Origin of the sequence: Pseudoalteromonas sp. SG43-8 (assembly GCF_014164245.1) — a bacterium.
Lineage (GTDB): Bacteria > Pseudomonadota > Gammaproteobacteria > Enterobacterales > Alteromonadaceae > Pseudoalteromonas > Pseudoalteromonas distincta.
Genome location: NZ_JACJEX010000001.1, coordinates 822,884 through 938,226, shown reverse-complemented (window position 1 = coordinate 938,226; position 115,343 = coordinate 822,884). Strand labels below are relative to the sequence as shown.

At 39.3% G+C, this 115,343-nt stretch carries 100 protein-coding genes, 1 tRNA gene and 2 pseudogenes (2 of these 103 running past the window's edge); 61 read left to right on the top strand and 42 right to left on the bottom strand.

Features of this window, described 5'->3' with window-relative positions; translation table 11 throughout:
* On the bottom strand, nucleotides 1-1,793 hold the 5' portion of the coding sequence (locus tag H5122_RS04250; protein WP_182681369.1) for a M13 family metallopeptidase. Its footprint begins 286 nt before the window's first position; the window shows 1,793 of its 2,079 coding nt (coding positions 1-1,793); its start codon is at nucleotides 1,791-1,793; its stop codon lies beyond the left edge, outside the window.
* 240 nt (nucleotides 1,794-2,033) lie between these two features.
* Nucleotides 2,034-3,812 (bottom strand): ABC transporter ATP-binding protein/permease, encoded by a 1,779-nt coding sequence (locus H5122_RS04245; RefSeq protein WP_182681368.1) that lies wholly within the window; start codon nucleotides 3,810-3,812, stop codon nucleotides 2,034-2,036.
* Between the two features lie 101 nt (nucleotides 3,813-3,913).
* On the opposite strand from H5122_RS04245, the gene H5122_RS04240 reads away from it, so the two are divergent.
* From H5122_RS04240 to H5122_RS04220, 5 genes are all read left to right on the top strand, one after another.
* A complete protein-coding gene (locus H5122_RS04240) occupies nucleotides 3,914-4,375 on the top strand; it encodes a hypothetical protein (protein ID WP_182674193.1) in 462 nt (153 codons plus the stop codon).
* A gap of 108 nt (nucleotides 4,376-4,483) precedes the next feature.
* Nucleotides 4,484-6,322: a protein translocase subunit SecD gene (gene secD / locus H5122_RS04235; RefSeq protein WP_182681367.1), complete on the top strand. Its 1,839-nt coding sequence runs from the start codon at nucleotides 4,484-4,486 to the stop codon at nucleotides 6,320-6,322.
* Complete coding sequence (gene secF / locus H5122_RS04230; RefSeq protein WP_182681366.1) at nucleotides 6,315-7,250, top strand: protein translocase subunit SecF; 936 nt, start codon at nucleotides 6,315-6,317, stop codon at nucleotides 7,248-7,250. The genes secD and secF overlap by 8 nt, the downstream gene beginning before the upstream one ends.
* Nucleotides 7,251-7,431: 181 nt before the next feature.
* Nucleotides 7,432-7,908 (top strand): GreA/GreB family elongation factor, encoded by a 477-nt coding sequence (locus H5122_RS04225; RefSeq protein WP_007582643.1) that lies wholly within the window; start codon nucleotides 7,432-7,434, stop codon nucleotides 7,906-7,908.
* Nucleotides 7,909-8,315: 407 nt separating this feature from the next.
* Entirely contained in the window at nucleotides 8,316-9,134 is an 819-nt protein-coding gene (locus tag H5122_RS04220; RefSeq protein ID WP_182681365.1) for a DUF2971 domain-containing protein, read from the top strand.
* Nucleotides 9,135-9,277: 143 nt separating this feature from the next.
* Here the strand turns inward: H5122_RS04220 and H5122_RS04215 are convergent, their stop codons facing one another.
* Nucleotides 9,278-9,616 (bottom strand): zinc ribbon domain-containing protein YjdM, encoded by a 339-nt coding sequence (locus tag H5122_RS04215; RefSeq protein ID WP_182681364.1) that lies wholly within the window; start codon nucleotides 9,614-9,616, stop codon nucleotides 9,278-9,280.
* Nucleotides 9,617-9,909: 293 nt separating this feature from the next.
* Between H5122_RS04215 and H5122_RS04210 the strand changes: the two genes are divergently transcribed.
* The 3 genes from H5122_RS04210 to H5122_RS04200 are packed head-to-tail and all read left to right on the top strand — an operon-like array spanning nucleotide 9,910 to nucleotide 12,942.
* The gene (locus H5122_RS04210) at nucleotides 9,910-11,304 is read left to right on the top strand and encodes a RimK family protein (protein WP_182681363.1); all 1,395 of its coding nucleotides are present in this window, start codon (nucleotides 9,910-9,912) and stop codon (nucleotides 11,302-11,304) included.
* Between the two features lie 4 nt (nucleotides 11,305-11,308).
* Nucleotides 11,309-12,421: a GNAT family N-acetyltransferase/peptidase C39 family protein gene (locus H5122_RS04205; RefSeq protein ID WP_182681362.1), complete on the top strand. Its 1,113-nt coding sequence runs from the start codon at nucleotides 11,309-11,311 to the stop codon at nucleotides 12,419-12,421.
* An 8-nt stretch (nucleotides 12,422-12,429) separates the two neighbouring features.
* Nucleotides 12,430-12,942: an MgtC/SapB family protein gene (locus tag H5122_RS04200; RefSeq protein ID WP_002960746.1), complete on the top strand. Its 513-nt coding sequence runs from the start codon at nucleotides 12,430-12,432 to the stop codon at nucleotides 12,940-12,942.
* Between the two features lie 16 nt (nucleotides 12,943-12,958).
* Here the strand turns inward: H5122_RS04200 and H5122_RS04195 are convergent, their stop codons facing one another.
* Together H5122_RS04195 and H5122_RS04190 are read right to left on the bottom strand one after the other, a co-directional pair.
* Nucleotides 12,959-14,185 carry an EAL domain-containing protein gene (locus tag H5122_RS04195; RefSeq protein ID WP_182681361.1) on the bottom strand — a complete coding sequence of 409 codons (1,227 nt, stop codon included), beginning with the start codon at nucleotides 14,183-14,185 and terminating at the stop codon, nucleotides 12,959-12,961.
* Between the two features lie 88 nt (nucleotides 14,186-14,273).
* On the bottom strand, nucleotides 14,274-15,284 hold the full coding sequence (locus H5122_RS04190; RefSeq protein WP_138488986.1) for a GlxA family transcriptional regulator: 1,011 nt from the start codon (nucleotides 15,282-15,284) through the stop codon (nucleotides 14,274-14,276).
* 126 nt (nucleotides 15,285-15,410) lie between these two features.
* Between H5122_RS04190 and H5122_RS04185 the strand changes: the two genes are divergently transcribed.
* Nucleotides 15,411-17,318, top strand: a complete 1,908-nt coding sequence (locus H5122_RS04185; RefSeq protein WP_182681360.1) for a beta-ketoacyl synthase — start codon at nucleotides 15,411-15,413, stop codon at nucleotides 17,316-17,318.
* 77 nt (nucleotides 17,319-17,395) lie between these two features.
* Here H5122_RS04185 and H5122_RS04180 read toward each other — a convergent pair whose 3' ends face one another.
* Entirely contained in the window at nucleotides 17,396-18,580 is a 1,185-nt protein-coding gene (locus H5122_RS04180; protein ID WP_182681359.1) for a DUF1624 domain-containing protein, read from the bottom strand.
* Between the two features lie 149 nt (nucleotides 18,581-18,729).
* Nucleotides 18,730-19,146, bottom strand: coding sequence for an MgtC/SapB family protein (locus H5122_RS04175; RefSeq protein ID WP_002960738.1), 417 nt, complete (start codon nucleotides 19,144-19,146; stop codon nucleotides 18,730-18,732).
* A gap of 513 nt (nucleotides 19,147-19,659) precedes the next feature.
* Between H5122_RS04175 and H5122_RS04170 the strand changes: the two genes are divergently transcribed.
* Nucleotides 19,660-20,034, top strand: coding sequence for a hypothetical protein (locus H5122_RS04170; RefSeq protein ID WP_008134020.1), 375 nt, complete (start codon nucleotides 19,660-19,662; stop codon nucleotides 20,032-20,034).
* Here the strand turns inward: H5122_RS04170 and fghA are convergent.
* Nucleotides 19,988-20,830 (bottom strand): S-formylglutathione hydrolase, encoded by an 843-nt coding sequence (gene fghA / locus H5122_RS04165; RefSeq protein WP_182681358.1) that lies wholly within the window; start codon nucleotides 20,828-20,830, stop codon nucleotides 19,988-19,990. The genes H5122_RS04170 and fghA overlap by 47 nt on opposite strands.
* A gap of 66 nt (nucleotides 20,831-20,896) precedes the next feature.
* A complete protein-coding gene (locus H5122_RS04160; protein ID WP_149602775.1) occupies nucleotides 20,897-22,018 on the bottom strand; it encodes an S-(hydroxymethyl)glutathione dehydrogenase/class III alcohol dehydrogenase in 1,122 nt (373 codons plus the stop codon).
* 134 nt (nucleotides 22,019-22,152) lie between these two features.
* Here H5122_RS04160 and H5122_RS04155 point away from each other — a divergent pair, with 134 nt between their 5' ends.
* The 7 genes from H5122_RS04155 (at nucleotide 22,153) to hflX (ending at nucleotide 30,181) form a co-directional block, all read left to right on the top strand.
* Nucleotides 22,153-23,025, top strand: a complete 873-nt coding sequence (locus H5122_RS04155; protein WP_182681357.1) for a LysR family transcriptional regulator — start codon at nucleotides 22,153-22,155, stop codon at nucleotides 23,023-23,025.
* Between the two features lie 147 nt (nucleotides 23,026-23,172).
* Nucleotides 23,173-24,390: a lipoprotein-releasing ABC transporter permease subunit gene (locus H5122_RS04150; RefSeq protein WP_039490161.1), complete on the top strand. Its 1,218-nt coding sequence runs from the start codon at nucleotides 23,173-23,175 to the stop codon at nucleotides 24,388-24,390.
* Nucleotides 24,383-25,081: a lipoprotein-releasing ABC transporter ATP-binding protein LolD gene (gene lolD / locus H5122_RS04145; protein WP_182681356.1), complete on the top strand. Its 699-nt coding sequence runs from the start codon at nucleotides 24,383-24,385 to the stop codon at nucleotides 25,079-25,081. The genes H5122_RS04150 and lolD overlap by 8 nt, the downstream gene beginning before the upstream one ends.
* On the top strand, nucleotides 25,071-26,315 hold the full coding sequence (locus H5122_RS04140) for a lipoprotein-releasing ABC transporter permease subunit (RefSeq protein ID WP_182674177.1): 1,245 nt from the start codon (nucleotides 25,071-25,073) through the stop codon (nucleotides 26,313-26,315). The genes lolD and H5122_RS04140 overlap by 11 nt, the downstream gene beginning before the upstream one ends.
* A 117-nt stretch (nucleotides 26,316-26,432) precedes the next feature.
* Nucleotides 26,433-26,906 (top strand): DUF1456 family protein, encoded by a 474-nt coding sequence (locus H5122_RS04135; protein WP_182681355.1) that lies wholly within the window; start codon nucleotides 26,433-26,435, stop codon nucleotides 26,904-26,906.
* Nucleotides 26,907-27,278: 372 nt separating this feature from the next.
* The gene (gene gdhA, locus H5122_RS04130) at nucleotides 27,279-28,631 is read left to right on the top strand and encodes an NADP-specific glutamate dehydrogenase (protein ID WP_182681354.1); all 1,353 of its coding nucleotides are present in this window, start codon (nucleotides 27,279-27,281) and stop codon (nucleotides 28,629-28,631) included.
* A gap of 200 nt (nucleotides 28,632-28,831) precedes the next feature.
* On the top strand, nucleotides 28,832-30,181 hold the full coding sequence (gene hflX / locus H5122_RS04125) for a GTPase HflX (RefSeq protein WP_182681353.1): 1,350 nt from the start codon (nucleotides 28,832-28,834) through the stop codon (nucleotides 30,179-30,181).
* Nucleotides 30,182-30,323: 142 nt separating this feature from the next.
* On the opposite strand, the gene H5122_RS04120 is transcribed toward hflX, so the two are convergent.
* Both H5122_RS04120 and H5122_RS04115 read right to left on the bottom strand, forming a co-directional pair.
* Nucleotides 30,324-32,057, bottom strand: a complete 1,734-nt coding sequence (locus H5122_RS04120) for an AMP-binding protein (protein WP_182681352.1) — start codon at nucleotides 32,055-32,057, stop codon at nucleotides 30,324-30,326.
* 185 nt (nucleotides 32,058-32,242) lie between these two features.
* Entirely contained in the window at nucleotides 32,243-32,689 is a 447-nt protein-coding gene (locus H5122_RS04115) for a DUF3010 family protein (protein ID WP_182681351.1), read from the bottom strand.
* 360 nt (nucleotides 32,690-33,049) lie between these two features.
* Here H5122_RS04115 and thrS point away from each other — a divergent pair, with 360 nt between their 5' ends.
* The 10 genes from thrS (at nucleotide 33,050) to H5122_RS04065 (ending at nucleotide 43,663) form a co-directional block, all read left to right on the top strand.
* Nucleotides 33,050-34,960, top strand: a complete 1,911-nt coding sequence (thrS, locus tag H5122_RS04110; RefSeq protein WP_024606251.1) for a threonine--tRNA ligase — start codon at nucleotides 33,050-33,052, stop codon at nucleotides 34,958-34,960.
* 59 nt (nucleotides 34,961-35,019) lie between these two features.
* Entirely contained in the window at nucleotides 35,020-35,580 is a 561-nt protein-coding gene (infC, locus tag H5122_RS04105; protein WP_002960714.1) for a translation initiation factor IF-3, read from the top strand.
* 211 nt (nucleotides 35,581-35,791) lie between these two features.
* A complete protein-coding gene (gene rpmI / locus H5122_RS04100; protein WP_002960713.1) occupies nucleotides 35,792-35,992 on the top strand; it encodes a 50S ribosomal protein L35 in 201 nt (66 codons plus the stop codon).
* Between the two features lie 15 nt (nucleotides 35,993-36,007).
* Complete coding sequence (gene rplT, locus H5122_RS04095; protein WP_002960711.1) at nucleotides 36,008-36,367, top strand: 50S ribosomal protein L20; 360 nt, start codon at nucleotides 36,008-36,010, stop codon at nucleotides 36,365-36,367.
* A 441-nt stretch (nucleotides 36,368-36,808) separates the two neighbouring features.
* Entirely contained in the window at nucleotides 36,809-38,626 is a 1,818-nt protein-coding gene (locus tag H5122_RS04090) for a M14 family metallopeptidase (protein WP_182681350.1), read from the top strand.
* A gap of 1 nt (nucleotide 38,627) precedes the next feature.
* Nucleotides 38,628-39,269, top strand: a complete 642-nt coding sequence (locus tag H5122_RS04085; RefSeq protein ID WP_182681349.1) for an MBL fold metallo-hydrolase — start codon at nucleotides 38,628-38,630, stop codon at nucleotides 39,267-39,269.
* A gap of 106 nt (nucleotides 39,270-39,375) precedes the next feature.
* Entirely contained in the window at nucleotides 39,376-39,834 is a 459-nt protein-coding gene (locus H5122_RS04080; RefSeq protein ID WP_002960703.1) for an Lrp/AsnC family transcriptional regulator, read from the top strand.
* Between the two features lie 129 nt (nucleotides 39,835-39,963).
* Nucleotides 39,964-41,520: a SulP family inorganic anion transporter gene (locus tag H5122_RS04075; RefSeq protein WP_182681348.1), complete on the top strand. Its 1,557-nt coding sequence runs from the start codon at nucleotides 39,964-39,966 to the stop codon at nucleotides 41,518-41,520.
* 249 nt (nucleotides 41,521-41,769) lie between these two features.
* Nucleotides 41,770-42,846 carry a sensor histidine kinase gene (locus H5122_RS04070; protein WP_024596641.1) on the top strand — a complete coding sequence of 359 codons (1,077 nt, stop codon included), beginning with the start codon at nucleotides 41,770-41,772 and terminating at the stop codon, nucleotides 42,844-42,846.
* Nucleotides 42,839-43,663 carry a LytTR family DNA-binding domain-containing protein gene (locus tag H5122_RS04065; RefSeq protein WP_024596642.1) on the top strand — a complete coding sequence of 275 codons (825 nt, stop codon included), beginning with the start codon at nucleotides 42,839-42,841 and terminating at the stop codon, nucleotides 43,661-43,663. The genes H5122_RS04070 and H5122_RS04065 overlap by 8 nt, the downstream gene beginning before the upstream one ends.
* A gap of 276 nt (nucleotides 43,664-43,939) precedes the next feature.
* Here H5122_RS04065 and pyk read toward each other — a convergent pair whose 3' ends face one another.
* A complete protein-coding gene (gene pyk, locus H5122_RS04060; protein ID WP_002962904.1) occupies nucleotides 43,940-45,376 on the bottom strand; it encodes a pyruvate kinase in 1,437 nt (478 codons plus the stop codon).
* A 377-nt stretch (nucleotides 45,377-45,753) separates the two neighbouring features.
* Between pyk and gndA the strand changes: the two genes are divergently transcribed.
* Nucleotides 45,754-47,127, top strand: coding sequence for an NADP-dependent phosphogluconate dehydrogenase (gndA, locus tag H5122_RS04055; RefSeq protein WP_182681347.1), 1,374 nt, complete (start codon nucleotides 45,754-45,756; stop codon nucleotides 47,125-47,127).
* Nucleotides 47,128-47,195: 68 nt separating this feature from the next.
* Here gndA and ansA read toward each other — a convergent pair whose 3' ends face one another.
* Nucleotides 47,196-48,206 carry an asparaginase gene (gene ansA / locus H5122_RS04050; RefSeq protein ID WP_002962901.1) on the bottom strand — a complete coding sequence of 337 codons (1,011 nt, stop codon included), beginning with the start codon at nucleotides 48,204-48,206 and terminating at the stop codon, nucleotides 47,196-47,198.
* Between the two features lie 82 nt (nucleotides 48,207-48,288).
* A complete protein-coding gene (gene sppA / locus H5122_RS04045; protein WP_182681346.1) occupies nucleotides 48,289-50,154 on the bottom strand; it encodes a signal peptide peptidase SppA in 1,866 nt (621 codons plus the stop codon).
* 219 nt (nucleotides 50,155-50,373) lie between these two features.
* Here sppA and H5122_RS04040 point away from each other — a divergent pair, with 219 nt between their 5' ends.
* From H5122_RS04040 to H5122_RS04010, 7 genes are all read left to right on the top strand, one after another.
* Nucleotides 50,374-52,335, top strand: coding sequence for an FAD-dependent oxidoreductase (locus tag H5122_RS04040; protein WP_182681345.1), 1,962 nt, complete (start codon nucleotides 50,374-50,376; stop codon nucleotides 52,333-52,335).
* Between the two features lie 93 nt (nucleotides 52,336-52,428).
* A complete protein-coding gene (locus H5122_RS04035) occupies nucleotides 52,429-53,112 on the top strand; it encodes a DoxX family protein (RefSeq protein WP_182675586.1) in 684 nt (227 codons plus the stop codon).
* Between the two features lie 130 nt (nucleotides 53,113-53,242).
* Nucleotides 53,243-53,791, top strand: coding sequence for an NAD(P)H nitroreductase (locus H5122_RS04030; RefSeq protein WP_182681344.1), 549 nt, complete (start codon nucleotides 53,243-53,245; stop codon nucleotides 53,789-53,791).
* Between the two features lie 202 nt (nucleotides 53,792-53,993).
* The gene (locus H5122_RS04025; protein WP_002962892.1) at nucleotides 53,994-54,371 is read left to right on the top strand and encodes a hypothetical protein; all 378 of its coding nucleotides are present in this window, start codon (nucleotides 53,994-53,996) and stop codon (nucleotides 54,369-54,371) included.
* A 144-nt stretch (nucleotides 54,372-54,515) separates the two neighbouring features.
* Nucleotides 54,516-54,606: transfer RNA gene (locus tag H5122_RS04020), tRNA-Ser, on the top strand.
* A 54-nt stretch (nucleotides 54,607-54,660) separates the two neighbouring features.
* On the top strand, nucleotides 54,661-55,047 hold the full coding sequence (locus tag H5122_RS04015; protein WP_182681343.1) for a hypothetical protein: 387 nt from the start codon (nucleotides 54,661-54,663) through the stop codon (nucleotides 55,045-55,047).
* Nucleotides 55,048-55,116: 69 nt separating this feature from the next.
* Entirely contained in the window at nucleotides 55,117-55,737 is a 621-nt protein-coding gene (locus H5122_RS04010) for an FKBP-type peptidyl-prolyl cis-trans isomerase (RefSeq protein WP_002962890.1), read from the top strand.
* Nucleotides 55,738-56,098: 361 nt separating this feature from the next.
* Here the strand turns inward: H5122_RS04010 and H5122_RS04005 are convergent, their stop codons facing one another.
* Entirely contained in the window at nucleotides 56,099-58,468 is a 2,370-nt protein-coding gene (locus H5122_RS04005; RefSeq protein WP_182681342.1) for a TonB-dependent receptor, read from the bottom strand.
* A gap of 215 nt (nucleotides 58,469-58,683) precedes the next feature.
* On the bottom strand, nucleotides 58,684-59,073 hold the full coding sequence (locus H5122_RS04000; RefSeq protein ID WP_024597255.1) for a YkgJ family cysteine cluster protein: 390 nt from the start codon (nucleotides 59,071-59,073) through the stop codon (nucleotides 58,684-58,686).
* Nucleotides 59,074-59,353: 280 nt separating this feature from the next.
* Between H5122_RS04000 and H5122_RS03995 the strand changes: the two genes are divergently transcribed.
* Complete coding sequence (locus H5122_RS03995) at nucleotides 59,354-59,533, top strand: hypothetical protein (RefSeq protein ID WP_002961145.1); 180 nt, start codon at nucleotides 59,354-59,356, stop codon at nucleotides 59,531-59,533.
* Between the two features lie 199 nt (nucleotides 59,534-59,732).
* On the top strand, nucleotides 59,733-60,161 hold the full coding sequence (locus H5122_RS03990) for a tetratricopeptide repeat protein (RefSeq protein ID WP_182681341.1): 429 nt from the start codon (nucleotides 59,733-59,735) through the stop codon (nucleotides 60,159-60,161).
* 145 nt (nucleotides 60,162-60,306) lie between these two features.
* Here the strand turns inward: H5122_RS03990 and H5122_RS03985 are convergent, their stop codons facing one another.
* The 3 genes from H5122_RS03985 to H5122_RS03975 all read right to left on the bottom strand — a co-directional run bounded on the left by H5122_RS03985 (nucleotide 60,307) and on the right by H5122_RS03975 (nucleotide 62,287).
* Nucleotides 60,307-61,302, bottom strand: a complete 996-nt coding sequence (locus tag H5122_RS03985) for an alpha/beta fold hydrolase (protein WP_182681340.1) — start codon at nucleotides 61,300-61,302, stop codon at nucleotides 60,307-60,309.
* A gap of 164 nt (nucleotides 61,303-61,466) precedes the next feature.
* Nucleotides 61,467-61,814 (bottom strand): hypothetical protein, encoded by a 348-nt coding sequence (locus H5122_RS03980; protein ID WP_182681339.1) that lies wholly within the window; start codon nucleotides 61,812-61,814, stop codon nucleotides 61,467-61,469.
* 53 nt (nucleotides 61,815-61,867) lie between these two features.
* The gene (locus H5122_RS03975; protein ID WP_182681338.1) at nucleotides 61,868-62,287 is read right to left on the bottom strand and encodes a hypothetical protein; all 420 of its coding nucleotides are present in this window, start codon (nucleotides 62,285-62,287) and stop codon (nucleotides 61,868-61,870) included.
* 283 nt (nucleotides 62,288-62,570) lie between these two features.
* Here H5122_RS03975 and H5122_RS03970 point away from each other — a divergent pair, with 283 nt between their 5' ends.
* Together H5122_RS03970 and H5122_RS03965 are read left to right on the top strand one after the other, a co-directional pair.
* A complete protein-coding gene (locus tag H5122_RS03970; RefSeq protein ID WP_024597259.1) occupies nucleotides 62,571-63,044 on the top strand; it encodes a hypothetical protein in 474 nt (157 codons plus the stop codon).
* A 27-nt stretch (nucleotides 63,045-63,071) separates the two neighbouring features.
* A pseudogene (locus H5122_RS03965) lies at nucleotides 63,072-63,658 on the top strand (DUF1287 domain-containing protein).
* A 35-nt stretch (nucleotides 63,659-63,693) separates the two neighbouring features.
* On the opposite strand, the gene yfaE reads toward H5122_RS03965, so the two are convergent.
* The 5 genes from yfaE to ubiG all read right to left on the bottom strand — a co-directional run bounded on the left by yfaE (nucleotide 63,694) and on the right by ubiG (nucleotide 69,243).
* Nucleotides 63,694-63,966 carry a class I ribonucleotide reductase maintenance protein YfaE gene (gene yfaE / locus H5122_RS03960; protein ID WP_182681337.1) on the bottom strand — a complete coding sequence of 91 codons (273 nt, stop codon included), beginning with the start codon at nucleotides 63,964-63,966 and terminating at the stop codon, nucleotides 63,694-63,696.
* Nucleotides 63,966-65,096 carry a class Ia ribonucleoside-diphosphate reductase subunit beta gene (nrdB, locus tag H5122_RS03955; RefSeq protein ID WP_002961159.1) on the bottom strand — a complete coding sequence of 377 codons (1,131 nt, stop codon included), beginning with the start codon at nucleotides 65,094-65,096 and terminating at the stop codon, nucleotides 63,966-63,968. Before nrdB ends, yfaE begins: the two co-directional genes overlap by 1 nt.
* A gap of 65 nt (nucleotides 65,097-65,161) precedes the next feature.
* On the bottom strand, nucleotides 65,162-67,444 hold the full coding sequence (gene nrdA, locus H5122_RS03950) for a class 1a ribonucleoside-diphosphate reductase subunit alpha (RefSeq protein ID WP_182681336.1): 2,283 nt from the start codon (nucleotides 67,442-67,444) through the stop codon (nucleotides 65,162-65,164).
* 408 nt (nucleotides 67,445-67,852) lie between these two features.
* Nucleotides 67,853-68,533 carry an HAD family hydrolase gene (locus tag H5122_RS03945; RefSeq protein ID WP_182681335.1) on the bottom strand — a complete coding sequence of 227 codons (681 nt, stop codon included), beginning with the start codon at nucleotides 68,531-68,533 and terminating at the stop codon, nucleotides 67,853-67,855.
* Nucleotides 68,533-69,243 carry a bifunctional 2-polyprenyl-6-hydroxyphenol methylase/3-demethylubiquinol 3-O-methyltransferase UbiG gene (gene ubiG, locus H5122_RS03940; protein ID WP_182681334.1) on the bottom strand — a complete coding sequence of 237 codons (711 nt, stop codon included), beginning with the start codon at nucleotides 69,241-69,243 and terminating at the stop codon, nucleotides 68,533-68,535. The genes H5122_RS03945 and ubiG overlap by 1 nt, the downstream gene beginning before the upstream one ends.
* 176 nt (nucleotides 69,244-69,419) lie before the next feature.
* Here ubiG and gyrA point away from each other — a divergent pair, with 176 nt between their 5' ends.
* The 10 genes from gyrA to H5122_RS03890 all read left to right on the top strand — a co-directional run bounded on the left by gyrA (nucleotide 69,420) and on the right by H5122_RS03890 (nucleotide 80,231).
* A complete protein-coding gene (gyrA, locus tag H5122_RS03935) occupies nucleotides 69,420-72,119 on the top strand; it encodes a DNA topoisomerase (ATP-hydrolyzing) subunit A (RefSeq protein ID WP_182681333.1) in 2,700 nt (899 codons plus the stop codon).
* 158 nt (nucleotides 72,120-72,277) lie between these two features.
* A complete protein-coding gene (gene serC, locus H5122_RS03930) occupies nucleotides 72,278-73,360 on the top strand; it encodes a 3-phosphoserine/phosphohydroxythreonine transaminase (RefSeq protein ID WP_182681332.1) in 1,083 nt (360 codons plus the stop codon).
* On the top strand, nucleotides 73,360-74,637 hold the full coding sequence (gene aroA, locus H5122_RS03925) for a 3-phosphoshikimate 1-carboxyvinyltransferase (protein ID WP_182681331.1): 1,278 nt from the start codon (nucleotides 73,360-73,362) through the stop codon (nucleotides 74,635-74,637). Before serC ends, aroA begins: the two co-directional genes overlap by 1 nt.
* Nucleotides 74,638-74,743: 106 nt before the next feature.
* A complete protein-coding gene (cmk, locus tag H5122_RS03920) occupies nucleotides 74,744-75,454 on the top strand; it encodes a (d)CMP kinase (protein ID WP_154903185.1) in 711 nt (236 codons plus the stop codon).
* 95 nt (nucleotides 75,455-75,549) lie between these two features.
* Complete coding sequence (gene rpsA / locus H5122_RS03915) at nucleotides 75,550-77,217, top strand: 30S ribosomal protein S1 (RefSeq protein ID WP_002961176.1); 1,668 nt, start codon at nucleotides 75,550-75,552, stop codon at nucleotides 77,215-77,217.
* Nucleotides 77,218-77,285: 68 nt separating this feature from the next.
* Nucleotides 77,286-77,576 (top strand): integration host factor subunit beta, encoded by a 291-nt coding sequence (ihfB, locus tag H5122_RS03910; RefSeq protein WP_182681330.1) that lies wholly within the window; start codon nucleotides 77,286-77,288, stop codon nucleotides 77,574-77,576.
* Between the two features lie 17 nt (nucleotides 77,577-77,593).
* Nucleotides 77,594-77,875 carry a lipopolysaccharide assembly protein LapA domain-containing protein gene (locus H5122_RS03905; protein WP_039489780.1) on the top strand — a complete coding sequence of 94 codons (282 nt, stop codon included), beginning with the start codon at nucleotides 77,594-77,596 and terminating at the stop codon, nucleotides 77,873-77,875.
* A 2-nt stretch (nucleotides 77,876-77,877) separates the two neighbouring features.
* Nucleotides 77,878-79,014 (top strand): lipopolysaccharide assembly protein LapB, encoded by a 1,137-nt coding sequence (gene lapB, locus H5122_RS03900; RefSeq protein ID WP_002961182.1) that lies wholly within the window; start codon nucleotides 77,878-77,880, stop codon nucleotides 79,012-79,014.
* Nucleotides 79,015-79,058: 44 nt separating this feature from the next.
* Nucleotides 79,059-79,763 carry an orotidine-5'-phosphate decarboxylase gene (pyrF, locus tag H5122_RS03895; RefSeq protein WP_002961184.1) on the top strand — a complete coding sequence of 235 codons (705 nt, stop codon included), beginning with the start codon at nucleotides 79,059-79,061 and terminating at the stop codon, nucleotides 79,761-79,763.
* A 93-nt stretch (nucleotides 79,764-79,856) separates the two neighbouring features.
* Nucleotides 79,857-80,231, top strand: coding sequence for a hypothetical protein (locus H5122_RS03890; RefSeq protein WP_024595713.1), 375 nt, complete (start codon nucleotides 79,857-79,859; stop codon nucleotides 80,229-80,231).
* 39 nt (nucleotides 80,232-80,270) lie between these two features.
* On the opposite strand, the gene H5122_RS03885 is transcribed toward H5122_RS03890, so the two are convergent.
* On the bottom strand, nucleotides 80,271-81,104 hold the full coding sequence (locus H5122_RS03885) for a S1 RNA-binding domain-containing protein (RefSeq protein ID WP_002961188.1): 834 nt from the start codon (nucleotides 81,102-81,104) through the stop codon (nucleotides 80,271-80,273).
* 2 nt (nucleotides 81,105-81,106) lie between these two features.
* Nucleotides 81,107-82,435, bottom strand: coding sequence for a DEAD/DEAH box helicase (locus H5122_RS03880; RefSeq protein ID WP_182681329.1), 1,329 nt, complete (start codon nucleotides 82,433-82,435; stop codon nucleotides 81,107-81,109).
* 208 nt (nucleotides 82,436-82,643) lie between these two features.
* Between H5122_RS03880 and H5122_RS03875 the strand changes: the two genes are divergently transcribed.
* The 3 genes from H5122_RS03875 to H5122_RS03865 all read left to right on the top strand — a co-directional run bounded on the left by H5122_RS03875 (nucleotide 82,644) and on the right by H5122_RS03865 (nucleotide 86,409).
* The gene (locus H5122_RS03875) at nucleotides 82,644-83,651 is read left to right on the top strand and encodes a rhodanese-related sulfurtransferase (RefSeq protein ID WP_002961191.1); all 1,008 of its coding nucleotides are present in this window, start codon (nucleotides 82,644-82,646) and stop codon (nucleotides 83,649-83,651) included.
* A 148-nt stretch (nucleotides 83,652-83,799) separates the two neighbouring features.
* Nucleotides 83,800-85,695, top strand: a complete 1,896-nt coding sequence (locus H5122_RS03870) for a DUF294 nucleotidyltransferase-like domain-containing protein (protein ID WP_039489770.1) — start codon at nucleotides 83,800-83,802, stop codon at nucleotides 85,693-85,695.
* A 3-nt stretch (nucleotides 85,696-85,698) separates the two neighbouring features.
* Nucleotides 85,699-86,409, top strand: coding sequence for a 3'-5' exonuclease (locus H5122_RS03865; RefSeq protein WP_033039579.1), 711 nt, complete (start codon nucleotides 85,699-85,701; stop codon nucleotides 86,407-86,409).
* A gap of 80 nt (nucleotides 86,410-86,489) precedes the next feature.
* Here H5122_RS03865 and H5122_RS03860 read toward each other — a convergent pair whose 3' ends face one another.
* Nucleotides 86,490-88,070 (bottom strand): BCCT family transporter, encoded by a 1,581-nt coding sequence (locus H5122_RS03860; protein ID WP_182681328.1) that lies wholly within the window; start codon nucleotides 88,068-88,070, stop codon nucleotides 86,490-86,492.
* A 627-nt stretch (nucleotides 88,071-88,697) separates the two neighbouring features.
* On the opposite strand from H5122_RS03860, the gene egtB reads away from it, so the two are divergent.
* Nucleotides 88,698-89,969: an ergothioneine biosynthesis protein EgtB gene (egtB, locus tag H5122_RS03855; RefSeq protein WP_182681327.1), complete on the top strand. Its 1,272-nt coding sequence runs from the start codon at nucleotides 88,698-88,700 to the stop codon at nucleotides 89,967-89,969.
* Nucleotides 89,966-90,940 carry an L-histidine N(alpha)-methyltransferase gene (egtD, locus tag H5122_RS03850; protein ID WP_182681326.1) on the top strand — a complete coding sequence of 325 codons (975 nt, stop codon included), beginning with the start codon at nucleotides 89,966-89,968 and terminating at the stop codon, nucleotides 90,938-90,940. Before egtB ends, egtD begins: the two co-directional genes overlap by 4 nt.
* 279 nt (nucleotides 90,941-91,219) lie before the next feature.
* Here egtD and H5122_RS03845 read toward each other — a convergent pair whose 3' ends face one another.
* From H5122_RS03845 to pxpB, 6 genes and pseudogenes are all read right to left on the bottom strand, one after another.
* The gene (locus H5122_RS03845) at nucleotides 91,220-92,095 is read right to left on the bottom strand and encodes a PhzF family phenazine biosynthesis protein (protein ID WP_182681325.1); all 876 of its coding nucleotides are present in this window, start codon (nucleotides 92,093-92,095) and stop codon (nucleotides 91,220-91,222) included.
* A complete protein-coding gene (gene asnB, locus H5122_RS03840; RefSeq protein ID WP_182681324.1) occupies nucleotides 92,079-93,752 on the bottom strand; it encodes an asparagine synthase B in 1,674 nt (557 codons plus the stop codon). Before asnB ends, H5122_RS03845 begins: the two co-directional genes overlap by 17 nt.
* Nucleotides 93,753-93,905: 153 nt before the next feature.
* The gene (gene pcp / locus H5122_RS03835) at nucleotides 93,906-94,574 is read right to left on the bottom strand and encodes a pyroglutamyl-peptidase I (RefSeq protein ID WP_182681323.1); all 669 of its coding nucleotides are present in this window, start codon (nucleotides 94,572-94,574) and stop codon (nucleotides 93,906-93,908) included.
* A pseudogene (locus H5122_RS20280) lies at nucleotides 94,567-94,851 on the bottom strand (5-oxoproline transporter, DUF979 family subunit); the annotation flags it as partial. The gene pcp and the pseudogene H5122_RS20280, both read right to left, overlap by 8 nt.
* A 44-nt stretch (nucleotides 94,852-94,895) precedes the next feature.
* Nucleotides 94,896-95,822 (bottom strand): biotin-dependent carboxyltransferase family protein, encoded by a 927-nt coding sequence (locus H5122_RS03825; protein ID WP_182681322.1) that lies wholly within the window; start codon nucleotides 95,820-95,822, stop codon nucleotides 94,896-94,898.
* A complete protein-coding gene (gene pxpB / locus H5122_RS03820) occupies nucleotides 95,815-96,480 on the bottom strand; it encodes a 5-oxoprolinase subunit PxpB (protein WP_182672615.1) in 666 nt (221 codons plus the stop codon). The genes H5122_RS03825 and pxpB overlap by 8 nt, the downstream gene beginning before the upstream one ends.
* A gap of 248 nt (nucleotides 96,481-96,728) precedes the next feature.
* Here pxpB and msrA point away from each other — a divergent pair, with 248 nt between their 5' ends.
* Complete coding sequence (gene msrA, locus H5122_RS03815) at nucleotides 96,729-98,018, top strand: peptide-methionine (S)-S-oxide reductase MsrA (RefSeq protein WP_182681321.1); 1,290 nt, start codon at nucleotides 96,729-96,731, stop codon at nucleotides 98,016-98,018.
* A 133-nt stretch (nucleotides 98,019-98,151) separates the two neighbouring features.
* Nucleotides 98,152-98,928: an amino acid ABC transporter substrate-binding protein gene (locus H5122_RS03810; protein ID WP_182681320.1), complete on the top strand. Its 777-nt coding sequence runs from the start codon at nucleotides 98,152-98,154 to the stop codon at nucleotides 98,926-98,928.
* A 743-nt stretch (nucleotides 98,929-99,671) separates the two neighbouring features.
* Here the strand turns inward: H5122_RS03810 and H5122_RS03805 are convergent.
* The 9 genes from H5122_RS03805 to H5122_RS03765 form a co-directional block, all read right to left on the bottom strand.
* Nucleotides 99,672-100,553, bottom strand: coding sequence for a LysR family transcriptional regulator (locus H5122_RS03805; RefSeq protein ID WP_002961883.1), 882 nt, complete (start codon nucleotides 100,551-100,553; stop codon nucleotides 99,672-99,674).
* A 333-nt stretch (nucleotides 100,554-100,886) separates the two neighbouring features.
* Complete coding sequence (locus H5122_RS03800) at nucleotides 100,887-101,543, bottom strand: CoA transferase subunit B (RefSeq protein ID WP_039489749.1); 657 nt, start codon at nucleotides 101,541-101,543, stop codon at nucleotides 100,887-100,889.
* 14 nt (nucleotides 101,544-101,557) lie between these two features.
* Nucleotides 101,558-102,256, bottom strand: coding sequence for a CoA transferase subunit A (locus H5122_RS03795; protein ID WP_008135270.1), 699 nt, complete (start codon nucleotides 102,254-102,256; stop codon nucleotides 101,558-101,560).
* A 261-nt stretch (nucleotides 102,257-102,517) separates the two neighbouring features.
* Nucleotides 102,518-103,414, bottom strand: coding sequence for a hydroxymethylglutaryl-CoA lyase (locus H5122_RS03790; RefSeq protein ID WP_165723427.1), 897 nt, complete (start codon nucleotides 103,412-103,414; stop codon nucleotides 102,518-102,520).
* The gene (locus H5122_RS03785; RefSeq protein WP_182681319.1) at nucleotides 103,414-105,417 is read right to left on the bottom strand and encodes an acetyl/propionyl/methylcrotonyl-CoA carboxylase subunit alpha; all 2,004 of its coding nucleotides are present in this window, start codon (nucleotides 105,415-105,417) and stop codon (nucleotides 103,414-103,416) included. The genes H5122_RS03790 and H5122_RS03785 overlap by 1 nt, the downstream gene beginning before the upstream one ends.
* A gap of 8 nt (nucleotides 105,418-105,425) precedes the next feature.
* Complete coding sequence (locus H5122_RS03780; protein ID WP_182681318.1) at nucleotides 105,426-106,196, bottom strand: enoyl-CoA hydratase/isomerase family protein; 771 nt, start codon at nucleotides 106,194-106,196, stop codon at nucleotides 105,426-105,428.
* A 12-nt stretch (nucleotides 106,197-106,208) separates the two neighbouring features.
* Nucleotides 106,209-107,816 carry a carboxyl transferase domain-containing protein gene (locus tag H5122_RS03775; protein ID WP_182681317.1) on the bottom strand — a complete coding sequence of 536 codons (1,608 nt, stop codon included), beginning with the start codon at nucleotides 107,814-107,816 and terminating at the stop codon, nucleotides 106,209-106,211.
* Nucleotides 107,817-107,826: 10 nt separating this feature from the next.
* Nucleotides 107,827-109,002 carry an isovaleryl-CoA dehydrogenase gene (locus H5122_RS03770; protein WP_182681316.1) on the bottom strand — a complete coding sequence of 392 codons (1,176 nt, stop codon included), beginning with the start codon at nucleotides 109,000-109,002 and terminating at the stop codon, nucleotides 107,827-107,829.
* A 56-nt stretch (nucleotides 109,003-109,058) separates the two neighbouring features.
* Nucleotides 109,059-109,493 (bottom strand): MerR family DNA-binding transcriptional regulator, encoded by a 435-nt coding sequence (locus H5122_RS03765; protein WP_008135264.1) that lies wholly within the window; start codon nucleotides 109,491-109,493, stop codon nucleotides 109,059-109,061.
* 330 nt (nucleotides 109,494-109,823) lie between these two features.
* Between H5122_RS03765 and H5122_RS03760 the strand changes: the two genes are divergently transcribed.
* From H5122_RS03760 to H5122_RS03740, 5 genes are all read left to right on the top strand, one after another.
* The gene (locus H5122_RS03760; protein WP_182681315.1) at nucleotides 109,824-111,005 is read left to right on the top strand and encodes an acetyl-CoA C-acyltransferase; all 1,182 of its coding nucleotides are present in this window, start codon (nucleotides 109,824-109,826) and stop codon (nucleotides 111,003-111,005) included.
* Between the two features lie 125 nt (nucleotides 111,006-111,130).
* A complete protein-coding gene (locus H5122_RS03755; RefSeq protein WP_024604003.1) occupies nucleotides 111,131-112,621 on the top strand; it encodes a CoA-acylating methylmalonate-semialdehyde dehydrogenase in 1,491 nt (496 codons plus the stop codon).
* 160 nt (nucleotides 112,622-112,781) lie between these two features.
* A complete protein-coding gene (locus H5122_RS03750; protein ID WP_010552837.1) occupies nucleotides 112,782-113,939 on the top strand; it encodes an acyl-CoA dehydrogenase family protein in 1,158 nt (385 codons plus the stop codon).
* A 10-nt stretch (nucleotides 113,940-113,949) separates the two neighbouring features.
* Nucleotides 113,950-114,741, top strand: coding sequence for an enoyl-CoA hydratase (locus H5122_RS03745; protein ID WP_182681314.1), 792 nt, complete (start codon nucleotides 113,950-113,952; stop codon nucleotides 114,739-114,741).
* Nucleotides 114,741-115,343 carry the 5' portion of an enoyl-CoA hydratase/isomerase family protein gene (locus H5122_RS03740; protein ID WP_182681313.1) on the top strand. 549 nt of this gene lie beyond the right edge of the window, so the window shows 603 of its 1,152 coding nt (coding positions 1-603); it begins with the start codon at nucleotides 114,741-114,743; the stop codon falls past the right edge of the window. The genes H5122_RS03745 and H5122_RS03740 overlap by 1 nt, the downstream gene beginning before the upstream one ends.

Here is a 115,343-nt window from a genome sequence, read left to right as displayed (position 1 = left end):
CCACCTACATCACCAATGTTTTCGCCAAGGCTATTTCGACCATTAACAAAGTTACCTTCTATTGGCTCGTATTTACTGTACTGCGCAGCCAGTTGATCGGCTTTTTTGTCAAATGCAGCGCGGTCAGCATCAGTCCACCAGTTACGTTGCACACCGTTTTCGTCTGATTTTGAACCTTGATCGTCAAATCCATGACCCATTTCGTGACCAATTACAGCGCCAATACCGCCATAGTTTACAGCCGGATCGGCATTTGGATCGAAAAACGGCGGTTGTAATATCGCAGCCGGAAATACAATTTCATTAAACGAGCTATTGTAGTAAGCGTTTACGCGTTGTGGCGTCATGCCCCAGCGGTTACGGTCTGTTTTTTGTAGCTCTTTTTCAACACTTTCTGCATGAAAAAATTCACGCATGTTTTTCACATTACCGATTAAATCGTTTTTAGTAATGCTTAAACCTTCATAAGACTGCCATACATCGGGGTAACCAATTTTTGGTACAAATGCAGCCAGTTTAGCGCGCGCATTTACTTTAGTTTCATCGCCCATCCATTCTAGGTTATCAATACGTTCACCAAGGGCTGTACGAAGGTTTTCAACCAGCTCTGACATTTGTTGTTTTGATGACTCAGGAAAGTAACGTTCTACGTATATTTTACCAATAGCAAAACCAAGCGAACTTGTACCCGACATTTCACTGATTGCACGCTTCCAACGAGGGCGAGGCTCTTGTTGTCCGTTTAGTTCTTTACCAAAAAAAGCAAAGTTAGTATTAAATACGTCTTCTGATAGTAAACCTGCGTTACCGCTAATAGCGTGATACGTTAGGTAGTCTTTCCATACTGCAATATCTTCTTGATTGATTAGCTCAATCATCGCTTTTATTGGCTCAGGCTGAGATACATTTAACTGAGGTACTTTATAACCTGTTTGCGCAAAATATAAATCCCAGTTAAAACCAGGATAAGCAGTGCTTAAATCGGCGCGTTCAATTTGGTTTAGCGTTAAATCGCGATTACGGCGCTTTTCACGAGGCCAATGACCTTGTGCAATTTTGGTTTCAAGATCAACAATTGCTTGAGCACGCTCTGCGCTATTTTCTACTCCTGCAAACTCAAGCATGTCAGCAATGTGGGCAACATAAGCTGTACGGGTTTTAACAAAGCGCTCAGCGTCTTCAAGGTAGTAAGAACGATCGGGTAGACCTAAGCCACCAGCACCTAGTGACATTTCATATTTATTAGGGTCTAGGCGATTAAACCACATGCCGCCGCCAAAAGGGGCTTTATTACCGGTTAACCAAGACTTACCAAACATCTCAGCTAAATCGTCAGTTGACGCTATATCACTAATTTCACTTAATAATGGCTTGATAGGCGCGACACCGAGTTTATTAAGTGTTTCGGTATCCATATAGGCATTGTAAAAATCAGCAACGAGTTTTTCTTCTGCGTTTAAATCTTTACGTGCTGCTATTTCTTCAATAATAGCTTTAACATCGTCTTCGCTGCGCTCAGCTAATCCAGAAAATGCACCATAGCGGGTTTTATCTGCAGGCATTTCGTAGTTGTCATACCACGTGCCGCTGGCATACATAAAAAAGTCATCGCCTGGTTTAACGGCTTCGTTACGGGCTGTTAGATCAACACCAAAACTACCTAACTCTGCTTTTTGTGTCACTGCTGTAGTGGCTACTTTAGGTTGTTGTTCGTCTGTTTTTGTTGTTTGCGGTTCTGAACAACCGGTAATAAATGTGGCAGCTAATGCTGCGGCAATTAAGCTCTTTTTCATTACTTACTCCTGAGTATCACTGATTGAATTTAAGCTGCAGTGAATTATTTTTATTGTTACGAATATTTAACTTATCGATTGTTATTGATATTAATCAGACAAACAAATCTTTTGAGGTGAATCACCACAGTGCTCGATAAAACTAATATAGGAGTAAAGAGAAAGGCTAATAGGTTCTATAAACGCTTTATTTAGCTCGAATACTTGAAGGTATCCGAGCTAAGAGGGGTTACACACTATTTATTTTTTATGCTGAAGCTCCCACATACGGGCGTATTCTCCGGCGAGTGTAAGTAACTCATCGTGCTTACCTTGCTCAATAATTTGTCCGGCTTTGAGCACAATAATGGTGTCTGCATCGGTAATAGTAGAAAGGCGATGAGCAATAACAATACTCGTATGATTACTGGCAACTTCACGCATTGCAGCAAGTATTGCTTGCTCAGAATGAGAGTCGAGTGCGGATGTTGCTTCATCAAAAATTAAAATAGGGGACTTTTTCAAAATGGCGCGGGCAATAGCAATACGCTGTTTTTCGCCGCCGGATACTTTTAAGCCGCGCTCGCCAACCAGTGTTTTATCGCCTTTATCAAGTGTGCCTATAAAGTCTTTTAAATGCGCCATAGCAATGGCTTCGTCAATTTCAGCATCGCTTGCTGATGGTCTACCGTAAGCGATATTTTCACGAATGGTGGTGTTAAACAGCACAGTATCTTGCGGGACTATTGCAATGGCTTTTCGTAAACTATTAAGTGTTACTGAGTTTATTGCTTGATTATCAATACTAATTTCACCAGCGCTTGCATCATAAAAACGATAAAGCAGTCGCGCTAATGAGCTTTTACCAGCCCCACTGGCACCAACAATGGCTACTTTGCTGCCTGCTTTAACATTAAAGCTAAGATTATTAAGAATAGGGCGATACGCATCGTAACTAAAACTTACATTATTAAATGTTATTTCACCTTGTCTAATATTGAGTTCTTTAGCATTAAGTGCATCGGTTATTTGTGGTTTTTTGTTAAGTAGTCCAAGCATGTTTTCAAGGTCGGTTAGCGCGCGTCTTATTTCGCGGTACACAAAACCTAAAAAGTTAAGCGGTAAAAACAACTGAATCATATACGCGTTAATCATCACAAGTTCACCAATAGAAAGCGTACCTACAACTACCTCGGTTGAGCCCAACCACATTAACGCGGTAATAGCACAAGCAATAATAAGTGCTTGGCCTGAGTTGAGGGCGAGCAACGACATTCTATTTTTTAAACGGGCTTTTTCCCAGTTTGCTAAAAATGTGTCGTACGTTTTTGCTTCAAACTGCTCATTATTAAAATACTTTACAGTTTCATAATTAAGTAGGCTGTCTATGGCGCGGGTATTACTTTGATTGTCGGCAGCATTTGCTTCGCGAATAAAGCGGTTTCTCCACTGGGTAACAACCACCGTAAAGGTAATATAAATAGCAACTGCCAGTAATGTAATAAGCGCAAACCAAACAGAAAACAACGTGCCAAAAATAATCGCAACGGTCAGTATTTCAAATAAAGTAGGCACAATGTTAAACATTAAAAAACGCATTAAAAAGCTTAACCCGCTCGTACCGCGTTCTATATCGCGGCTAATACCACCGGTTTGCCTATCTAAATGAAAAGCCAGCTCAAGTGAGTGCAAATGCTTAAATACTTTTAAACCAATATCACGCATAGCGTGCTCGGTTACGCGAGAAAATACAGCATCTCTTATCTCACCTAAAAATACGCTAGCAAAACGCAGTGCACCGTACACCAATAACAATAAAGCAGGGATAACTAACAGTGGGTTAATTGACTTATCTACCGAGTCTATTATTTCTTTAAGCGCCCAAGGCATTAACAAAGTGGCACCTTTTGCGCCTATAAGCGCCAAAAGTGCAATAAAAACACGGCCTTTAAATTTTGTAAGGTAGGGCCAGAGTGTTTTTACACTTTGGCGTAAATTCATGGCGTCTGGTCGTTTTTCTGTGCTTTGTCTGGGGCGCATTAGTGATCTCTGTTAAAACTAAATACTTAATTAATAAGCATTGTATTTTAAATGCTTGCCCTTATATACTACGCATCCCCTATTTTAGTTTTAAAACGTGAATGTTTAAATTTAGAGTGTTTTTAACTGCCTTTTTGCTACTTGCTGCACTTTTTAGTGTGCAGAGCAATGCTATGGGCGCCTCACAAAATTTAAATATAAATATTAGCACGCAGGTTTCTCCTACTGATATTACCGATTTAACTAAAATACAGCCTATTAGTAAGTCTGTAGATACTTCGCAACATAAAAAAACGCATCAAACCGATTTTAACGCGCACCAACCAAGATTAACTGCCAATAATTCATCATTGTTTTTGCATACTGTGCAAAGTGAGCCTGAATACGATGTGGTTTTTGAATTTTTTGCTCAAAATCTTGTTAGGCATATATTTTTACGACCGAGAGCCGTTAACCGCATACAACCTTGGTATACGCTTGTAACTAATAGTAAAAAGTCGCGCTTAAGTGGCTGGAAAGACGTTAACTTACTCTACACTGCCGTAACTACCTACCACGCTTAATTTTCCTTATTTAATTTTATTAGGTTTTAACTTTTAAAGTTTTAGCCTGCAGATTAATTGTGCTTTTAAAAAGTACGTTGCTAGCTTTGCTGGCAATAAGGATTCAACATGTTAAGTTTTAAAAAAGATAAAAAGCCGTCCACGGCTAAGTTCAAATTAAGCTATATAGCCATGCTAATAGTACTGGTTTTATTAGCTATTAGCGCATTACCAAACCTATATCCAAATAAATCGTGGTTGCACGTAAGTAATAGCCCGCACAGCGAAACGCAATCTTTACCGAGCACTAAAACCCTAGTTACTTTTTTAAATAACCAAGGGCTTGAGGTTGAGCAGGGCTTAGATAAGCAATCAACTATTAATGTACTTTTAAACGAGCCAACTAAAAGCGCTCAGGCGCAAGCGGCTATAAAAGCGCAATACCCAAACACGCAAGTTAAAATTGTTGAGCATGCAACCAGCCCTACATGGTTACAAAATTTTGGTTTATCACCAATAAAGCTGGGCCTTGATTTAAATGGCGGTGTGCTATTTGTACTAGACGTAGATTTAGATAAAGCCGTTGATGAGCAATTAGTCAGCGCGTATCAACAAGCTAAATCAATCATTATTAAGCAAAAAGCACATGGCGTAAAAGCGCAGCAAACTCAGCACGGGTTTGAAATAAACGCATTGCCTAATGCAACCGACAAGTTAACCCCAGTTATTGAAGAGCTACAAAGCCGATTTGCTAATTTAGCCGTTATAACAAGCAATAATGGCAGCGTTAAAACTGCCAAATTTAGTTATTCGGAGCAAGGCCGCAGCAGCTTTGATAAAGAAGTAATGGGGCAAACACTTACAACCCTTCGTTCACGTATTGAAGAGTTAGGCATTACCGAAGCGGTAACACAGCGCCAAGGAAAGCATCGTATTCGTATAGAGCTACCAGGCGTGCAAGATCCAACCGAAGCAAAACGTATTATTGGTGCAACAGCATCGCTTGGTTTTTATCAATTAAAAGAAATTGGCGGGCAAACATTTAATATGCAATCGGGCGGAACCATAAAGCTCGATCCTGTGCCAATTTTTACAGGGGACCATATTAATAATGCAAACATAGGCCGCGACGATTGGGGTAAACCATTGGTACAGCTAAGCCTAGACGGCCAAGGAGGGGATGCAATGTCGGCGTTTTCAAAAGCCAATATTGGTAAGCCAATGGCGACGGTTTACTCTGAGTATTCTCAAAACGCTAAAGGCGAAGTAGTTAAAAAAAGCGAAGTTATTAACGTTGCCAATATTGCTCAGCATTTAAGTTCGCGTTTTAGTATTACCAATATGAAAAGCCAACAAGCGGCAGCCGATCTGGCATTGTTACTACGCGCAGGCTCGCTTACAGCGCCCGTTACAATTGTGCACGAACAAACAATAGGGCCAAGCCTCGGCAGCGAAAATATTAGTAATGGCTTAGCCGCGCTTATGTTAGGCATGGGTATTACGCTTGCATTTATGGCGCTTTGGTATCGCCGTTTAGGTCTTATTGCAAACGTAGCACTTATATTAAATTTAACGTCGCTTGTGGGTTTAATGTCATTATTACCAGGGGTTGTGTTAACGCTGCCGGGTATTGCAGGCTTGGTGCTAACTATAGGTATGGCGGTAGACACTAACGTAATAATATTTGAACGTATTAAAGAAGAACGCCGTAAAGGCCGTGCACCATATCAAGCTATTCAAGAGGGGTATAAACAAGCCGCAAATACAATATTTGATGCCAATATAACCACCATGATCACCGCACTTATCTTATACGGCATAGGCTATGGGCCCGTTAAAGGTTTTGCCATTACATTGACACTGGGGCTTTTAACGTCTGTATTTACAGGTGTGTACGTATCAAAAATATTAAGCCAAACGTTGTATTTAAAAATGGGTAAAAAAGCAGGAGTAAAAGCACATGCTTAAGACTTTTTTGAAAGGTGAAAAGGGTACACGTTTACGTTTTATGGGCATGCTTTTAAGCGCCATGTTAGTGTTGCTATCCGTATTTACGCTTACGCAAAAAGGGTTAAATTTCGGCTTAGACTTTACCGGCGGTTATTTAACTGAGTTTACAACCAGCCAAAGCGTTGAGCTAAAAGAGCTTCAATCGTTTATTGCTAAAAATCACAACGGTGAGTTTGAGCTAACCGCGCAAGGTAATAGTCATTTTCAATTAAGAGAAGCGCCAAGTTCATCAGCCACAGCTAATAGCCTTGATTGGCAAAGCGCTGTTACACAAAACGATGATATAAACGCACAGGTTTTATCGTCGGCTTATATTGGCTCACAAGTGGGCGATGAGTTATTTGATCAGGGTTGTTTAGCCATGTTTGCTGCAATGATTGCGGTAATGATTTACCTTGCAGTGCGTTTTGAATGGCGATTAGCGGTAGGGTCTGTGGTTGCGCTAGTGCACGATTTAATACTCGTACTTGGGTTATTTTCACTATTACAAATTGAATTTAACCTAACCGTACTGGCAAGTTTACTGGCTATTATTGGTTACTCACTTAACGACTCAATAATAGTAGGGGATAGAGTGCGTGAGCTTTTACGTGTTCAATCAAACAATATACTTAGCCCAGCGACTATTATTAATAATGCGATTAAAAGCACACTAACGCGCACCTTAATAACGTCGGGTACCACACTTGCAACGGTTGCGAGCGTTTGGTTACTTGCAGGCGCACCACTGCAAGGCTTTGCTATTGCATTATTTACCGGCATTGTAGTTGGTACGTTCTCGTCTATTTGTATAGCGGCAACCTTGCCAGAGCTATTGGGCTTAAGCGCTAAAAACTACGAAGTTAAAGTAGATGCCCACACGCAAAAATTATTAGATATGCCATAAGGTTTTTAATAAAGCACAAGCAAAGAGCTGCACCAACCAACGGCTCTTTGCTTGTTTAATGCTAATTTAAGCCCCGCTAGTATTCCCACCAAACTTGCGGGGTTTAAAATAATGGTTTTAAGCCTAGCAAAAATGTTAAACTAACTGCCTTATTTTTACTGCCAGTATTGTATTAATCCCCATGAATAAAACCCACGTTATCGAACATCTTCGTTTTGCGCTAGAAGCGCAGCTTACAACAGCAAAAGTAGCGGCAAAAACCGCGCATGACACCGCCACACATGAAGAAAACATAGCCGAAAATAAATACGATACCTTAGGGCTTGAAGCCGCTTATTTAGCACAAGGCCAAGCCCAGCGCGTAAACGATTGCTATAAAAGCATAGAATTGTTTGAGCCTGCTTTTAACGAAAAACCAACCGACAAAATAGCTATAGGTTCGCTGGTATGTTTAGAAGATGATAACGCAGCGCAAAAATGGTTTTATTTAGGCCCAGCCGCTGGTGGTTTAACGGTAAATGTTAAACAGCACGCAATTGCTGTTGTAACACCCGGCGCACCAATGGGTAAGCAGTTACTAAATAAACAGATTGATGATGAAATTACGTTAACAATTGCAGGTAAAGCCCACGAATATGTGGTGGTAGAGATTTTATAAAGCTTTGGTTTTTTTAGAGAACACCATCTGACAAAGCTATGCCAACGTAATAATCGCTTATTTATATTCATAAATTAATTGTCGGATGGCATAGCTTTGCCATTTATCCAACCTACAGCTATGTTTTGATACCTAACATAGTGAATATGTAATATTTAAATGTAGGTCGGGTAAGCGAAGTGCCATCCGACAAAGATAATTTTGTCTCATAACATTATTAAAAGTCGTTTTGGTGCAAAACAACAGAGCCCATTTTATTACATGGGTAATCATCTGTTTACATTAAAGTTATTTAGTGGAATTATTGGGCTAAGTAATACACGTCGTTTGGGGGTATAGCTCCCACAGTTGTGTTCAAGCTGTTATGTATATTAGCAATATTTGTCACAACTAATTTGGAGATATTTTTGTCTTTATTTAAATTCAGAGAAGTGAATACTAATAATCTTTCTGCTTTAGCTAATAATCAGCTCTGGTTCTCAAGCTTAAATGATTTTAATGATCCTTTTGAAGGTGCCCATATTAAAGACCACCATATAAATATTGATGAACTTACAAACTTTGAATGCAAAATCAAAGATGAAGTTGGTGTTGAAGAATATAATAAAATTCTCTCAGAGTTAGAGTTGGTCGATGGGAAATATGCTCAAACAGAGCTTTTTAAAAAATTTGCAGAGCATGATTTAGATAAATTTATAAGTATTGTTCATAATTCCAAAGTCATTTGTTTCTCAATGGAAGATGAAACTAAAAATCCTCTGACAAATAACCTAATGTGGTCACATTATGCCAATGGGCTTAGAGGGTTCTGTTTAGTTTTTAATGGCGATGAATTATTAAAAGACCTTTTTAAGTCAACAAAGGAGTCTATGAGACCCATTATTGTTGAGTATAAAGATAAACCCAACATACTAAAATTAAATGAGTTTATACATTCCGAAGGTCTTTATAGTAATTCAGATATCAATTTTGTTCAAAAGGTCACAGAAACAATAGCCACTAAATCAACTGATTGGGAATATGAAAAAGAATTTAGAGTCATGTCATTGAACCAAGAATCTTTTCATAATTACTCACCCAGTTCATTAAAAGAAATAGTTATTGGTGACAAAATGCCTGAAGCGGAAAGGAATCTACTTTTAAAAATTGTGTCTGGGCTTTGTAAAAATATATTAATTAAAACGGCTCGTTTGCAAAATAACAGCTATAAAATCGAAATTGTTTAGTATCAAAATATTCATAATCGGGTAGCCAGAGCTCTCTAACCTAAAGCCCCACATCACCCATCCTAATTACCAACACGATAAACTATTACCTTTGTTCATAAATCTATTGTCGGATAGCATGGCTTCGCCATTTATCCGACCTACTAGTTAGCCTTTTTTACAAACTTTGCTGTTACCATCATTTCGCCAATGCCATCTACTTTACAATCTAGCTCGTGATCTTTTTTATCAAGCACTCTTCTAACTACCGCTTTGGTGCCAATTTTAATTACTTGCGAGCTGCCTTTAATTTTTAAATCTTTGGCTACTGTCACTTTGTCACCATCATTTAGCAAAGTGCCATTGGCATCTTTAACTAAAATTGCGTGTTCATCGCTTGTATTATTAGGGTTCCACTCATGGGCGCACTCGGGGCAAACAAGCAGTTGTTGGTCCTCGTAAACATATTCACATTGGCATTTTGGGCAAGCAGGCAGCGACATTTTTAACTCTCATAAGGTATTGTTTTGCGTATTTTAATCTGCGTTATTAGTTAATCAATATTTTTCATCTTCACGCTAAAAATATCTCGTTTGTGCGTTTTTAAAAAAGGGCATATAAAGCACATGTCGCTTAAGCAATTTAAGCGCTAACTCGTACAGTAGGTACCTGTTAAAGCACCCATCATATTAAGTGATTCGCGCAATGCCCACTTAGTACGATGGGTGTTTCTATTTATAATGCTTAGTATTTTACTAAGCATGCTTTTTATATTTTGACTTAACTAGGAAAAGTCGTGTTTAAAACCTTAATTGTGGTTGATAACAACGAGCAAACGCTTGCTCAATCGTTCGAAAATGTAATTACGTTTAATACCTACTTACGTGATTACCCAAAACATAACGAACCAAAAACACGCATTATTAATCTGTGCGACTCAAGCCAATACTTGAGCAAAGGTTACTATTGCTCATTACTTGCAGAGGCGCGCAAGCACCAAGTTTTACCCAGTGTAAAAACCATTAATGCTCTTCGTAGTGGCCAAGCTCCTATGTTAAATGTGGGCCAAATAGATGGCACACTTTACTTTGGTAATGCCCAAAACGATTTACAATCAAAAGCGGCAAAGTCGGTATTTAAACAATACCCAGCGCCTATTTTATTTGTTGATGAACAAGGATTATTGCAACAAGGGTCTTTGTCGTCTTTAAGCGAGCAGCAGTACAGCGAATTTGTAGCCAAGCTAGATAACTTTACTAAAACGCAGTGGCGTATTAGTTCTGTGCAACGTCGTTTTAGATGGGACATGGCAATACTTGTTGATCATAACGAAAAAGTACCACCGAGTGACAAAGACGCCATTGCACGTTTTATTAAAGCAGCGGCTAAACACGGTATTTATGCACAAGCATTAAGCTTTGACGAAATTGATAACATTGCCCAGTTTGATGCGTTATTTATTCGCCAAACTACAGCGATTGACCACCCAACCTATCGCCTTGCAAGCAAAGCGCAAAGCCTGGGTTTAGTGGTTATTGATGATGCTGAGTCTATTTTGCGTTGTTGTAATAAGGTGTATTTACACGATGCATTTAATTATCAAAAAGTGCCAAGTTTAAAAACGGTTGTAGTGGCTGATCAAGCAAATGAAACGCTTGAGCAATTAGAAGAAGCGTTTACATATCCACTTGTTTTAAAAATGCCTGAAGGGTCGTTCTCCAAAGGTGTGTTTAAAGTTTCAAACCGTGATGAGCTTGCCGCTAAGCTTACAGAGCTGTTTGAATATAGCGCATTAGTGCTTGCACAAGAGTACATGTATACCGAATACGATTGGAGAGTAGGTGTGTTAAACGGCCGTGCAATTTATGCATGCCGCTATTTAATGGCGCGTAACCATTGGCAAATTTATAACCACGATGCTAAACGTTTTTTCTCTGGTGGCTTTGAAACTCTGCCAACCTTTGAGTTACCAAAAGCGGTATTAGATGCAGCATTAAAAGCATGTAAAACAGTGGGTAGGGGGTTATATGGCGTAGATGTTAAAGAGCATCAAGGCAAAGCATATGTACTTGAAGTAAACGACAACCCAAGTATTGATCACAAGGTAGAAGACGGCTATTTAGGCGACGAGCTATACATGATCATTATGGATGAGTTTAAACAACGCTTAGAAGCACGAGGCCGTGGGTAATAACATGAGCAACCTTGTTATTCGAAAGGCGCTTAGCAGTGATTTAAATGCACTGATTGACGTTGAAAATGCTTGCTTTAATAACGATAAATTAAGCCCGCGTAGTTTAAAGCGCTGGCTTAGTGTAAAACACGGCATTTTACTCGTTGCCCAAAATGGCGAGCAAGTATGTGGGTATGGATTAGTGTGGTGCCATAAAGGGACTCGTTTAGCGCGTTTATATTCGCTTGCTGTTTTACCCACAATGCAAGGTAAGGGGATTGCAAAAGCACTGCTTACTAGCCTTGAAAAAGAAACGTGTGAGCGTGGGCGTATTTACCTTCGTTTAGAGGTGGCTGTAAATAACGAAGGTGCGATAGGGCTTTATAAAATCTTGGGTTACAGAGTGTTTGGTCAATATAGCGATTATTACGATGACCACAGTGACGCACTACGAATGCAAAAAAATATTCGACAAACAAGTGAGTTAAAAGTGGCGCGTTTAACGCCGTGGTATCAGCAAACTACCGAATTTACGTGCGGACCTGCTGCGCTATTAATGGCAATGGGGGCACTTGAGCCAACAACTGAGCTTAGCCAATCACATGAGCTGGCACTTTGGCGTGAAGGTACCACCATTTTTATGACATCGGGTCATGGTGGTTGCCATCCATTTGGTTTGGCACTTGCCGCTCATAAGCGTGGTTTTAAAAGCGAGGTAATGGTTAATACCACAGAGCCTTTGTTTTTAGATGGCGTACGTAACGAAAACAAAAAAGTGGTACTTGCCACCGTGCATCAGCAATTTGTAGATGGTATTGCACAGGCAAATATACCGCTTACGTATAAAGATGTAGAGCTTGAACATATTGAGCAGTGGTTGAGTAAAGGTTTTAGTGTGCTGTTATTAATTAGTACATACAGTTTTGATGGTAAAAAATCGCCACACTGGGTGTGTGTTACGCACCTTGATGAGCACTGCGTGTATGTTCACGACCCATTTTGTGAGCCCGGCAGTGATAAACAGCTCGCAATAGATTGCCAATATGTACCTATTGCACGAAGTGATTTTAGTAAAATGTCAGCGTTTGGTAGCCAACGTTTAAGAACGGCGGTGGCTATAGCTAATAAAATATAAGGTTAACAGTGACTTTTTTAGATTTAATTGATGTAGCCCCGTATTCGTGGGCAGCTATTGGTACTGCGGCTTTTTGCGGTGCTATTATTGGTATAGAGCGCCAGTTGCGCGGCAAACCTGTAGGCATTCGTACATCAGCCCTAATAACGCTGGGCACGTATTTGTTTTTATCCACTGCGTTTAATTTACAAGGGGATGTAATAGATCATTCTCGTGTAGTGGGGCAAATAATTACAGGTATTGGCTTTTTAGGGGCAGGCGTTATGCTCGCAAAAGATGGTGCGGTAGTTGGCGTAACCTCTGCTGCAACCATTTGGGTGCTTGCATCAATAGGCGTGATGATAGCGACCGAAAACCTTGGGGCTGCAATAAAACTCTCGGTGTTGGTGGTCGGTATTTTATACGGTGTAGACGTACTTGAGGCTAAATTTAAAAGCTTAAGCAAAGGCGTACACACTAAAGTAAAAAACTATCAAAAGCGCTATTATCGAAAAGAATTTAACGAATCAGAACGCCACTAAAAGTGGCGTTTATTAATTATAGCGTAATTGTTTGATATTGGATGGCATCTTCAATAGGAGCTGGGCGCCCAATAAAATAGCCTTGTACGTTATCAACGCCTAGTTTTCTTAGTGTGTTTAATTCATCTTGATTTTCTATACCCTCAGCTACAATTGAGCAATTAATAGCTTTGGCAAATCCGCATAGTGCTTTAGCTAATAAAAACTTTCTACGGTCTGTGTTTATATTTTGAGTGAGGCTTATATCTAACTTAATGATATCTGCCTCTAATTCTAAAATATGTTGAAAAGACGAATAGCCAGCTCCAACATCATCTATAGCTAATCTTACGCCTTTGCTTCTTAATGGTTGAAGTGCAGTTCGCATCGCTTGGTAGTCTAAAATAGGTGAATGTTCAGTCACTTCTAAAATTATTCTATTACAATCGATGCTTTGTAATACTTTGTCTATTGAGCCTGATAAAATATGCTGAGGTGAAGTATTTATAGTGATATAAGCTTTTTCATCAAATTGATCTAAGCAATGTAATGTATTTTGTATAGCAAGTATTTCTAATGTTTCTCCTAAACCCAGTTTTTCAGCATCTTTAAACCAAATATCAGGTGTTTTATAGGGTTCAATAAAAAAGCGTGACAGAGATTCATAACCCGAAAGTTGGTTGGTTGATAAATTAAATATGGGCTGAAAATAAATCGTAATATCGTTTGTTTTTATAATATTTTCAATAAGCGACTTTGACTCGTTATTTAAAACGTCAGACTGAACTTTTTTTTCGATTAACTCAGTAGCTATTTCAGAAATGAGCCTAAGAAATGACAAATCTTTGTCGTTCAGGGCATTGTCTAATACGGTTTTATAACAGCAAAAAGTTCCATAAACTTTTCCGGTGGATAAAATAATGGGTACACCAATATAAGAGCCAATATTTAGCTTTTCTGTGACTGGCATGTTGCGGGTTATTGGGTGCTCAAGAGTATTAGGGATTATTTGTTCTAGCTCGTTATCGGATATTTTTTTACAGTAAGTTTCGCAAATTGGATCTGAATTACCTACTGATACGCATGTATTTGTAGTTTGGTTATCTACCACTTTAAAAACGCGATCAGTATTGGTGAATTCTGAAATAAACGCGACTTCCATACTCAAATGTTTTCGTACAAGTGAAAGTAACTTTAATAACTTTGATTCAATAGAAGCATCGCTTTGTGGATCAAAAAGGTGCTTACTAAGTTTATCTCTCATGCAGTTACCTTGGTATGGCGTAAATTATATTATTGATAAGAGTATAATTTATGTATAAAAAAATGCCAATTTAGAGTGCCGTCGCTGGTTAGCCAAATAACTTTCTCCTAACTACTTTTCTGTAGCCACTGGGTGTTTGGCTTAATACTTTTTTGAACACGCGGGTTAAATGCCCTTGGTCGTTATATCCTACTTCTAAAGCCACTTCTTGAATTGATAAATTTGATGATGCTAATAACTCTTTCGCACCTTCTACGCGTAATTGTTGCCAATACTCAATAGGGCTTTGATTAGTGGCGGCTCTAAAACGGCGGGTAAAAGTACGATAGCTTAAGCTAAATTGAGCTGCGACTTCTTGCAGGTTTAACTCGGTGGCTAAATTTGTTTTTAGCCAAAACTGAATTTGCGCAATTAGCTCATCGGGGTGGCGGTCTACTGCACCTTCTAAGTAGCGTTGATCTTCATAGGGTTTGCGTATTTCGTGCGAAAAATTACGCTCTACATGCTGCGCGGCGGCTTTTGTGTAGTACTGGCTGATAATATGTACGATCACATCTGCAAGGGCATTAAGGCTTGCTACGGTATACATGCGCTCTGATTGGGTTATAAAAAAGTCGGGCTTTAAGCGCACCTGCGGGTAGTCATGGCTAAATTGTTTGGCGTAATGCCAATGGGTGGTAGCAGGGTGGCCATCAAGTAAGCCAGCCTCTGCTAATAAACAGTTGCCAGTACCGACACCAATTATATGGCTGCCTGCGCTAAAGCTTTCGCTCAGCCAATCAACTATTTCTTGATTTGTTCGCACCACTGGGCGTGGGTTCCGCCAAATACCCGGCACTATAATCAAATCGCTGTAAGGCGCGTTAGTTGTTATGCAATCAGGATTTATAGCAAGGCCTGCACGGGTGGGTATAGATTCAGCACTTTTAGCCACTAAATTTATAGCAAGTGGCCTAAAGCTTTGCTTATCAAGATGCCCTTTAGCAAAGGCCTCGCCGGCTCTTAGCATTTCTATAGGCAGCGTTAAACTAGTCACTAATAAATGCGGATATACCGCTATAGCAATGTTTAAAGGTGGATTAGTGTGTTTATCAGTCATATAAATGCTCCGACCAGTACCTTTTGGCCTTTTGTGCTTGATATTTGGCTATTAAAGCACAATGTGTGGTGCATAATCCATTTAAACTGCCTCTTCTCCTTATAACACGTTTCTAAAAGGTAAATTATGACAGCATTACCCGTTATAGTAGGCATGGGTGGCATTAACGCCGCTGGCCGTACTTCTTTTCATCAAGGTTATCGCCGTATCGTGTTAGATAGTTTAAATGCTCAAGATCGCAGTGAAACATTTTTAGGCCTCGCCACACTGATGAATCTAGTAAGCGTTGTAAACGGCCAATTACAAGATACACAAGGTAATAATGTTGAGCAAAGCGACATAGAAGCACGCTTTGGTGAGCAAATTATTGCTGGTACTCTTATTCGTAAAATTGAAAAAGAACACTTTGATGCCGATGCCACACCGTGGCAGCAAAAAATGACACTGAGCGCATCAAGCGATAACGCAATTGTGTTTGAAACGCGTGCTCGCGACTTACCTGCACCTGTTCCAGCTAGCTGGCAGGTTGAAGAGCTTGAAGGCAAAAAAGTTAAAGTAACTATTGCAGCCGACTTAGACGTAAAGCACGACTCAACACGCGATAACCCAATTAAATCTGCTGGGCAATTTCCGACTGGGTTTGATCCATCAGTTATGTATAACAGCCGCTATCAGCCTCGTGGTTTGCAAGCCACTATTTTTGCAGCTACAGATGCGATTAAATCAACAGGGCTTGATTGGCAGCATATTATGAATAGCGTAGAGCCAGATAAAATTGGTACCTATTCAGCATCGGTAATTGGCCAAATGGACGACAAAGGCCTAGGTGGTTTAGTAAAAGCGCGCCAACAAGGCGACCGTGTTAGCACTAAGCAGTTAGCACTGGGCTTAAATACAATGTCTACCGATTTTATTAATGCCTATGTTACGGGCAATGTAGGGACTACGTTTTCGACCTCGGGCGCATGTGCAACGTTTTTATATAATTTACGTGCAGCGGTTAATGACATACAAGCAGGGCGTACACGCGTTGCGGTTGTCGCAAGTGTTGAGTGTGCTATTACACCAGAAGTTGTAGAAGGCTTTGGTAACATGAGCGCACTTGCAAACGTTGAAGGTTTGCGCCGTTTAGATAACTTATCAAATGATGAAGAACCTGATTACCGTAATAGCAGTCGCCCATTTGGAGATAACTGTGGCTTTACATTAGGTGAAGGCGCGCAAGTTGCTATTTTAATGGATGATGCTTTAGCCCTTGAGTTGGGCGCTGATATTATGGGCAGCGTACCGGATGTGTTTGTAAATGCAGATGGCGTTAAAAAGTCGATTACATCACCTGGACCTGGTAACTATATTACAATGGCAAAATCAGCCGCACTTGCTAGCAGCTTATTAGGTAAAGAAGCACTGCAAGAACGTAGCTTTATTTTAGCGCATGGCTCAAGTACACCGCAAAACCGTGTAACAGAGTCTTTGATTTATCATAAAGTAGCGCAAACGTTTGCTATTGATAACTGGAAAGTAACAGCGCCAAAAGCGTATGTTGGCCATACTATTGCACCTGCAAGTGGTGACCAGTTAGCGATTGCGTTAGGCATATTTAGTCATAATATTATGCCAGGTATTACCACAATTGATAAAGTGGCTGATGATGTTTATAGCGACCATCTTGATATTCGTAATAGCCATTACGAATGCGCTGATATGGATATTGCTTTTATAAATTCAAAAGGCTTTGGCGGAAACAATGCAACAGCGACTGTACTTTCACCAAAAGTAACAATGCAAATGCTTGCTAAGCGCCATGGCGATGATGTTATGACTAGTTACACACAGAAAAATAGTGTGGTTAGCGCTTCGCAGAAAACGTATCAAACGCAAGCAGATTTAGGCCAGTACGAGCTTATTTATCGCTTTGGCAACGGACTTATTGACGACAACGACATTGTAATAGACGAGCAAAGTATTCAGTTACCAGGCTTTGAAAAAGCAATTACGTTTAGCACAACAAACTCCTATCAAGATATGTTTTAAGCACACATACTTGTTAGCAAGGCGCTTTTTAAGCGCCTTTTTTAATGTCTATTATTTTGTGCTAATTTGTATAAACGCTATATATATTTAGCAATTAAGGTATGTTTGTGGCTTCGCTCCCAAACAATGTATCGCTTAGCGAGTAGGGTTGTTAGCCCTATTACAACGGCTATAAATAAAAGCGTTGCTGTGTAACTCATGCCATAACCTTCAGGCAAACCAACGAGAGTATCTGCGTAGGTCATATCGCTAAAATTAAAGCCAAGAATAGGTATAAGTAACCAAGCAATAGCATGTAATAAATACAAATGCACAAGGTATGAAAACATACTTGTTTTACCCAGTACTTGTAAAAAGTTATGCGAAAAATCGGTTTTTAAACCACTTAATGCCTTTAAAGAAATAAGTCCAAGGCCAACTGTAAGTAACATGAACTGAAGCGAAAGCGGATACTTTGTTGGGTTCAGAAACGACATAACAGTGAGCAATGAGCTTGTATGTATAGCAAACTGTGACATATCACCGTATAAGTTAAATCCACGTAAAACGCCATAAAGCGCAAGGCAAGTAACCCCTAATAACAATGCGTGATTCATCACTTTTTTACTGTATTGTTGCGCTTTGTAATAAACACCAGCGCAATATGCCAATGCCATTAAGCCAACAATGGGGGCAACTGGGTAGGTTGTTCTAATTTGAAAATCAAATGGGAGATCAAGTACATTTTTTTGATGTGCAATGGACCAAGCAGTATGTGCAAATGTATTGGGCTCAAAGCTTGTTCCATCAAATAAATTATGCCCAAACACGAGTAATAACCCTGCTACAAAAATGGCATAAATGCCCAGGAAACGCAGCAGTCCTAAAATAACAAAGCCCCAGCCGATAGCCCAAATAACTTGTGCGTATAGCATTGGGTATAATGGGTTAAAGCTCCAAGACCACGAAACAATAGTAAATTCAAACAAAATTAGCACTAAACCACGAATAATCAAGCTTTGTGAAAATGCTTTAGTGGATACATATTTATACTCTGTTATAGCCGCAGATAGACCTGCTAAGAATACGAAGAGTGGTGCGCAAAAGTGAGAAACAAAACGCGTAAAAAAGGTAACGGGATCAGTCCCTGGAATGGTCATCGGATCGGTAACTGAGTAATTAAGGCAATAATACATACCATGGTCAATAACCATAAATATAATTATAATGCCCCGTAATATATCAATATGATGTAAGCGGTTATCGGTTGAAGGTAGCGACATAAGACAGCTATATAGAGTGATTTAAAACTGTATTTATTATATGTTATATTGTATCAAATTGAAATCGTGTATTTATATTTTGTCAGTGATTATACACACGTAGTACGACCAATATTTGCTCGCATTACTTGTAATAATACTGCTAATTATCACTTAAACTTTTTTACATACCTTAGCGTTATAAAATTAATAATGGCAAGCAAAATGGCTATTTCGTAACGGCTATAGGCTACAGCTATACCAATTAAGCCCATATTCCAAATACTGGCTGCGGTTGCTGTACCGGAGGTTGATTTGTTATTTTTCAAAATTGCGCCACCGCCAATAAAACCAATGCCAGTAATGATGCCTTGCAACATTTTAGATTGAGCTTCTGCGCCATCTAAAACCGACATAGCTATTAATGCATACCCACACGATGCAACAGCAACAAGAGGAAAGGTACGAAGGCCTGCACCATCATGGCTACGCTCTCTGTCGTAAGCCATAGGTAGCGCAAGTAGGTATGCAATACCTAAATGTATTAAGTTATCGATGATTTCATTCCACTGTAAATCAATTTCCATTATTGAGCCTATGCGGGTTAATTTTGTTAATAATAAGCAAGCAGCGGGCCATTGCATAAATAACTAATAATCAATGGTTTATTGTAGGAAGCTGAGTTAAATAAAAATTATTGAGGAAACTTTTACATGTTTTTATTACTATTTTACGCGATAGTTAATTTGATCTGAGTTTTAAAGCCCCGTATTCATTTATCATATCTAAAAGACACCTATGTGAACCTTTTGCCTTTAAATAAAAAATTAAGTACACCCACTAAGCATGAAAAAACAGCGTTACTATTTTGCGCTGGGTTATCTGTTTTTGCTTTTTTATTTCCTGAATTTCTCACAGAACACTTACAACCTACCATTAATAAAATTTTAGGTTATTTAGGATCACCATTTTTTATATTGCAGCTGGTGGGTGTTACAAGAAAGTTTATAAATGATTTTAGGTAGTAATACTTACATTTTTTTACAGAGTTACAATAAAAAACGTATACAATTTAGGTAATATTTTGTTTAGGATGAATGATGAAAACAATTATTGTACTTTTGTTTTTTTATTGCCTTTCTGGCTGTACAGTTGCGGGCGCTATTATTGATGGGCAAGCACAATCTCAGGCGCGTAATGATAAAAATAGTATTAGCCCGGCGCAGTCAACACCTTATAAAAACCCACTAGAGCCAGTACCTACAGATAAAAACGGATTTAACTTTACTGATATGGGATTAAAGATAGATTCAGCTCTTGTTAGCCTAGTTAAAGGGGAAAGCACTACTACGCAAGTATGTAGGCAGGTCACTAAAAGTCTAAAAGAGTGTGTAGAGGTAGAAAAGTCATCTCTACACACTAATGAATCTAAGCAGTTAAAAACTGATGATGAAATAATAAGTGTTGGTCAATAAAGCTGCTTATAAAAAAGTAGCTATGATCGTAGCCTGCTTGCATTTCAAGTGTAAGCGGGTAGCCTTTTTTATCTGCAATAGCGACTAAGTTTTCTGGCTTAAGTTGCTCTTGTAAAAAACCATCGGCATCACCTTGACTCACTAACATAGGTAAGTAATTAGCTTGCTCTGCGTTTTTCATCAGCTCGCAGCTGTCGTATTGCTTCCAAAGCGCTTTATCATTTCCTAAATAACCAGTAAATGCTTTTACACCCCAAGGACATTCAATCGGATTTACAATAGGGCTAAAAGCCGAGGCACTTACAAACGCAGTCGGGTTTTTAAGTGCAACCATTAATGCACCGTGTCCGCCCATAGAGTGACCGCTAATTGCTTTTGTGCTTGTTATTGGAAAATGTTGTTCAATCAATGCTGGTAATTCACTAACAACATAATCGTACATATTAAAATGGGTGTTGTAAGGAGCTTGCGTGGCATTTACGTAAAAGCCTGCACCTTGCGCAAAGTCGTAGCTGTCTTCATTAGGGACGTTTTCGCCACGCGGGCTGGTGTCAGGCGCTACAATAGCAATACCCAGCTCTGCTGCTTTTTTAAATGCACCGGCTTTTTGCATAAAATTTTCGTCGGTACAGGTTAATCCCGATAACCAATAAAGTACCGGTACTTTATTTGCTTCACTTGCGCCAGGTGGTAAAAATACGGCAAAGCGCATAGTGCAATGTGTACTTTGCGAGCTGTGAGTATATTGCTTATGCCAACCGCCAGACACTTTTACACTTGAGGTATTTTCTAACATACTTAATCCTTAAAAGCCGTAAACTTAAAAGTATTACGGCTTATTATTTAACGTGCTTAGCTGTTATCAGTAATGAATGACTGTACGAATACTTTTGCCTTCGTGCATTAAATCAAACGCTTCGTTAATTTCTTCAAGGCTCATTGTGTGAGTAATAAAGTCGCTAAGAGCAAATTCACCTGCCATGTAACGCTCAACAATTTCAGGAAGTTGTGAACGGCCTTTAACGCCACCAAATGCACTACCACGCCATACACGCCCAGTTACCAGCTGAAACGGACGGGTTGATATTTCTTGGCCTGCACCTGCCACACCAATAATTACCGACTCACCCCAACCTTTGTGGCAACACTCAAGCGCTGAGCGCATAACGTCAACATTACCAATACATTCAAACGAGTAGTCAACGCCGCCATCTGTCATTTCAACAATAACTTCTTGAATTGGCTTGTCGAAATCTTTTGGATTAATTAAATCAGTTGCACCTAGTTTTGTAGCTAAATCGAATTTAGTGGTGTTTATATCAACACCAATAATACGACCTGCACCAGCCATTTTTGCGCCAATAATCGCAGACAAACCAATACCGCCTAAGCCGAATATAGCAACAGTGTCGCCAGGCTTTACTTTAGCTGTGTTGGTAACTGCGCCCATGCCTGTTGTTACACCACAGCCTAGTAAGCAAATCTCTTCTAGTGATGCTTCTTTATTTACTTTAGCAAGTGAGATTTCTGGCAATACAGTGTACTCAGAGAACGTTGATGTCCCCATGTAGTGATAAATTGGTTGGCCATCTTTAAAAAAGCGTGTAGTGCCGTCTGGCATTAGGCCTTTACCTTGTGTTTCGCGCACGGCTGAACACAGGTTAGTTTTACCTGAAGTACACATTTTACATACGCCACATTCTGCAGTGTATAAAGGAATAACATGATCCCCAACTTCAACACTCGTTACGCCTTCGCCAACTGCATAGACAACACCAGCGCCTTCGTGACCTAAAATAGCAGGAAATATGCCTTCAGGATCTTGGCCCGATAATGTAAATGCATCGGTGTGACATACACCTGTAGCGGTAATTTTTACCATTACTTCGCCTTTTTTAGGCATCATCACATCAACTTCTTCAACACTAAGTGGTTGATTAGGACCCCAAGCAATCGCCGCTTTTGATTTAATAAATTCAGACATGTGTTTTATTTCCTTTAACTGGCTATTAAAAAATAATTGTAGACCCAATTTGCTTGGGTGATGTGCTTATTTTATTTGTTTCTCAAATAATGATAATCTCAATTTTATTAAAACACTTTTACAGTATGGTAATAATGGCGCGTTGGGATGGAATTGATGAGTTTATAGCGGTTGGTGAAGAGGGCAGCTTTACTGCTGCTGCAAAAATGCTTGGGCTTTCGGTTGCGCATATTAGCCGCCATGTAACAGCGCTTGAGCAACGTTTAAATACCCAGCTTTTAACCCGTACTACTCGTAAAGTGGTTTTAACTAAAGAAGGCGAAGTGTATTTACATCAAATAAAGCACTTACAACACGCTATGGACGAGGCAACTCAAGGTCTTGCTCAACAACAAAGTACACCTAAAGGTAAAATAAAGCTCACAGCACCCGTTATGTACGGAGAGAGTTTTATTATGCCCATAGTGCATAATTTTATGAAGGATCATCCTGAGGTCGAAGTTGTTGCCACACTAAGTAACGAGCAAGAAAACTTATTAGAGGGCGGATTTGATTTAGCCATAAGGTTAGGGCATTTAAAAGATTCGAGCTTAAAAGCGCGTAGGTTAAGTGCGCGGCGTTTTATTATGTGCGCGGCACCACAGTATTTAGCGCGATTTGGTGAGCCGCATACTTTAGGCGAGCTAAACAGCCATGAATGTTTAATTGGGAATAGTAGTTATTGGCGCGTAAACGAAAATGGGCGCGATAAACACATTAAAATAGCGGGGCGGCTACAGTGTAATAGTGGTTGGGCGCTGGTGGATGGCGCAAAAAAGGGGCTTGGTATTGTACAGCTCCCAGACTACTACATTGAAAACGAAATTAACTCAGGGCAATTGGTGCCTATTTTAACACCCTATCAACCACAGCAAGAAGGGGTATGGGGCGTATATCCACCAAGGCAGTTTGTGGCCACTAATGTACGGGTATTGCTCGATTATTTAGTTAAAGGGCTGAAAGCTTAACAGCGAATTAATGGTTAAGCATGTATTGCTGTAAATATAGCCAAGTATCAGATTTTTAAATTATTTCTTACATTTTACGCCATACCCAAAGGCACTTTTTTCGTGCTACTATTGCTCAATACTTTTACGATAAGTGTTAAAAATAATATGTTTCAACCGGTTAGCTTATTTATAGGGCTTAGATATAGTCGCTCATCTAAAGGAAATGCGTTTATATCGTTTATTTCGTTTTTTTCTATTGCCGGTATCGCTATTGGTTTAATGGCATTATTTACGGTAAGCAGTGTAATGAACGGGTTTGAAAATAGCCTCAAAACCAATATGCTCGGACTTATTCCGCATGTTGAAGTTAGCGCAGGTAAACACACTGCCACCCAAATGAATACCCTTAAAACCGACCTCGAACAATCTCCTTATGTTGATCATGTAAGCTTATATCGCCACGGCGAAGCTATTTTGCAAACAAATAAAGACTTGCACGGCGTTTTACTACAAGGCCTTTATAACGATAGTGGTTCTTTGTATAAAATTACCGATAAAATAGTGCAAGGCGATTGGAAAACTGTATTAAACAAAAATTACAACATTGCTATAAGTCGTTATTTGAGTCGTAAATTAGGCGTTAGCGTGGGTGATAAGCTTCGCGTTATTATGCCTAATGCTTCAACGTATACACCTCTTGGGCGAGTACCCAGCCAGCGTTTATTTAAAGTTGCCGCAATATACGAAACCGGATCTGAGATAGATATGGCACTTGCGTTTACAAGTGGCGCTTCACTACAACGGGTATTAAAGCTGGATAAAAACACTGCCCCAAATTTAAGTGTTTCATTGCACGAACCTTTCGAACTAGATGAGTTTATTGAAGCAAGCCAGCGTATTTTACAAGATCATAATTATAGTGATTGGCGCAGTACCCAAGGTACTCTATTTGCAGCCGTTGCTATGGAAAAGCGCATTATGTCTATGTTGCTTGCCCTCATTGTATTGGTGGCTGTATTTAATATTGTATCGGCATTAACCATGATGGTAAGCGAAAAACAAGGTGAAGTGGCTATACTACAAACGTTAGGTTTAACACCTTCGCAAGTGCAAAAAGTGTTTATGGTGCAAGGCTTATATAACGGCGTAATTGGTACCGCAATAGGCGCATTTTTAGGTGTAATATTTAGTTTATATATAAATGAGCTACTTGCATTAGTGGGCTTAAACTTATTGGCGGGTATAGAGCTTCCGGTAAAATTTGATATTTTGAGTTTAGTAATAATAGCGTTTGCCAGTATTGCTATGAGCTTTTTAGCTACCTTATATCCTGCGCGTAAAGCCGCAAAAGTAAAACCAGCAGAGGTATTACGTTATGAATGATTTAGTAATTAGTTGTGAAAATTTAAGTAAAGTTTATCAAGATGGCAGCAACCAAGTTGAAGTATTAAAAGGCGTTGATTTAGCGCTGCAGCAAGGTGAAATGCTCGCTATTGTGGGGAGTTCTGGCTCTGGTAAAAGTACGCTTTTACACATACTTGGCACATTAGATACCGCAAGCTCAGGTAGCGCTAAAATTAGAAACCAAGAAGTTGCAAAACTTTCGCGAACAGAGCAAGCCGCATTTAGAAACCAAAACTTGGGCTTTATCTATCAATTTCATCATTTATTAATGGAGTTTAGCGCAGTTGAAAACGTAGCTATGCCATTATTAATTAAAGGCTTGAGTGCAAAAGAAGCCAAAGCTAAAGCGCTCGATATGCTCGAAAAAGTAGGCCTTGCACATCGCAGCTCACATAAACCGTCTGCGCTTTCTGGTGGAGAGCGCCAACGCGTGGCTATTGCCCGTGCACTGGTTACAAAACCTGCTCTTGTGCTTGCTGATGAACCAACCGGTAATTTAGATAAACAAAATGCGATTAAAATTTACGATTTAATTAATGAGCTTAACCAAAGCTTAAACACCAGTTTTGTGGTAGTTACACACGATTTAGAACTTGCCGATAAGCTAGGCAAAATAGCTTATTTAGACGATGGAAAACTAGCTATTAAAGAGTCGCAGCATGTTGCTTAGTGCATTTTTAAGTAAACGTTTTAGAGCCTATTCAGGCCACAAAGATGAAAAAAACGGCTTTGTTAGTTTTATCGCTAAAGCGTCGACTATTGGTATTTTATTAGGTGTCGCGGTTTTAATTGTGGCGCTGTCGGTAATTAATGGTTTTGAGCAGCAACTAGTACATAGATTGCTAAGTGTTGTGCCGCAGGTTGAATATGTAGCACCAAGTAGACCCATTGCAAATTGGTCGCAAAAGGTTGAGGATTTACAAACACAACCTCACGTAACAGGGGCTGCGCCATTTATTGCCGTTAACGGAATGGCGCAATATACAAGCCAGCTAAAAGCGATAGAAATTCGAGGTGTTGAGCCATCGCTCGAGAGTAATGTATCGGCGGTAAACCAGTTTACCAGTGGTAAATTAGTGAGTCAGTTAGGCCTTGACGATGTAATTTTAGGTAAGCAAATAGTAAAACAGTTAGACGCCAAAGTAGGCGATAACATTACATTACTTATTCCGCAAATTAGTCAAAAAGGTCAATCATTATTAGCGCCTAAACGCGTAACACTTAACCTTGCAGGTGTTATAGAAATGGGCGGACCGATTGATAGTACCGCTGCATTTATACATCTTAACAAAGCACAGCAAACATTGGGTTACGATGAAACCCAAGTAACAGGGCTGCGTTTAAGTGTTGATGATGTGTTTTCGGCGCACCAAATAGCGCTAAAAGTAGGGCAAACTATTGACGACTACGTGTATGTTTCCAGTTGGTTTAGAACCCAAGGTAGCCTTTATCAAGATATTCAAATGGTGCGTACCATTGTTTATATTGTGGTGTTTTTAATTATAGCGGTAGCCAGTTTTAATATTGTATCGTCCTTAGTGATGGAAGTACGCGAAAAACAAGGCAATATCGCGATTTTAAAAACCATGGGCGCGAAAGACAGTACTATTTTAGCCACCTTTGTAATGCAAGGCTTAATGCAAGCATTTGTAGGCGTGGCACTAGGAACACTAATTGGTGTGGTATTAGCGCTTAATATAAGTGAGCTTTTTACGTGGATAAGCCAATTATTTGGAGCCAATCCACTTGAGGGCGTTTATTTTATAGAGTTTTTACCAAGTAAATTAGTACTTGAAGACATTGGTATTACAGTGATTGTTACGTTTGTGCTTGCGATACTTGCTACCATTTATCCTGCATGGCAAGCAACACGCGTAGATCCTGCCAAGGTGCTTGGTAACTAGGTATAAGAAGCTCAGATAAAAATTAATAGGGTGGTATTAGTAAACCTGTTAAACTAGGTGCTTATTTAAAATTAAGCAATAACTGCTTGGTTGCTATACCTCACTTTGGGATTTACTTTGACTAATAACGATATTTTACGCCGCATTCGCTACACTTTTAACTTAACTGATACTGCTATGGTCAATGTTTTTGCATCAGCAGAGCATACGGTCACCAAAGAGCAAGTAATTGCATGGTTAACTAAAGAAGGTGAAGAGGCTTTTACCCCAATAAGTGATACTGAGTTTGCTAGCTTTTTAAATGGGTTTATTAATACCCAACGTGGCAAACGCGAAGGTGAGCAACCAGAGCCAGAGAAAAAGCTAAACAACAATATTATCTTTATGAAGCTACGTATTGCTTTAAACATGAAAGCAGAAGATGTTATAGCAACACTTGCACTTGTTGATTTTGATTTAAGTAAGCATGAGTTAAGCGCATTTTCTCGTAAAGTAGATAACAAACATTACCGTGTTTGTAACGATCAAATATTACGCATGTTTTTAACCGGCGTACAAAAGCAGCATCGTCCAGAAGAGTCTGCTGAGTAACTGGTTTTAGCTAATTAGCTTTTAGTTAGTGGGTTTTTTGCGAGCGCAATGCAGTATAAAACCCATTAATTGTTATATTTTCAAACAAACCCATACCTAACCTAATACTTCTAAAACTCCCTTTGAAAATATAAAAATTCGCTTGGCACTGTTCTAATTTTAAATCTGTGAATTTAAATTCATCTTTAATAAATAAAAATCAAACTTCCAATCAAAAATAATTCACGCAGCTGGCGTTAAATATCTCAATTTTTCATGCTAAGGTAATAGTTAATTATATTAAATTAAGACCTTAAAGCATGAATCATAAACTTGATCACGTTTACTTTAACATCTGATAAATACTTTTATTATTAACACGGAAGAATAATTATGAATTATATCCATAGCACAATCGCACAATTAAAAAATAGTAGTCCTGCACAATGCGAGTTTTATCAAGCTGTTGAAGAAGTACTTGAATCACTCGAACCTATCTTAGAAAACTCAGAACAATACAAAAAAAATGCCATTATACAACGCTTAGTTGAGCCTGAACGCCAAATTATGTTTAGAGTTCCTTGGGTTGATGATGAAGGCAATATTCAGGTCAATAAAGGCTACAGAATTGAGTTTAACTCTGCACTTGGCCCCTATAAAGGTGGCTTACGTTTTCACCCAAGTGTGAATGCCAGCATCATTAAATTTTTAGGGTTTGAGCAAATTTTTAAAAATGCTTTAACAGGTTTACCAATAGGTGGTGGTAAAGGCGGGGCAAACTTTGATCCAAAAGGTCGCTCAGATGCTGAAATAATGCGTTTCTGCCAATCATTTATGAGCGAGCTCTATCGCCATATTGGCCCTACAACCGACGTACCCGCTGGAGACATTGGAGTAGGGGCAAGAGAAATAGGTTACTTGTTTGGCCAATATAAACGTTTAACTGGTCGCTATGAAGGGGTATTAACAGGTAAAAGCTTGTTATGGGGCGGATCGCTAGTACGCAAAGAAGCCACGGGATACGGCGCTGTTTATTTTGCTGACTACATGCTGCAAGCGCGCGGCGATAGCCTACAAGGTAAGCGCTGCTTGGTTTCGGGCGCAGGTAATGTTGCTATTTATGCCATGGAAAAGCTTTATCAAATGGGGGCAACACCAGTAAGTTGCAGCGACTCTCGTGGCACTGTGTATCATGAGTCGGGTATAGATTTAAATCTTATTAAATATTTAAAAGAGCAATCGCGTGATTGCTTGAGCATATATAAACAAACTCACCCCGATGCTATTTATATTCCTGTAAATGACTACCCTAAAGATGGGCACGCTGTTTGGCGCTTTAATGCTGCCGCTGCTTTTCCGTGCGCCACACAAAATGAATTAACACAGGCAGACGCTAACGCATTATTATCCGGCGGTTGTTTATTAGTAAGTGAAGGTGCAAACATGCCTTCAACAAAAGAAGCTATTGATTGCTTTATTGCTGCAAAAATTGCGTATGGGCCAAGTAAGGCCGCCAATGCTGGCGGCGTTGCGACAAGCCAATTAGAAATGGCGCAAAATGCGAGTATGCAAAGTTGGACCTTTGGAGAAGTTGACGAAAAGCTAAAACAAATTATGAAAAATATATTTGTTACCGCCAACGACACAGCTACAGAATTTGGTGAGCCTGGAAACCTTTTATTAGGCGCTAATATTGCTGGTTTTAGGCGCGTTGCAGATGCAATGATTGAGCAGGGCGTCGTTTAATATTAAAGCTGAACAATAAGGCTTTACTATAATGTGATTTTAAAACTAGCCATAAAATTGAGTATATTATGGTTAGTTTTAAATATTAACGCCATTAGTGAACTATAACCCTATAAAGCTGGGCTATAACAGCGTAGGATCAAGTTACTTTCGAATGAAAATTAGGTTTGCACTTTAGGTGCATTAACATATAAAAAATTATGCAACTAACTGCAAAACCATCACTTCCTAATGCGTTACTTATTTCTATTAGCACACCACAATTTAAAGGCGACGAAGCAACAGAATCGCTTGCAGAGCTTGCTCGTTTGGTAACTACGTTAGGCTTTAAAGTAGTAGGTACACAATCGCAAAAGCAAAGTTCTACCCAAAAAGTTAATGTACTGGGCTCAGGAAAACTAGCTGAAATAGCACACCTTACCGGCAATAAAGGGATGGTTGAAAACGAGCAAGAAGATGATTTACTTGATGAAGACCCTTTAACCGAAATATCGTCAGAAATTCCGTCAAACAATTTAGATTTTGCATGTGCCGATGTAGTGGTATTTGACTGTGATTTAACGCCTTCTCAACTACGTAATGTTGAGAACCAGCTGGGTGTAGAAGTATTTGATCGCACCGGTATTATCATTGAAATATTTAGCCGTCATGCGCGTACTAAAACAGCAAAATTACAAGTTGAAATTGCTCGCCTTAATTATGTAGCGCCACGGCTTCGTGAAACATCAACAGGTGATAAAGAACGCCAAATGGGTAAAGGTGCGGGTGAAACCACACTTGAGCTAAATCGCCGTAAGGTGCGCGATCAGTTAGCAGAATTAAAGCGCGAACTTGTTAGTGTTCAAGATGTAATGATGGACAGACGTACGCAGCGCTCTGAGCTATTCTCAGTGGCTTTAATTGGTTATACCAATGCGGGTAAGTCATCAATGATGCGCGCAATTACAGGTAGTGATGTAGAAGGCGAAAACAAACTTTTTGCAACGCTAGATACCACTGTTCGCGCGCTGTATCCGATTACCCAGCCTCGTATATTGGTTTCAGATACGGTTGGTTTTATTAAAAAATTACCTCATGATTTGGTTGCTTCATTTCATTCAACGCTCGCTGAGGCACATGATGCGTCGTTACTGTTATATGTTGTAGATGCTTCAGATCCTTCTTTTCGCTCACAACTTGAAGTAGTACATAAAGTACTGGCAGAAGTTGGGGTAGAAGGTAGCAAAAAATTATTAGTACTGAATAAGTCAGACCAATTAAGTACTGATCAACAGCAGTCGCTAATGGATGAGTTTCCTGATGCGATGATGACCTCTACACGTAATCCAGATGATATTAGTGAACTGCACAAATACATTATTGGTATTGCTCAAGAGGACATGATTGAAGAAGAGATTGTTATACCGTACACAGCTAAAGGTATTGTGGGCGAAATCCGATCGAGTATGAGTGTTGTTAAAGAAGAATATGAATACAGCCATATTAAATTAACAGTGCGCTCGAGTGCGATTGATTTAGAACGTTTAAAAAAGAGAATGTTGAATTTATAATAAATTCAGTACATAAAAAGCACAGCTAATTGGCTGTGCTTTTTAGTATTAGTCCTAACATACGTAAATTTAACGCTGCTAGCTCTGAACATAGCTCTGAGATAAATTCCCTATCCAGAGCCTCAGTTACTTAAAGACGAAACTAGGAAAAAGCGTTGTCGCTTAGCTCTTCTTGCATTTGCTCGCGCATTTTAAATTTTTGCAGTTTACCTGTTACTGTCATTGGGTAGTTTTCTACAAAACGGATATGTCGTGGCATTTTAAAGTAGGCTAGTTTGTCTTTTAAAAACTCACGAATTGCTTGCTCATCAAGTACAGCATCTTCTTTTGGTTGGATCCAAGCGCACACTTCTTCGCCATACTTTTCATCGGTTATACCAAATATGGCAGCATCTTGAATGCCAGGGTAGGTGTAAAGTACTTCTTCTATTTCTCGAGGGTAAATGTTTTCGCCGCCGCGAATAATCATATCTTTTATACGCCCAACAATCGTAACAAACCCTTCTGTATCCATGACACCTAAATCGCCAGAGTGCAGCCAACCTTCGTCATCTATTGTGGCTTTTGTTTTAGCTTCGTCATTCCAATAGCAGCGCATTATGCCTGCACCTTTACTACACACTTCGCCAGGTTGACCAATTTTTTGAATGTTACCCAGCTCGTCAATTATTTTAACCTCGGTATGGGCAAGGGCGCGGCCAACTGTCGTTACTTGCCGCTCAATTGAAGAGTCTGTTTCGGTAATGTTGTTTATGGGGCTGCACTCCGTTTGCCCGTAAGCAATCAGTATTTGATGCATGTTCATTTGTGTTTGTACTTTGCGCATTACTTGCTCTGGGCATGTAGAGCCTGCCATTACACCCGTGCGTAAAGTACTTAGGTCATAATCGTTAAAATTACTCAGCTCAAGCTCACTAATAAACATAGTAGGTACACCGTGCAGCGCTGTACATCCTTCTTGTTGAACTACATCAAGCGTGGTTTTTGCATCGAACGAATCACTTGGGTAAATGGCTGCTGCACCTTTACTAACACACAATAAGCTACCCAATACCATTGCAAAGCAATGATATAACGGGATAGGGATACATAACTTGTCATCGCTCGTAAAGTGCATAGATTCGGCGACGAATAGCGCATTATTTAAAATATTTTTATGAGTGAGCGTTGCGCCTTTTGGGTTGCCTGTTGTACCTGATGTAAATTGTATATTGATGTCTTGATCAGCATTTAAGTTTTCACCTATTGCTTTTAATTCAAGCTCATGAGCTGCTGTTGGCAAGTTAATAACATCATTAAAAGAGTGCATACCAGGAGATGCTTCATCGCCAATGCGGATTATATTTTTAAGAGTGGGTAGTGCTTTTAAATTAAGTGCGTACTTATCGCAAGTTGCAAGTTCTGGAGCCAAACCATTGAGCATTTCTAAGTAATCACTGCCTTTAAAATTTGATGCTGTGATTAGAGTAGAGCATTCAACACTATTTAAGGCGTATTGTAATTCGTTAGGACGATATGCCGGGTTGATGCACACCATTATTGCGCCAATTTTTGCCGTTGCAAATTGGGTTAAGCACCACTCAATATTATTAGGAGACCAAATACCAACGCGCTCACCTGGTTTTACGCCAAGGGCAAGTAACCCCTTCGCAAGCTGATTAACTTCTTTTTGAAATTCTTTATACGTTAATCTAATAGCTTGGTGATGAACTACAACAGCTAACGCCCCTGGGTTTTTGTCGACAATAAAGTCAAAGTACTCGCCTATAGTTGAATTTGTTAAAGGTGTGCTTTGTATACCTTTAAAGTAGCTTTGAGATAACGGCAAGTGATTTATTTGCTCTACTTCTTTTACCGCAATAGTGTGTGTGTGCATTGCTCTCTCCATGAAAATGTGTGTGAGTTATGTAAACTACAAAGTTAAAATAAACACATATTGTCGACAAAGAGAAGTGCAGTTAGACTAATGTATTATTAGATTAATAAAAGCTAATACTACTTTTTAGACACAAAAAAACGCGTCTTACAATGTAAGTACGCGTTTTTAAACGAGTAATGAGTTTACATTTCGTCGCTGCGGTATGTTTTTTTCATGATGTAAACGTAAGCGTTTACAAAAGCATTTTCTTGGTACTTTTTAAGGCCAGTTTCTTCAAAGGCAATAGGTATTGGATTACGTTTAACTTGTTCTTTAATTTCTGTTGTAGAAATCACGCGAACATCTAAGCCTTCAATTAATTGAATAGCAGTTTCCATTTTAAAGCCTTTTGCACTGCCAGCAAATTTACCTTTAGGCTGACGCTCACGAATTGCAACAGAATCAATTTGGTAATCTTGCATTAGTTTTGCAAAATCGAATTGAAATTTACGCATTACTTCAGTGTCGTTACCGTTACCTAAGGTAAAGCGTGTTTGGCGCACATCGCGAATATCAAATACGTCATTATCTTTACTTAAAATACAAAGTAGTACATCACTACCGGTAATTTCTACACCACATGTTCTCATGTCTATTCTCTAAAATAACTTAATTACGCAGTATTATACGCAACGCACATTAAAATGCGAGTGTGGGTATAGTTGTAGGCTCGTAATTAATGCATTGATGCTTTTATATTTTAATAAAATGATTTTTTTGCTTTAAAAGCTACATTTTGTGGATAAAACGGGTGGATTTCACCCCTTTAAACTTGTAATTAAATGCGCGGCACGCGACAATATATCTTTGTAGTTGAATAGACTCCTCATCTACATATATTAGTCAATGCTTATTCGTAAAAGCGTTGTCGAGTCATTCTCATTCTCATTTAATTTATTAAAAATACACGTGATACATTGTAGGTGTCACCACTGTAGCAAGGATTTATAATGCCAGTTATTACTCTTCCAGACGGAAGTCAACGTAGTTTTGAAAACCCTGTAAGCACGCTTGATGTTGCAAACGACATTGGTCCTGGTTTAGCTAAAGCGACCATTGCGGGCCGTGTAAATGGCGACCGTGTTGATGCATGTGATAAAATTTGTGAAGATTCTCGTCTTGAGATCATTACCGCTAAAGACGATGACGGCCTTGAAATCATTCGTCACTCTTGTGCTCACTTAATCGGTCATGCAGTTAAGCAACTTTTCCCAGACGCAAAAATGGCAATTGGTCCTACCATTGATAACGGTTTTTACTACGATATCGATATGGAACATTCATTATCACAAGATGATCTTGAAGCAATTGAAAAGCGTATGCTGCAACTTGCAAAAACCAACTACGACGTAGTGAAAAAAACAGTAAGCTGGCAAGAAGCACGCGATACATTTGAAGCGCGTGGCGAAACATACAAAATAGAAATTTTGGACGAAAACATCGCTAAAGATGACCGCCCAGGGTTATATCATCACGAAGAATATGTAGACATGTGTCGTGGACCTCACGTTCCTAACATGAAATTTTGCCAAAACTTCAAAATAATGAAAGTGGCGGGTGCATATTGGCGTGGTGATTCAGAAAACAAAATGCTACAACGCATTTACGGCACCGCGTGGGGCGATAAAAAGCAACTTAAAGCGTATTTAAAGCGCCTTGAAGAAGCTGAAAAACGCGATCACCGTCGTATCGGTAAAGCGCTTGATTTATGGCATTGGCAAGAAGAAGCACCAGGCATGGTATTTTGGCACAACGATGGTTGGAGCATTTACCGCGAGCTTGAAGAATTTGTACGTGAAAAATTACGCGAATATGAGTACGAAGAAGTAAAAGGTCCAATGATGATGGACCGTTCACTTTGGGAAAAATCAGGTCACTGGGAAAAATATTCAGAAGCAATGTTTACCACTGAGTCTGAAAAACGTGAATACGCAATTAAACCAATGAACTGCCCTGGTCACGTGCAAATCTTTAACCAAGGTTTAAAATCGTACCGTGATTTACCACTTCGTATGGCTGAATTTGGTTGTTGTCACCGTAATGAACCATCAGGTGCACTACACGGTTTAATGCGTGTACGTGGCTTTACACAAGATGATGCTCACATTTTCTGTACTGAAGAGCAGATAATGGACGAAGTGTCAGCGTGTATTAAGATGGTTTATGATACATATGAAACATTCGGATTTGAGAAGATTGTAGTTAAGCTATCTACTCGCCCAGAGCAACGCATTGGTGAAGACCATATGTGGGATAAAGCAGAGCTTGCTTTAGCTGATGCACTTAAGCTAAACGATATTGAATTTGATTATCTTCCGGGAGAAGGCGCGTTTTACGGTCCGAAGATTGAATTTACTTTGTACGATTGTTTAGACAGAGCGTGGCAGTGTGGTACAGTGCAATTAGACTTTGCATTACCGGGTCGTTTAGGTGCTACTTATGTAGCAGAAAATAACGAGCGTCGTACACCTGTAATGATACATCGTGCTATTTTAGGTTCTATTGAACGCTTTATTGGCATTTTAACTGAAGAGTACGCTGGTTTATTCCCGACGTGGCTTGCACCAAAGCAAGTGGTAATTATGAATATTACCGATAAACAGGCTCCTTATGTTAAAGAAGTTGTACAAAAATTAAATAAACTTGGAATTAGAGCCGCTGCTGACTTGAGAAATGAGAAGATTGGCTTTAAAATCCGTGAGCATACACTGAAGCGTATTCCATATTTACTTGTTGTTGGCGATAAAGAAGTTGAACAGCAAGAAGTAGCAGTGCGTACTCGCACAGGTGAAGACCTTGGCAAATTTAATGTTGATGATTTTGTAGCTAAAATTAGTGAAGAAATTAAAAATCGACAGTAAAAATCGAGCGTGTAAGGCATTAACAAACAGCCATTTACACGCTTATATTATTGATATTCTTGGAGGAACGTACTATTAGAGGCGGCAAGAAAGGGCAACAAACAGCTCAAAAAAATCGTATTAACGAAGAAATTACAGCGCAAGAAGTTCGTTTAATTGACATTGAAGGCGAACAAGCTGGAATTCAGTCATTACAAGACGCGCAAACTATGGCCGATGCAGCGGGTGTTGATCTTGTTGAGATCAGTCCAAACGCTGAGCCGCCTGTTTGTAGAATCATGGACTACGGTAAGTTCATCTTTGAAAAAAGCAAAGAACTAAAAGAGCAGAAGAAGAAGCAAAAGCAAATCCAGATAAAAGAAATCAAATTCCGTCCTGGTACGGATGAAGGTGATTATCAGGTTAAGCTTCGCAACTTACGTAAGTTCTTAGAAGCTGGTGATAAAGCTAAGATTACTATCCGCTTCCGTGGTCGTGAAATGGCTCACCAAGAAATTGGTATAGAATTATTAAACCGTATCAAAGCCGATTTAGAAGAGCTTGCAGTAGTTGAGTCTTTCCCAAATCGTGTTGAAGGCCGCCAAATGGTTATGATGATGGCGCCTGTTGCTAAAAAATAATTTTTAAGCGATAATACGCACCGAAATTAGCTCAGGTCTGCAAGCAATATGCGAATATTCACCTGAGTTAACCGGTCTTAAAGCAAGATTGCGGCATTTATGTTGGGTCTTCACCGGAACATGGCAGTAAGTTAGGCCTAAAAGTGGAGCTATAGAAATATATCTCACGCCTGCTTACTAATTTAAAAGCAATACAATTGGAGTTATTGCAATGGCTTATAAGCTAAAAAGTCACAGTGGCGCTGCTAAGCGTTTCAAAAAGACTGCTTCTGGCGGTTTCAAGCGTAAACAAGCGCATCTTCGTCATATTCTGACTAAGAAAACTTCTAAGCGTAAGTTACACCTACGTCCTAAGATGATGGTTCATAAAAATGACCATGGTCTAGTTTCACGTATGTTACCGTTCGCTTAATAGGGGTTTTTAGAAATGGCAAGAGTTAAACGCGGCGTTGTCGCACGTGCACGTCACAAAAAAGTTTTAAAACAAGCAAAAGGTTACTACGGAGCACGTTCACGTGTTTACCGCGTAGCTTTCCAGGCTGTTACTAAAGCGGGTCAATACGCTTACCGTGACCGTCGTGCGAAGAAACGTACTTTCCGTCAATTATGGATTGCACGTATCAATGCTGCTTCACGTCAAAATGGTCTGTCTTACAGCCGTTTTATCAATGGTCTTAAAAAGACTTCTGTAGAAATCGATCGTAAGATCCTTGCAGATATCGCTGTTTACGACCAAGTTGCATTCGCAGCGCTTGTAGAAAAAGCAAAAGAAGGCCTAGCCGCTTAAGCTTTTTTATATAAGTATTAAAAAGGAGCCTATGGCTCCTTTTTTTGTGCCTGTAATTTAGTAACTTAACCCAATGAGTAATACTAATTCGCTTAATTAAATGATCTATTTTGAGGGCGGAAAAACGTGTTGATAGCTAGGCAAAAAATTCGCTATTTAGTTGTTCTCGGCAATTGCTCCTGTATTGCTCTACCTTCTGCATCCATGCAGTCATAAATGAGAGTTTTTTAACGCAGGTAGCGACATGTTTAGCCCCGCAAAATGATTAAGTATTATTGCACATTGGTATAATACTTAATAAGGTTATAAAGCCTAAAAACACAGGTGTGAATGAGTGAAATGTATTTGGCTGCATTTTTTTGTTGAATCACCGCAGTTTCCTCATTATAAAAAATTTAGTTGATATAATTTATATAATTAAGGCGTTTGTTAGAGAATTTTATGTTTGCAAGTTTACTCATTTTATCTGCAAGTGTGGCGTATGACGCACACTTACCTCCACTCATTGAGTGGCAGGGGAAAAGCGTAGAGCTTTTACAAAAACAAGGGCCGTTAACTACTGACTTTGAGTTATCTGCAGGTGAAGCGTCGCCCGATTATGCAAATACAATGGCATTTGTAGATAGGTTAGTTGCTGCAAACCCTACTCAGTTTCAATCTCAAACCATTGGCTATAGTAATAGTAAGCGTGCAATAAAAATGCTAATTGCCAGTGAGCAAGGTTTTTTTGAAGCAAGGCAAATGGCTAATAGCACTAAGCCAACTATTTTTATCCAGGCAGGAATACATTCTGGGGAAATAGACGGTAAAGATGCCATGTTCATGTTACTCAGAGATATAGCGACGGGTAAGCGCCGTGACATTTTAAAAAAGGTAAACATATTATTTATTCCTATTTTAAATGTAGATGGCCACGAACGTAGCAGTGCATTCAATCGCATTAATCAACGGGGCCCTGCAAAAATGGGCTTTAGAACAAATGCTAATAACCTTAATTTAAATCGTGATTTTACTAAATTAGATACCCCAGAAGTTAGAAGTGTTTTAAAGGTTATTAACGACTACAACCCAAATTTATACATTGATGTACACGTTACCGACGGCGCAGATTACCAATACGATGTGACTTATGGTTACAATCCGGTATTTTCGAGCGAATCGCCTGCGGTATCAGATGCATTAAACCAGTTTTTTAAACCTCTCATTGACGATACGCTAGCAAAGCAAGGACACACGCCTGGACCACTTGTTTTTGTTATGGATAAACGTGACTTTAAAAAAGGGTTAGCGGGCTGGGTTGCTACGCCACGTTTTTCAAATGGTTGGGGGGATTTAAAGTCATTGCCGACTATTTTAGTCGAAAATCATTCATTGAAGCCTTACAAGCAACGTGTATTGGGAACTTATGTATTTTTAGATGGTGCTATTACTGCGCTATCAAAGCACAGTCATGGATTAGCTAATGCAGTAAAAAAAGAACAAGAATTTGTTCCTAAACAGTTAATAGTAAAGCGTGGCTATGCCAAGCAAGCTGATACGATTGCGCAGTTTAAAGGTATTGAATATTCATCAAGCATGAATTCACTTTCGGGTCAAAATGAAGTGAAGTATTTGGGTAAAGCACATACATATACTGACTTACCTATTTATTGGCAAAAAGATGTACAACATACAGTTGAAGTACCTAAAGCTTTTTTTATTCCGCCTGTATATAGCAACATTATTGAGAAACTAAAGTTACATGGTGTCTCTATTAATAAACTTGAAGGGGCAAACACACAGCCTTTGAAAGTTGCAAAGGTAGCAGACTGCACGTTTGATAAAGCACCATTTGAAGGGCGTTTTAGAGTATCAGCAACTTTTGATTACGTCCCTGCTATAAATGTAGATTTAGATGGTTGGTATCAAGTCAATACTCAACAAAAAGCAGGTGAATTAGCAGTTCATTTATTGCACCCGGAAGCCCCTGATTCATTTTTTGCGTGGGGTGAGTTTAATACTATTTTTCAGCGTACTGAATATATGGAAAACTATGCGCTAATTCCGTATGCACGCCAAATGCTAAAAGATAACCCAAAGCTTGCGCTTAAGTTTGATGAAAAACTTAAAGATAAATCATTCGCGAGTGACGCAGAAGCTCGATTAAACTGGTTATATGAGCAAAGTCCATTTTATGATCAAGCGTACTTAAAGTATCCAATACTTATGTCATTCGAAGAAGAAGTTGTTATTCCAGATCAAAAAAGTAAAGAAATTTAATATGGAAATCATAACTATACCTGTCACTGCCTTTGCACAAAACAGCCGTATTATTTGGTGTAGCGAAACTAAACACGCTGTGGTTATCGACCCAGGTGGCGACACTGATAAAATAATAACGGTCCTTAATAAGCATAAACTAGCATTAAGTGCTATTTGGTTAACGCACGGGCATTTAGATCATGTGGGTGGGGCTGATATTTTACGAAATCAATTTAACGTACAAATTATTGGTCCACAAAAAGATGAGTACTTCTGGTTTGAAAACTTACCTATGCAAGCACAGATGTTTGAATTTAAACCCATTGAACCGTTTTATCCGGATATTTGGCTAAACCATAACGACACAGTGAGCGTAGGAAAACTTAGCTTTTTAGTTAAACATTGCCCGGGGCATACACCCGGTCATATAGTGTTTTACCAACCAGACTATGAGTGCGTTATTGTCGGTGACGTTATTTTTAAAGGCTCAGTAGGGCGTACTGACTTTCCTAAGGGGAACAGTGAACAACTTATTGAGTCGATTAAGGCGCATATTTTAACCTTACCTGATAATACTAAAATATTGGCAGGACATGGTAGCGACACTACGGTGGGATTTGAAAAGAAAACAAATCCTTTTGTGAGTGGTAAGTTTGGTTAAGTTGCTTATTTTAAGTTTACAAACTGCATAAACATTAAAAATAAGCAGACTGAGTTTTAAAATGGTTGTATAATTTAACCAGTTTATTTGATAAATAAGAAATAAAATGTCTCTAAATCACGTAGATCGCCAAATATTGGCACTTTTACAACAAGATGCTAGTTTATCAACCGCAGAAATTGCAGATAAAGTAGGCTTGTCTCAATCTCCATGCTGGCGTCGAATCGCTAAGCTAGAGCAAGATGGTTATATAAAAAGCAAAGTGGCTCTTTTAGATGAGAAAAAACTTGGCTTTGATATGCTTGTATATGCACATGTGCGTTTATCAAATCACGGTAAAAAGAATCTTGCTGAGTTTGAAAAGCTGATCATGAGCTACGACGAGGTAACAGAGTGTTACACTATGGCTGGTACCATGGACTTTATGCTACGCATAATTTCACAAGGCATAGAAGGGTATGAGCATTTTGTGCGTGATAATTTACTAAGCTTAGAATACGTCCAAGAAGTACATTCTAATGTAACAATGACATGTGTAAAACGCAGTACTTCCCTTCCTTTGTAAAAGCACTTCTTTTAAAAGCTAAACCATTTTTAGTTTAGCTTAACCACATAATGACAATTGTTAACTGAGCGCTAATTTGGTAGAATTTAGCGCTTTTTTTGATACCCATTACACCATTTGAGGACCTCAATGTTTAACTTACTCAGTAGGGCGCCTAGCTCTGCTAAAAACGATATTCTATCTGGATTAACTGTGGCGTTAGCCTTAGTGCCAGAAGCAGTTGCGTTTGCCTTTGTTGCAAATGTAGAACCTTTGGTTGGTCTATATGCCGCGTTTATCGTTGGTTTAATTACGGCTATTTTTGGTGGTCGCCCTGGTATGATTTCAGGTGCAACCGGTGCACTAGCTGTTGTCATGGTAAGTTTAGTGCTTGATCACGGTGTTGAGTATCTATTTGCAACAGTCTTGCTGATGGGAATACTGCAAATTCTCGCGGGTGTATTTAAGCTCGGTAAGTTTATCCGTATGGTTCCTCATCCGGTAATGCTTGGTTTTGTAAACGGGTTAGCAATTGTTATATTTTTAGCTCAGCTAGGGCAGTTTAAAGTGCCAGACGGTATGGGCGGACAAGAATGGATGACAGGAAATCCATTATTTATCATGCTTGGCTTAGTTGCATTAACTATGGCAATAATCCACTTTTTGCCAAAATTGACTACAGCAGTGCCTTCATCTCTAGTTGCTATTGTAACTGTAACTGGATTAGTGATTGGGTTTGATTTAGAAGCGCATACAGTATTAGATTTCTTAAAAGGAATGACAGGCGACGAAACAGCAACAATCGCTGGCGGCTTACCTGAATTTCATATTCCTATGGTACCGTTTACTTTCGAAACGCTACAAATTATTTTTCCTTATGCACTTATTTTAGCGGCTATTGGTTTAATTGAATCATTATTAACGCTTAGCTTAATTGATGAGATTACAGAAACCCGTGGTCATAGTAATAAAGAATGTATTGGTCAAGGTGCTGCAAATATTACCTGCGGTATGTTTGGTGCAATGGGTGGTTGTGCAATGATTGGTCAATCAATGATCAATATAAATTCAGGTGGTCGCTCTCGTTTATCAGGTATAAGCGCTGCACTTATGCTACTTGGTTTTATTATTTTTGCCTCTAGCTTAATTGAAATGATCCCATTAGCTGCACTTGTTGGTGTTATGTTTATGGTAGTACTTGGTACATTTGAATGGGCAAGCTTTAAAATGATGAAGCGCGTACCATTATCTGATGCATTTGTAATTGTTCTTGTGTCGGGCGTGACGGTTATTACTGATTTAGCGATTGCTGTATGTGTGGGTGTTATTGTATCGGCTCTAGTATTTGCTTGGCAGCATGCGAAGCAGATATATACAACTAACTACATTGATCAGGAAGGCGCTAAGGTGTACGAACTACATGGTCCGTTATTCTTTGGCTCTGTTAAAAGCTTTTCTGAGTTATTCGATGTGAAAAATGATCCTAAAAATGTGATTGTTGAATTTAAACACAGCCGCGTATCTGACCACAGTGCAATAGAAGCAATTGATACACTTGCTGACAAATACACAAAAGCAGGTAAACAACTTCATTTACGTCACTTGAGTAAAGACTGTACGCAGTTGCTTCATAAAGCACGTGATTTAGTTGAAGTGAATGTGATTGAAGATCCAACCTACAAAGTAGCATCAGATAAACTAGCTTAATTTACACAAGGCTATTGATATTTAAAAAGCGGAAGGCGGATAACCTTTCGCTTTTTTAGTGTCTCGACTATTTGTTTGCGGTAAGACTCTTAAAAAGCAAGGCAAGCTGTAGTGCTATGCAAACTCATAAATCTATATAATAAGACTACCTAATTTTGTGAAAATTAGCCCTACATAGGTAAAAATAATAAAAATAACAAACGCCTATTTTATGGAATTAGTTTTAACCATACGGAGTAAACATCTATTTTGAACTGGCAATCATTAGTCGATAACAGGCAACGTTTTTTTTGGCTTTTGCAAATCGCGGGCTGGATTGGTTACGCGTTAGTAAATTATATCGGCTCTAAAGTATTTGAAATGCGTGATATATACGTATTTGTTATTTTATTGAATGCTTACGCTGGTTGTTTGATGACAGTGCCGCTTAGGTATATTTACCGTAAAATTTGGAATGCCTCGCCCTGGGTGTTAATGATTGTAGTATTTGGTGCCTCTTATATAACGGGCACTCTATGGGCTGTCGTTCAAAAATTCAATCTATGGGAAATATACCGCCATGGTTATAGACCAGAGGAGTGGTTTTATTACCTGCAGCAAGGTTTAGATTCGGTTTATATTATTTTATGTTGGAGTGGTTTGTACTTTGGCGTTAAATATTATCAGTTATTACAAAGTGAGCGACAAAAAGCGTTAAAGGCCACAACGATGGCACACGAAGCGCAACTAAAAATGCTCAGGTATCAGCTCAACCCCCATTTTCTATTCAATACACTTAACGCTATTTCTACTTTAATTTTGGTTAAAGAAAACAAAGATGCTAACTTAATGGTAGCAAGGTTAAGTGACTTTTTACGTTACACACTTAATACCGATCCAATTAAAAAAGTACCGCTTGAGCAAGAGCTACATGCTCTCATGCTTTATTTAGAAATAGAGCGCGTCCGTTTTGATGAGCGATTGAAAGTAAATGTAGATATTAGCGAGCAAGCAAAAGAGGCTTTAGTACCGAGCTTAATTTTGCAACCAATTATAGAAAACGCGATTAAATATGCCATTGCCCATCTGACAGAAGGTGGTGTAATTGATATTAAAGCACAAGTATTTGCGAATGAATTATTACTAGAAGTGGGTGACAACGGCCCAGGCACTGAAATACTTGATGGCCAATTAGTTAACGCTCAAGGTGTAGGTGTTGCTAACACCAAAGATAGATTAAAAACGTTGTATGAAAATAATTATTCGTTTGTATTATCACATAATACGCCAAGTGGATTAAAAGTTAATCTGCGAGTACCTTTTGAGAAGGCTGTGAAAAATGACTAAAATAAAAACACTCATTGTTGATGATGAACCGTTAGCGCGAAAAGGTTTAGCGGTAAGACTTGAAGAATATTCTGATATTGAAGTAATTAAATTGTGTAGTTCAGGCGCTGATGCAATTGAAATGTGCCAAAGCGAGAAAATCGATTTGGTTTTTTTAGATATTCAGATGCCAGGTATGAATGGCTTTGAGGTGGCAAGAGCGCTTAGCGAAAGTACAAAAGTACTACCTGCTATTGTATTTGTAACTGCTTTTGATCAGTTTGCTGTAAAAGCATTTGAAATTCATGCTCTCGATTACATTTTAAAACCCGTTGATGATAACAGATTAAAACAGGCGGTAGAAAAAGTGCATACTTATTTAAAAACGCAGCAAGACAACGCCCATAAGAAAAAACTAGCGAGTTTTGTAGCCGGTATTACTGGTAATAATTGCGAAGAAATATTAAAAAAATTAGCCACTGGCGATACCTTAACAGATAGACGTTACCCAGAATCGCTTGCAGTAAAAGAGCAGGGTGAAATTATACGGGTACCTGTAGCGACTATCCAATGGGTTGATGCTGCAGGTGACTATATGTGTTTACACTGTGAAGATGGACAAACGCATATACTTCGTAAAACAATGAAAGAGCTTGAGCAAGAGCTAGACCCTCAGTTATTTGTGCGTGTACACCGCAGTGCGATAGTAAACACAAAACAAATTAGTAAGCTGGTTACACAAGTAAGTGGCGAGTATTTATTAGTACTTGAAAACGGACAAGAATTAAAAGTGAGCCGTAGCTACCGAGATAAGGTTAAAGCGGCATTAGCAAGTTAAAGCCAACGCTTTTATTACAGGCACAAAAAATGCGAGCTAAGCTCGCATTTTTTATATTTAGTAATTATACCAATCCGCAACAATACTTAGTTATTTTGCGGGGCTAACGTGTCGCTACCTGTGTTAAAAAATTCTCATTTACGACTGCATGGATGCAGAAGGTAGAGCAATGCAGGAGCAATTGCCGAGAACAACTAAATAGCGATTTTTTGAATAGCTATCAACACGTTTTTCTATCCTCAAAATAGATCACTTAATTAAGCGAATTGGTATTAATTATGCGACAGTTACAATTTTCATTGTGTTAGTTGCGCCCACAGTTTCCATTGAGTCACCGTGAGTAATAATTACTGTATCGCCAGACTGTAAAGAACCTTGAGAAACTAAAGTATCAAGTGCCGCTTTTACCATACCGTCTTTTTCAGTTTTTGTAGAATCAAAAAATACTGGGTAAACACCACGATAAAGTGCTGTTTGACCTAATGTACTCGCATGGCGTGAAAGCGAGTAGATTGGTAAGCCAGAGCTGATACGTGACATTAATTTAGCCGTGCTACCAGATTCAGTAAGCGTGATGATAGCTTTAACAGAATCTAAGTGATTAGCTGCATACATAGCAGAAAGTGCGATAGATTCTGCATTGTTAGAAAAACGACTATCTAAACGATGCTTAGAAACATGCGTTTCTTTTTGAGATTCAGCACCTAAACAAACACGTGCCATAGTTGCAACAGTTTCTTCAGGGTAATCACCAGCAGCTGTTTCAGCTGAAAGCATTACAGCATCTGTTCCATCAAGAACAGCATTTGCAACATCCATAACTTCTGCACGTGTAGGCATAGGGTTATCGATCATCGATTCCATCATTTGCGTTGCTGTAACTACAGTACGGTTTAATGAACGAGCACGACGAATAATTAGTTTTTGCTTGCCCATAAGAGCTGCATCACCAATTTCAACACCTAAATCACCACGGGCAACCATTACAGCGTCAGACGCTAGAATGATGTCATCAACAGCTTCTTGTGTTTCAACGGCTTCAGCACGTTCAATTTTTGCAAGTAGTTGTGCTTTTGAACCAGCAGCTTCAGCAAGTGAGCGTACGTAGCGCATATCGTCGCCACTACGTGGGAATGATACGGCAATGTAATCTACGTCAATTTCAGCGGCAGTTATTAAATCTTCTTTATCTTTTTCAGTAAATGCTGGAGCAGTTAAGCCACCACCTAAACGGTTAATACCTTTATTGTTAGATAAAACACCGCCAACAGTTACAGTACAATGTACTAAGTGCCCAGCTACTTCATCAACAGTTAGTTGAATAAGGCCGTCATTTAGGAGTAGTAAGTCGTTAGGGCTAACGTCGTTAGGTAATTCTTTATAATCAATACCTACAGAGTTAACATCGCCTTCGCCTTTTTCCATTTTTGCATCAAGAGTGAACTTTGCACCCACAGCAAGCGTTACTTTACCTTCTTTAAAAGTAGAAACGCGGATTTTAGGGCCTTGAAGGTCAGCAAGGATAGCAATATGCTTGCCTAATTTTTTTGCAATATCGCGTACAGCTTGCGCACGGTCTTTATGATCTTGGGCAACACCATGTGAGAAGTTTAAACGTACTACATTAGCCCCAGCGATAATAATTTTTTCTAAGTTGTTATCTCTATCGGTAGCAGGTCCAAGGGTAGCGACTATTTTCGTGCGTCTTAGCATCAATTTCTCCTGTTTGCTTGGTGAAAGCATGTTGACGTTATTTTGTTGAATTAAAACATCTATATTAGATTAAAATATTTTAATTATGTGCAAACTTCAAAGGTTTGCCACTATTTTATACAAAACTATTGTGTCATCATTATGACACCGGTGTCAGAATGCGTCAATGATCTTAATTTCAATTAGCGTTGCTTTTAGTCACCCCGAGAGCATTGATGTTTGATATAATTACGTAGCTTATTTATCTGTAATAAAAAAGCATGTTGTATGGGCTCATAGTTAGTATTTTATGACTGTATGAGTATAATGCACGCGGTATTATTTAATTTATACACTGAATTTTCTAACCAAATAGTTGTTACCGAGGAGGACACTAGATGCAAGTTGCATTAGTAGGGTTAGGCGTTATGGGAAAAAATCTTGCCCTAAACTTGATTGAAAAAGGGATAACGCTAGTCGCTTATGATAAAAACCCACATGCGGGTGAAGAGTTACTAAGTTGTGCCAAATCACAAGGCATGGCTGATAGGCTTCACATTGTCTCTGATTTAAGTGACATGGTAAGGCGTTTAGAGGCACCTCGTTCTATTTTATTACTTGTTCCTGCTGGTGAGTTAGTTGATACAGTTTGTAATGAACTTGTAGAGGCCGGCGTTAATTGTGACGATATGATAGTCGATTGCGGTAATAGTAATTATAAAGACGGTATAACGCGTAAACTCAAATACCAAAATAAATTTGAATTTGCCACTATGGGAATTTCTGGCGGTGCAGAAGGCGCTCGTCATGGTCCTGCAATGATGGCAAGTGGTTCAGAAGGTGGTTGGGAACGTATTGAGCCATGGTTTGAAAAAGTAGCTGCTAGCTATAATGGCGACTCGTGTTTTGCACGTGTTGGCCAATCAGCAAGTGGTCATTTTGTAAAAATGGTTCACAACGGTATTGAATACGCACTGATGCAACTTATTGCAGAAGTGTACCAATTACTTCGTTTAGGTACTAATCGTTCTCCACAAGAAGTAGCTGAGATATTTAATGACTGGTCAGAAGGTCAATTAAATAGTTACTTACTGTCTATTTCTAGCCATATATTGTCACTTGAAAATCATAATAATGTACCGCTTGCGGACTTAATTGATAATAAAGTTGGCGCTAAAGGTACTGGTCTTTGGACTGCGCAAAATGCACTCGAACTTGGTATTGCTGTCCCTTCACTTGTTGCTGCTGTTCAAGCTCGTCATTTAACTAATGCATGTAACACAACGGCTGCACAAGAGATGACATATGCATCTAAATCAACGAACAATGTTGAAATTGATTTAGAAGAGCTAAAAGACGCGTTCTTACTTGCAAGCTTACTTGCGTATCGTCAAGGTTTAGCGCTAATCAAAGGTGCATCACGTACTCATCAGTGGAAAGTAGATTTATCTAAAACGCTTCAAACGTGGCGCGCTGGTTGTATAATTCGTGCTGACTACCTTGATAGCGTTGCACAAGGTGTTGAATTTATTGACACTCTTGAAAAAGAGTCTAACTCTTTGCGAAAAATTACCGGTCAAGCAATAATGACTGGTTTAGCATTCCCTGTATTGGGAGCTACACAAACGTATTTAGCAACATTAACTACACCGAGTAATGGGCATTTAGTTCAAGCCCAGCGTGATTACTTTGGTGAGCACGGCATAAAAACCCACATTGGTGAAATGTGTCATTTAACTGATTTAGTAGATATAGACGCTAAAGTTAGATAAAAAACAGTTGTTTAAAACGATAAAGGCACGCTATTTAGCGTGCCTTTTGTATTTTTAGCTCGTAAAAATTATCGGCTTAACTCACCACGTAAGTTATCTTGCATTAAATGACGAATCGTTTCGACTTCAAGCTTTTGGCTAAATAAATAATGTAACTTAGTTAAACATGCTTCAAGGGTCATATCATACCCACTTATTACACCAATATTTAATAGCGCATTACCTGTTGCATAGCCACCCATGTTTACATGACCTTTTAAGCACTGAGTTAAGTTAACAATTACGACGCCACGTTTACTTGCTTCTTCGAGTATTGACAAAAAGCTCGGATCTTGTGGTGCATTACCTACACCAAAGCTCAGTAGCACCAGTGATTTAATATTGCCATTGACCAAGCTTTTAACTACCTCTTGGCTAATGCCAGGATACAAATAAAGCACCCCGATAGGTTGAGGTGTAATTGGTGTAACTTGCAGCTCATTTTCAACATATGGGCTAAGTTGACCCTTAATAAGTTGAATATTAATACCTGATAACGCTAAGGGGTCTAGATTAGGCGAGGCAAAAGCATTAAACCCATCCGCGTGTGCTTTAGTTGCTCTATTACCTCTAAACAGTTGGTTATTAAAAAAGAGACTTACTTCAGCAATAGGATAATTTGCAGCTAAATACATGGCATTAAGTAAGTTTACTTGGCCATCAGAACGTAATTGTGAGAGCGGAATTTGTGAGCCGGTTACAATCACAGGTTTAGTCAAATTTTCGAACATAAATGACAGCGCTGAGGCTGTATACGCCATAGTATCAGTGCCATGGAGCACCACAAAACCATCATAATCTTGGTATTTATCTTTGATATCATTAGCAATGAGTTGCCAATGCTCTGGTGACATATCTGAAGAATCTATAAGAGGGCAGTATTCGTGAATATCAAACAAAGGCATTTCATCACGATTAAATTCTGCGTTATTCACTACGGTTTCTGTTAAAAAACCTTCAGCCGGAATATAGCCTCGACTCGATTTTTTCATACCTATAGTACCGCCAGTATAAGCGATATAAATGCGTTTACGTTTCATAAAAAAAGCCCAGTAAAAAAACTGGGCCTAGTATAACGTTAAGCAGCTTTAAATACAGCTGATTAGGTGAAGCTATGCACTTTTATTGTGCAACGTTACACACTAAACAGCGTGCGTATACACCTTGTGGATCGTTGTAATCTTTAAGGTTTTCAACTTCAGTACTTAATTGGTTAATAACACTTTGTAAATTAGCTTGTGTTGCTAACACAGATGTTTTTTGTGTTTGCAAACCAAGCAAAGATTTAATAGACGCATTACCAAAAATGTTTTGGATCATTTTTTCTTGCGAGCTTAAATCTTGTTTAATAGTTTTAACTTCATAATGATTAAGCTTGGCAAGTGCAGCAGCGGCTTCAATCGCACCTTGTTTGTCGCCTAGCTTATCAACCAAACCTAGTTCAAGTGCTTGAGATGCAATCCATACACGGCCTTGGGCAATTTTGTCAACCTGCTCAGGCGTCATATTACGCGCATCAGCAACAACATTTAAAAAGCGTCCGTATGCTTCCTCAACGTTCATTTGAATTACTTGACCCATTTTTTCATTTAGTGGACGAGTGATAGAAAAGCCAGCCATTTCGGTTGTTGCAACGCCATCTGAATAAACACCAATTTTCGATAAGGTTTTCTCAAATGTCATAAAGGTACCAAATACACCAATTGAACCTGTAATAGTACTCGGTGCTGCCCAGATTTCGTTTGCAGCAGAGGCAATCCAATAACCACCTGATGCAGCCACAGAACTCATTGAAGCAATAACAGGCTTTCCAGCAGCTTTAAGCGCTAATACTTCTGCACGAATAACTTCAGAGGCAAACATACTACCGCCACCAGAGTCGATACGTAGTACAACAGCTTTAACTTTATCATCAAGGCGTGCTTTACGAAGTAGGGCAGCTGTAGAGTCACCCCCAATTTCGCCCGCTTTACGCTCACCATCAACAATCGTACCTTTAGCAACAACTACCGCTACTTTTTCGGTAATAGGGTTATCAATTTCAATAGGCGGTTTAATTAAGCTTAAGTATTCACGAAATGAAACTTGCTTAAATGTCTTACCATCTTCTTGTGTGCCCACTAAATCAATTAATTGTTTGCGAACTTGCTGATTTGTTTTTAAAGAGTCAACCCACTGGTGATCAAGTGCATATTTACCTGCATCGCCATCGGCAGCTTTCATTTTTTCTAGATATACGTCCATTGTTTCGTCAAAATTTGACTCATCAAACGGGCGAACAGCGGCAACATCTTGTTTGTATTCGCTCCAAAGAGCGCCTAACCAAACGCGGTTAGCTTCTTTAGCTGCATCGGACATGTCGTTACGAATAAAAGGTTCTACTGCTGACTTAAAAGTACCAACACGGAAAATATGCTGCGTTACTTCAAGCTTTTCAAGTGCATCTTTAAAGTAAAGCGGGTACATGCCATAACCTTCAATACCTACGCTGCCGTATGGGTGCATAGCTATTTCGTCAGCATGCGATGCAATATAGTATTGCGCTTGAGTATAGTAATAACCCGATGCAATTACTTTTTTGCCAGCTTGCTTGAAGGCATCAATAGCCTTTGTAATTTGCTTAAGTTTATTTAAATGTGCTTTAGGCATCTCTTGTAAATCAAGAAATATCACCGTGATACGATCGTCTTTAGTCGCCTCGTTTATTACTTCAACAATATCATCGAGTAATATTTCGCTTGGTGCTTCAGAACCAGAAGTTGCATCACTAATTGCGGCTTCAACTGGGTCTATATATGTTTTCTCTTCAACAATAGGGCCATTTAAGTTAAGCCTAAGTACAGAGCCATTTTCAACTATTATTTGATCATCGTCACTTGAGAGTGACACAAAGAAAACAATTACCAGTAATAAAAACAAAATGTTTAGTATTAAGCGACGAGAAAAATTAATTCCAGCCCAAATACCTTTAAATACCTTTGCTATCAAAATAGCTCCTTAATTTGGTACAGTTAATACATTAGTTCCATCTTAGCCTAGAATAAAAATAAATTTAACTGCTAAATCGTAACGAAGTGTTTATGAACCTATATAAACGTAAGTTTTTACTGCTATTTTTAATTAAATGCATGCACATATTGCTTATTACTTGCCATTAAAGCAGAATTAGCTAATGTATACAGGTTAGACCAGTTAACGGGACACAAGATGTTAGAACAACAATTACAACTAAAACACACACAATTACGTAACCGGTTGGTTATGGGCTCAATGCATACAGGTCTTGAAGAGGGCTGGCATAACCGCAAACGCTTACGCGCATTTTATGAAGCACGTGCAAAAGGTGGCACCGCGATGTTAATTACAGGCGGATATAGCCCTAATTTACGTGGCAAGCTAACACCTATTTCTTCCTCATTTAATAGTTATTACGATGTGTTTAAGCATCGCGCTTACACAGATGCTGTGCATAAACACGGTGGAAAAATTTGTTTGCAATTATTACATGCTGGACGTTATGCATACCATCCTTTCAATCAAGCACCAAGTGCAATAAAAGCACCTATTAATCCTTATAAACCTAAAGCGATGTCGCTTGGCTCGATTAAAAAAACAATTAAAGACTTTGCGCATTCTGCCTATATGGCTGAAAAAGCCGGCTACGATGGCGTAGAGGTCATGGGTTCTGAAGGGTATTTGATTAATGAGTTTATGGCGCCGCACACCAATAAACGTGATGATGAGTTTGGTGGCAGCTTAGAAAATAGAATGCGACTTGCACTTGAAATAGTTAAAGCTGTAAGAGCAAAAGTATCTGAAAAATTCTTAATTATTTTTAGATTGTCGGTCATTGATTTGATTCCAAACGGTTCAACACCAGAGGAAGTTGTTATTCAAGCTACCGAACTTGAAAAAGCGGGTGTTGATATATTTAACACTGGTATTGGTTGGCACGAAGCGCGTGTACCGACTATTGCGAGTATGGTGCCACCGGGTGCATTTAAAGAAGCATCAAAGCGTTTAAAAGACGTAGTTAATGTCCCTGTGATTGCTGTTAACCGAATTAATACTCCAGAAATTGCTAACGATATTTTAAATGCAGGCGAGGCTGATTTAATTTCGATGGCACGTCCATTATTAGCTGATCCTGAGTTTTTTAATAAGTACGTAAACAATCAATCTAAACAAATCAATATTTGTATTGGCTGTAACCAGGGTTGTCTAGATCACGTATTTAAAAATAAACGTGCTACGTGTTTAGTTAATCCACAAGCTGCATTTGAGCTAGATTACCCGCTAGAGCAAGCAGCTAAAGCTAAAAATGTATTAGTTGTCGGTGCAGGTCCTGCTGGTTTATCAGCAAGTTGTTACTTGGCTCAAAAAGGGCATAACGTCACGTTAATTGATCAAAAATCGCAAATGGGTGGCCAATTTAATTTAGCCATGCAGATACCGGGTAAAGAAGACTTTAACCATACACTTACTTATTTCACTAATGAGCTCGAGCGATTAAAAGTAACTGTGGAGCTTAGTAAAGCTTACGACGATTCAATGCTTAAAGATTATGATGATATTGTTTTTGCAACAGGCGTTAGGCCGCGTGAAGCCTCTATTAAATGTAGTGATGATAAGCGTGTGTTTGCTTATGACGAAGTTATACGCGGCGAAGTAGAATTGGGCAAATCAATCGCTATTTTAGGTGCTGGCGGTATTGGTTTTGATATGGTTGCTTTTTTAAGTGAACATAAATCACAATCTATTAGCGAGTTTAAAACGCAATGGGGGATTGAGTGTGATGCACAACCTCATAAAGACGAGCGCCAATTGTATATGTTAAAACGCAGTTCGGGTCGTTTTGGTAGTGAGCTTGGTAAAACCACTGGTTGGATACATCGCCAAGTTGCTAAACAGCATGGTGTTAAACAAATTGCTGAGTGCCAATATCAAAGTTTTGATAAAAATGGGTTAACAATTAATGTTGCTGGAGAAGTTCAAGTACTGCCGGTAGATACTGTTATTGCGTGTATTGGTCAGGTTTCTAATAGCGAAGTGCTAGAAGGTTACACAGATAACGCAAAAGTGCATGTGATAGGCGGAGCCAAATTGGCTGCTGCAATTGATGCTAAACGCGCTATCTTTGAAGCCCTACAAGTGGCGAGAAGTATTTAACCTTTGTAAATAAATTGAAATGGTTTATCAATTTATACGGTCTTTGTTGTTTGTAGTCTATAACTTAATAAACATTGAACACACAGGATACGCATGAATAAACTAATCAGTTTTTATAACATAATATTGGGTAAACTATCGTTTTTAGATGGTTTACCTGCTTTACTATTTCGCTTGATTTTAGCTCCTGTTATGATCATCGCAGGTTATAACAAACTTGCTATAAGCACTGAAACAGAAGGCTTTCTAAATAACTTTTTAGCATCGCCTGATGTCGTTCAATGGTTTGGTAATAGTGAATGGGGTTTAGGCTTACCGTTTCCTGATTTACTAGCTTTCTTAGCTGGATGGAGTGAATTTTTAGGTGGTTGGTTGTTATTATTTGGCCTTTTAACTCGCTTAGTCAGTATCCCGCTTATGTTCACAATGGTTGTAGCGGCTACTTCAGTACATTGGCATAACGGGTGGTTTGCAATAGCGCCGACTAATCCAGAAACAAGTGCTGCGCAAGTACTTGATTGGCTATCTATCCCTGGTGCAAAAGAAAGCCTCGAAAACTCATTAGAAGTACAAGACAGGATAGGGAAAATTCGAGGCTTAGTTGAAGAGCACGGCTTTCCTGATTACCTATACGAAAAAGGTAAACCATCTATTTTAAATAATGGCATAGAATTTTCGGCAATTTATTTTGCTATGCTCCTAAGTTTATTTTTTATGGGCGGTGGGCGTTTTGTTAGTATTGATTACTGGTTAAAGCGAAACGTTATAAAAAAATAACGCATTAAATGTATTTTATTAACGGCTGCATAGTTGACCCTTTGCGGCCGTTTTGCATTTTTAATTTCTCGGTATTTATTATTTAAGGTTTTAAATGTTACTCTATCGTTTTGAATTTTGAGGAATCGTTATGAACGCTATCGAGCTTTTACTTACCCGCCAATCAGACTCTAAACTAACAGAGCCGGGTCCTACGCCTGAGCAGCTCGACATAATTAAGCAAGCAGCATTACGTGTTCCTGATCATGGATGTATAGCACCGTGGCAGTTCATCATTGCTCAAGGTGATGCACGCAATAAACTGGGTGAAATTTACCATCAAAGTGCAGTGGCAGAGCAACAGACAGAAAAAGTAATCAATCGTGCTAAAGAGCTTCCCCTTCGTGCGCCTATGATTGTAATAGCAATCGCTAAATATCAAGAACACCCAAAAGTTTCTCGTATCGAGCAAGTACAAAGTGCAGGCTGTAGTGTATTAGCAATGCAACAAGCTGCATTTGCTCAAGGTTTAGGTGGTGTTTGGCGCACAGGTTACTTTGCACAAAGTAGAGCAGTCAAAAAAGCGCTTAACTTACATGAGCAAGATGAAATTGTAGGGTACTTATACATAGGTACTCCTCAAGTCGAGTGTAAAAAGTCACCTCGCCATAAACCAGAACATTATTTTAGTAATTTGTGAATAGTATGAACTTTATGCAATTTGTATAGTCATAATTCATTAAGGTTACCAAGAGTAATATAAAAGAGTTAGTGGTTTGGCTGTGAGAAGCGCTTGGAAGCACAAAAGTTAATAATTCTTCTTCAGTTTGTTTTTTAATCGGTTGTTTTTTGATACATTATGGAAAGTCTTAATAAAAATAACGATAAAGAAGACGAAAACAATGGGAAATTTATTTTTACAGGAAAAAGAAAACTGGCTTGCGTGGTCAATTTGGGGAATTGTTGGTGCTTTTGTAACTTTGTATGTTGCAATGAGTACAAATGCAGCGCATTTTATAGCAGGCTCTGCAATAGGTATGCTAATACTGTTAACTTTGTGGATGCAACAGTCTAAACGTTTTGACTTTGGACGGGCATTTAAAGTGTGTTGTTATGTTTTAGCGCTAAGTGTACTCCCCGCTTTTATGTTTGTAATAGTGCCAAGTGATGATTTAAATCGGTTTGACTTAATTTTTCAAAGTGTAACATTCACGGCACTGAGTTTATTGGCTTGTTTGATTTGTTCTTGGATTGCTCGCAGGCCCAAACAATATTACTGAGTATTGAATTAATAAGCGTGTTGCAGTAAATAGCGCAACAAAAGAGCAATGTGACTTGTTTTTAATCGTTTAATTATTATTTACGATTAATTTATATTTAGCTCTTTACAAGTAACACGTTTAACCATATTATTCGCGCCGTACGGAGAGATGGCAGAGTGGTCGAATGCACCGGTCTTGAAAACCGGCATGGGTTTATAGCCCATCTAGGGTTCAAATCCCTATCTCTCCACCATTATTTAAAAAAAACCGCCTTATAGGCGGTTTTTTGCTTTGTGGAGTTTAATTAATGACTAAAGCAACAAACCTATCAACCTCACAGCAATTAATAAAACATCTTTTATTATGGGTGGTATTTGGTTACTGCTATCAAAGTGCTATTAGCTTGTTGGCAAAAATGGCGGTCGACGCACAGCCAGAATATCCATTAATTACCGCTTTTGCTTATGGTCTTGGTTTTAATATTTTGGCTGCCCATCTTATTACTAAATATGATAAACATTGGCCAGTAATTGGCTCTGCTTTTATTGGTTTAGTAGGCTTAGTTGCAGTGCCATTTTTACTGTCTGGCGAACCTGGATTATTAGCTACTCCTTTACTTGTTGGAATTTTATTCACTTTACCGCTTTGTAGTTATATTGTTGGCCTAATTAAGCTAAAACTCAGCAAAAACTAGCCCCAAACGGGGTTTATTTTGTGATAGCATATACGTGTCTTTTAACTAACAAAACGTGAAAAACACATTATGTCAGATAATTTTACTACAGATGCTGAAAAAGCAAGTTACGGTATTGGCTTACAAATGGGTGAGCAACTTAAGTCTAATCCTTTTGAAGGCTTAAACCTAAATTCAGTATTTGAAGGCATGAAAGATGCGTACGCTGGTAGCGCATTTCAAGTTGAGATCCCTGAGATTCAAGCTGCATTCGAAAAGATTAACGAAGAGATCCAAGCTCGTCGTGAAGAAGAATCTAAAGTACTTTCTGCCGAAGGTATTGCATTCTTAGAAGAAAACGCAAAACGTCCTGAAATCACAGTAACTGAGTCTGGTCTTCAATACGAAGTACTAGCGACTGGCGAAGGCGAAAAACCAACTGCTGAGTCTACAGTACGTGTCGATTACCACGGTACACTAATTAACGGTACTGTGTTTGATAGCTCATACGAGCGCGGTCAACCAGCTGAATTTCCAGTTGGTGGCGTGATCAAAGGCTGGACTGAAGCATTACAAATGATGCCTGTAGGTACTAAATGGCGTATCTACGTTCCTCATGAGCTTGCTTATGGTGAACGTGGCGCAGGTGCTGCAATCGCACCTTTCTCAACGCTTGTATTTGATGTTGAACTACACGAAATCATTTCTTAATTTAAATAAACTTTAAAATTAAGAGTTTAAAAAGCCGTATTCAATCTGAATACGGCTTTTTTGTGTCTGTAATCTAAGTGTTTTATACCAATTCGATTAATTAAGTGATCTACTTTACGCTAAGAAAATAGGGTTGATAACAAGGCAAAAGCTTTTTTAACTAATTGTTATCACTAATTGCTCCTGCATTGCTCTACCTTTTGCATCCATGCAGTCGTATTTCATAATTTTTTACGCAGTTAGTGCAAAGTTTAATCCCTTGAATTGATCAAGTATTATTGCCGAACGATATTATATATTCTAAAAATAAAAAAACCGCATTAATAAAATGCGGTTTATAAACTAAAAGTATTTTTAATTATTAAAAATAGCCACGAACACCAAAGCGGAAGTTTCTGCCTGGTAGTGGTGCTTTATCTTTAATAAATGAGCTATGTACAAAACCTAACTCATCAGTAATGTTATCAACGTTTATATACAGCTGTGCATCGATACTGCCTAAACCTAATTGGTAATTAGCTTGTGCATCAAATAACGTATAGCCATCAGTTTGAGTTTCAAAGGCAGTTACATCGTTTTGATCAAAGTAATGAGTACCCGTTAATGTTAGTTGTAAGTCACCTAAATCGTACTGTAACTCAGAGCCTAATTTATTGGCAGGGATACGTGGTAAATTACCTTCGTCGTCTTTTAGTTTTGCACGAGTTGAGTCACCAAATACTTTAACCATAGCGCTTGGTGTTACTTGGTAATGCGCGTCAAACTCAATTCCATAAAGCTCTGCGTCTTTACTTGTAAACTGATAAACCGCAACAGCATCGTCATGTGCACCAATAGCTGATTCTAAACCATCTTCTTCATCGTAAACTAAACCCGTATTTTCTTGAAAATAAAAGTTTTTGATATCGTTATAGAAAAAGTTAACGGTGTAACCAAAATCACCGCTAAAGCGTCTAAAGCTTAAATCTAAGTTTGTTGAAGTTTCCTGCTTGATATTTTCTGGCTCAAAATGCGCTTCATTATCTTCAATATTGTAACCAAGGCCTAGCTCGTACGTGCCAGTTGCGATGTGTAAACCGTTAGATAAAAGTTCTGCCGAAAGCGGTGCTCGTTCTGAATGAGAAATACTCGTAGCGATACTATGACCCGGCTTGTATTGCCAAATGGCACCAGCAGAGGCACTTAAATTGGTAAAACTTTCATTATACCCAATGGTTTCTTCGTCGCTGTGATCTATTTCTACTTCATCGTGGCTATGCTCGTGTGCCGTGATTTGGCTTTCAATTTTGTAATCTTCAACACGTGCGCCAAGTTCAATTGTAACGTCGCCAAATTCACGCTCTTCTAGTAAATATAATGCGTTAGTTGTAGTTACACTTGCAGGTGTAAATGCTTCTTCACCAATTGCATCGTAGTCAGAATCGCTGTAGTGATAGCCCATCATTCCGTGCCAATCAGCAAACTTATGCTCTACATTTAAACGTGCTTCAGTCGTTTTATTTTTAAAAGTAGTACCAATTTCGCTATCTTCAATTTCGCTGTGCGAGTAATCTGTATAGCCAACACGTAGGTTGATGGTTTCAATCCAGTTATTATGAAGGGCGTAACTTACAAGCCCTTGCCAGCGATCTTGCTCTAAATGTGCATAAACTGGCTCTTCAGCTGCTTCATCTTCATGTTCTGCATGCTCTTCTTCAGTTTCACCTTCGTGATCGTGATGATGCTCATGCCCAGGAATACCGTAATCAGTATCAATGCTACCGTATGAAAAACCAATCGTTAAATGATCGCCAACATAGCTGGTACCAAAGTTAAGTGTTTCGCTATCAATAAATGTGTTTTCTACAGAATTCTCTGTTTCTACATCGCCATCATCGTCGGCAATAGTAAAGGTAGGTGTTTGGTAATCATCGCCACTGCGCTTAGTGCCATCAAAATGAAAGTTAAAGCCTTCATTACCTGTTTCAAGTTTTGCAGCTACTGTGTTTGAGTTTGACACTGTATCGTGGCTGTATTCAGCAGCACCCGTAAGCTCGTCGATATTGTCTGTAGGGATGCGGTTATCAACCACGTTTACAACACCGCCAATTGCACCAGAGCCATAAAGTAGGGTACTTGGGCCACGTAATACTTCAATTTGTTCTGCTGCTAGGCTGTCGCTTGATGTTGCGTGGTCTGGGCCAATGCGTGATGCATCGCTGGCATCTAATCCATTTTGTGTGATTTTAACGCGAGGGCCATCTAAACCACGAATAATTGGGCTTGATGATACAGGGCCAAAGTAACTTGCATTTACGCCTGGTAAACCTTTTAGAGTTTCACCAAGAGTTGGTTTTGATTTATTTCTTAATTCATCACCTGAGAGCACGCTTACTGGCGATATCATCTCGAGGCTATTTTTATGAAGTGCAGAGGCATAAACAACCACTGTCTCAACTGATGTTGGTTTAAGTGACACAGACAGATTATTTGAAGATTCGCTTACAGCAATACGAGAGTCTACGTAGTTGTCTTTACTAATATGTAATTGGCTATTTGCATCGATTTCTATAGCAAATTCGCCTAAATCGTTACTTTTAACGCTTTGGTTTTTGCCATGCACATGAATTGAGGCATTTTTGATTGGTTGATTTTTATCATCCATTACTTTACCAGTAACAGTGGCAGCCAAAGCTGATTGAGAACATAAAACAGAAAAAATAGCAGAGGAGATTAATGTTAACTTTGTCATGGATATATTGGTTCGCGGTTATTATGTTGTGATATAATATAACACCGCAAAATCAGTGAATCAACAATGTTATAGTATAACTTTGTGTTTTGCGATGAATGATCTAAAAATGACGATTAAACCAATTTTATAAAAATTATAATAATAGGTATGTTAATAGAAATACCTATTTATTTAAGTGCGAGTCTCATAGCGCTGCAGGTTTATCTGGGTATTTAAGAGCGGCTATCTATCATTATCAAATCTAGTTTATGCTGCGCTCTTGTCTGGTTTGTTATATCTATAGATTCAATCATTTCGCATTCGTCGCGGATCATCTCTGAAATAAGGCTAGGGTAGTGGCGGCAGTCTTCTGGACGGTCAAGGTAAATACTGCAGGTATACATATTTTTAGCGAGAGGCTCCTTTTTAGGCGCAATTTCTAAAAATGGGCACACTTGAAGTCTTAAGCCTGTTTTTGGGTCAAACCAAATTTCGTTGTTTTTAACGTACTCATAAATTTCGGGGTTAAAGAGCTCCCATAAACCTATTTCTTCTTTCGTTGCGCTTAAGTCGCCGCCACCATATTTAATACAGCATTTACCACACTGGTTGCACTCTTTCATAATTTGCTAATTTAGTTGGCTGTTAACACATTTAAGTTAGGTATTAGTGTAGCACCAAATTTATTATTAACGCTCTACTGAATTGCCCCATTGTTTGCTTTTTGGGTGTGTAAAAAAGTTAGATACAATAACTTAAGTTAAAACCCCTTGTTACATTTTATATAGTACAGGCTTTATTTAATGCTTTACTCTAAGGTGGCGAAAAATATTATGAAACCTGCTTGGGTAGCTGTGTAGTTATTAAATGTTGCTGAGCGGGATCCCTAAGTAGGATGTAATTATGAAAGAAGCTGTTACTAAGTTAAAAACAGAATTTAATGCAAAGTTATTATATTGGAACAACCTTAAAAGTAGCAAAGCCAAAGCGGCAATCATCTTATTATTTATAGTTGTCATTGCACTTAAAGTGTTTACGACCATCTTTACGTTGGATTGGGTTGCAAGTTTATTCAGTGTGTGATGTTACTAAGAGTAATTGCGATAAAGTTTAATTACAGTGTGTTTAACGCCTACGCGATGTTCATTATTAATGTATTATTACGCTATACACCAAATTAAATAAATCAGTTGTTTAAATACATTTTATAATGACTGTAATGATACATTTTAGCTAAATTGAGTCAGTACATTAGTTTAGCTGCACTAAAGGATAACCAGTGATGATGAATACAAAAATATATAAAGCGGTACATGACCTAGCAGAAGATTTAATGGCGGCGGCTAACAAAAATAACCGAGAAAAATTTGAATCTTTATTTGTTCAATTAAAAGCGATTTGTATTGAAAACGAAAACACTTCAAAAGATCACCCAGTACAATGGGAAACTTTAGCTGATTTTACCGAAGAGCTAGAAGAGGCAATCACGACTTATGAAAAAGCATTAGAAAAGTCTGTTGCGATTAATAACAAAGATCACATGTCGTCGGTTTCTTTTTCAATGGCTACACTGCAGCTAGAACTTGGTCAAAAAGACGAGGCTATTAAAAATCTTCAAAATGCTAAGGTTAGTGCTAATAAAATTGAAGATAAAGAGCTTAAAGCTGAGATACACGATCTACTAGAATCACTTATTGAAGAAGAAGGGTAAATACTTAAAAGTATGAGTTACCCATATTGAATACTATTTATTTGGATTTAGCTTAAGTTAGTACAATTTAATGAAACGCTGATGGTTTATACCCTCAGCGTTTTTTTATGTTCGCTATAAATACTAAACCAAAATATAAGGCTTACTATTGAGCTAGCTTATTCATAAAATCGATAATGTACTTTGCAATTTCTACTGGTTTTTCTTCAACGCTAAAGTGCCCTGAATCGAGTAAATGCAGTTCAGCGTTCGGTACATCTTTTAAGTATGCTTTAGCGCCTTCGGCTATAAACGCAGGGTCGTTTTTACCCCATACAATTAACGTTGGTGGTTGGTACTTGCGTAAATAAGCTTGCCACTTTGGATAGTCGAGAAGGTTGTTGTAGTAATCTTGTAGCAATTGCACTTGAATTACTCTATCGGCTTTGGTTTGTAAAAAGTGAAGATCGTGCGTCCAGCTATCTGGGCTCATTATTTCTGGGTTACTTTGTACGTCTCGTAAATACTGATTATTAATAATGGCTTTATCAGATGTGAACGAATAAATTTTATCACTCTGCGCTTTCGAACTATCTTCATTCGCGGCTTTAAAAAATGCTTGCCTCGGTAGGGTTAGCCCCTCTAAATACGCATTACCATTTTGTACAATAAGTGCATCAAGTTTATTAGGGTTATTTAACAACATTCTAAAGCCTACAGGTGCCCCAAAGTCTTGTATATAAAGGCTGTAGCGCTTTACTTTAAGTGTTGTTAGTAATCCTTCAACGTATTGAGCTAGTAATTCAAAAGTATATTTTTGAGTTTTTGGGTTTGGGCGTGCGCTATAACCAGAGCCTAAATAATCAGGTGCAATCACATGATAGCGACCTGATAAGAGTGGGATCAATTCTCGGTAGCTGTGTGAAGACGACGGATACCCATGTAAAAGTACAATGGTTTGCTTATGCTGCGCGCCAGCTTCTCGGTAAAATATTTTTTTACCATTTACATTTGCATATTTGTAAGTGGTTTTTGAAGGCCATACAGCATCAGCTGCATATACTTGAGCGGTAAACGTAGATATTGAAATTAATAAAAACACAATAAATGAGACGATGTGAGCAGGTTTTACTTTAAGGCTTTTTTGTATATCTAGGTGCATTAGTAAATTCGTTATTTTTGGTAATGACGCTTTATTAATTTACTAGACCTATTATTTACACATTTATATTCAGATAATAACGTTGTAGTTTCACAGCAAAGAAGTGCACAGCAGGAGTAAGTGCAGCTTTGGACCTTACAAGATACTGATAAGCCAACAGTGGGCTAGGGCGTTAGCTCTTTATTGGCCGCTTTTTTGTATTTGAAATAGCTTATTAAATAAACGGCTATTGGAATCGTTGGGCTTAAAAATATGTGAGGATGGAAATAGATACCACGTTCGTCATATAGAAACACATATAACACGACCGCAAATGTTGAAGGTAAGGGGAAGATGATTGCACCGTGCCCAACAGCAGCAAATAGTGTCCACGAGAAAACACTAGGCCAAAGCACTGCTCTGATGTAAGCACCTTTATTAGTCGCTTTAGCCTTTTCAGCGTAATTACGTGAAACAAAATAAGATATTACTGTTGGAAACAAAGTTAAAATGATACTTAGCAGTATAAGCATAGTGATACAATTCCTTTTGATATTATTTGCATAACCCAGTTTTTCACAATGTATTAATTGGTTTGAGTTGATACCGTTTTTAAAGCAGCAATTTGCTTAATTTCATCAGCTGTTAATGCTTGATATAACCTAGGATAGGGCCAACCATAGCCCCATCTGAAAGTCGATGGTATATAAGGACTGCCACCAAATCGAACTCCAACAAGCATAAGGTTTGCTATACTCGTTTCGCCGGCTTCAATAACACACTGTTGCAAGGCTTTATCTGCTTCTAAACGTTGCCAATAAGTGCCACCTTGCCAGTAGGCGTAGTCGTGCGCTTTGCAACATGCAAGCCACAACTTTTTATCTTTTGTGGTGCCATCCGGAAAAGCACTACAGCCATCTGATGTGAACGGTTTTATATTTTCAGCATTTACTGTATTACTTAATATGGCCAGTAAGACAATAAGACTGAAACGTATTACTTTCATGTGAAAGAGTGTATTAGTAAAATTATACATGATTTTAAGTGTTACTGTTTTAGTTACAAATAATAACACTTTAAAAAGTATAAAAAAGGGTTTTACTGTTTATAGACCGGTTATGCTTGTATGATAATTTTGATTTAGAGCTTTTTATTTAGATATTTTATGCGTTCTATTTTCTTCGCAAGTTGCTAGATGTTAATACTAAAAGTGCTGGTTAAAAATTTACTACAATATTAGATTAAGGTTTATACATGGTGTGTTGCATTTGTACTTTAGGAGAGGAGCTGTGCTAGAACAAATAGAAAATTGGATTGACGCTACAAATTTAAAATACAGCAGTCAAAAAGTGAGTTGTGATAAATTCAGTAATGAATTTTATGGGTTTTATTCTAGCGAGTTTTTAAAAAACGCGTATTACGTTGTTGTAGACCAAATACCAAAGCCAGACTTTGCGGGTCTGCGAGAAATGGGTCTAGGTGATTTTGTCGATATGGACGCGGCGGGTATAACGTATAAAAATACCTATTATCTACTTCCTGAGGTTGCAAAAGATTTGAGGGTTCATTTTCATGAGCTTGTGCATGTAGCGCAGTGGCTTAAACTTGGTCCAGACGCGTTTATGATGCGTTACATTAGCGAAATCCAACATGTAGGATACAATGACGCTCCGCTTGAAAAAATGGCATATGCGCTGGATACGCAATTTGCAAGTAAAGGCAATAAAATAGACGTGCTTAGGCACGTAGCCCAAACGCTGTAACTCAATTTTAGGTTGAAAGGAGTTTATATGTACAGAATTATTGGGTGTTTACTTACTTTAGCGTGTATTAATAGTAATGCAGCATCGTTTGAAGAAGATATTGTTTCAGCTTTGCTTGAGCGTACAACTCATGATGTGACTTACGACGGCGCTTATCGCTCTATTGGCTACCCTGGTGGGGATGTACCTAAAAATATAGGTGTGTGCACCGATGTAATAATTAGAAGTTATAGAAAGTTAGGTGTTGATTTACAGAAACTCGTGCATGAAGACATGCAAAAAAACTTTGCGCTGTATCCATCTAAACGTATTTGGGGCTTAACTAAGCCTGATAAAATATAGATCACCGACGTGTTCCAAATTTACAAGCTTACTTTGAGCGCCATGCAAACGTATTGAGTATATCCAACAAAGTGAGTGATTATAAAACCGGCGATATAATAACGTGGATGTTACCAGGTAATTTACCTCATATAGGTATGGTGATTAATGAGTTATCTCAAGATACGGGTAACCCACTTATTGTGCATAATATAGGGCGTGGTCCGCAAAAAAGCGATATGCTTTTTGATTATAAAATTACCGGACATTACCGGTTCGTTCCACACTATTGATAAGTTTAATAAACGATAGATGTAAGTATTGATTTTTATTTCAGATCAATACTTACATTGCCATTGGGTTTACAGCAGCACAACAGTATTTCGCCTTCGCGTACAAACGCAAGTGGCTCTTCGTTATACTCAACACTGCCTGACACTAAAGTTGCTCTACAAGCGCCGCAATAGCCTTCACGGCATTGGAATGCGACGTCTATTTTCATGGATTCTAAGCAGTGTAAAAGAGAAGGGCAGCCAGCGGTAAATTCTATACACTGGCTGTTTTCTGCAAGCGTTATGCTTGCAGTAGACTTGCTACTCATTATAAATCAAAATCACCAAATTCTGATGCATCAACTTGAGAGTCTATTTGACCAACAAGGTATGAGCTTATTTCTGCTTCTTGTGGTGCTACTTGCACGTTATCAGACACTAACCACGAGTTTATCCACGGGATAGGGTTACTGTTATTTTCAAACTGTGCTGGCAAACCAATTGCAGTCATACGTGCATTGGTAATGTATTCAACGTACTGACATAAAATATGTTTATTTAAGCCAATCATCGAACCATCTTTAAATAAGTATTCGGCCCACTCTTTTTCTTGCTCTGCAGCATCAACAAACATTTTAATTGCTTCGTCGCGGCACTGGGCAGCAACAATCGCCATTTCTGGATCGTCCTTACCGTCTTGCATAATGTTTAAAATATGCTGAGTACCAGAAAGGTGAAGTGCTTCATCGCGTGCAATTAGCTTGATGATTTTAGCGTTACCTTCCATTAGCTCGCGCTCAGCAAATGCAAACGAACATGCAAAGCTTACGTAAAAGCGAATCGCTTCAAGAATATTTACCGACATCATAGCCAGGTAAAGTTTCTTTTTAAGCTCAAATAAATTAATGATAACTGTTTTACCGTTAATCTCGTGTTTGCCTTCACCGTATAAGTTGTAAAGCGATACAGAGTTAATTAAGTCATCGTAGTATTTAGTTACGGCATCAGCACGTTCGCTAATTTTATCGTTGCTAACAATGTCATCAAAAATAAGCTCAGGTGCTTGTGTTACGTTACGGATAATATGCGTGTATGAACGGCTGTGAATTGTTTCACTGAACGCCCACGTTTCTATCCATGTTTCAAGCTCTGGTAGCGATACAATTGGAAGTAGAGCCACGTTTGGCGAACGACCTTGTACACTATCAAGCAGTGTTTGGTATTTTAAGTTGCTTAAAAATATATGCTTTTCGTGATCTGGTAATGCTTGAAAGTCTAAACGGTCTTTACTTACATCTACTTCCTCAGGACGCCAAAAGAAAGACAGTTGCTTTTCAATTAACTTTTCAAAAATTGGGTATTTTTGTTGGTCGTAACGAGATACGTTTACAGTTTGGCCAAAAAACATTGGCTCTTGCATTTGGTTATTATGGTTTCGGCTAAAAGTAGTATAAGACATGTTTATCACTCAAAAAACTATCAGAAAAAGCGGGCTAAATGCCCGCTTAAAATAAAAATCAGCAGTTATATTTTACACGCGCCGCCTTCACAATCGTCATCTTCCACTTCTGGAGCATCTTCTTGTGAGTCTGAGGCGCCATCGCGAGTATTGTGGTAATACAAGGTTTTAACACCTAGTTTGTACGCGCTTAGTAAGTCTTTTAATAAGACTTGCATAGGTACTTTACCGCCTTCGAACTTGTTTGGATCATAATTTGTATTTGCAGAAATTGTTTGGTCAACAAATTTTTGCATTATGCCAACAAGCTGTAAATAACCATCGTTTGATGGAATGTCCCATAGTAGCTCGTACTGATCTTTTAAACGCTCATACTCAGGAACAACTTGTTTTAAAATACCGTCTTTACTTGCTTTAACGCTAATATGTCCACGTGGTGGCTCAATACCGTTAGTTGCGTTAGAGATTTGCGACGATGTTTCTGATGGCATTAATGCACTTAGTGTTGAGTTACGCATACCGTGCTCTTTAATACTTGCACGTAGTGTATCCCAATCAAGATGAAGTGGCTCATCACAAATTTTATCTAAATCACGTTTGTACGTATCTGTTGGCATAATACCTTGTGAATACGTTGTTTCGTTAAACTTAGGACACGCGCCACGCTCTTTAGCAAGCTCGTTTGATGCTTTCATTAAGTAATATTGAATAGCTTCAAAGGTTTTATGTGTTAATGCATTAGCGCTGCCATCAGAATAACGCTTACCGTTTTTAGCTAGGTAGTATGCGTAGTTAATTACGCCTATTCCTAGTGTACGACGACCCATAGTTGCATTTTTAGCAGCCGGTACAGGGTAGTCTTGGAAATCAAGTAAGTTATCAAGTGCGCGTACTGCAAGTTCAGCTAGCTCTTCAAGCTCATCAAGTGACTCTATTGCACCTAGGTTAAACGCAGAAAGTGTACAAAGGGCAATTTCGCCTTCTTCGTCATTCACGTTATTAAGTGGCTTAGTTGGCAATGCAATTTCTAAACATAAGTTAGATTGGCGAATTGGCGCAACTTTAGAAATAAATGGGCTGTGTGTATTACAGTGATCCACATTTTGTAAATAAATACGACCAGTACTTGCACGCTCTTGCGCAAACATAGAGAAAAGCTCAATGGCTTTAATGCGTTTTTTACGAATAGACTCGTCTTGTTCGTATTTAACGTAAAGTGCGTCAAACTCAGCTTGGTCTTCAAAAAATGCATCATAAAGGCCAGGCACATCTGATGGGCTAAATAATGTAATGTAATCATCTTTAATTAAACGAGAGTACATTAATTTATTAAACTGTACGCCGTAATCTAGGTGGCGAACGCGGTTGTCATCTACACCACGGTTATTTTTAAGTACAAGTAGGTTCTCTACTTCTAAATGCCAAAGCGGGTAGAATAATGTTGCTGCGCCGCCACGTACACCACCTTGTGAACAACTTTTAACCGCTGTTTGAAAGTGCTTATAAAAAGGGATACAACCTGTGTGATACGCTTCGCCGTTACGAATATGGCTACCTAGCGCACGTATTCTACCTGCATTAATACCAATTCCCGCACGTTGTGAAACGTATTTAACAATAGCTGACGACGTTGCATTGATTGAATCAAGGCTGTCGCCACATTCAATTAATACACACGAGCTAAATTGGCGAGTAGGCGTACGTACACCCGACATAATTGGCGTTGGTAGAGATATTTTAAATAAAGATACTGCATCGTAAAAACGTTTAATGTAATCAGTACGTGTTTCACGTGGGTAATCTGAAAATAAGCTTGCCGCAACTAAAATATATAAAAACTGTGCACTTTCGTATATTTCACCCGATACACGGTTTTGAACGAGGTACTTACCTTCAAGTTGCTTTACAGCAGCGTAGCTAAAGTTAAGATCGCGAGAATGATCAAGGTATGCATCAAGCTCATCTAACTCTTGCTCTGTGTAATCTACTAGTAAATGAGCATCATAGCGTTTATCGGCAACCATTTTTGTTACGTGGTCAAATAAACGTGGTGGCTCAAATTGACCGTACGCTTTTTTACGTAAATGGAATACAGCTAAACGTGCAGCTAAGTATTGGTAATCAGGCGATTCTTTTGAAATCTGATCCGCTGCTGCTTTAATGATGGTTTCGTGAATGTCCTTAGTACGAATACCGTCGTAAAACTGAATGTGCGACTTTAATTCAACTTGCGAAACCGAAACGTTGTTTAAACCTTCGGCGGCCCACTCAATAACGCGATGGATCTTATCCAGATCAAGAGGCTCTTTACGCCCGTCACGTTTGCTTACAGATAACTGTTGGTTCATTTGCCTGTATTCCTTGGGAATTATGTATTTTGACCAATGCTTTATACCTCGCCGAGGCAAGCTATATACTCATTTATTATAATTTTCGCCATATTTGCGAATTTAATTGAATAACATTTGGCCACAATATCTGGTGTTGTTCAATTTAGAGATCACAAGATAGTGTGGTCTGAGTTGTTTTGCAAGGGACATAATTGCCCCTATTTGTGGATAACTTCGGGATAACGTATTTGTGTTAGTAGACACTCACCTTCGAACAATCATTTAAGTTGAAATATGCAAAAATCAACTAATGATCTGCTAAATTTACGCATTTTAAAAATAAATTTTGACTGCTTTTTTTATCAGCAAGCTTTGCGTAAAAACTAACACAATCACAATATATAGTGTTTATTAATTAACATGGCACTATATATGGTTAAAACCATCAATTGGGCTTTGCCAGTTAAAATCAGCATTCCAGCTGTTGGCTTCATCAATACTTGGTATGTAGCCCCAAAGTGCCGTTGCTGTGCGCATACCTGCGGCTTTGCCTGCTTGTATGTCTCGCTGTGCATCACCAATGTACAAACAGCGTTTTGGTTGCACTCTCATAAGCTTTGCACAATGTAGCAGCGGTAAAGGGGATGGCTTAGCTTCAGCTAAGGTGTCGCCACTTATTACTACACTAGCATTTTTCAATGCGGGAATTGCTGCCACTAAAGGATCAGTTAAAAACCCTGGTTTGTTAGTCATGATCCCCCATTTGATCTTTTTCTGATCAAGGGCAATAAGCAACGATTCAACACCGCTGAAGCAATGCGTGTGATTTGCTATGTTTGCAGCGTATTCGTCAACTAATTGCTTAATAAGTTCGCTTTGAGGTTGTGTGTCCCATAACTCTTTAAAACCAGCCTCTAATAATGCGCCTGCGCCGTTAGATGCCGCAGGGCGGTATACATCACTACTAACTGGCTCTATTTTATTATTAATGAGAACTGCATTTAAAGCCGCACCTAAATCATCAGCGGTGTCGAGTAGAGTGCCGTCTAAATCAAATAAAAATGCATCGTACTCAATAAGGGGGAGGGGGGCTTGAGAGTTAGCCATTAAGCTAACTTCTCAAAGTACAGTATGTAATTTACGCTAACGTCACTATTGAGCGTATATTGCTTTGATAGTGGATTATAAGAAAGGCCTGTACTTGCACGAACTTTTAAACCCGCTTGCTCTGCCCATGCAATGAGCTGCGCAGGTTTTATAAACTTTTTATGGTCGTGTGTACCTTCAGGCACCATTTTTAAAAGCTTTTCAGCACCAACAATAGCGTATAAATATGCTTTAGGTGTTTTGTTCAGGGTTGAAAAAAACACGTCTGCGCCTGGTTTGGCAAGTGCAGCTACGGCATGAATGATAGATGCTGGGTCGGGAACGTGCTCAAGCATTTCCATACAGGTTATTACATCAAAGCCCTCTGGGTGTTGTGATGCAAACTCTTCTGCAGGCACTTTTATGTAATCTACATTTACGCCAGTTTCTAAACTGTGTAACTTAGCAACAGTTAAAGGCTCTTGCCCCATGTCGATGCCAGTTACTTTTGCGCCCATGCGCGCCATGCTTTGGCTTAAAATACCGCCACCACAGCCAACATCGAGTGTTTCTTTATCGAATAAACCTTGCGTTTTGTTTGCTATAAAGTCTAAACGTAATGGGTTAATTTCGTGAAGAGGTTTGAATTCTCCGTCTAGGTCCCACCAGCGCTCGGCGATGGCTTCAAATTTTGCTATTTCTGCGTGATCTACATTTTGATGTTCGGTCATAAAATACTTCCTCGTCAATCTGAGGCCATTATATAGGGCTAAATTGATAAATCGCAAAGTTTTGCGCCTGTAAATTAAAATTAATTGTGATAGCATGGCTGTTAGAAATAATAACAATACTCTTAATACCCAATACCGGGTTGTTGAGAGCTGATACTGAAGGAATGTGATATCAAATGACTGATCTCGCCAATGAAATTCTGCCAGTCAATATTGAAGACGAGTTAAAAAACTCCTACTTAGATTACGCAATGAGCGTAATTGTAGGACGTGCATTACCAGACGTACGTGACGGCTTAAAACCTGTTCATCGCCGCGTTTTGTTTGCAATGAACGAGCTTAGTAATGACTGGAACAAGCCTTACAAAAAATCGGCCCGTGTGGTCGGTGACGTAATCGGTAAATACCACCCACACGGCGACAGTGCAGTTTATGACACGATAGTTCGTATGGCTCAGCCATTCTCACTGCGTTATATGCTAGTAGATGGCCAAGGTAACTTCGGTTCGGTTGATGGTGATTCAGCAGCGGCAATGCGTTATACAGAAGTACGTATGGCTAAAATGTCGCATGAGTTATTAGCCGATCTTGAAAAAGAAACGGTTGATTTCGTTCCTAACTACGATGGCACTGAGTTCATCCCTGATGTTTTACCAACGAAAGTTCCTAATTTATTAGTGAATGGTTCGTCAGGTATTGCAGTAGGTATGGCTACAAATATACCACCACATAACTTAACTGAAGTTGTAAATGGTTGTTTGGCACTTATTCAAAATCCAGATTTAACTATTTTAGAGTTAATGGATTATATTCCTGGTCCTGATTTCCCAACGGCTGCAATTATCAACGGTAAGAAGGGTATTGAACAAGCCTACTTAACTGGCCGTGGTAAAGTGTACATGCGTGCACGCGCCGACATCGAAACCGATGAAAAAACAGGCCGTGAAACAATCATCGTTCACGAAATTCCTTATCAAGTTAATAAAGCTCGTTTAATTGAAAAAATTGCTGAGCTGGTTAAAGATAAGAAAATTGAAGGTATTAGTGCGCTACGTGATGAATCAGATAAAGACGGTATGCGTATCGTTATTGAAATTAAACGTGGTGACGTAGGCGAAGTTATTTTAAACAACTTGTATTCACAAACTCAGTTACAAACTGTGTTTGGTATGAATATGGTTGCGCTAATTAATAACCAACCTAAATGTTTCAATTTAAAAGAAATGTTAGAAGAGTTTATTATTCACCGTCGTGAAGTAGTAACTCGTCGTACAGTATTTGATTTACGTAAAGCCCGTGACCGTGCACACACGCTTGAAGGCTTAGCGATTGCGCTTGCAAACATTGACCCAATTATCGAACTTATTCGTAAATCCCCTACACCTGCTGAAGCTAAAATTGCTTTAACAGCGCGTCCGTGGGAATTAGGTAATGTACAAGGTATGCTTGAAAAAGCAGGTGAAGATAATGTTGCTCGTCCAGATTGGTTAGCAAGCGAACTTGGTATTCGCGATGGTCAATATTATATCTCTGAGCAACAAGCTCAAGCAATTCTTGATTTGCGTTTACATAAGCTAACAGGTCTTGAACACGAAAAAATCTTGACCGAATACCAAGCGTTATTAGAACTAATTGCTGAACTACTTTATATTTTGGCAACTCCTGAGCGTTTAATGGAAGTTATTCGTGACGAGCTAGTTGAAATTAAAGAGCAATATGGTGATGAGCGTCGCACTGAAATTAATGCAGCTGCTCACGATATCAGCCTTGAAGACTTAATTACTGAAGAAAACGTAGTAGTAACGCTTTCTCACGAAGGTTATGTGAAGTATCAGGCATTGTCTGATTACGAAGCACAGCGTCGTGGTGGTAAAGGTAAGTCAGCAACGAAGATGAAAGATGAAGATTTCATCGAGCGTCTATTAGTTGCAAATACACACGATACTATTTTGTGTTTCTCTACGGCCGGTCGTTTATATTGGCTTAAAGTTTATCAGTTACCACTAGCAAGTCGTGCAGCGCGCGGTAAGCCAATTGTTAACTTGTTACCACTTGAAGCTGATGAACGTATTACTGCTATATTGCCAGTACGTGAGTACGCAAAAGATAAATACATCTTTATGGCAACAGCATTTGGTACAGTTAAGAAAACACCATTAACGGCTTACAGTCGTCAACGTGCAAGCGGTATTATTGCTGTTAACTTAAATGATGGCGATAGCCTTATTGGGGTGGATATTACCGATGGTAGCAACGAAATTATGTTGTTCACTGATGCAGGTAAAGTTGTACGCTTTAAAGAAGCTGAAGAAACAACAGTTGTTGATGAAAACGGTAACCCAGTATTAGACGAAGAAGGTAACCCTGAGATTCGTTTCAAAGGTGTTCGCCCAATGGGTCGTACTGCTACAGGTGTTCGTGGTATTAAAATGGCCGATGATCAACGCGTAGTATCGTTAATTGTACCAAAAACTGACGGTGCTATTTTAACGGTAACTGAAAATGGTTACGGTAAGCGTACACAACTTGAAGATTACCCATCTAAGAGCCGTGCAACACAGGGTGTTGTATCTATTAAGGTGAGTGAGCGTAACGGTGCTGTTGTTGGTGCTGTACAAGTTGATGACAACGACGAAATCATGATTATTTCAAATCGTGGTACCTTAGTACGTACTCGCGTTAATGAAGTTTCTACGGTTGGACGTAACACCCAAGGTGTTATTTTGATCAGAACTATTGACGAAGAGCAAGTAGTTGGTTTACAACGTATAGAAGAGATTGAAGTTACAGAAAGTGACTTGATTGATATTGAAGACGTTGAAACTGTAGATACGGTTATTGATGAAGTAGCGGATGATAATCCTCCTTCAGAATAATTGATATTGAAAAAGCGGCCTTGGCCGCTTTTTTTAATGTTGTTGAAAAAAATTAATAGGGTATGAAGTTATATTCATTCACTAAAAGTCAAAGGTTTAGTGGGTGTGTATTGAGCATTCATGCTTAGTAGTTAAATTACTGGAATGAGGCAAAGGTAATGAGTAAATATAATTTTTGTGCGGGGCCAGCTATGCTTCCGCAAGCGGTTATGAAAAAAGCACAAAAAGAGTTTCTAGATTGGCAAGATTTAGGTGTGTCTGTGATGGAAATAAGCCATCGTAGCAAAGAGTTTTTAGCCCTTACAGCTAAATGTGAAGCTAGCCTTCGTCGCCTAATGAATATCAGTGATGAATTTGAAGTGCTGTTTATGCATGGTGGTGGCCGTGGTCAGTTTAGTGCTGTGCCATTAAATTTACACCAAGAAGGCAAAGTTGCGGTTTATTGCGAAAACGGCGTGTGGTCAAAAAGTGCAACAGACGAGGCCAACAAGTTTACTCAAGCAACCTCTATTGATGTGCGTAATGACGCCAATGGCGAGTTTTCTATTAAACAGGTTGCTGATTGGGTGTTACCAGAAGATGCATCTTACATTCACTATTGTCCTAACGAAACGGTTGACGGCTTAGAAATTTTTGATGTACCAAGCCACCCAACTGCACCGATCGTTGCTGATATGTCGTCAACTATTTTATCACGCGAGATAGACGTTAATAAATTTGATTTAATTTACGCTGGTGCGCAAAAAAATATCGGCCCGTCGGGCATATCAATCGTTATTGTTCGTAAAACATTACTTGAGCGTGAAGGCTTACCTAAACCAGGCATTTTAGATTACGCATTAGAAGCAAAACAAGGCAGCATGTTTAACACGCCTCCTACATTTGCTTGGTATTTAGCTGCTGAAGTATTTCAATGGCTTGAAAGTAATGGTGGCGTAAAAGCGATGGAAGTTCAAAATATTGCTAAAGCGCAGCTACTTTATGACTTTATTGATGAATCGAGCTTTTATACCAATAAAGTAGCTAAACATTGTCGTTCACGTATGAATGTTCCGTTTTGGCTTAATGATGAAAGCTTAAATGATAAGTTTGTTGCTCAGTCTAAAGATGCAGGGCTACTTGCTCTTGAAGGTCACAGAATAGTGGGCGGTATGCGCGCTAGTATTTATAACGCAATGCCTCTTGAGGGTGTTCAAGCACTTGTAGACTTTATGGCTGCTTTTGCAAAGGAGCATAGCTAATGGAGCAGCTTCGTTTAGAACCTATTTCTAGAGTAAATGGCACAGTAACCCTACCAGGTTCAAAGAGTCTATCGAACAGAATTTTATTATTAGCAGCACTTGCAAGCGGTACTACCGTTGTAGAAAACTTACTTGATAGTGACGATATACGCCATATGCTGGGCGCCTTAAAGTTATTAGGTGTAAATGTAACTTTAAATGATGAACGCACTGTAGCCACCGTAGAGGGAGTTAGTGGTGTGTTTAATACGCCGACTGAGCCATTGTTTTTAGGTAATGCGGGTACTGCTTATAGACCTTTAACAGCAGTACTTGCTGGCGTTGCTGGTGAGTACGAGCTAATAGGCGAGCCACGTATGGAAGAGCGTCCGATAGGGCACTTGGTTGACGCGCTACAAGCACTAGGCGGTGATGTTACTTATACAAAGCACAAAGACTACCCACCTCTTAAAATTGTGGGTGGCCAAATAAAAGGCGGTGAGGTTGAAATTGACGGCAGTATTTCAAGTCAATTTTTAACCGCTCTATTAATGGCAGCGCCATTATTTAACGGTGATACAACAATAGCTATTAAAGGTACTTTAGTCTCTAAACCTTATATTGATATTACACTTGATGTAATGGCACGTTTTGGGGTTAATGTTGAGCACTGTGATTATGCAACTTTTAAAGTTAAAGGTGGTCAACAGTATCAATCACTCGATCGCATAATGGTTGAAGGCGATGCATCGTCGGCGTCTTATTTTGTTGCTGCGGCTGCAATTGCAGGCGGTGAGATTGAAATTAAAGGCGTGGGTGCCAAGTCGGTGCAAGGTGATATAGGCTTTGCCAAAGTAATGGAGCAAGTAGGCGCAAAAATTGATTGGTATGATGAGCGTTTAGTTGTTCGCAAAGGCGAATTAAAAGGCGTGGATATTGACGCCAATGCAATTCCTGATGCTGCTATGACCCTTGCAACTGTTGCTCTTTTCGCTAAAGGCCCAACAGCCATTCGTAACATTTATAACTGGCGAGTAAAAGAGACAGACCGTTTATATGCAATGGCAACTGAGCTTCGTAAAGTAGGCGCACAGGTTGTAGAAGGTGAAGATTTTATAGAGATCACCCCACCTGAAACATTCAATGATGTTGCTGTTGATACTTACGACGATCACCGTATAGCCATGTGTTTTGCAATGGTTGCTGTTGGTGGAAAGCCAATAACAATTAATGATCCAAAGTGTACCTATAAAACATTTCCCACATTTTTCAATGTTTTAGCGTCAGTCAGTGAATAAGCTAATTAGAAGTAATTACAAAAGTTACACACTAATAGCAGATATATTTTAATAACTGACGTATAATGTCGCGGTTTATTTAGGTGTGCATTGCAGGAGGTTTTAAATGCAGGCGTTATTAATGCCCGTGATCACCGTTGATGGCCCAAGTGGTTCAGGTAAAGGAACTGTTTGTCGCTTGTTAGCCGACAAGTTAGGGTGGGATGTATTAGATAGCGGTGCGATTTATCGTGTTTTATCTTTAGCTGCACTTCATCACCAAATTGCATTAGATAATGAAGAAGGGCTTGTCCCGCTTGCTGCAAATTTAGATGTGCAGTTTTTGGTAGATAGCCAAACTAATGCAGGAAAAGTTATTTTAGAAGGCGAAGACGTAACCACTACTATTCGTAATGAAGAAGTAGGCGCTGCGGCTTCAAAAGTTGCAGCATTACCTCGCGTTCGTGAAGCGTTATTACGTCGCCAGCGTGCATTTCGCACTGAAAATGGCTTAATTGCCGATGGCCGTGATATGGGCACTGTGGTTTTTCAAGATGCGCCGTTAAAAATATATTTAACAGCCAGTGCAGAAGAGCGTGCTCGTAGACGCTTTGTTGAGTTGAATACGCGCGGCCTTGATGTTACACTAAGTGGTCTATTACAGGACATTCAAGCTCGTGACGAGCGCGATATGAATCGCACCGTTGCTCCGCTTGTACCTGCAGAGGATGCTATTGAGATCGATACTAGCGATCTTAATGCACAGCAAGTGTTTGATAAGGTAATAACTTTATTGGATATTGCTATCTCTGAAGGTAAGCTTCCTAAACGAAGCTAAACACATTTTATGCGCCAGCAGGATGCCAGTGCTATTTTAACAACCCCATGCAGCATGGTTGCTTATTGGTATTAATATATGAGACGTATATTCGTATGTCAGAAAATTTTGCGCAGTTATTTGAAGAAAGCTTAAAGGGTTTTGAAGCAGAGCAAGGCTCTATCGTTAAAGGTACAGTAATCTCTATCGAGAATAACATTGTACTTGTAGATGCTGGTCTTAAATCAGAAAGTGCTATCCCTGCAGAGCAGTTCAAAAATGCTGCTGGTGAACTAGAAGTTGCTGTAGGCGACGAAGTAGATGTTGCACTAGATGCAATTGAAGACGGTTTCGGTGAAACTATCCTTTCTCGTGAGAAAGCTAAGCGTCACGAAGCATGGATCCGTCTTGAGAAAGCATGTGAAGAGCAAGAGACTGTTACTGGTGTTATCAACGGTAAAGTTAAAGGCGGTTTCACAGTTGAAGTTGATTCAATCCGTGCTTTCCTACCTGGTTCACTTGTTGATGTTCGTCCAGTACGTGACACAACTCACCTTGAAGGCAAAGAGCTTGAATTTAAAGTAATCAAGCTTGACCAAAAACGTAACAACGTTGTTGTTTCACGTCGTGCAGTTATCGAATCTGAAAACTCACAAGAACGTGAAGAGCTTCTTGCTAACCTTGTTGAAGGCCAAGAAGTTAAAGGTATCGTTAAGAACCTTACTGACTACGGTGCATTCGTTGACCTTGGTGGTGTTGATGGTCTACTACACATTACTGATATGGCTTGGAAGCGTGTTAAGCACCCTTCAGAAATCGTTAATGTTGGCGACGAAATCGCAGTTAAAGTTCTAAAATTCGACAAAGATAAAACTCGTGTATCTCTAGGCCTTAAACAGCTTGGTGAAGATCCATGGGCAGCTATCGCTGGTCGTTACCCAGAAGGTTCTAAACTTTCTGGTCGTGTTACTAACCTTACAGATTACGGCTGTTTCGTGGAAATCGAAGAAGGCGTTGAAGGTTTAGTACACGTTTCTGAAATGGATTGGACTAACAAGAACATCCATCCTTCAAAAGTTGTAAGCCTTGGCGACACTGTTGAAGTTATGGTTTTAGAAATTGACGAAGAACGTCGTCGTATTTCTCTTGGTCTTAAGCAATGTATTGCTAATCCTTGGCAGGAATTTGCTCGTCTACAAAACAAAGGCGATCAAGTTACTGGTAAGATCAAATCAATCACTGACTTCGGTATCTTTATCGGTCTTGACGGTGGTATTGATGGTCTTGTACACCTTTCAGACATTTCTTGGAATACACCTGGCGAAGAAGCTGTACGTGAATTCAAGAAAGGCGACGAAATCACTGCTATCGTATTGCAAGTTGACCCAGAGCGTGAACGTATCTCTCTAGGTGTTAAGCAAATCGAAGCTGACCCATTCAATAACTACCTTGATGCAAACAAAAAAGGTGCTATTGTTAAAGGTAAAGTGACTGAAGTTGATGCGAAAGGCGCAACTGTTGAACTTATCGAAGGCGTTGAAGGTTACATCCGTGTAGCTGATATCGCTCAAGAGCGCGTTGAAGATGCAACTACTGTTGTTTCTGTAGGCGACGAGATTGAAGTTAAATACGTTGGTGTTGATCGTAAGAACCGCACTTTAAGCTTATCTGTAAAAGCTCTTTTCGAAGCAGAAGAGAAAGAAGTACTAGAGAAGCTTAAGAAAGAAGAGCCAGTGTTTGAAAACGCAATGGCAGCTGCTTTCGCAAATGCACAAAAAGACTAATATATAATTAGTTTTTTAGTTGGAAGGGCATTTTTTGCCCTTCCTATATCTCTTTTTAAGGAAACGCTATGACTAAGTCAGAATTGATAGAAATACTTGCGGAACAACACGCACACGTTCCAGTGAAAGATGTTGAGAATGCTGTAAAAGAAATTCTTGAACAAATGGCCGGCTCATTATCTACTTCAGATCGTATTGAGATCAGAGGTTTTGGTAGTTTCTCTTTGCATTTCCGCGCTCCTCGCACAGGTCGTAATCCTAAGACTGGCGATACAGTTGAGCTTGAAGGAAAGCATGTACCTCATTTTAAACCAGGCAAAGAATTGCGCGACCGCGTAAATGAAGCATTGCCTAGTTAACTTAGTGGAGTAGTTACTTGTTCAAGGTATTAAAAATTATTCTGGTTGCACTATGCCTTATCAGTGCATTTGTATTAGGGTCACAAAACCCACAGTTAGTACAAGTAAATTACATTATAGCCAGTAATACACTACCTTTAGCTGTAATAATAAGTATCTGCTTTTTATTAGGTGTTTTGATTGGTTGTTTTATTAGCTTTAAATTGTTTTCGCAATTAAAGTGGCAAAACTACCGATTAAAAAAGCAATTAGCGCCTGAAAAAGATAAAAAAAAGCTTGCCGCGAATAAAGACACCTAACTATGATTGAGCTTTTGTTTTTACTATTACCCGTTGCCGCTGGTTACGGTTGGATTATGGGTAAAAACAGTGCTAAAAACCAAGCTCATCAACTTAATCGTCAGATCACTTCTGAATATAGCAAAGGCTTAAAATTTCTACTCGATAGAGAAGAAGATCAAGGCTTAGAGCATTTAATCAACTTACTTGAAGTTTCAGCCGACTCTGTTGAACACTATTCTACACTTGCCACCATGTTTCGCCGTAGAGGTGAATTAGACCGCGCAATAAAAATTCACGAACTTCTATTAAAACACCCAAGCTTAAATGAACAACAAGCTGCAACTAGCCGTTTAGAATTAGCCGAAGATTATATAATGGCCGGACTACTAGATAGTGCGGAAGAGCACTTAGTTTGGCTAGTTAAAGCAGGGCATGTAGAAGCGCTGGACCCTATTATCACTTTATATTCGCAAACCCGTGAGTGGGAAAAAGGCATCAACATGTTTGAAGCCCATAGCGAACTATTTTCAAAAGAACAGCAATTTAAAGCAATTGCTAATTTTTATTGTGAGTCAGCTTTAAGTGACAATACACCCCAACTAATGAGAAAAGCGATTAGCTTAAATTATAAAGCCGTGCGTCCGCTTTACGAGTTAGGGTTAGTTGCTTACGCAAAAGAAGATTACGTTAAAGCTATTTATTACTGGCGTGAACTTGTCTCTCAATTTACCTTGTTTGCTCCGTTGTTTATTGATGAGCTGGCACACAGTTATAAACAATTGAATTTGACGCATCAATTTCACGAGTTAGTCAGTGACTTGTTAGAGAAGGGCGGTGTATTAATTAAAATAAAGCATTGCCAAGCATTACTTGAGCAAGGTCACACCAAGCAAGCCTTTGAATTTTTAACTGATAGCTTAAAACGTCAACCTACTATTCGTGGTTTTAGTTTTTTACTGCAATTAATGGGTGACCAAAATAAAAATACTAAGGAAGTACTTAACGAAATTGATAAGCTTGTAACCTCTTATATTGCTACAAAACCAGATTTCCAATGCCAGCATTGTGGTTTTACAAGCTACACCATATATTGGAACTGCCCTTCTTGTAAGCATTGGGAAACCATTGTTCCAAGTCGAGGCTTAGACGGATTTTAATAACCCCATAATTAATAACTTTACTGCCATTCACTAGGATAGTTATGTCTTTCGAACACTCAAAAAAAATTCTTATTGCATTAGATTACGATGATCAAGAAGTTGCTTTAAACTTTGTTAAACAACTTTCTCCTGATACTTGCCGTCTCAAGGTCGGCAAAGAAATGTTTACCTATTTTGGACCTGCATTTGTTAAAGAGTTAATTGATTTAGGTTTTGATGTTTTCTTAGATTTAAAATTTCATGATATTCCTAATACAGTAGCTAAAGCGGTTACTGCAGCTGCTAAAATGGGGGTGTGGATGGTAAACGTTCATGCTTCTGGTGGCTTTGAAATGATGAGTAAAGCTAAATCGGCTCTAGAGCAATTTGGTGACAAAGCCCCATTACTTATCGCTGTGACTGTATTAACAAGTATGGATGAAACAGAGCTTAAGCGTTTAGGTGTTGATAAATCAGCTCAAGAGCAAGTTATTTATTTAGCTAAGCTTGCAAAGGAAGCTGGGCTTGATGGTGTTGTGTGTTCTGCACAAGAAGCAAAAGCTTTAAAAACAGAGTTAGGTGATAGCTTTAAGCTTGTTACGCCTGGTATACGCCCTGAAGGGAGTGATGCGGGTGATCAAAAGCGTATAATGACACCTAAGCAAGCTATAGATTCAGGAAGTGACTATTTAGTTATAGGCAGACCGATTACTCAAGCAGATAATCCTGTAAAAGTGCTTAGTGATGTTAATAACTCTATAGCTTAATTTAACAATAAGCAGTCATATAGTGCTAAAACCCCTTACCTTATGTGAGTTTTATGTTACATTAATAAAATCAAAATGTAGTAGGGGTTTGTTTTGAAGTTATTTTTTGGTTCTATAGTAATTGTTATTGCGGGTTTTTCAGTAAATAAGTACGTTTTTTCTAATAAAGCATACGATGGTGTAACAACCGTTACAGATATAATTCCAACGTACCCAGTCGATATGTTTGATTTTAAAAAAACAATGCAAGATTATGCTCATCATCTGTGTTACAAAAATGAAGATACACTCATATCTCAGCATGTAAGCGTTAGTGAATGTATATCAAAGCTTGATGATAAAAAAACAGAATGTGAAAAAAAGGTTTTTCGTTTGGCGCCGCTCAATCTTGAGTCGGAAGTTGAAGTGCTTGATTATTCAAGGCAATATACGCAATGTACATTGCCTTATAAATATATTTTAGGTTAATTACAAACAGGTATTATTAGTAATTACAGCCAATTATAATTAAGATCTTAAGCGAATGGATTTCGCTTCAATATCTATTAACTCTTGTTTAAATAAGCCACCAATTGCTTTTTTATAATTAGCCTTACTTGTAGAAAACATCTTTTTTATTGCTTCAGGATCAGACTTATCACCAAGTGGAATAACACCGCCTTCGTTTTTAAGCTTTTGCATAATAGTTTCACCAAGGTCACTTACTTTTCCCATACCTGGCTTTTCTAGTACAACATCAATTTTTCCGTCGTCACGTACTTTTTGAATATAGCCTTTAAGCTTTTGACCCACAAATAAGCTTTTAAATACCATATTGTAAAAAACAACACCGAAGTGCGACTCTTCAATTAATACTTTGTAGCCAATATCTGTTTTGCCAGCAACAATTAAATCCACTTCTTGTAAGTGAGTATATTGCGGCTCATCTTTTGATAAGAAACGATTAAAATTGTTTGAGGCACAAATACGTTGGCTTGCATTATCAAGGTACAGGCGTACTAAATAAGAATGGCCTTCTTGCATGCGTGGCTTTTGTTCATTAAAAGGTGCAAGCACATCTTTCTCAAGCCCCCAATCTAAAAATGCCCCAATACTATTTATTTCTTTAACGCGTAGTAAGGCATACTCGCCAACTTGAGCATGTGGTTTCTTTATTGTTGCTGTGGCTAAATTAGCATTGTCTAAAAAGATAAATACACTAATACTATCGCCCGCTTCAAGCTCATGTTTTATTTCTTGTTTTGGTAAAAATACTTCACCTAAATCATGGCCGTCTAAGTAAGCACCTTCGTTACTCACTTCTTTTACAAATAATGTTTGTGTGGTTCCTAGGTAACTCATAATTATTCCTGCTCAGGCTTTTTTTTACGGCGCATTGGTGTATCGCCATCAATGTTCATCGGTGCTTTAATTGGTGCTGTAGGCTTTTTAGGTTTAGCTTTGCGCTTAAATGCAGGCTTTTTAACAACGGCGGCTTTTTCTTTAGATTTGTCCCACGCTGCCTCAGGTTTTTTCTCTTTTAAACCTTTAAACTTAGCTTTTAAGCTCTCTACGCTCGCAAATTTTAATTCGTCATTTAAAAATGCTTTAATAGCTAAATAACTTGCCCAATCTTTTGGGCCAACTAATGAAATTGCATTTCCTTTAAAGCCAGCACGTCCTGTACGACCTATGCGGTGTACATACTCTTCAGCGTGTTTTGGTAAATCAAAGTTAATAACGTGCGTTACGCTTAACAAATCTAAACCACGAGATGCAACGTCGGTGGTAATCAATATTTTAAAGTTTTCGCGACTAAACGAATCCATGATATCTAAACGTTTGTTTTGCGTTAAATCACCAGCAAGCGCTACAGATTTGAAGCCTTTAGCATTAAGGGCTTCACTCAAACGGCTCGTGTCAGAACGCGTTGCTGTGAAGATAATACATTGACCAACATCATCTTGGTTTAAAAAATGCTCTAATAACGCTTCTTTATGATCAAGGTGATCTGCAAGGTATAACGTTTGTTTAATATCACTATGTTGCTCATTTGCTGCACTTAGCGTAATTTGCTTTGGTTTTTTTAATAGGTTACGTGATAGTGCATCTACTTGTGCATGGTCAAGTGTTGCAGAAAACAATAACGTTTGGCGTAATCGGTGATTAGCTTGCTCGTTAATCATTTTTAACTGCTCGGTAAAGCCTAAATCTAAAATACGATCGGCTTCATCAAAAATAAGCAGTTCTAGTCCACTCAATTGCAATGAGCGTTTTGTTATGTGATCAGCTAAACGCCCAGGTGTAGCAACTACGAATTGTGGGTCGTTTCTAAGTGCTTTTATTTGGTCATTAAAGTTTTCGCCGCCAAGTATTTTAACTGCCTTAATCGCTGTGCCAGCAATTAATAAACGCAGCTGAGTAAATACTTGCGTAGCAAGCTCACGCGTAGGAGCAACAATAAGTACACGGGGATCGCGTTTGCTGAGTGCTTTTTGTTTCATAACCCTTTGTACAGCAGGTAATAAAAACGCCAAGGTTTTGCCCGACCCAGTTTTAGACTGAGCGAAAATGTCATGCCCTGCAAGTGCGGTAGGCACTGCATGCGCTTGAATATCGGTGGGCTGGGTGATCCCTTGATGTGCTAATTGTGTTTCAAGGCGTGTATCAATCCCAAGATCAGTAAACTGCAATGTGTGTTTCTCCAAAATGAGCAAATTAACTCTATAAATTTATTAGCGCATTATAGCTTACACAGCTAGGTCGCTAACAGTAAAAACCAATCTATAGCGCTATTTTTTGCAATTAAACTAAAAAAGCGTAAAATACGCGCCCCATATGCGCCGGATTTACGATTCGGTAAACGCCAATATTGGCTAACAAGGCAAAATAGGAAATATAATGACTGTTGTTCATAAAGATAATGTAACGGGCGATCACTTTGTGGTATGTGCGCTGTATAAGTTTGTAGGTTTACCTGAATTTGAAGCTATCCGTAAGCCATTACTAGAAGTGATGGAAGCAAATGAAGTACGCGGTACTTTATTGCTCGCTGCCGAAGGTATAAACGGCACTGTTTCTGCAAAACGTGAAGGGATAGACAACTTATTAGCATGGCTAGATGAGCAACCAAATTTAAAAAACATCGTTACAAAAGAATCTTACGACGATGAATGTCCGTTTTACCGCACTAAAGTAAAACTAAAAAAAGAAATTGTAACAATGGGCGTTGAAGGCGTAGATCCGCTTAAAGTTGTGGGTAGCTATGTTAAGCCAAATGAGTGGAACGCACTTATATCTGACCCTGAAGTAATTTTAATTGATACACGTAATGATTACGAAATTGAAATTGGTACATTTCAAAATGCGGTCGATCCAAATACCAAAACGTTCCGCGAATTTCCACAGTGGGCAAAAGAAAACTTAGACCCTGAAAAACACAAAAAAGTGGCGATGTTTTGTACAGGTGGTATCCGCTGCGAAAAATCGACAGCCTACATGAAAGAGCAAGGTTTTGATGAAGTTTATCACCTTGAAGGCGGTATCTTAAAATACCTAGAAGAAGTGCCAAAAGAAGAAACCATGTGGGAAGGCGAGTGTTTTGTATTTGATAATCGCGTTGCGGTTGATCATGACCTACAAAAAGGCTCTTATGATCAATGCCACGCGTGTCGTATGCCAATTACAGAAGACGAAAAGTTAAAGCCTGAATACATGGAAGGCGTCTCTTGTCATCATTGTATTGAAGAAGTAACGGACGAACAACGCGCACGTTTTGCAGAGCGCCAAAAGCAAATAGAATTAGCGCAAGCGCGTGGTGAGGGCCATATTGGTAATGAAGCACAAGCTGTTTTACAGCAACGTAAAGAAGCTAAAAAAGCCCAAAAAGACGCTCAGCGCGGTAAATAAATTTATACAATAAGTATTACATTTAAAGAGTCTATTTAGGCTCTTTTTTTGTGCCTAAATTTGTACAGTAATTGTTTTCACACCCCGATGATAGTGTTAATCTGCAAAACAGATTTAGTCATTTTAATGCGCATACAGGAAGGGATTTATGCAAGCCGAACAAGTTGAAATCGCACAATTTTTAGCACAACATCCTCCTTTTGATGACTTACCTCAAAAAGCGCTTAATGAGCTAGCTCAACAAGTAGAAGTGGCTTATTTTAGAGCAAAAACAGATATCTTGAGTTTTGGACAAGACATTTCTGATTTGTATGTAATTAGAAGTGGTTCTGTAGAAATGTATCGCCGAAATGGCGAGCTGTATAATCGTTTGGCTACCGCAGGTATATTTGGTCAAATGGGTTTATTGATGAACCGTAAGGTACGTTTTCCTGCAACTGCTCTTGAAGATACGTTAGTATATTGCATAAATGTCGAGCTATTTAATCGTTACTGTGATGAGTTTGATGCGTTTGCTGATTACTTCGAAACAGACGGTAACGTGCGTTTGCATCAAGCTATTGTCGAGCAAGCCGATGGCAATGACCTGACAACCGCGAAGGTAAAATCATTAATTCACAGAGATGTAGTCACCGTAGATGCAACCTCTACGATACAAGATATCGCTAAATTAATGACCGAAGAGGCGGTATCATCAGTGTTGGTAACCGATGTAAATAAACCCATAAATGATGACCCAGAAGAAGATGATGGACAAGTAGTTGGTATAATAACCGATAGGGATTTACGCACTAAAGTAGTGGCTAAAGGGCTTGCCTTTAACACGCAAGCAAAAGACATTATGTCCACTAACTTAGTACTATTAGATGCTAATGACTATATTTTCGAAGCTGTATTGGCCATGCTTAGAGATAACTTACATCATTTGCCAGTAGTACAGAAAAGACGCCCAATAGGTGTTATCTCCCTTTCTGATATTTTGCGTTATGAATCCCAAAGCAGCTTATTACTTGTACGTGGCATACTGGCTCAACAAACAATAGAGGATTTGGCGCATTATGCACGCCAATTGCCCAATGTGTTTGTTCGTATGGTGAATGAAGATGCAAACTCACACATGGTCGGTACAGCCATGGCTGTTATAGGGCGTACATTTAAACAAAGACTACTTGTATTAGCAGAAGAAAAGTTTGGGCCACCTCCTGTGCCTTACTGTTTTATTGCTCTGGGCTCAATGGCTCGAGACGAGCAACTTATTGTAACCGATCAAGACAACGCGCTTATTTTAGATGACAGTTATGACGACGAAAAACATAACGCGTATTTTCAAAATATTGCCGATTTTGTGTGTGATGGTTTAGCGCAGTGTGGTTACACCTACTGTGATGGAGAAATTATGGCGTCGTTTAAAAAATGGCGTAAAACTCGCTCACAGTGGTTCGATCAATTTGCAGATTGGATCGCGCAGCCAAAACCACAAGCATTGCTTAATAGTTCTATATTTTTTGACTTAGACGGTGTGTGGGGTAAAACCAAGTGGGCCGACGAGCTTAAAATATTTATAGCAAAACAAAGTAAAGTAAATCGCGTATTTTTAGCTAATATGGCAGCAAATGCTAGAAATAGAACACCTCCACTAGGTTTCTTTAAAGGCTTTGTTATGGAGCATAATGGCCAACATAAGCGTTCAATGAACTTAAAGCGAAGAGGGACTGCACCTCTTTCTGATGTTATTCGCGTGCACGCATTGGCTATTGGCTCACGTAAACAAAATTCGTTTGAACGACTAGAAGATATTATTGAAGCTAAGCTGTTACCACAGGGTAAAGCGCAAGATTTACGTGACGCACTTGAGTATATTGCCATGATGCGAATTCGCCATCAAGCGTGGCAAATAGAGAAGGGCGAAGAGCCCGATAACGACTTAGATCCACATTTACTTTCTCCGTTCGAGCAACGAAACTTAAAAGAGGCATTTGCCATTTTAGAAAAAGCACAAAGCTATTTAAAATTTAGCTACACAGCAAACTCTGGTGTGAAGTAGCCTATGAATCCGCGTAATCATAAAGCAATTGATTGGCAAGCTAGGTATAACGAGCTTGCCAATAGCACCAAAAATAAACTCTTAAAACACTTTTATGCGGGTGCTTATAACCAAGACAAAGCTGCAATAAAAGACGTACCTTTTGTAGCAATGGATTTTGAAACAACAGGCTTAAATAGCCAAAACGACGATATAGTGAGTGTTGGTTTAGTGCCGTTCAATTTAGAGCGCATTTATTGTAAGCACAGTCGGCATTGGGTTGTGCAGCCTAGGCGCAACCTTCATGAAGAGTCTATTTTAATACATGGAATAACGCACTCTGAGGTGGACGACGCCCCCGACTTTAATCAAATTATAGAGCCTTTACTTGAAGCGCTCAGTGGTAAAGTTGTCGTGGTGCATTATGCCGCAATAGAACGTCACTTTTTAAATAATGCGTTATTGTTAAGGCTTAAAGAAGGTATTGAGTTTGCACTTGTTGATACAATGGAAATAGAAAAAAGAGCACTAAAAGCAAGGCAGGGTTTATTAGGCCGATTGTTTAACACAAAATTAGGTTCTCTTAGGCTAACAGATTGCCGTGCGCGTTATTCCCTACCAGCATATCAAAATCACAATGCGTTAACGGATGCACTTGCTACAGCAGAACTTTTACAAGCGCAACTGAGTTATCATTATCGTGTAGATACTCCAATCTCAGAGCTGTGGTTCTAGCTTTTAATGACCAAACAAAAAAACGCCGCAAAAATTGCGGCGTTTTCGTTACTAATTAAAAGTGTTACTTACTGAAAGTATTATTTAACTGGGCGAGGCTCAGTTCGTAAACCTAAAACTAAACTTAAACACATAAATAATAATACAATAGTAAATGGCAAGCCTGTAGAGACAGCGCCTGCTTGTAGTGCTTCAATTGCTTGTGTGCCACCAATCCAAAGTAAAGCAGCTGCAATTGCGCCCTCAACCGATGCCCAAAATATACGTTGTGGTACCGGTGCATCAATTTTACCGCCAGCTGTAATTGAATCAATTACTAATGAACCAGAGTCAGATGACGTAATGAAAAATACCAACACTAATAAAATTGCAATAAACGATAAAATATTAGATAAAGGTAATTCATCAAGCATTTGGAACATAGCTAAAGGTACATCAGTTAAACCATTAGTGCCTAACGCACCAACACCATTAACTACTTGTTCAATCGCAATACCACCGTAAATAGACATCCATAAAACAGTAACTAGAGTAGGAATAAGTAAAACCGCAATTAAGAATTCACGAATTGTACGACCACGTGATACACGCGCGATAAACATACCTACAAACGGTGACCAGGAAATCCACCAAGCCCAGTAAAACACAGTCCAACCATGCATCCATGTTTCGTCTTCACGACCGTGAGGATTACTCAATGGAATAATATTTTCTACATAGCCCATCACGGTAGTGGGTACATTACCCATTGCTACAGCAAAGCCTACTAAACATACAAACAATAATAATGAAAACGCAATTAACATATTTACATTACTTAGTAGTTTCACACCACCGTCAATACCACGAACCACAGAGACAATAGCTAAAAGTGTTACACCCGCAATAACTAGAATTTGAGAGCCAATGCCACCTTCTGTACCAAATACATGGTTAATACCTGCAGAAGCTTGTTGCGCACCTAAACCTAAAGATGTTGCAAGGCCAAATAACGTAGCAAGTACAGCTAAGATATCAATGATATGGCCAGGCCAACCCCACGCTCTATCACCTAATATAGGGTAAAAAATAGAACGAATTGAAAGCGGTAAACCTTTGTTATAGGTAAAAAATGCAAGAGATAAACCAACAACAGCGTAAATAGCCCAAGGGTGAAGACCCCAATGAAACATAGTTGCGCCCATTGCTAATTTTGCAGCTTCTGGTGTATTAGCGGCTACATTAAGCGGTGTTTCGTACCAACCAGTAAAGTAAGCAACTGGTTCAGCAACGCCCCAAAACATAAGGCCTATACCCATACCCGCAGCAAATAACATAGCAAGCCATGAAACGCGAGAGTGAGAAGGTTTAGCGTCATCACCACCAAGGCGAATATTACCGTAAGGAGAAACAATAAGTGCTAAACAAAAGAGTACAAAGAAGTTTGCAGCCCACATAAATAGGGCATCAAAATTATTAATAATATCGGTCTTGATACTATCAAGCGCTGTTTTTGCAGTTTGTGGGTCGGTAACAAGTATGGCGATTAAAAAGATGACAATCAGGCCCGCACTAGTTCCAAAAACAGGGTTGTGAATATCAAACCCCCACTTTTGTACGTTGTCCTGACCTACGGTGTAATCCGTGTTGTCAATACTATATTTGTCATGATTTTCCTTCATGCAATACCTCTTTAGTTGTCCTAACAAGCCAAAATAAATTCGGCGTCATATCGAATTACATTAGTCTTTAAATATTAAGTAAAAAGTAATACCGTAATTATTTGAAGACTAACTAATTTGAAGCGTGATCATACAGCTAGTAGTGTATGAGTTAAATATTAAATGTAAATGAATTTGTATTTAAAACGCTGTTTATATGGCCAAATTCATGATTCTTTCATTTAAAAGCCCTAAATTTAAAAACTCAGTGAACGTTAAAATTTAGTTTGCTATTAAAAGTATTAATTTACTTGATTAAGTAAAAAAAGATCATTTTTAAGTAGCTTAATTAATGCTTAAATATTAGGACTTGTTAGTCTTTAAGGATTGAAATTTATTTAATCTAGCGCAATTTAATCGCTCCTAGTTTTATAGCTTAGCGGTTCGGTAAAAGCTTATGCGTTATTTTTCATGCTTGCATGCACGTAAGAATAATCAAAAACCGGCTAGCAAAGAGCAAATTTCTCTTCAAGGCTATTATAATTTTATAAGCGGATAAGCATCTTTAATCAAGTTGTAATATGAATATGATTTAACACAGCACTAAGCTATATTTTATAAATAGATAGGCAAAGGATTAATACTATTATGCGTGAAAGCGTTACAAACGATACCAATCAAAACGAACTTGTTAAACGCTTTTGCAGCGTTAGAGACGAAAGCCTAGCTATTATTGAACCACTCACTGTAGAAGATTGCCAATTTCAAGCTATGGCTGATGCCAGTCCTACTAAATGGCATTTAGCGCATACCACGTGGTTTTTTGAAACGTTTTTACTTAGTGTTCATTGTAAACAGTACGCAGTGTTTAATCCTCACTACAAAATGCTTTTTAATTCTTACTACAATGGGATTGGAGATCAATTTAAACGGGCAAACAGAGGAAGCTTATCTAGGCCAGGTTTAGACGAAGTGCTAGTTTACAGAGAACATGTAGATAGCCGCGTGATTGAATTACTTAAGACTGACGTTAACCCGCACATTAAAGATATTATTGAACTTGGGTTACACCACGAGCAACAGCATCAAGAACTAATGCTTATGGACATCAAATATAACTTTTCAGTAAATCCATTATTTCCTCAATATAAAACATCGCTTTTAAATAGCCAAAAAAAATCAGCTGATATTAAACCCATTAATTTTATCAATTTTGAAAAAGCCATTATTAATATTGGCACAAATGCCAAAGATGAATTTGCATATGATAACGAGTGCCCCAAACACCAAGTACTAATTCATCCATTCAGTTTTGCTAATAGATTGGTCACTAATGGTGAATATTTAGACTTTATAAATGCCGGTGGATATAGCAATCCACAATATTGGTTAAGTGACGGTTGGGCGCATATTCAAAACACTCGTTTAACGCATCCATTATATTGGCATTACATAAATAACGAATGGTTTGAGTTTACACACTATGGATTGCAGCCTTTAAATTTAAGTGCCCCCATCAGCCATGTTAGTTATTTTGAGGCCAGCGCATATGCTAATTTTGTAAGGGCTCGCTTGCCTACAGAGTTCGAGTGGGAATATGCAGCTAAAAATACACCTTTAACAGACACTAATAATAACTACCTAACACCACAACAAGCAAAAGATAATACTGAAATAAACCAGTTAACGGATTCATGTTGGCAATGGACAAACAGTGCATATTTGCCATACCCCGGTTTTAAGCCTATTGAAGGAGTAGCAGGGGAATACAATGGTAAATTTATGAATAACCAAATGGTGTTACGGGGCGGGTGTGTGTTTACCCCTCAAAACCATTTACGACAAACATACCGAAATTTTTATTACCCATATCAAGCGTGGATGTGCAGCGGGATAAGACTAGCTAAGGATATAGTATGAGCCAAGTAACAGCGATTAAACAAAGTAACATAACCGACACTGAATTTTTAAACGACGTGATAAGCGGATTAACTCAACAACAAAAAACGCTTCCGTGTAAGTATTTTTACGATGATAAAGGTGCTGCATTATTCGAGCAAATAACATCCTTACAAGAGTATTATGTTACACGTACGGAGTTGTCTATTTTAGAGGAATACTCGCAGTCGATTGCTCAAATGCTACCTGAAAATCTCTCTATTATTGAGCCTGGGTGTGGTTCGGGTAAAAAGGTCGCGTATTTATTAGCGCACATGGCAAACGTAAAAACCTTCGTACCGTTTGAAATTTCTGAGGAGATGCTCAGTTATTCACTTGCACATTTGTCACCGTTATTCCCAGATTTGGCAATTTCGCCATTACTAGGAGACTTTACACATAGCCAAATGGTTAAACAGCTAACCAAAGACACCGCTTTAGATAGTCAAACCAATTTGGTGTATTTTCCAGGCTCTACTCTTGGTAATTTTGCCCCAGTTAAAGCTATAGAAATTATGAATAATTTCCATCGCTTATGTGGTGTAAACGGTTATGTATTAATTGGGGTTGATTTAGTAAAAGAGCGCCAAGTGTTACTCAATGCATATAACGATAAAGCGGGAGTCACCGCCGCATTTAATAAAAATTTACTACAACGTATTAATAACGAGCTAAACGGCACATTTAATATAGATAACTTTAGCCACGAGTCACGCTTTAACGAGCAACATAGCCGTATTGAAATGCATTTAGTAAGTAACTGTAATCAAAGCGTGATTATAAATGATCAGCAAATAGACTTTATTGAAGGCGAAAGTATCCATACAGAAAACTCTCATAAGTACACGCTCGAGTCGTTTAAGCAGCTTGCCGCGCAAGCTAATTTAAAGTTAGAGCAAACATGGCAAGACGATAGTAACTATTTTGCATTGTGCTTATTAAGGCCGCTTTAAACGTTACTTAAGTTTAGGGCGTGTTGATCTTTGATAGTTGAATTTGCAGCAATATGTTTGGTTTTTAGGCAAGGCAGAGCCTATGAAGTGTGGTTATTCCACATAAATAGGCGATAACGCAGCATAAATGCCAAACATGTGCTGCCCTTCGGGTTCTGCCTAGGGGCGATAAACTCTTTGTTGCTCGATTTTTATTTAGCCCACTAGGTTACAAACCTCGCGCCGCGCTTTAATCGGCCCTAGATTGAACAAATTTCAATTCGCAAAGATCAACACGCCCTAGTAAATGACAACTTTAGCATTGCTAAACTCATAGCTTAGCAATGCACCATTATTTGATTGCTGTATAAGCTTAGCTTTATTTAAACCATGTAGTCTAAATAGCAGGGGGGCAATAACAGATACCGCAGAGCCCGTTGCACTGTCCTCATTTACTCCAAACTGGGGGGCAAAATATCTAAAATGCGCTATGGCATTTTTTTTGTCTATATTTTTTATACTAAGCGCTATAACTGCATTTTTGTGGAGTTTACTCAAAGCTTTAAAATCAACGTGTAAGCTTTTTAAATCGTCTTTTTCAACGTCTTTACTAAATTCTTTATTAAATTCTTCATTAAATAACACAACCGTATAACCGTTATTTTCGCCGGCACTGTAGGCTGCTTTTATTGCTAATGAAAACACACTTTGTAACTCACCTTTAGCCAATTCGCTTTTTTTAGACTCTATACTTTTTAGTAACAACTGTGCGCGTTGTTTTTTTACTCTTATAATAAAGCGCTCATTACTCATTGATGTAAATACTTCAGGGCAATAACCAAAATATTTTATTAAAAAATTAGCGGCCGCTAAAGTACCATGCCCACAGCGTTTAATTTCACTTGTTTGGTTAAACCAGCGAATATTACAATGGCGTTTAGTTATCTCATTTTGATTTAAAAATACGGTAGCAGGGTGATTTGATTGTGATGCAATATATTGCATTGTTTTTGATGTTAACCCAATTTTATAAATAACAATTAAAGCACTTGAGCCTTTTAAGTTATTTGCAGGGCTATAAAAAACAGATTCGGTGGAAGTGAGTTTTATACAACGAAGCGTAAGCCATTTGGGCTTACGCTTCGTTAAAAAAAGAGTGTTATCCTTTGCTTGCATACGCGTCGTTATGAACGCCCGCAGCGCGACCTGATGGATCTGCATTGTTTTGGAACGATGCGTCCCATGCAAGTGCTTCAGGAGTCGAACACGCTACCGATTTACCATGTGGTACACATTTAGCTGATGCATCACCAGGAAAGTGCGATTCAAAAATAGTACGGTAGTAGTAAGCTTCTTTTGAATCTGGCGTATTAATAGGGTATTTAAATTTAGCATTTGCAAGCTCTTGATCGCTCACTTGCTCATTTACAAACTCTTTTAACGTATCAATCCAGCTGTAACCAACACCGTCTGAAAATTGCTCTTTTTGGCGCCATAAAACTTCATCAGGTAAGTAGCCATCAAAACCTTCACGTAAAATGTGTTTTTCAATTTTGCCATCTTTACACATTTTGGCTTCAGGGTTGATACGCATAGCAACATCAACAAATTCTTTATCAAGGAACGGTACACGTGCTTCAACGCCCCATGCTGCCATTGATTTATTAGCACGTAAACAGTCAAACATATGCAGTTTTGATACTTTACGGTTTAGCTCTTCATGAAACTCTTGTGCGTTAGGGGCTTTATGGAAGTATAAGTAACCACCAAATAGCTCATCAGCACCTTCGCCAGATAACACCATTTTAATGCCCATCGCTTTAATTTGGCGAGCCATTAAGTACATAGGTGTAGAGGCACGAATCGTTGTTACATCATACGTTTCAATGTGGTAAATCACTTCACGCAGTGCATCAATACCTTCTTGAATGGTAAAAATGATAGGGTGGTGAATAGTACCAATCATGTCAGCTACTTTTTGGGCCGCGGCTAAATCAGGTGAACCCTCAAGGCCTACTGAAAAAGAATGCAACTTAGGCCACCATGCATCGCTTTCGTCGTTATCTTCAATACGTTTTGCAGCAAAACGCTGGGTAATAGCAGAGATAACCGATGAGTCTAAACCACCAGAAAGTAATACACCGTAAGGCACGTCACACATTAGCTGGCGTTTAACGGCCGCTTCTAATGCATCTTTAACGTCTTGTGCTTGTGCGCTGTTATCTTTAACTGCATCAAATGTTTCCCAATCACGCTTGTAATAAGGTGTCATTTTGCCATCTTTGCTGTACAGGTAATGCCCTGATGGAAATTCTTCAATATGCTTACAAATTGGAGAAAGTGCTTTTAACTCAGAAGCAACGTAAAAGTTACCGTGCTCGTCGTGACCAGTGTAAAGCGGGATAATACCAATATGGTCACGGCCAATTAAGTAAGCGTCATTTTCTTCATCGTATAAACAAAATGCAAAAATGCCATTTAGATCATCTAAAAAGTCAGGCCCTTTTTGTTTATAAAGCGCTAAAATAACTTCACAGTCTGATTGAGTTTGAAAAGTAAAATCAACATCTAGCTCTGCTGCAAGTTCTTTATGATTATAAATCTCGCCATTAACCGCTAAAATATTTGTTTTTTCAGGATTGTATAAAGGCTGTGCACCGCTTGATACACCAACAATAGCTAAACGCTCATGTACTAAAATAGCTTTTTCAGATGCATATACACCAGACCAATCTGGGCCACGGTGTCTAAGCAGCTTTGACATTTCAATTGCTTGGGTACGCAATTGAGCGGGATCAGATTTAATATCTAATACCCCAAAAATTGAACACATAGTAACTCCTCATTCCTATTATGTGTGCAGCAAAGCCAATTTGCTGTGCTGCGAAACCTTGTTTTATCAGAAAAAATTACTCAAGTCACATAGCTTTTACAATTAATTAAGAATAATTTATGCACCAAGTTGTATGTAACCGCACCAAAGTGGTCAATGCGTGGTGCCTGCTGCTATTTTTACGTCGTTATTATTGTTCAAAGCTTGTGCAATCATCACTTTTAGCGCGTTAATAACAGTGTCTTCACACATGCTAGGTGCGCCATTGTGGTGCACAGCTTGGCTTGGTAAATAAGGAATATGCACAAAGCCACCTTTCATTACAGCGCAGTGATCATTTATGTAATGCATAAGGCCATACATAACGTGATTGCATACATACGTACCTGCCGTATTGGAAATGGCAGCAGGTATATTGCTGTTGTGCAATGCTTGTAACATGCGCTTTATTGGTAAGTTTGTGAAATAGGCATCAGGGCCATTTTTTTCTATTGGTGTATCGATAGGCTGCTTACCTGCATTGTCTTTAATGCGTGCATCGTCAACGTTTATTGCAATACGCTCAATTGATATTTCGCTGCGCCCACCGGCTTGGCCTATACATAAAACAACCGCCGGATTATGTGACTCAATGGCGTTTATAAGCTGACTAATAGACGTATTAAACTCACAGGCAAGTTCTAGTGTACATATTTTGTGTTTCATGATGATAGTTTCATCAAGTTTTTGCACTGCTTGCCAAGAAGGATTGATAGTTTCGCTACCAAAAGGCGCAAAGCCGGTTATTAATACACACGCCATAGAAGAAGTTGATTTAGTCATTACACACCAAGCTATACATTAAAATAATATTAACGGCGAGTAAGGTAACTGCCGTCTGAATTTGAACCTTAATTACATAGTACTTATTTTTTAAGTTTAAAAGAGCTGCAGGAAGAATATTAAATTTGCTGCCATAGGCGTCATTAACATACAGCAATAGCCGCTATACATGCCGAGCGGAACTAATGGAGCAGGGCTTGCGCCCATGACCTCCAATTAAAAATGCCATACCTACACAATACAGAAAAACCAGTATAAAACGATTATCAGGGCCAATAATTTAAGTCGAACATAGTTTTCCTATTTATTTTTAGAATATTTTTATAGGTTATTTTTAAGTGCAAGGCTCAATTGATGCAGGTGTCCGTCAAGTTTCTGCTTCGCCTTTGCTGCTTCTTCAAACGTTACATATTTAAACTCAACAGTATCTAAAGGTCTAAACTGTGCAAATTGACGTAAGTCGGCTTCAATAACAGTCCCTAGCAGAGGGTAGCCCCCTGTAGTTTGGCCATCATTTAGTAACACAATCGGCTCTCCACTTGGTGGGAGTTGAATACTCCCAGGGCTCACCCCTAATGATGGCAAAGAGTGCGAATGGCCCAAATTATTTTTATGCTCAAGCCTTACACCCATTCGGTTACTATTATTGCTGACTTTAAAAGCGGTAGACACAAAGTTGCTAAGTAAAGGCTCGCCTAATAAGTCGGCATGAGGACTTGGATGCAGGCGTATAAGCTTGCGCTGGGCGGGAGCAATTGCGCCTACCTTTATAAACTCTCCATAATAAGGAGTAATAGGTATTTCATCACCAGTGGTGAGAGATCTACCTTCAAAACCACCAAAACATGCGTTTAAATCTGTAGATTTAGAACCCATAACCTCAGCATTTTGTATACCGCCTTTCACTGCTAAATAAGCTCTTAAGCCTGCTCTACCAGTAGCAAAACTTAGGATTTGTTTGTTTTTTACTGCGTATGTCCAACCAGGATAAATTGCATGTCCATCAAGGGTTGCTTGCAAATCTGCACCATGAAGCGCAATTACTGTGTCGCAGGTAAATTCCAGTTCGCACAAACCTACAGTTATTTCTAAAACGGCATCATTGTTGTTATTGTTAAGTAATCTATTAGCAATGATTTGTGCAATAGGGTCTAGGCTGCCCGCTTTGCTTACACCTAAATGGCGGTAGCATTCACGGCCAAAATCTTGAATTGTAAGTAATACACCACTTTTAAGTACTTTAATCATGATTTGCTCCTTTATTAACGAGCGGAACAAATTCAAGCGTATCGCCTGGTTGAATTAAACAAGGTTGCTCAGAGGTCGAATCAAACAAAGCAGTATCTGTATGACCTATTATATGCCAACCACCTGGGGTATCTGCGGGGTAAATGCCGGTTTGTGCAGCACCTATCGCAACAGAGCCTTTAGGAACCCTAGTGCGTGGCTCATCACGTCTTGGTGTATGTAATTGCTCATTTAAGCCATGTAGGTAAGCAAAACCGGGCTGAAAGCCTAAAAATAAAACGTGGTACTTGGTTTTACTATGAATATTAATAACTTCATCGGCACTTAAATTATGATAGCGAGCCACGTAATTAATGTCCTCACCCTTGTATGAGGTTTTGATTAAGTGATGCTGCCCCTTAAAAGTACTCGTTTTAATCTCATTCCACAGCGAAGGTAGCACTTGTAACCACTTATTTAAGTGTTTATCTAATTTTAAATAGAGAGTGAGCGAGTTCATGGCGGGCACTAAATCGCTAAATTCATCAGTGCTTTTACAGTGGCTAGCTAAAGCCCAAATTTTCTTTTGAATAGAGAGTCTATCTGTAGCGTCTAAATGCGATGCATCAAACAGTAAACTACTGTTTGTTAATGCATAAATATGAGGAGCTGGCTTCATTAAATAAACCTATTTGTACAACATTATTTAAACGTAACACAGTTTTATTAATTTATTTACACCATTGCGACTAAGTGGTTATGTTTATTGCCCAACTTACTTTAAGAGTAGTTTTATATTCAATTAATCGTATTTAACTTATTGAAGACCAAAACTTAATACGCTTCGTACTAAATAAGTAATTAGGTTGAAATAAAAATTAGGATAAGGAGGTCTTAGTTAGCACGCACTTGTTTAAGAGGTACTTTATGAAACACCAGCATTTATTATATTTATCAGGCGCTGCTATTATATTTAGCGCAGGCAGCTTTGCTTTATCTATGGAAAAGATTGAGCACAGTAATGTAGAAGCCACCATGCATGTAGAAACCATTGTACTTGGATCGGGGTGTTTTTGGGGAGCCGAAAAACGCTACGAAGCGCTTAATGGCGTTATTGATGCTGAATCGGGGTACGCTGACGGTAATGGCTTTAAAGCTACCTACAGAAACATTACTGATCAGTCTCGTCGTTTTGACGAGAACAATTATGCTGAAGTTGTACAAGTTATGTATAACAGCAATATAATTTCAGCAGAAGATCTCTTAAAAAACTATTTTGAAAGTCACGACCCTACACAAAAAAATCGCCAAGGTAACGATATTGGTACGCAATATCGCTCAATTGTATTAACGACTACTGATGCGCAAGCTAAAGTAGCTGAGCAAGTTAAATCGCAATATCAGCAGCTTTTAACTGATGCGAGCTATGGCAAAATTGAAACAGTTATTAAACCGCTTCAAGGTTTTGTATCGGCAGAAGAGTATCATCAAAATTATTTAGAAAAGAACCCTAATGGCTATTGCCCAGATCATTCTACCGGTGTTGTTTTTAATAAAACACCTGTAGAAAAAGTAGATAACACGGCTTTATTAGCAGGAAAGCAAATAGTGGTACTTGATTCACGTGAATACTGCCCATATTGTGAAAAGTTTAAAAAAGCAGTCGCAAGTGATTACAAAGGAACAATACCAATGTCGTTTCGCCATGCTGACCAACTTGATGATTTAACTATTAAGTCAGCCACGTGGGCAACACCAACCATTTTGTTTTTAGAAAATGGCGTTGAGGTATATGGCCGTCAAGGTTACGCAACGCCCGAAGAGTTTTATAAAGCATTAGGCGCTTTTAAATTAGGTAACAGTGATGCTTATAAAGTTGCATTTGATGCACGAACAGATAGACCTTACTGTAAAGAGTACAAAGAGTTTAAAAATACACCAGACGGCACTTTTGTTGATAAATTAAGTGGCGAGCCACTATTTGATACAAGCGATAGGTTTAACTCAGGTACTGGTTGGTTGTCGTTTACTCATCCTGTAAAAAACAACGTAACACAGCACGACGATAGCAGTTGGGGCATGACACGCATTGAGCTTCGCTCTAAAAGTACAGGCATACACCTAGGTCATTTATTTCCTGGTGAAGGTCCAAGAGGTCGCGATCGTTACTGTATTAATGCAACAGTCCTTGATTTTGTACCGAGAGATAAAAGCTAAACCCTTTCTTTGCTAAGCCTGATTTTAATCAGGCTTTTTTTTGCATAAAACAAAATAGGCTTATCATAATCTTTGCAAATTTGTTAAAATTAAAGCGTGCAGCTAATTGTCAATAATATTACTTAGGTTATTAATGAATCAATTTAAAAAAATAGCAACGCAGTTAATATATTTGCCATTCGCTTTACTGCTTTTAATAAACAACGCTAAATCAGCGACTCATTACGTAGTAGGCGTAGAGAATATAGAATACCTTCCATACTACGATGGTAGTCGGGCTGATAACCGCGACTATTATGGTTTCAGTCAAAAGTTACTTACCTTGTTTGCCCAGCAGCATGACTTTAAGTTTGAGTTTTACACACTACCTATTAATCGACTTTACAAAGAATTTGTGGAACATCGCCATGTCGACTTTAAGTATCCAGATAACCCTAGCTGGAAACCAAGCTACAAAGCTTCATTTATTGATGTAAATAAAATTATTTATTCGCAGCCAACCGTTGTAACTAAAACGGGGATTGCGAGTTTAAATAAAAATATCACTACTGATGAATGCATTAGTTTTGCAACGGTAAGAGGGTTTACGCCTCAAAGCTTTAAACCGTTAATGAATAATGAAAACGTTGAGTTAATAGAAACAGCTAACGTAATTGAATTAATAGAGTTGCTTTTAAAAGAGCGGGTGGAGTGTATTTACATATCTAACGATGTATTAAATTATAACCTCCTAAAATACTTTAAATTAACCCGAGCTGTTTATTTTCAAAACGAATTGCCGACAGATTTACAAGCCTTTTTATTATCGTCGATTGACTACCCTGACATAATCAAGAAATTTAATACCTTCTTGATTTCACATAAAGTGCAAATAAGTAAATTAAAAAAAGAATATCAAATTAAAAATTAACTAAAAAAGCCCCGTAAGTTATAACTTACGGGGCTTTTAAAAGTATTAAACTTATATTGCATATCATGTGGTTTGCGCCAAAAATAAAAACAGTTCAAGCCAAGTCACCACCTAACTTGAACCGCTTTTTCACACTGACAACATCTTCACACACAATATAAAGATTCTGTTTACTACGCTTTGGTAGCTTTGTATTACATATCATGTGGTTTGTGCCAAAAATAAAAACAGTTCAAGCCAAGTCACCACCTAACTTGAACCGCTTTTTCACACTGACAACATCTTCACACACAATATAAAGATTCTGTTTACTACACGTTGGTAGCTTTGTATTGCATATCATGTGGTTTGCGCCAAAAATAAAAACAGTTCAAGCCAAGTCACCACCTAACTTGAACCGCTTTTTCACACTGACAACATCTTACACACACAATATAAGATTCTTTTCACTGCTACGTTTGAGTTACTAAAACTCTAAAGGTTGCATTTATTGCTCTTAAGAAACAATTTAACTAAGTTGTTTTGAGCTGATAAAGCAACTTTAATATTTAACTTTATTTTCGACAAACGATAAAAACAAAACCAATGAGTGAAAAAAATTAAACTATAGACTTTAGTCTAATGTGTGGCGCTAAGTTTATGTATTTAATTAAAAAATATTATTAAAAATTGCAGAGAGATTTAGACGAGTTCAGTAATACAACACAGAGTAGGTTGTATTACTGAACTCGTCTAATAGGGGATTATTCTTGAATTTTTCTAAACGTATTTACAACCCACTTCGCAAATAAATCAAGCGGGTGATTAGGCGTGCTTGATTCGTGCTGCACTAAATAGTATTTATCTTTAGTTGTTAAAGGCTGTTCGAATAATTTGTAAAGCCATTGCTCATCTAGCCAGCTTTGGCTAATAGGCAGTGGAATAAGTGCAATGCCCATGCCTTGCTGCGCTGCACGCGCTACACCAAACATGCTATCTATTTGAATAATCTGCGAAGGAGAAAAGTCATCAATCCCTGCTTTTTCGGCCCACTGATGCCAAGCCCAAGGGCGAGCTTTGTGCAAGATTAGCGGAACTTGGTTAAGGGCTTGACGATGATCGTCCCTCCACTGATCGAGCAATTTTTTATTACATGCAGGAATATATTCAAGGTTAAACAACTCAGTCGCTAACCCTTCAGTAGGTTTACCTGAGGACAATACAATAGATAAATCGCTATGACGCGTTAATTCTTTGCGTGTTTTAAGCGTGTCCATTTGCAGGTTTATATTAGGGTGTTCTGACGTCCACTCACTTAATTTAGGCATGAGTAATTCGCTGGCAAAAAATTCAGGCAGCGTAATCGTCAAATTTGTATTTTGCTGCATCTGACTAAACTCATTAATGGTGCTCTCTAACATTGTGATGATAGGAGACACAGCATCAAAAAAGTTTTTACCCGCTGTGGTTAAGCTAATTGAACGGGTTTTACGTTGAAAAAGCTCAATACCAAGTTGTTCTTCAAGTTGTTTTATTTGATGGCTTACCGCAGACGGCGTTAAGTACAGCTCATTAGCTGCATGCTTAAAACTTAGGCTTCTTGCGGCAAAGCAAAAAGAGCGAAGGCCACGAATAGGAGTTTGCATGTTTTCCAGAATTATTTAATTTATTGAGACGCCTTACTTAGGCAAAATTTGAACCAACTATTTAATCTTTAAATATCAGTAGGTTAAAAATAAAATTAACGCTAGTTCACAAAAAGGGTGCAGGCTATCCACAAAATAGTGCAAAGAATCTAAGCGCTTACATTTAATTTATATTTGTATTATAGATAAAATTTACTACAGATGTATGAATGACGGTAAAAATAATGACAAAAGATAAAAAAAATCCCTCGTAAGAGGGATTTTGGGTAACTCAGCGCCATTGGCACTGGGAATGAGGTCGGTACAGGGTAAAGCGTTATTTTAAGCTAAAGCCTAAAAAACCATTTCTGGAACTTCACCGTCAACAAGTAATTTACCTGCTGTTTTACTAATGATTTCATCAACAGATACGCCCGGAGCACGTTCTAATAGATGAAATGCGCCGTCTTTAACTTCTAATACGGCTAAATCTGTTACTATTTTTTTTACGCAATTAACGCCAGTAAGCGGTAAAGAGCAGGCCTCTAATAGTTTAGAGTCACCATGCTTACTTGCATGGGTCATAGTAACAATAATATTTTTCGCGCCAGCGACTAAATCCATCGCGCCACCCATGCCTTTAATCAGCTTTTTAGGGATCATCCACGATGCGATGTTGCCATTCTGGTCAACTTCAAATGCACCCAGAACGGTTAAGTCTACATGACCACCCCGTATCATGGCAAAACTATCTGCACTATTAAATATGGCTGCACCAGTGGCTGCTGTCACGGTTTCTTTACCCGCGTTAATCATATCGGCGTCTAGCTCTGCTTTAGTCGGGTACGGGCCCATGCCTAAAAGGCCATTTTCGGACTGTAACATAACTTCAATATCATCTGGTACATAGTTTGCGACGAGTGTCGGAATTCCTATGCCCAAATTTACGTAGTAACCATCTTGAAGTTCTTGTGCAACGCGCATTGCAACTTGTTCACGTGATAATGCCATAATTTTGCTCCTGCTTAATCTCGTGTTGTTACACGTTCAATGCGTTTTTCAAAGCTGCCTTTAATAACGCGATTTACAAAAATACCCGGGGTATGAATTTGGCTTGGTTCAAGCTCACCCGGCTCTACAATTTCTTCTACTTCGGCAACGGTAATTTTGCCCGCTGTTGCCGCCATTGGATTAAAGTTCATGGCGGTGTGTCTAAACACTAAATTACCAAAGCGGTCGGCTTTCCACGCTTTAACAATAGCAAATTCACCCGTTATAGATTCTTCTAAAATATACGGGCGACCATTAAACTCTTTTACGTCTTTGCCTTCAGCAACTGGAGTACCGTAACCGGTTGCGGTGTAAAACGCAGGTATACCCGCGCCACCAGCACGCATTTTTTCAGCTAGTGTACCTTGAGGCGTAAGCTCTACATCAATTTCGCCACTTAATAACTGCTGCTCGAATAGGGCATTTTCGCCAACGTACGAGGCAACTACTTTTTTAATTTGTTTGTCTTGTAATAAAATACCTAAACCAAAGTCATCAACACCACAGTTATTAGATACTACGGTTAAGTTTTTTGTTTGCATGTGCTTAATTTGTTTAATTAAGCCCTCAGGAATACCACATAAACCAAAACCACCGGCAATAATGGTATCGCCGTCTTTTAATCCTTCCATTGCAGCTTCGTAACTAGAAACTACCTTATCAAAACCGGCCATGAGTCTCTCCTCATTGTGTGCTATTTGTTGTTAACTATCTTTAATCATCATTTCATAAGATAGCTATTTAACCTGAACTCTGGTTAATAGATTTACTAACATATGAATCAGGGTAATATTTAAATTTATTTTCTCTAGCCAGAGATTTTCAGTGAAAACAAGGCGAATTTACGCGTCAATAGCTGGCCTATTGCAAGTAAATTCAACGCAGTTAGTGCTGAAAATAGCTGTTCGAGATAGATTTATTATCCAAAGCTCAGGTTATTTTGTGTGCAGTGCCACAGATACTTTGCTCACAGGTTGTTTACCAAGTGCTTTGGTTATCTCCCAGCCAGCGTCACTTAACCTTTGTAAATCAATTGAGTGTTCAATGCCAAGCCCTTGCAGCAAGTAAACTACATCTTCGGTGGCAACATTTCCTGACGCCCCCTTAGCATAAGGACAGCCACCAAGGCCCGCAACTGCCGCGTCAACCGTTGCAATACCTAGGCTTAAAGCTGCGTAAATATTTGTGAGCGCTTGGCCGTATGTATCATGAAAATGCACGGCCAACTTGGCTTTATCAATGTGCGTTAAAAGTAACTCGATTAATTGCGTTACTTTTTTTGCGGTGCCAACACCTATGGTATCGCCAAGGCTTACTTCGTAACAGCCTAAATCTAATAGCTTTTGCGATACACTTAGTACTGCTTGCGGGTCAATATCACCCTCATAGGGGCAGCCGAGTACACAGCTTACATAACCACGTACACGAATATTATTAGCTTTAGCAAACGCCATTACTTCGCTAAAACGTTCAATACTTTCGTCTATTGAGCAGTTGATATTTTTTTGACAAAACGACTCACTTGCAGCTGTAAATATAGCAAACTCTTTAATACCAACAGCGTGCGCTGCTTGTGCACCTTTTAAGTTAGGTGTAAGGGCGCTTAAATTTACATTGGGTAAATCAAGGGCTGATATTACATCCGCTGAGTCTGCCATTTGTGGCACCCACTTAGGGGAGACAAACGCGCCAGCTTCAATATCTTTTAAGCCAGCAGCACTTAGGGCGTTAATAAGCGCTACTTTATCGGCTGTGCTTACTGTTTTTTCGTTTTGTAGGCCGTCTCGCGCGCCAACTTCAACAATACGTACTTTATTTGGAAAGGCACTCATTATGCACCTTCCTCTGTTGTATCTTCGACAATAGCAAGTAAGGCTCCATGCGTTACTAATTCGCCTTCACCAAAACAGTAGCTTCTTAAAATGCCGTCGTGTGGTGCGTTAAGCGTGTATTCCATTTTCATGGCTTCGATAATAACAACCGCATCGCCTTTGGTAATTGTGCTACCAATGTCGATTAAGTGCTTAACTACTGTGCCATTAAGCGGCGCCGCAAGTGGCAAAGCTTCGCTTTCGTGCGAACTAATATAATGTTTATCAACTAGTTCAAGCTTAGTTTGCAGTGCTTTATTCATAACAGTGACAATATTGCCCGCAGTACTATTACCAACCGTAGTTACGTGCGCGCTATGTTTTTCACCATTAATAAATACAGTGCACAGATTATTATTTAATGTGCCTTGTAGGTTAAATACGTGCTCGTTATGCGTAATACTATAGCCCGCTGTCGTTTTTATAGCGCTTAGCTGTAAATCGGCAAAAGGGACTTTAATTGCTTGTGGTGAATTGAGTGTAAAACCACTCAGTTGTTGCCACGGGCTTGCACTGTTTTGCGCATTTTGGGTGTTAGTTAGCGATTCTAAATACGCAAAAGCAGCAATAAGCTGACTTGCTTGTAATAACGGTTTATTAACCGCAACTAACGAGTCACCTTGCTCAGCAATAAAGTGTGTGCTTGGCGCACCTTGCGCAAACGTAGGGTGGCTTGCTAAATTATGTAAAAAGCCAATGTTAGTGCTAAAACCCGCTAAATGAAATTGCTCAAGGGCTTGTTGTAAGCGGCTCAGTGCTTGTTCGCGATTGTCGTCATGCACAATAAGTTTTGCAATCATCGGATCATAAAATGGGCTAATTTCGTCGCCTTGTGCAATGCCTGTATCAATGCGTACAAATTCGCTGTTAAGGGGTGTGTGTAGTGCTTCAATAGTGCCCGAGCACGGGATAAAGTCGTTAGCTGGATCTTCTGCGTATATACGCGCTTCAAAGCTATGACCCTGCAATTGAATATCACTTTGTGTCAGTGGCAATGTTTGCCCACCCGCAATATTAATTTGCCAATTGACTAAATCTACACCCGTTACCATTTCGGTCACAGGGTGTTCTACTTGAAGGCGCGTATTCATTTCCATAAAGAAAAATTCATCGCCACACAGTAAAAACTCAACCGTACCTGCGCCTCTATAATTTATAGCCAGTGCACAACGTACAGCCGCTTCGCCCATTTCTTTGCGTAGTTCGTCAGATAAACCCGGAGCAGGGGCTTCTTCAATTACTTTTTGATGACGACGTTGCAAAGAACAATCACGATCGCCTAAATAAACACAGTTACCGTAGTTATCTGCAAATACTTGCACTTCAACATGGCGAGGCTGGTTAACGTAGCGCTCAAGTAATACTAAATCGTTACCAAAACCGGCAATCGCTTCACGTTGCGCACCTTGTAGTGCGCTCATAAAGTCTTTTGCTTTTTGTACAACGCGCATACCTTTACCACCGCCACCAAAGGCGGCTTTAATTAGTACAGGGTAGCCAATTTTTTCAGCTTCACTTTGTAAAAAAGCAGGGTCTTGTTTATCACCATAATAACCAGGTACTAATGGCACATTAGCAGCTGCCATTATTTCTTTAGCGCGGGTTTTAGACCCCATTGCTTCAATACTGCTTGCTGGTGGCCCTATAAAAGCAATGTTATTAGCTTCGCAGGCTTTAGCAAATTCGCTGTTCTCAGATAAAAAACCATAGCCTGGGTGAATACAATCAGCGCCGCAGTCTTTGGCAACTTGTAAAATTTTGTCTGCTACTAAATACGAATCTTTACTTGGCGCGGCACCAATATGGTAAGCCTCGTCAGCCATTTTTACGTGCTGGGCATGTTTGTCTGCATCAGAGTATACCGCGACCGTGGTTAAGCCCATTTGTTTTGCGCTGCGCATTACACGGCACGCAATTTCTCCACGATTGGCAATTAGTATTTTTTGTAATCTTTGTGTCTTCATAATCAATCCTACAGTTGCCAAGCGGGTGAGCGTTTATCAAAAAAAGCACTTAGCCCTTCTTGACCTTCTTCAGATACGCGAATTTTTGCAATACGTTCTGCGGTAAGCTCAATGAGTTCATCGGTTATTGGTTTATTTGCTACATCATTAATTAATGCTTTTGCGGCTTTTACTGCAACAGGTCCGTTATCAATCAGTGTTTGCAGCATGTTATCGAGCGCACAGTCTAAATTACCGGTTACTTGATGAATTAAACCAAGTTGCTTAGCAGTATGTGCATCAAACACTTCAGCCGTTAAAAAGTACCTGCGAGCAGTGCGTTCACCAATGGCTTTAATGACATACGGGCTAATAACAGCGGGGATAAGACCCAGCTTTACTTCGCTTAAACAAAATTGCGCATCGTCTTTACTAAGGGCTATGTCGCAACAGGCAATTAAGCCCAGTGCACCACCAAAAGCAGCACCTTGCACAGCACAAATTGTAGGATGCGGGGAGCTTGCCAATACCTGCATTAATTTAGCCAATTGCATCGAATCAGCTAGGTTATCGGCGTAGTTGTTATCCGCCATCGATTTCATCCAGGCTAAATCGGCGCCAGCTGAAAAGTGTTTACCCTCTGTTTTTAAAACCAAAGCACGAATATCAAGCGTATTTGCATGTTCAATACACTGGATCAGCTCATGTATTACTTCGCTGTTAAATGCGTTTCTTTTTTCTGGGCGACTTAACACAAGTACAGCCACATTAGATTTTGTTATTTGTAGTGTTACTGACATTTTGCGCTCCGGTTACATTCTAAATACGCCAAATTTCGAATCACGTTTTGGTGCGTTATTCGCAGCTGTTAACGCAAGACCTAATACATTACGCGTATCGGCAGGGTCTATAATGCCGTCATCCCACAAGCGTGCGCTGGCGTAATACGGATGACCTTGCTCTTCGTACTGATCAATAATTGGCTTTTTAAAATCACTGATTTCTTGCTCGCTCATGCTTTGACCTTTGCGTGCTAAACCATCTTGTTTAACTTGCGCCATTACACCGGCTGCTTGCTCGCCGCCCATTACCGAAATACGGGCATTAGGCCACATCCACATCATGGTTGGTTCAAATGCACGGCCACACATTCCGTAGTTACCTGCGCCGTAAGAGCCGCCAATAAGTACTGTAAATTTAGGCACATCAGCACACGAAACCGCCATCACCATTTTAGCGCCGTGTTTAGCAATGCCTTCGGCTTCGTATTTTTTACCCACCATAAAGCCGGTAATATTTTGTAAAAACACTAAAGGAATATTGCGCTGAGCACATAGCTGAATAAAGTGCGCGCCTTTTTGCGCCGACTCACTAAATAAAATACCGTTATTAGCCACTATACCAACCGGGTTGCCATAAATGCTGGCAAAACCGGTGACTAACGTTTCACCAAAATAGCGTTTAAATTCATCAAATGATGAGTCATCCACTGTGCGCGCTATTACTTCGCGTACATCAAACGGCTTTTTAAGGTCGGTGCCTACAATGCCATAAAGCTCATTAATATCGTAACGGGGTGGTTTTACATCATCTAGAAAAGGGGCAGTAGGGCGTGTGTAGTTAATGCGCTCAATACATTGGCGCGCAATAGACAGCGCATGAGCATCATTTTCAGCAAAGTGATCGGCAACACCCGACACTTTACAGTGCACATCGGCACCGCCAAGCTCTTCGGCGGTTACTTCTTCGCCGGTTGCTGCTTTTACAAGGGGCGGACCTGCTAAAAATATAGTGCCTTGATCTTTTACAATAATGCTTTCATCTGCCATTGCAGGTACGTACGCACCACCTGCGGTACATAATCCCATTACCACGGCTATTTGTGGAATACCTTTACCCGACATACGGGCTTGATTGTAAAAAATACGACCAAAATGCAACTTATCTGGAAATACATCATCTTGCTCAGGCAGGTTAGCACCGCCCGAATCTACAAGATAAATACACGGTAAGTGGCAGCGCTCTGCGATGTCTTGTGCGCGTAAATGCTTTTTAACGGTAAGCGGAAAATACGTACCGCCTTTAACCGTGGCATCGTTTGCAATAATCATGCATTCAACGCCTTTAACACGGCCAATACCGGCTACAACGCCTGCACAAGGTATTGCTTGTTCGTACACACCAAAGGCAGCAAATTGTGAAATTTCTAAAAACGGTGAGCCTTCATCAATTAATGTACTTATACGGTCGCGAACAAATAATTTACCACGGCCTTCGTGGCGCTCTTTTAATGCAGCGCCTCCGCCTTGGCTAATTGTTGCTACTTTACTACGTAAATCATCCACCAGCGCTGACATATTTTTATGGTTTTGCACAAACGTTGGGTCGTGAGGATTAACGCTCGATTTTAAAATAGTCATGGTTTAATCCTTAACGGCTTTCTGTGAAAAGTTCGCGGCCAATAAGCATGCGGCGAATTTCGGATGTACCAGCACCAATTTCGTATAATTTAGCGTCACGAAGAAGACGGCCCGTTGCGTATTCGTTTATGTAGCCATTGCCACCTAAAATTTGAATCGCATCTAGTGCCATTTTAGTTGCAAGCTCTGCTGCGTATAAAATGGCACCGGCTGCATCTTTACGGGTGGTTTCGCCTCGGTCACACGCTTTAGCTACCGTATATACGTATGAGCGCGCAGCATTCATTTGTGTATACATGTCGGCTACTTTGCCCTGAATTAACTGAAATTGACCAATAGGGGTATCAAACTGTTTACGCTCATGAATGTACGGCACCACTATGTCCATACACGCTTGCATTATGCCAAGCGGGCCCGCTGCAAGTACTACGCGTTCGTAATCAAGGCCACTCATAAGTACTTTAACGCCTTCGTTTAAGTTACCTAAAATGTTTTCCTCGGGCACTTCGCAGTTTTCAAATACTAGCTCACAGGTATTTGAGCCGCGCATGCCCAGTTTGTCGAGTTTTTGCGCTGTTGAAAAACCAGGAAAGTTGCTCTCAACAATAAACGCGGTAATACCTTTAGCGCCGGCGTTTAAATCTGTTTTAGCGTAAATTACTAACGTGTGCGCGTCGGGACCATTGGTGATCCACATTTTATTGCCGTTTAAAATGTACTTATCGCCTTTCTTTTCGGCTTTAAGTTTCATCGATACAACGTCAGAGCCTGCATTAGGCTCGCTCATTGCAAGAGCACCAATGTGCTCACCACTAATAAGCTTAGGTAAGTATTTTTCTTTTTGAGCTTGTGTTCCGTTACGGTTAATTTGATTAACACACAAGTTTGAATGCGCACCATAGCTTAAGCCAATTGATGCACTAGCACGGCTTATTTCTTCCATAGCAATAACATGTTCTAAGTAACCTAAACCGGCGCCGCCAAGTTCTTCAGATACGGTCATACCTAGTACGCCCATTTCGCCCATTTGACTCCAAAGTTGATTTGGGAAAGCGTTATCTAAGTCCGTTTTTTCAGCAAGCGGGGCAATCTCCTGACTCGCAAAACTGTTTACGTGGTCGCGGATCATATCGGCGGTTTCGCCAAGGCCAAAGTTCATTTCTTTATATAGTGAAATAGTGCTCATGATTCATTCCTGTGTGACGTGTGTGTTGTCAGTGTGTTGTTATTTTAAAAATAAACTTACTCGTCTATTTTATTAAGCGTGTCTCTGCAGCGGCGCTCGGCCGTCACCAACTCCATAAGAACAACTTTAATGTCGTCCATTTGTTGAGATAGGTCTGCTTTTTTTTCTGAAATAAGGTCAAGCATAGTAACCAACTGCTTAGCGCTTGATTTATCTGCGTCGTACAGTTCAAACAAACGACCGGTTTCGGCCAATGTAAAGCCCAATCGTTTACCACGTAATATTAGTTTTAAACGCACTTTATCGCGTTTTGAATAAATACGGGTTTGACCATTACGTTCTGGCGTTATTAACCCTTGGTCTTCGTAAAAGCGAATAGAGCGGGTTGTAATGTCAAATTCTTTAGCGAGTTCGCTAATGCTAAATGTTTGTTCATTACTGGCCGGCATTTTGGCTGAGCTTGCAAAGTTTGTTTGATTATCTGGTTTCATAATTGTATTTACCTCATTCGAATAACTCCAATATAAGTGAAGTTTACGTAAAGGTAAAGCTTGGTGTGATTTGAAACTATTTATAAAGGGATGTTTAAGCGAAGTATTAGTTTATATTATTAATATTCAATGGGTTATTTTTATTTTATCAGTGTAGTCTAACCGATGGAAAATAATCCTTACACTTATAAAACTAAAAATTAAGCTGTTTTTAGTTGACGTTGGCGTAAACGTTAGTATTGTGTAAGGGTATTAAATAATAAATGAATACTAAATTAATAGAGCAAATATACTAACAACTATTTGCATATAAATACAATGGAGTTAGTTATGACTTTAGAATCAGTGGTAATTGTAGCAGCAAAACGCACCCCAATGGGTGGTTTTATGGGAGCGTTAAGTGATGCGCAGTCTACCGAGCTTGGCGCAACCGCCATTGCAAGTGCACTTGCACAAACTGGTTTAGCTAATGATGCAATAGACGAAGTAATTATGGGCTGCGTATTACCAGCAGGCCTTGGACAAGCACCCGCACGCCAAGCAATGTTAAAAGCAGGCCTTGCACTTAGCACTGGCGCTACAACAATTAATAAAGTATGTGGCTCTGGTTTAAAAGCGGCCATGCTTGCAAACGATTTAATTAAAGCAGGCTCTATTCAATCTGCTATTGCCGGTGGCATGGAAAGCATGACAAACGCACCGTACTTCATACCAAAAGCGCGTGGCGGTATGCGCATGGGACATGGCGAAATAAAAGATCACATGATGAGCGATGGCCTTGAAGATGCTTACGACAACAAAGCAATGGGTTGTTTTGCACAAGACACCGCCGACGAATACGGCATTGGCCGCGAGCAAATGGATGCGTTTGCATTAGGCTCATTAAGTAAAGCAAAAGCAGCAATACAAAATGGTAGCTTTGATAACGAAGTTGCACCCCATACAATGCAAACACGCAAAGGCGATGTAACAGTATCGATTGATGAGCAACCAGGTAACGCCCGCCCAGAGAAAATTCCTACCTTACGTGCTGCTTTTAAAAAAGACGGAACTATTACAGCCGCTAATTCATCGTCAATTTCAGATGGTGGCGCGGCGCTTATATTAATGAGCGAATCAAAAGCAAAAGAGCAAGGCTTAACACCGCTTTGTAAAATTGTGGCGCACAGCACGCATTCTCAAAAACCAAGTGAATTTACAGTAGCGCCAGTAGGGGCTATGAACAGCGTGCTTGAAAAAGCAGGTTGGGATGTAAACGATGTTGACCTTTGGGAAATTAACGAAGCATTTGCCATGGTAACCATGCTGGCTATTAATGAGTTAAAACTTGATGAAAGCAAAGTAAACGTTAACGGCGGTGCATGTGCACTTGGCCACCCAATTGGTGCAAGCGGCGCGCGTATTTTAGTAACGCTGATTCATGCCCTTAAAAACCGAGGTCTTAAAAAAGGCATTGCGTCTTTATGTATTGGTGGCGGTGAAGCGGTTGCTATGGCCGTAGAAGCGTATTAACTAGGTATTAAATAGTTATAAGAAAGCTGTACGAATAACTACAAAAGCGCTGCACTAATAATACTAACAAAGCGGCGCTACCAATTTTAAAAGAGAACACACAACTCACACACTAGGATTTAATCATGCACCAAGTACCACTACTTATTAATGGCGAATTTATTCAATCAGCATCAAAAGAGCTTATCGATGTTATAAACCCAGCAACTCAAGAAGTACTTGCACAAGTGCCATGCACCACCGAGTCAGAAATGGACGCGGCAATTGCCTCAGCTTCTGAGACGTTTAAAACATGGAAAGACGTACCTATTACTGAACGTGCTCGCATTATGATGAAGTACGCTGCGCTATTAAAAGAACATCATGATGAGCTTGCTACCATTATTTGCCACGAATTGGGTAAAACATTTGAAGATGCAAAAGGCGATGTTTGGCGCGGTATTGAAGTAGTAGAACAAGCAGCAAACGCACCATCATTAATGATGGGTGAAACAATGGAAAACGTAGCGCGTAAAATCGATACGTATTCTTACATGCAGCCACTTGGCGTATGTGCGGGCGTAACCCCGTTTAACTTCCCTGCAATGATCCCCCTTTGGATGTTCCCGCTGGCAATTGTGTGTGGTAACACCTTTATTTTAAAACCGTCTGAGCAAGACCCACTTACACCAATGCGCTTAGCAGAGCTATTTATTGAAGCCGGCGCACCAAAAGGCGTATTACAAGTTGTTCACGGTACAAAACCACAAGTAGACCGCTTACTAGAAGATAAAGCAGTACGCGCTATTTCGTTTGTTGGCTCGTGTGGTGTAGGTGCTTATATTTATTCTAAAGGCACGCAAAACCTTAAACGTGTGCAAGCCTGTGTTGGCGCTAAAAACCACATGGTTATTATGCCTGATGCAAGTAAATCGCACGTTGTAAACAACCTAGTAGGCGCATCTGTCGGTGCTGCTGGCCAGCGCTGTATGGGTATTTCTGTTGCTGTATTTGTAGGTCAAGCAAGTCAGTGGGTAGATGAAATTAAAGCAGGCTTTGAAAATGTACGCCCAGGCGTGTGGGATGATGCAAACGCGGCATACGGTCCACAAACATCAAAAGCAGCAAAGGCACGTATTTTATCACTCATTGCTGGTGGTAAAGAGCAAGGCGCTACCTGTTTAATTGATGGTTCTGACTTTACGGTTGAAGGGTATGAGCAAGGTAACTGGGTTGGCCCAACGTTATTTACCGATGTAACCAAAGAGATGGATTTATACAAAGAAGAAATATTTGGTCCAGTACTAGCGTGTATGTTTGTAGACACGCTTGAAGAGGCAATCGCCCTTATTAACGACAGCCCTTACGGTAACGGTACCTCGTTATTTACGTCAAGCGGCGCAGTGGCTCGTAAATTCCAACACGAAATTGAAGTAGGCCAAGTAGGTATTAATGTGCCAATTCCGGTGCCACTTCCTTTCTTTTCGTTCACTGGTTGGAAAGGCTCGTTTTACGGCGATACTCACACGTACGGTAAGCAAGGTATTCGCTTTTACACAGAAACTAAAACAATTACATCACGTTGGTTTGAAGACGACATTGCGTCGGGTCCAAATATGAGCATTAACTTAAAATAATCGTAATTAAAAAATGAGTAAATAAAAGAATAATTAATAATAAAGATGGGCGCGAAGGCTACTTCACACACAACACACATAAGCCTTCGCCGCTCGTCACGAACGACTCCCGTGACGGGAAACGCTAACAACACAACTTACACAATTAAAGAGGTCTACCATGGACTTTAACTTATCTGAAGATCAACAAGCCTTTGCGCAAACAGCACGCCAATTTGCTGAGTCAGAACTCGCACCTTATGCAGCAAAATGGGACCGCGAACATATTTTCCCTAAAGACACGATTAAAGCGGCAGGCGAGCTTGGTTTTTGTGGTTTATACACGCCAGAGGAAGCAGGCGGCCTTGGTTTATCTCGTTTAGATTCGAGCATTATTTTTGAACAACTTGCTATGGGCTGTACAGCAACAACGGCCATGTTAACCATTCATAATATGGCCACCTGGATGGTAGCAAGTTTTGGTACCGATGCCGTAAAAGATAAATACGTTGAGCAATTAGTCATGGGCGAGTTACTTGCCTCTTACTGTTTAACAGAGCCAGGCTCGGGCTCAGATGCCGCATCACTTAAAACAAAAGCCGTGCTTGAGGGTGATGAGTACGTTATTAACGGCTCAAAAATGTTTATATCGGGCGCGGGCGAAACCGAAGTATTAGTTGTAATGGCACGTACAGGCGGCGAAGGCGCTGCGGGTATTTCGGCATTTGTAGTGCCTGCCGACGCAAAAGGCGTTGAATACGGCAAAGCAGAAGAAAAAATGGGGTGGAACGCACAACCTACACGCCTAATTAGCTTTGAAGATGTGCGCATTCCGGCGCATAACTTATTAGGCGCAGAAGGCGAAGGCTTTAAATTTGCGATGCAAGGCCTTGATGGCGGCCGAATTAACATTGCCACATGTTCAATTGGTACAGCGCAAGCGGCGCTTAATACCGCCCGTGAATATTTAAAAGAACGTACACAATTTGGTAAACCATTGGCTGCGTTTCAAGCATTGCAATTTAAAATTGCCGATATGAACACCGAGCTTGTAGCTGCGCGCCAAATGGTTAGGCTTGCTGCGTTTAAACTTGATAATAACGACGTTGAAAAAACCACTTACTGCGCCATGGCTAAACGTTTTGCTACCGATGTTGGCTTTACTGTGTGTAACGACGCACTGCAAATTCATGGTGGTTACGGTTACATAAAAGAATACCCGCTTGAGCGCCATGTACGTGATGTACGCGTTCATCAAATTTTAGAAGGCACTAACGAAATTATGCGTGTAATTATTGCGCGCCGTATTTTGGCTGAGTCTGCAAGCGACGTTTTATAAGGAGCAATGTATGTCAGAATCTAAATCTAATCCGAGTATTGAACTTACAACCGAAGGTCATGTTGCTATTTTAACGATGTCTAACCCGCCAGCGAACACGTGGACAAAAGACACCTTAATTGATTTAAAAAATACCGTTAACGCGCTTAATAATAACAAAAATATTTATGCATTAGTACTGACTGGTGAAGGCGAGAAGTTTTTTAGCGCGGGTGCCGACCTAAACGTATTTGCTGGTGGCGATAAAGGCGTAGCCGCCGATATGTCGCGTGTATTTGGTGAAGCATTTGAAGCGCTTACTAATTTTAGAGGCGTTTCGGTTGCAGCCATTAATGGTTATGCAATGGGCGGCGGGCTAGAGGTGGCGCTTGCGTGCGATATACGTATTGCTGAAGAACAAGCACAAATGGCATTGCCTGAGGCTAAAGTAGGGTTATTACCGTGTGCGGGTGGTACACAAAATTTAGCATGGCTTGTAGGTGAAGGCTGGGCAAAACGGATGATTTTATGCGGCGAACGCTTAAAAGCCGATAAAGCCTTGCAAATTGGCTTAGTGGAAGAAGTAGTACCACAAGGTGAAAGCTTTGCGGCAGCACTAAAACTTGCCAACCAAGTGGCCGATCAAAGCCCCTCCTCAGTTGCAGCATGTAAAACATTGATTCAAAAAGGGCGTCATCAACCAATGGCAACTGTATTGCCTCTTGAGCGCGAGTTATTTGTTTGTTTATTTGATACCGAAGATCAACAAGAAGGCGTAAACGCCTTTTTAGAAAAACGCCGCGCTAACTGGGTAAACGGCTAATGAGTGCTTTAACAGTATTAAATAACGCCGATGAGCCCGTAGTATTTGAAACTGCAACCGCAGAAAACGGCAGTTTAATTGGGCTTATTACACTCAATGCGCCAAAATCCTTAAATGCACTTAATTTTGACATGATCAAATTACTTGAGCCGCAATTGCGAGCTTGGCAAGACGATGATGCTATTGCAATGGTGTTGTTAAAAGGCGCAGGCGATAAAGCATTTTGTGCTGGCGGCGATGTTGTAAGCCTTCATCATGCAATGGCGCAAGGTAAACCAACAAGCTTAGTTGAAGAGTTTTTTACGCTTGAGTACAAGCTTGATTACCTTATTCATACCTTTGATAAACCAATCCTTGTTTGGGGTAATGGCATAGTGATGGGCGGCGGTTTAGGGCTAATGGCCGGTGCTAGCCACCGCGTTGTTACTGAAACATCTCGCATTGCCATGCCAGAGCAAACCATAGGTTTATACCCTGATGTAGGCGGCAGTTACTTTTTACATAAAATGCCACAAAGTGTGGGGCTATTTTTAGGGCTAACGTCGGCATCAATTAACTGTGACGACGCGCGTTTTGTATCGCTTGCCGATCACTTTATCGAT

Coding starts and splice junctions, on each gene's coding strand:
- H5122_RS03760 (WP_182681315.1), top strand. CDS start 109,824: ATGACTTTAGAATCAGTGGTAATTGTAGCAGCAAAACGCACCCCAATG.
- H5122_RS04025 (WP_002962892.1), top strand. CDS start 53,994: ATGGGAAATTTATTTTTACAGGAAAAAGAAAACTGGCTTGCGTGGTCA.
- H5122_RS03755 (WP_024604003.1), top strand. CDS start 111,131: ATGCACCAAGTACCACTACTTATTAATGGCGAATTTATTCAATCAGCA.
- H5122_RS03870 (WP_039489770.1), top strand. CDS start 83,800: ATGCAAGCCGAACAAGTTGAAATCGCACAATTTTTAGCACAACATCCT.
- secF (WP_182681366.1), top strand. CDS start 6,315: ATGCTTAAGACTTTTTTGAAAGGTGAAAAGGGTACACGTTTACGTTTT.
- H5122_RS04120 (WP_182681352.1), bottom strand. CDS start 32,057: ATGCACACACACACTATTGCGGTAAAAGAAGTAGAGCAAATAAATCAC.
- cmk (WP_154903185.1), top strand. CDS start 74,744: ATGCAGGCGTTATTAATGCCCGTGATCACCGTTGATGGCCCAAGTGGT.
- H5122_RS04005 (WP_182681342.1), bottom strand. CDS start 58,468: ATGACAAAGTTAACATTAATCTCCTCTGCTATTTTTTCTGTTTTATGT.
- H5122_RS04170 (WP_008134020.1), top strand. CDS start 19,660: ATGAAAACAATTATTGTACTTTTGTTTTTTTATTGCCTTTCTGGCTGT.
- H5122_RS03780 (WP_182681318.1), bottom strand. CDS start 106,196: ATGTCAGTAACACTACAAATAACAAAATCTAATGTGGCTGTACTTGTG.
- H5122_RS04115 (WP_182681351.1), bottom strand. CDS start 32,689: ATGAGAACATGTGGTGTAGAAATTACCGGTAGTGATGTACTACTTTGT.
- yfaE (WP_182681337.1), bottom strand. CDS start 63,966: ATGAGTAGCAAGTCTACTGCAAGCATAACGCTTGCAGAAAACAGCCAG.
- asnB (WP_182681324.1), bottom strand. CDS start 93,752: ATGTGTTCAATTTTTGGGGTATTAGATATTAAATCTGATCCCGCTCAA.
- H5122_RS04190 (WP_138488986.1), bottom strand. CDS start 15,284: ATGACTGATAAACACACTAATCCACCTTTAAACATTGCTATAGCGGTA.
- H5122_RS04180 (WP_182681359.1), bottom strand. CDS start 18,580: ATGTCGCTACCTTCAACCGATAACCGCTTACATCATATTGATATATTA.
- ihfB (WP_182681330.1), top strand. CDS start 77,286: ATGACTAAGTCAGAATTGATAGAAATACTTGCGGAACAACACGCACAC.
- rpmI (WP_002960713.1), top strand. CDS start 35,792: ATGGCTTATAAGCTAAAAAGTCACAGTGGCGCTGCTAAGCGTTTCAAA.
- gndA (WP_182681347.1), top strand. CDS start 45,754: ATGCAAGTTGCATTAGTAGGGTTAGGCGTTATGGGAAAAAATCTTGCC.
- H5122_RS04090 (WP_182681350.1), top strand. CDS start 36,809: ATGTTTGCAAGTTTACTCATTTTATCTGCAAGTGTGGCGTATGACGCA.
- H5122_RS04080 (WP_002960703.1), top strand. CDS start 39,376: ATGTCTCTAAATCACGTAGATCGCCAAATATTGGCACTTTTACAACAA.
- ansA (WP_002962901.1), bottom strand. CDS start 48,206: ATGAAACGTAAACGCATTTATATCGCTTATACTGGCGGTACTATAGGT.
- fghA (WP_182681358.1), bottom strand. CDS start 20,830: ATGTTAGAAAATACCTCAAGTGTAAAAGTGTCTGGCGGTTGGCATAAG.
- H5122_RS03765 (WP_008135264.1), bottom strand. CDS start 109,493: ATGAAACCAGATAATCAAACAAACTTTGCAAGCTCAGCCAAAATGCCG.
- pxpB (WP_182672615.1), bottom strand. CDS start 96,480: ATGAAGCCAGCTCCTCATATTTATGCATTAACAAACAGTAGTTTACTG.
- H5122_RS04035 (WP_182675586.1), top strand. CDS start 52,429: ATGAATAAACTAATCAGTTTTTATAACATAATATTGGGTAAACTATCG.
- H5122_RS03785 (WP_182681319.1), bottom strand. CDS start 105,417: ATGAAGACACAAAGATTACAAAAAATACTAATTGCCAATCGTGGAGAA.
- H5122_RS04040 (WP_182681345.1), top strand. CDS start 50,374: ATGTTAGAACAACAATTACAACTAAAACACACACAATTACGTAACCGG.
- H5122_RS04185 (WP_182681360.1), top strand. CDS start 15,411: ATGACAGCATTACCCGTTATAGTAGGCATGGGTGGCATTAACGCCGCT.
- serC (WP_182681332.1), top strand. CDS start 72,278: ATGAGTAAATATAATTTTTGTGCGGGGCCAGCTATGCTTCCGCAAGCG.
- H5122_RS04205 (WP_182681362.1), top strand. CDS start 11,309: ATGAGCAACCTTGTTATTCGAAAGGCGCTTAGCAGTGATTTAAATGCA.
- rpsA (WP_002961176.1), top strand. CDS start 75,550: ATGTCAGAAAATTTTGCGCAGTTATTTGAAGAAAGCTTAAAGGGTTTT.
- thrS (WP_024606251.1), top strand. CDS start 33,050: ATGCCAGTTATTACTCTTCCAGACGGAAGTCAACGTAGTTTTGAAAAC.
- H5122_RS03745 (WP_182681314.1), top strand. CDS start 113,950: ATGTCAGAATCTAAATCTAATCCGAGTATTGAACTTACAACCGAAGGT.
- ubiG (WP_182681334.1), bottom strand. CDS start 69,243: ATGACCGAACATCAAAATGTAGATCACGCAGAAATAGCAAAATTTGAA.
- H5122_RS03800 (WP_039489749.1), bottom strand. CDS start 101,543: ATGGCATTATCACGTGAACAAGTTGCAATGCGCGTTGCACAAGAACTT.
- H5122_RS04150 (WP_039490161.1), top strand. CDS start 23,173: ATGTTTCAACCGGTTAGCTTATTTATAGGGCTTAGATATAGTCGCTCA.
- H5122_RS03795 (WP_008135270.1), bottom strand. CDS start 102,256: ATGGCCGGTTTTGATAAGGTAGTTTCTAGTTACGAAGCTGCAATGGAA.
- hflX (WP_182681353.1), top strand. CDS start 28,832: ATGCAACTAACTGCAAAACCATCACTTCCTAATGCGTTACTTATTTCT.
- nrdA (WP_182681336.1), bottom strand. CDS start 67,444: ATGAACCAACAGTTATCTGTAAGCAAACGTGACGGGCGTAAAGAGCCT.
- H5122_RS04160 (WP_149602775.1), bottom strand. CDS start 22,018: ATGTCTGAATTTATTAAATCAAAAGCGGCGATTGCTTGGGGTCCTAAT.
- pyk (WP_002962904.1), bottom strand. CDS start 45,376: ATGCTAAGACGCACGAAAATAGTCGCTACCCTTGGACCTGCTACCGAT.
- H5122_RS03885 (WP_002961188.1), bottom strand. CDS start 81,104: ATGAGTTACCTAGGAACCACACAAACATTATTTGTAAAAGAAGTGAGT.
- H5122_RS03825 (WP_182681322.1), bottom strand. CDS start 95,822: ATGATTAAAGTACTTAAAAGTGGTGTATTACTTACAATTCAAGATTTT.
- H5122_RS04085 (WP_182681349.1), top strand. CDS start 38,628: ATGGAAATCATAACTATACCTGTCACTGCCTTTGCACAAAACAGCCGT.
- H5122_RS03770 (WP_182681316.1), bottom strand. CDS start 109,002: ATGAGCACTATTTCACTATATAAAGAAATGAACTTTGGCCTTGGCGAA.
- H5122_RS04240 (WP_182674193.1), top strand. CDS start 3,914: ATGTTTAAATTTAGAGTGTTTTTAACTGCCTTTTTGCTACTTGCTGCA.
- H5122_RS04140 (WP_182674177.1), top strand. CDS start 25,071: ATGTTGCTTAGTGCATTTTTAAGTAAACGTTTTAGAGCCTATTCAGGC.
- H5122_RS03845 (WP_182681325.1), bottom strand. CDS start 92,095: ATGCAAGCAAAGGATAACACTCTTTTTTTAACGAAGCGTAAGCCCAAA.
- H5122_RS03995 (WP_002961145.1), top strand. CDS start 59,354: ATGAAAGAAGCTGTTACTAAGTTAAAAACAGAATTTAATGCAAAGTTA.
- H5122_RS04075 (WP_182681348.1), top strand. CDS start 39,964: ATGTTTAACTTACTCAGTAGGGCGCCTAGCTCTGCTAAAAACGATATT.
- H5122_RS03750 (WP_010552837.1), top strand. CDS start 112,782: ATGGACTTTAACTTATCTGAAGATCAACAAGCCTTTGCGCAAACAGCA.
- rplT (WP_002960711.1), top strand. CDS start 36,008: ATGGCAAGAGTTAAACGCGGCGTTGTCGCACGTGCACGTCACAAAAAA.
- H5122_RS04225 (WP_007582643.1), top strand. CDS start 7,432: ATGAATAAAACCCACGTTATCGAACATCTTCGTTTTGCGCTAGAAGCG.
- H5122_RS03975 (WP_182681338.1), bottom strand. CDS start 62,287: ATGAAAGTAATACGTTTCAGTCTTATTGTCTTACTGGCCATATTAAGT.
- H5122_RS04065 (WP_024596642.1), top strand. CDS start 42,839: ATGACTAAAATAAAAACACTCATTGTTGATGATGAACCGTTAGCGCGA.
- gdhA (WP_182681354.1), top strand. CDS start 27,279: ATGAATTATATCCATAGCACAATCGCACAATTAAAAAATAGTAGTCCT.
- H5122_RS03790 (WP_165723427.1), bottom strand. CDS start 103,414: ATGAGTGCCTTTCCAAATAAAGTACGTATTGTTGAAGTTGGCGCGCGA.
- H5122_RS03945 (WP_182681335.1), bottom strand. CDS start 68,533: ATGGCTAACTCTCAAGCCCCCCTCCCCCTTATTGAGTACGATGCATTT.
- H5122_RS04195 (WP_182681361.1), bottom strand. CDS start 14,185: ATGAGAGATAAACTTAGTAAGCACCTTTTTGATCCACAAAGCGATGCT.
- H5122_RS03860 (WP_182681328.1), bottom strand. CDS start 88,070: ATGAAGGAAAATCATGACAAATATAGTATTGACAACACGGATTACACC.
- lapB (WP_002961182.1), top strand. CDS start 77,878: ATGATTGAGCTTTTGTTTTTACTATTACCCGTTGCCGCTGGTTACGGT.
- H5122_RS03985 (WP_182681340.1), bottom strand. CDS start 61,302: ATGCACCTAGATATACAAAAAAGCCTTAAAGTAAAACCTGCTCACATC.
- pyrF (WP_002961184.1), top strand. CDS start 79,059: ATGTCTTTCGAACACTCAAAAAAAATTCTTATTGCATTAGATTACGAT.
- pcp (WP_182681323.1), bottom strand. CDS start 94,574: ATGACTAAATCAACTTCTTCTATGGCGTGTGTATTAATAACCGGCTTT.
- msrA (WP_182681321.1), top strand. CDS start 96,729: ATGAAACACCAGCATTTATTATATTTATCAGGCGCTGCTATTATATTT.
- H5122_RS04215 (WP_182681364.1), bottom strand. CDS start 9,616: ATGTCGCTGCCTGCTTGCCCAAAATGCCAATGTGAATATGTTTACGAG.
- H5122_RS04245 (WP_182681368.1), bottom strand. CDS start 3,812: ATGCGCCCCAGACAAAGCACAGAAAAACGACCAGACGCCATGAATTTA.
- H5122_RS04030 (WP_182681344.1), top strand. CDS start 53,243: ATGAACGCTATCGAGCTTTTACTTACCCGCCAATCAGACTCTAAACTA.
- aroA (WP_182681331.1), top strand. CDS start 73,360: ATGGAGCAGCTTCGTTTAGAACCTATTTCTAGAGTAAATGGCACAGTA.
- lolD (WP_182681356.1), top strand. CDS start 24,383: ATGAATGATTTAGTAATTAGTTGTGAAAATTTAAGTAAAGTTTATCAA.
- egtD (WP_182681326.1), top strand. CDS start 89,966: ATGAGCCAAGTAACAGCGATTAAACAAAGTAACATAACCGACACTGAA.
- H5122_RS04175 (WP_002960738.1), bottom strand. CDS start 19,146: ATGGAAATTGATTTACAGTGGAATGAAATCATCGATAACTTAATACAT.
- H5122_RS04010 (WP_002962890.1), top strand. CDS start 55,117: ATGTCAGATAATTTTACTACAGATGCTGAAAAAGCAAGTTACGGTATT.
- H5122_RS03775 (WP_182681317.1), bottom strand. CDS start 107,816: ATGACTATTTTAAAATCGAGCGTTAATCCTCACGACCCAACGTTTGTG.
- H5122_RS03980 (WP_182681339.1), bottom strand. CDS start 61,814: ATGCTTATACTGCTAAGTATCATTTTAACTTTGTTTCCAACAGTAATA.
- nrdB (WP_002961159.1), bottom strand. CDS start 65,096: ATGTCTTATACTACTTTTAGCCGAAACCATAATAACCAAATGCAAGAG.
- H5122_RS04000 (WP_024597255.1), bottom strand. CDS start 59,073: ATGAAAGAGTGCAACCAGTGTGGTAAATGCTGTATTAAATATGGTGGC.
- H5122_RS03810 (WP_182681320.1), top strand. CDS start 98,152: ATGAATCAATTTAAAAAAATAGCAACGCAGTTAATATATTTGCCATTC.
- egtB (WP_182681327.1), top strand. CDS start 88,698: ATGCGTGAAAGCGTTACAAACGATACCAATCAAAACGAACTTGTTAAA.
- gyrA (WP_182681333.1), top strand. CDS start 69,420: ATGACTGATCTCGCCAATGAAATTCTGCCAGTCAATATTGAAGACGAG.
- H5122_RS04015 (WP_182681343.1), top strand. CDS start 54,661: ATGACTAAAGCAACAAACCTATCAACCTCACAGCAATTAATAAAACAT.
- H5122_RS03990 (WP_182681341.1), top strand. CDS start 59,733: ATGATGAATACAAAAATATATAAAGCGGTACATGACCTAGCAGAAGAT.
- H5122_RS03805 (WP_002961883.1), bottom strand. CDS start 100,553: ATGCAAACTCCTATTCGTGGCCTTCGCTCTTTTTGCTTTGCCGCAAGA.
- H5122_RS04155 (WP_182681357.1), top strand. CDS start 22,153: ATGGCGCGTTGGGATGGAATTGATGAGTTTATAGCGGTTGGTGAAGAG.
- H5122_RS03865 (WP_033039579.1), top strand. CDS start 85,699: ATGAATCCGCGTAATCATAAAGCAATTGATTGGCAAGCTAGGTATAAC.
- H5122_RS03875 (WP_002961191.1), top strand. CDS start 82,644: ATGACTGTTGTTCATAAAGATAATGTAACGGGCGATCACTTTGTGGTA.
- secD (WP_182681367.1), top strand. CDS start 4,484: ATGTTAAGTTTTAAAAAAGATAAAAAGCCGTCCACGGCTAAGTTCAAA.